We start from the raw sequence: 104,350 nt of genomic DNA on the forward strand, positions 1-104,350 counted from the left end.
CGAAGGGATGAATGGGTGAGCAGGCTAGGCGACTTATTCCATAATCATAGAAATTTAGGTATTCTGGTGGCGGTACTAAGCGTGCTGGTTTACAAGTTTGTGATGGATAAGTTTGGTGGTAAAGCAACAGCCATAAAAGTTAGCAATTCAATTATAATTGTTTTGCTTGTTCAAATGGTAACTGGCTTTTTATTGTCTAACTTTGCGCTGCCGCCATTCGCTCAGGCGATGCACATCCTGTTTTCAACAGCGTTATTTACATTACAGTACTATTTGTATCTGCTTGTTTACCGGGCGAATACTTACAATCAATAACATTATATACATTGAAACAATTCTTCGCAGATTTCTCCAAACTAATTAAGCTCAGACTGACTTTCCTTGTTGTTTTTTCAGCTTCCGTTACTTTTTTAATGGGCTCGAAGATGCAGGTTGCGCGGGGAGAAATTGATGGTATTGCCTGGGGAAACTGGTTGATCCTGATTGTGGGTGGTTTCTTTGTAACCGGCGCGGCAAATTGCTTCAATGAAATTATCGAAAAGGATCTGGATAAACTCATGACCAGAACCAAAGACCGTCCAATGCCTGCCGGTAGAATGACTACTGGTCAGGGTCTGGTATCTGGTCTGTTGATGGGAATGTTTGGTACCTGGTTGCTGGGCAAGTTAAATCTTGAAACTGGCTTACTTTCGGTATTCTCCATTTTGCTTTATGCCTTTGCATATACGCCGATGAAGCGGAAATCGCCGATAGCGGTTTTTGTAGGTGCTATACCCGGGGCATTGCCACCGCTTATTGGTTACTTAGCTGCATTGGGGCACACAACGAACTTTCTGCCTATTGATTATCAGGTTGCCGTGATTCTGTTCCTGATCCAGTTTGTATGGCAGTTCCCGCATTTCTGGGCCATTGCCTGGGTACTGGACGACGATTACAAGAAAGCTGGCTTCAGGCTTCTGCCAACAACAAAGCGTGATAAGATCAGTGCTTTTATCGTCTTGTTGAGCACGATGCTGTTGATTCCGGTAAGTCTTATGCCAACGTTCTATGGATTTGGCGGCATCTATGTAACCATTATTTCCGTTGCTATAGGCTTATGGTTCATGTATACCGCATTGCGTTTGTTCCTTAAACAAGACCTGGAAAGTGCAAGAAAGGTTATGTTCGCTTCTTTTATCTATTTGCCGGTAGCACAACTGGCATTAATGTTTGATTTCATAATAAAATAATACATGGTACAATCAATCAATCATCAGGAAGCAAACGCCAATTATAAAGCTAAGAAGTTTATAATCTGGTTGTTTGTTGTCTCTTCCACCATCATGTTTGCAGGTTGGACGAGTTATTACATTGTATTTGCAGCTTCGAAGTCGAAGGGTCATGGTTTGGTGTTGCCAGACATGTTCCTGTACAGCACTGGGGTTTTGCTGGTGAGCAGCATCTGCCTGTTCCTGGCCGCTCGTGCTTTTAGAAACGGCGAGCTTGCAAAGCAGAAAACATTCCTTTGGGCGACGCTGTTACTTGGGGTAGTTTTCGGATACTTACAGGTGGAAGCCTGGGTAAGCCTTTATCAGAGTGGTGCATTCTTAGTGAATAACAATGCTGCAATTTCAATAATCTACATTGTTTCAGGTATTCACCTGCTGCATATTCTGGCTGGTTTGTTATTAATCCTGAGTACACTTTTGGGGGCTTATGGAAAGATTGCAACCGAGCGTTTACAGTTCAGAATGGAGGTTTCTTCCATATTCTGGCATTTTATAGATATATTATGGATATATCTGTATGTTTTTTTACTTTTGAACAGTTAGACTTTTTAACAAACTATTACAAACTTTAAAATGGATTCATTATCACAATTAGATCAGGTAAAAACTACTCCGTGGAGCGGTGGCCGTTCACCGTGGTCGGTAGAGTACGGCAAAATAATGATGTGGTTTTTCTTACTATCAGATGCCTTTACTTTCTCCGCATTATTAGTTTACTATGGTGCTCAACGTTTCTCAAAATTCACCTGGCCTGATCCTGATTTGGTATTCCAGTCTATTCCTGGTATAACAGATAGCGGTGCACCCTTGGTGTTCGTTGGTATCATGACCTTTATCCTGATCATGAGCTCGGTAACGATGGTACTTGCTGTTGAAGCGGGACATAGAAATGCTAAGAAAGAAGTTATCGGCTGGATGATTGCAACGGTGGTTGGTGGATTTATGTTCCTTGGCTGTCAGGCCTTAGAATGGACACACTTGTTCCACGAAGGTTTTGGATGGGGAGAGATTCCACCAGCAGACCATTTAGAACATTTCTTCAGCACTGAGGTATCTTCCGTTGCTACGCTACAGTTCTCTAACCTATTCTTTACCATCACAGGTTTCCACGGTTTCCACGTTTTCACAGGTGTGGTATTGAATGTTATCATTCTTTGTATGACCATTGCAGGTGTATTTGAAAGACGCGGTCATTACCTTATGGTTGAAAAGGTTGGTTTGTACTGGCACTTTGTAGACCTTGTATGGGTATTCGTATTTACATTCTTCTATCTAATCTAATCTAAACATTATCATGTCCGAACAACACATACATACTACTGATGGCCATGCTCACGGCGAGCATGAGGGTCTAACCAAGAAAAAAATATGGCAGGTATTCGGGATCTTACTTCTGATCACCGTTATCGAGTTCTTTATCGCCCTTTGGGTATTGCCACATGGCTATATGTCCCACATGGTTGGTAACATCATTTACATCTTGTTAACCATCTTGAAAGCTTTTTATATTGTTGCCTATTTCATGCACCTTAAGTATGAGAAATTAGGTCTCCAGTTGTCGCTTACGGTAACATTCGTTTTTATAGTCTATTTCATTGTGCTCATGTTAATTGAAGGCGGTTACCTGCAATTGCATATGCCATTCCAATAATGAAATTATTTCCCATAAAGAAGATCTTAATCCTGGTAACCATATTAGCGGTACCAGGATTTTTGTATTATTTACTACAGGAGAAAGGTAAGAACCGCTACAAGCCGCTTCCTTTTTTCGGGCCTAAGATCGTCGCCAGCACGACGCACAACGTTCGGGGACGCGCAATTCCGGATACCATCTATCATCAGGTTCAGAATTACCAGCTGCAGAATCAAGCGGGTGAAGCTGTTGCACTTGATGATTTGAAAGGGAAGATCATCGTACTGAGCCTTTTTCATACCAAGGGGAACACCTACGGTGTCGATTTCACCAATAAGGCGGTAAAAGCCTACCTGGCGAATTATGGCGATAACGAAATTCTACGCTTCGCAAGCCTGAGCATTGATCCAACATTTGATAAGCCTCCAGTCCTGAAAGGATATGCAGCAGCAATTGGCGCTAAAGCCGGCAAGTGGGACCTGCTCACGGGAGATAGTACAGCAGTATTCGACCTGATTAATAAACAACTATTTGTGGATGCACACAAGGTGATGGAGAATGGACAACCAAAGTTCATCTACAGCAACATGTTTGTGCTCCTTGATACCCAACGCCGCATTAGAGGGTACTATGAAGCGACAAGTCAACTTGCGCTAACGAAACTTGACGAGGAGATCCGGGTGCTGATCACGGAAGAGCTCCGCAACATGAAAGACGGCAGATAACAGCTAAACTCAACAATGAATTTAACAGACAAATTATTCTTAAAACTGGTGTGGATTGTAACCGCGGTTGTATTGATCGTGGTCGTTGCTTTGAAATTGGTTCCACCACCGGCAACCGTTCCTTCTTTTCTTTATGTGTTGCCTCACCTCATCGGTGGTATAAACGCTACCTGTGCCGTGCTCCTTGTACTATCGCTGATCTTTGTTCGCCGTAAGAATATCCAGGCGCATAAAGTCACCAACATCATCACCTTTGTACTATCTGCGATCTTTCTGGTGTTCTACATCTTGTTCCACCTTTATGTGAAAGACACCAAGTTTGGTGATGTTGATCATGATGGCATCTTGTCTGCTACGGAAGCGGCAGCTGTAGGCGCCATCCGCTATGTGTACTACTTCATCCTGTTGACCCATATTCTACTTGCCATCGTTGTTTTACCGCTTATTCTGGTAAGTTTCTATCGTGGGCTCAACATGCAGATTGAAAAGCATCGTAAGATCGTTAGGTGGTCGTATCCGGTTTGGTTATATGTAGCTGTTTCTGGTGTGCTGGTTTACCTGATGATCTCACCTTACTACAATTTTTAATTTCTACAATCGTTTAGTACGTATATTTGTTGTTGTAACAGGAAGCCCTGTGCATCCTCAACCTATTGAACCTGTTAACAATCATTCTATCATGATGAAAAAAGCTATGCTGCTTGTACTTTTGGTTTTCAGCTTGACGACTTTAAACCTGTCTGTTAGCAATGCCCAATGTGCCATGTGCTCCATTAACGCAGAGCAAGGGGTAGAGCATGGGAATTCTCAGACCAAAGGCATCAATGCTGGCGTATTAAGCCTGCTTGCAGCACCATTTCTGCTTATGGGCGGCATTGGCTTCCTATGGTACCGCAAATACAAAGAACCACATACGAACAGCCCATTATGATCCGTCCGGAAACGCTTAACTTTTTAAAGGAGCTCTCCGAAAATAACGATCGTAACTGGTTTGCTGCGCATAAAGACCGCTATGAAACAGCGAAAGCTGATGTCCTGGAATTTATCACTGCGCTAATCCCCATCCTGGAGTCTGTGGATCCAGCCTTCCCGAAAGGAAATCCTGCGAAGAAGCACTTGCTTCGTATCTATCGCGACATCCGCTTCAGCAAAGACAAACGCCCTTATAAAAACAACTTTGGCATCTACTTTTCCCTGATCGGGCGGAATGGCAATGAGCCAGGCTACTACATCAACCTGGCCCCGGGGAATTGCTTCTTCGCTGCAGGTTACTGGATGCCCGGTGCGGAAGACCTGAAGAAGATCCGTGAGGAGATAGATTACAATCAAGATGAATTCAGTGCCATCATAAATGATGAAGCGTTCACTTCGATTTTTAAGTTGGACAAAACAGACACCCTCAAGAAGGCTCCGAAAGGCTACCCTATAGATCATCCACTGATTGAAGTATTAAAGCTGAAAAGCCTGACGGCAATTTACCCCATCGCAGATAAAGCTTTCTTCAAAGCGGATATCACCGAAAAAATACATGACGCTTTTCGGCAAATTTATCCATTTATGCTATTTTTGAGAACCGCCGTCGCGAGTTAAGGTCAGGTTTGTTGCACAATGCAACTTTCAGCAGCGCAACTCAGACCATGCACAGCACGGATCATATTCAATAACCAGCCGTTCAGGCCTAAAAAATTCAGATGAGAAAAATTAGTACGCTTTTAGCCGTTCTTTTGTTTTGCAGCGCATTCAGTGCATGCAAGGTGATGTCCAATAAAGAATATAAACGACTTCTCGCCAGACAAGATTCGCTAAACACCGGACTTTCCGGCGCACAGTTGAGCAATGAGAGCCTTGAAAACAGAATCTCCAAATTGCGCAAAGACACTGCAGACCTGAACGGTAAACTTTCCGACCTACGGGAGCGCTACGCAGATATGGACGATAAATACACCAAACTGCGTAACAATAGCTCAACCGAGATCAGTAAGTTGTCTACAGACCTTAAGAAGCGCGAACAGCGCCTGAAAGAGGTTGAAGAAGTATTGCGCAAACGCGACGAAGCGACCAACCAGCTGAAAGAAAAACTACAACAGGCACTGCTTGGCTTCACCAAGAGCGGCTTAACGGTAGAGATCAAAAACGGCAAAGTATATGTTTCCCTGACGGATAAACTCCTTTTCCCATCAGGCAGTATCATTATCGATGAAAAAGGTCGCCAGGCACTGACCCAGCTTGCGGCAGTACTTAAAGAACAGCCGGAAATCAACATCGCCGTTGAAGGTCATACCGACACGCAGAAGGTAAATAACCTGGGTCAGATTAAAGATAACTGGGATTTGAGCGTGTTAAGATCTACGTCAGTGGTACGTTTCCTAACGGAAACCGGAAAGGTAGAGAGTGTAAGAATGACCGCAACCGGAAAAGGGGAGTTCCAACCATTGGAGTCTAATGCCTCGGCAGATGGCAGAAGCAGAAACCGTAGAATCGAGATCGTGCTATCTCCAAAATTGGATGAGCTATACGATCTGATCAAACAATAATCACATGGCGCTGGAATAGATTAAATAAACCAGCATTCCAGAAAAAGCATAACAACAAAAAAGGTGAGCCCAAAAGCTCACCTTTTTCTTTAATATCAATCCACGTATTCCATCAAAGTCTGGAACGACACGTGGCGGTTTTTGAACCTGGTATTTAATTCATCCTGCAGCACCGATCCATATTCTGACTGGTAGCTGTCATAGTTTGCTTTATTATCAAGCACGAACTGCAAGCAGTAGGTCACCCCTTCATTAGGCGAATCCACAACTTTCAGCAGGCGGTTTGAAACGAACTTCCCGGTGTCCATAAGCATGGGTATCTGTACCCCCTGCATCCAGGTCAGCCACTCGTTGGCAGCAGTTTCTTCAAGTATGATGGTGATGTTATATAATAGCATGCACAAAGATAAAATTATAAGTGCAGATAAAGCCTTGCAGAATTATATCCTGAAGAATATCCATGGTCATGGTATTTTAAATGTTACCGTAAACGCCCATGAAGTTGACATAAATATCTTTATTTTGAAAAACTGCCGTTGCTTCAACAGGTAACAATGTTGGTGTATAGCAGCAATGGTTTATGGTGTTCCGTACTTTTGATCTATTAATGAGGACTAAATTCAACGTTTTACTAATCTGCCTGCTCGTTACCCTGTGCTTTGCCTGTAAGCAACAGTCCGGGCGATTAATTCCTGTGAACGATTTCTTTAAATCGCAGGAGCGGGTTGCATTTGCCATCTCCCCGGATGGTAAAAACTTGTCCTATTTAAAGCTTATCAACAAGAAACAAGAGCTCTTTATTGAAAGCCTGGAAAGCGGCAAAGCGACCCAGATCACCAAGCTGGATGATCATGTCATCGGGTACTACTCCTGGGTGAGTGACAACGAACTTATTTATTACAAGGAAAGTCAGGACAAAAACAAGCAATCTTCCGTATACATTATCGACAAAACGGGCGGCAACGAACGTCAGCTTAACGAAAATGAGAAAAGTCGCCTACGGGTACTGAAAGATCAACTGATCGATAACAAATACCTCCTGGTATCTTCCAATAAGCGTGATTCTACCGTTTTCGACGTTTACCGCCTTAACGTGCGTGACGGCAAAATGGAGATGGCGGTTAAGAACCCGGGCAACATCACCGACTGGATCACGGACACTAAAGGACAGCTCCGCCTGGCGATCTCCAGCGATGGCGTGAACGAAAAGCTGCTTTACCGCGAAAACGAGAGTCAGCCTTTCACGGCCATTCAGACCAACAGCTTCACAACCACCATTAAGCCAATATCCTTCTCAGAAACAAACCCGAATGTAATTTACGCAATCTCCAACATGAACCGCGACAAGAACGCACTCGTGGAGCTCGACTGTAAAACCGGCAAGGAAACCAAAGTGCTTTTCGCAAATGATACACTCAATGTTGTAGATGCACAGTACTCCAGAAGCAAGAAACGGATGGGCTTTGTGATCTGTGAAACCTGGAAAAAAGAGAAATTCTATCTTGATGATACCGTTAAAGCCTTCTACAATAAGCTTGATAAGCTGTTGCCTGGCACGGAATACCGCATTTTCGATCGTGATAAGGACGAAAACCTGTTCATCGTAAGAACCTTCACAGATAAAAACCCAGGATCCTACTACTTGTATTTTGCAAATAAAGGCCAGATCAAGAAGCTTAGCGATTTCAACTCCTCTTTAAAAGAGCAGGATTTGGCGGAGATGAAGCCGATATCTTTCACTTCACGTGATGGTTTAAAGATCAATGGCTACCTAACTTTACCTTTAAACAAGTCGCCTAAAGACTTGCCCGTTGTGGTGCTGCCACATAACGGTCCGGGAAGCCGCAACACCTGGGGCTATAACCCGGAAGTGCAGCTTTTGGCCAATAGGGGCTATGCGGTATTCCAGATCAACTATCGTGGTTCATCGGGCTACGGAAAAGCATTCATGACCGCCGGCTACAAGCAGTGGGGCGGTAAGATCAACAACGACATCAATGATGGCGTGAAATGGCTGATTTCGCAGAAAATAGCAGATCCTAAGCGCGTGGCCATCTATGGTACCGGCCTTGGCGGATACATCGCGCTCAACAGCATCTTCTCCAGCCCGGGCATGTATGCCTGTGCCGCATCAAACTCCGGCGTCATCAACCTGTTCAGCTACCTGAAGTCCATACCGCCCTACCTGAAATCCAACCTTCAGATGTACTATACCATCGTCGGCAATCCGGTAACAGATGTTGAGTACATGCGTCAGGTTTCACCGGTGTTCCACTCCGAAAAGTTCAATGTGCCGGTATTCGTGGCCCAAAGCACTAACGACCCGAGAATTAACTCCGGAGAAGTGGTGCAGTTCGTAAAGGAATTGAAGAAGCGGAAGGTCAACATCACCTATTTAGAAAAGGGCAATGAGACTTCCCCAGTTGGCAATGAACAAAGCAGGCAGCAAATGTACCTGGCTTTGGAACAATTCCTTGATATCAACCTGAAAAAGAAATAGCTTAGCGCTAAATGACTGCAGATAAGAACAGCGGCTATCGTAAGAACTTTTCACTGATCATAACCTTTCTTATTCTGATCTCTGTTTTCTTCGTGCTGTCTTTGTTCCTCGCGTACAACTTCAGTAAAAAGTTCATCGAAAACGAGTTTGTCTCCGAGAAGGTGAATGTGCTCGAAGCCAGTATTACGCCATACAACGAGTTTTTTCAGAATAAGCTTCCGGAAGTTTCTTACTACAACGGGTACCTGGATTCGGCAACCACATCCAGATTTGTAGATACGCTTTTGCTGCAGTATCCCTTCGTATCCCGCGTTGTCTTTTACGACACCGAAGTATCCACCATTCCCGTTCGTGATGGTCTGAACATCGGCCATTTTACCATGGGTCCCAAGTACGTGTACCAATTCGGCAGCCTCGTACCGATGGATTCGGTGAAGTTGTTCGCTAAAAACGATCCTTCAACAGCCATGCGCGGCGATGAGTTCAACACGCTCGGCATTAAGCTCATCAACTACATCGAGAACCTAGATACCGCCAGAGCGCCTACTGCAGATGAACTTTTCAGCAACTTCAGTGTGGTACGCTCCAACAAAATCACCTACCTGAACATCCCGCGGTTCGAAGACCTGAAAGTCTACAAGCAGATGATGCAACGCAAGCTCAGCACATCCCCGGTTTACCAGCAGGACATGCTGACTTTTTACCTGGATCCCAGCAAGATCAAGATCATCAATGCCAACCCCAAGCTTTACCAGAACATCCGGATTGAACCGCTAACCTACGATCCACTGGATACCTCCTCGCAGTTCGTGACCACAGAAATCACACTACCAGGGCCCTTTTCAGACTACAAGCTGTACTTCATCTCCGCACAGTCCTTTGTCGACAAAGCCATATTCCGGTACTTCCTGCCGATTGCAATCGTCCTCATGGTCTTCTATGGCGTCCTGGTGCTTGTCGGTTTCCTTATTTACCGCAACCTGAACATCAACCAGAAGCTCTATAAGCTGCAATACGATTTTGTGAACAACCTTACCCACGAGTTTAAAACACCGGTGAGCGTAATCAAGATCGCCGGAAATAACATCAGGAGCGCCGCGGCACTCACAGAGCGGGAACAGAAGATGTACGGACGTATTCTCGACGAAGAAGCGGACAAGCTAAATGGTTTGATGAACAAGTTATTAGCCTTTACCCAGATCGAAAACAAAGCCATTCAGCTGAACCAGGAAAAGGTGAACATCGTCGATTTCATCGAAAGTACCATAGAGTCCCATCAGCTAAAACACCCGGACTTCCATTTTACCTACGAAGTAAGTGGTTTTAAGAACTTTACCACCGACCCGGTGTTACTAGGAAGCCTGTTCGACAATCTTGCGGAGAACGCTTATAAGTATTCTTCTCCAGACCAGAAGTATCTGCATGTAAGTGCCAGACATATTAAGGGCAAAATCGTGTTCCGCTTCACGGATAAGGGAATTGGTATTCCTGCTCCGGAAATAAATAATATCTTTAAAAAGTTTTACCGCGTCCAGAACCAGTATAATCAAAATGGAAGCGTAGGGCTGGGGTTGGCGTTCTGCAAAGAACTGATCACTTTGATGAAAGGGGAGATCAGCGTAAAAAGCAAAGTCAACAAGGGTACAGAGTTTAAAATTATACTACCATATAACGAATAATAACATGTCTAAAGGGGTTAAAATACTTATAGTTGAAGATGATGAAAACCTGCGTTTCTTAGTCGTTCACCGCTTAAAAGCTGAAGGCTATGACGTACTGGAAGTTGGTGATGGGGAAACTGCTGAAAGAACCATCCTGACCGAAAAACCGGATATTGTGTTGTTAGACTGGATGCTTCCTGGCAAGCAGGGTTCTGAAGTATGTGAAAGTGTACGTCAGCAGGGCTTTGAAGGCTTGATCATCATGATGACGGCCAAAGCGCAGGATGTGGATAAAATTGACGCTTACAACTTCGGGGTTTCAGATTATGTAAGTAAGCCATTCAATATGGATGTGCTTGTTGCCATGCTGGAAAGCAAAGTGAAGTTCCTGATTAATAATGATCGCTCAGAAATCCACCGTTTTGGTGATATGGAGCATCATCCAAACATCCACACCTTGTACCGTCAGGGTAAAAAGATTGAACTGACAATCCTGGAAAACAGGATTTTGTTATACTTCCTCCGGAACCCGAACAAGGTTATCAATCGCGATGCGCTGATGCTGGAAGTTTGGGGTTACAATTCTGATGTAAACACCCGTACCCTGGATATGCACATCGTAAGGCTCCGGAAGAAGATTGAGCTGAACCCGGATAATCCGCAGCTCCTGTTAACTGTAAGGGGCGTAGGCTACCGTTTTAACGGCGCCTAAGCTCTTTTTAAAGTGAAGATGGTAATCTCCGGCAGAATACCAACTCTGCCGGGATAGCCAAGAAAACCATAGCCTACGTTCACGTACAGCTGCTGATTGTTTTCCTGATACAATCCCGCCCATTCTTTATAAATGTATTGCACGGGGCTCCACTGCATGTTCTCCGTACGTACACCGAACTGCATACCATGCGTGTGCCCGCTAAACATCGCGTCAATCTGCGGATATTCTGTGAGCACCTGATTCCGCCAGTGGGAAGGATCATGCGAAAGCAGGAGTTTTACCGGCAAGTCGTCCGTGTCCTTTACCGCCAGATCCATGCGGCCATACTTTGGAAAGCGGCCCATACCCCAGTTCTCAATACCCAGAACACCGATCTCTTCTCCGTCAACTTTAATCCTGCGGTTTTCATTCATCAGCAGATCCCAGCCCATCAGTTCATGTGTTTTAATTACATCCTGAAGGTTTTTAGCCTTTGCGGGGGAGGCACCTTTACCAAAGTGGTAATCGCCATAATCATGGTTACCCAAGCAAGAGTATACCCCCAACGGCGCTTTTATTCTTGAAAAGCTATCCTGATAATCGCGCATTTCCGAAGCCATATCGTTCACCAGGTCGCCGGTAAAGAAGATCATGTCCGGCTTTTCGCCGAGCAGCATATCAATCCCGCCGTTTACCGCTTTTTTATTGTAGAAACTACCGGAGTGCACATCGGTGATCTGACCCAGAGTCATGCCGTCAAATGCCTTCGGTAAGTTCGGTAAATACAAATCTCGGCGGCGCACCTGGTAGTCGTATGCGCCAGAAACAATGCCCCAGCTCAATGAGGTTAATGGTACAGCAGCGGCAACAAGCCCCGCCTTAACCAGGAATTCAGAACGTGGAATCGCATCCCCTGGCAACGGTTCACGCGGACCAGATGCCTGCTTCCTGCGAAAAATCTTAATCACAGATCTGCGCAGATCATCTACCAGCAGGAAAGGCAGCATCACAAACTTGCTTCCGCAGGTTAGAAAGAAGGCCACCAAAATGATTGCGCGTAAAGTAAGGAACAAGTTCAAGAATATCCCGGCAAATACCCCTGCAATCAACAGCAGACTGTATGTCCACCATGCGATGCCGAAGATCTTACGGGTACTGGGCTTCCAGTTCTTGAAAACGGAAAGCACCGCCTTGTAGAAGTAAAAGTCAAACGCAATCAGAAGTAAACACAGGGGGATGAGTACAGCTATTCTCCCCATATTATTTGAAATCTAAATCTTCATCATCATCCATATCCACGTTGAACAGGCTATCGAACATGTCTGAAAATCCGAAGCCATTCGCAAGGAAATCCTTATTCAACTGCGAGTATTCCGCTAAGCCGTGTAAAACAAACTCCATCATCAACAGCGTCTGGTTTGCACTAAGCTTCGGATGTAAGGTTTTTACAAGATCCTGAAGCCCGTTCACCTTCATCAACTCTCTTTTATACTGCGCCGTCGTTAAAACATCGGACAGGTCGCAGGTGCCACCTTCAGAGAACCACTCCGAAATCGGCGCGTATGGATTCACTTTCTTGCTCTTTTTGGCTTTCTCCGGATCTGGGAAGTAGCGCGTAAACAAGGTACGGATGGATTTCCCGATCAGCGTATTTGCTACGTTTGCCGGACCTTCCAACTCGCCTTCATAAACCAGCTCGATTTTTCCGGTTACTGCCGGAATGATGCCGGTGAAGTCAGATATACGCGCAAAGGTGCTCTTCTCATGACTGATCAACATGCGGCGCTCAGCCGTGCTCACCAGATTTTCATAAGCAGAAATGGTTAACCTTGCCGATACACCGGATTTCTGATCGATGAATTCACTGCGACGTGCCTCAAAGGCTACCTGTTCTACCAGGTCCTTCAATAAGCCATCAACTTCAATCAGGCGCTGCTCCGGCGTTAACTTCGCTTCCTGGAAAGTGATCTTTCTGGAGATCGCAATGCTTTTCGGATAGTGGGTCAGAATCTGACTTTCGATCCTATCCTTCAAAGGCGTTACAATCGAACCCCTGTTGGTATAATCTTCCGGGTTGGCGGTAAATACAAACTGTACATCAAGTGGCAGGCGCAACTTAAAGCCCCTGATCTGGATGTCTTTTTCCTGTAGCATGTTAAACAAGGCCACCTGAATTCTTGCTTGTAAATCCGGTAATTCATTGATCACGAAGATGCTACGGTGCGCGCGCGGGATTAATCCAAAGTGGATAACGCGTTCATCGTTATAGGTAAGCTTAAGTGTTGCAGCCTTAATCGGATCCACATCACCGATCAAATCGGCAACGGTAACATCCGGCGTCGCCAGCTTTTCTGTATAACGATCCGAGCGGTGTTGCCACTCAATCGGGGTGTCATCACCCTTTTCCGCGATCAGGTCGCGTGCATATAGTGATATAGGATTCAAGGGATCGTCGTAGATCTCGCTACCACTTACATAAGGGATATATTCATCAAGCAGGTTCACCATCAGACGCGCAATACGTGTTTTTGCTTGTCCGCGTAAACCCAGCAACAGGATGTTGTGGCGCGATAAAATTGCTGTCTGTAGTTCTGGAATAACGGTTTCATCATAGCCCAGAACGCCTTCAAAGCCGACTTCTTTATTCTGCAGCTGTGTGATCAGGTTCTTGCGTAATTCATCTTTGACCGAGCGCGATTGGTAGTTTGTGGCCTTCAACTGGCCGAGCGTTGTTATAGATTCGTGATTCATGTGGTCAGGTTCTTATCGGAATGTTTTTCTTCGATTTTTAATGTAGTCTTCAAATATATATTCTCCTAGTCCGTTCAGCGAGCTGTAAAAAGCTTTCCCGCCGTTGGTTTCGGTAAATTCACGCACAAATTCCTGTAGGTAAGGATCTTTTGCAATCATGAAGGTTGTAATTGGAATTTGCAGGCGCTTACACTGTGCAGCCATGTTCAGCGTCTTGTTGATCACCTTGCGATCAAGCCCCATGCTGTTCTTGTAGTAGCGGCCATTTTCTTTCAGACAGGTTGGCTTACCATCCGTAATCATGAAAATCTGCTTGTTATGCGTTTTTCTTCTCCGCAGGATGTCTGTCGCCAGTTCCAATCCGGCGTAAGTATTGGTATGGTACGGCCCCACTTGCAGGTAAGGCAAATCCTTCACGGTAATGGGCCAGGCATCATTCCCAAAAACAACAATATCCAGCGTATCTTTAGGATAGCGCGTGCGGATCAGCTCGGAAAGTGCCATTGCAACCTTCTTCGCCGGGGTTATCCGGTCCTCACCATAAAGAATCATGGAGTGCGAAATGTCGATCATCAGCACAGTAGAAGTTAAAGTCTTGTAGTCCTTTTCCTCTACTTCGAGATCCCGTTCTGTGAGCGTGAAGTTGCCAATGCCGTGGTTAATCTGGGCATTCTGAATGGAAGCAGTCATGTCGATCTGATCCAGGCTGTCACCAAAAGCAAACTCCCTGCGATCTGCGTTCTTTTCTTCGCCCAATCCAGAAACGTTGCTGTTGTGGTTGCCCTTTCCAGCTTTCTTCAGCTTGCCAAATATCTCTTCCAGTGCCGACTTGCGGATGGTTTGTTCAGTTTTTGCGGTAATGCTTATGGCGCCGGAGGGATCTTCCTTAATGTAACCTTTCTCTTTAAGTTCATCAATGAAATCACCCATGCCGTATTGATTGCTGGTTAAGTTGTATTTCTTATCCAGCTCATTCATCCATGCTAATGTTTCGCCAGGATCGCCGGCGGTATAGTTAAGCAATTGGGTGAATAACTTTAGAAGTTCGTCGAAGCCACCTTTTTCTGGCGGACCTCCGGGAACGAAGTCGGAAAAATGATATCCTCTCATGGTAAAACAAACGAAGTTTCTAAGGTAAAAGTTTGTAATCGCTATATAATAAGAACCTTGTCATATTTATGTTGCCACAAACAGAAATATCCTGGCAAAAAGTACTGATAATGCGTACCTTGAATCGCAATAGAACCATTTACAAATGAAAAAACTACTCCTTTTCGCAACCGTGCTCTTATGGTTTGCAGGAACAGCCAGAAGTCAGGACAAAGAAGCAATTTTAAAGGTGCTGCACACGCAGGAACAAGCCTGGAATGCGGGTGATGTTGACCGCTTTATGGAAGGCTACCTTAAGAGCGATTCGCTGATGTTTGTGGGCAGTAGTGGTCCCACTTACGGCTATGAAACGGTGAAAGCCAATTACAAGAAAAACTATCCTGGTAAAGCAGGTATGGGAAAGCTGACTTTCAACATCAAGAAAGTGGAGCTCTTGTCAGGAGATACAGCCTTTGTGATGGGTGCCTTTCACTTAAAGAGAGATCAGGATGAGCCAAAGGGCCATTTCACCCTGATCTTTAAAAAGTTCCAAGACGGCTGGAAGATCATTTCAGATCACAGCAGTTAAGCCTTCGGCGCAATTAACGCGGCAGATTTCTGGCTAGTGCCCGTTCTGCGCGCTTTATTGCCAGCTTTTCGCGCCATCTTGCATATGGTGCTTTAAAGATCATCTTGATCACGCTGTCGATTCCCCCTTTAACCACAAGGTTGGCCACGCTTTGTGCTTTTCGCTTGATCGATTTATCCCAGGCACGCAGGCTCAGCGAGAAGGAACCGTCCACATAGCGCATCCAGTGCCACATGCCGCTCGGCATGAACAGGGTGTCGCCATGTTCCAGAAACAATTCATAGCCTTCTACGCCTTCCAGAGCAGGAAACTTGCTGATATCCGGGTTGCTTACATCATAATCTTCCAGCGCATAAGTCGCATTCGGAATGCAGTACAGGCGTTCCTTCCATTTGTTCTCAAAGAGGATCACATGCTTCCGCCCCCCGAAGTGCGTATGGAATATATGTGCAAGATCAATATCGTAGTGTAGGAAGGTAACCGATTTCGAACCCCCAAAGAACATGGTGGGCATACTTTCAATGAAGCCGCCGGTCAGATCTTTTGGGATCACCACGTCATCAACCATGCTTGGTGCATGTTTGAACAGGTTGAAAAGAAATATCCGGAGTTCTGTAGGTTTGGATTTAATCAAGTCAAGATAGTCGCCAAACTTCATGGTGGCTACAGAAGCGTTAATCGGCTTGGAAGGATCTGCCTTGGAGTTATCCATCAGGTTTACGGTAACGTCCCCTGCTATGGATTTCAGGTATTCGGTCGTCCACTTTTCCCGTGCCGGCCATGATTTGGTAAGTCCTTTTATAATCAGTGGCTTGCCTGCTTGCAGATAATTCTTCTTGAATTCCGCCGGACTGATTTGTTCAACCGTATCAACAGGCTTAAGTTTAAAGCTCATATTTTAAAACTTGTGTGTGCAGGCAAAGTTAACTTAAAAATAAATTCCCATAAAGATTGAATTGTCGCTGTAAAAACATGATCATAGGGGCGCAGCAAACAGCAGCTTTACAAGGTCTCCACAGGGGGTTCACAGGGGGCATACAGGGGGTTAACAGGGCCAAGGCCTTGTCAACTCCTTTTGGGCACCTTGCCGGCTGCTCGTCCACCCATGGTCTGGCTGGTGGATGCTTCCATTTTCCTGTTTTCTTATTGTTCAGGAAAGCTTTATCTTTAAGCATGACGAACATGGTGTTTAACGATCCGCAGCTTGCAGAATTCCTCAGCAGGAAATCTGCGCATAGTAAGCTGTTGTTGGCACATCTGGTTAGTGCCTTCGATGAGATCGGGGAGGTACATGTGCATGCAACGAAAACCATGGTTGGTTTCCGCCGCAGGCGCAACTTTGCCTACATCATTCAGTTTGGTAAAGGATTTATCGATTTCCTGCTGCCCTTTAAGGAGCCCTTTGAAGATAATTTATGCTTTCGGAAGATCAGCCAGCTGCCCGGGGAACAGACTTATAATCACCACATCCGGATCATGGCCGCTGAAGACATCAATGAAGAAGTCCGCTTTTACATGCAGAAAGCCTACGGGTTGGCCGACTAGGTCACTTTTGCTTTGCGGATGTATTTCGAAAAGCGCTCAGGCAGTAAGCGCTTGAAAAGCACGCCTTTCACTTCTTTACCGCCGATGTAAACTTCTTCCTTCTTCTTGGTGATGGCATTTACAATTTCGCCCGCGCACAGTTCGGGCGACATGCCGTTTGCCTGTGCTTCATCCATGCTACCCTGTGGCGTGCCATCTGCCGTTAATGCATTGATGGTGACGTTGGTTTTGATGTAACCAGGACAAGCGATGGTGATGTTAATGTTTTTATCGAATACTTCAGAACGCAGGGAATCAAAATAGCCATGTAGTGCATGTTTAGAAGCGGCATATCCGGCGCGCAGTTTCGTGCCGAACTTGCCGACAAGGCTGCTGATGCAAACGATGTGACCACCACCCTGGGCAATCATGGTCGGCAGGACCGCTTTGCTTAAAGCAACCGAGCCCCAGAAGTTTACGCGCATGATTTTCTCTTCCGTTTGCAGGCTGGTATCTAGAACGAAGCTCCGCTGACTGATCCCACCGCTGTTGATGAGCAGGTCGATGCGTCCGAAGATGCGGATGGCATCTGCAGCTTTCTGCGGCAGTGTTTCGGTTTGCTCCAGGTCGAAGGATAGTACGTGTACCAGCGCGGGGTTTTTACAGGCCATCTTTACGCGGAACAGCTCATCGCGGTTGCGGGAAGAGATGATCAGCTTTGCGCCTTGAGCGCTATAGTTATAAGCAAGTGCTTCTCCGATTCCGGAGGATGCGCCAGTGATCCAAACAACAGAATTCTTCATGTCTTTCAAAAGGATTATAAATGATCTTCCGGGATCAAAAATAACTCGGAAGCAATGTAATCAGCAAAATACTTGCCGTCGTGCGTAAGTTTTAACGTGTCACCTTCAACTTGCAACCAATTGCGCTCCATAAAAGGTTTAATGTTTTTCATGGTGTCTTGCAGGTAAGCAGGGCCGTATTGCGAGCTGATCTTGTTGAAGTCTACGCCCCACATGGTGCGCAGGGAAGTCATCATATACTCATTGAAGCGATCGTACTGGTCCAGTTCTTCGACGGTTTCGGCAAGTTTACCATCGCTTAGCGCCGTTAAGTATTGGGCATTGTTGGCGATGTTCAGGTAACGGTTGGTGCCGTCGAAGCCATGTGCCGAAGGGCCGATGCCGAGGTAAGGTACACCACGCCAGTAGTTGGTATTGTGTACGGCATATTTTCCAGGCTTGGCGAAGTTGGAGATCTCGTAATGTTCAAATCCGCCGGTAGTGGTTTTATTGATCAGCATTTCAAACTGATCCGCACTTTGTTCATCATTCAAGGGCACCTGTTTACCACGCTTAATGGCACTGGCCAGTGCTGTTCTGGGTTCAACGGTTAGGGAGTAGGCAGAGAGGTGTGGGCTTTCCAGCTCCAGTGCTTTCTGAATGTTCTTTTGCCACTTCTCATTTGTGAGTAAAGGATAACCGTAGATCAGGTCGATGCTCAGGTTTTCAAAGCCAGCATCCTGGCTGCGTTTCACGCAGGTTTCGGCTTCAGTGGCATTGTGGGCACGGTTCATCCAGATCAGGTCTTCATTGAAGAAGGACTGGATCCCAATGCTGAAACGATTCACCGGTAATGCGCGGAGTTCCATGATCTTTTTGGTATCCAGATCATCTGGGTTTGCTTCCAGCGTGATTTCTGCATCACTTGCAACGGAGAAATGTTGGGTAATGGTGTTGAAGATTTTGTGGAGCGCAGGCGCGGTGAGTACCGAGGGGGTTCCACCGCCGAAATAAATGCTTCCGATTTGCTGTCCGGCGAGCCGATCTTTTTTCATCAGCAGCTCTGCACAGATAGCGTCGACCATCTCATCCATGTATTTCATGGAAGTGGAAAAGTGGAAGTCGCAGTAGGTACAAGCTTTTTTACAGAAAGGGATATGGATGTAGATTCCGGCCATTGCGCAAAGGTAGTGGCAATTACGGCGATTTTGGTAATCAGGCGGTCAGTGTTCTGAACATATCCTGCAGAAGTGTTCATTTTAAGGACTGATATCTTTCATTTGTTCATTTTTCTGAAATAAATGAACATATAGATGTTTTGTGTTCATCAATATTCTCTATATTAGCAATATGTCCAGTAATTTAGATGAACCTGAACAAATGGCTTACGATAGATCCAAACCCTTTAATGAACTACCACTCTTACCGCCCCAGAAGGCGGTTGAAGAAGATATAGATGTGCTAAAAAAGCTGGTTACCGCTGCCCGTGCCCTTGCGAGCACAAACTCAAATATTCACAGGCTGCCGAATCCAACCATGCTGGTGAATACCATTGCTTTACGAGAGGCGCAGACCTCTACTGCAATTGAGAACATTTTTACTACGGAAGATGAGCTCTACAAAGCGGTTTCTGAAACCGTACGAGAAGAGCATATGACGCCAGGAACAAAGGAGGTGCTTCGATATCGTGAGGCACTATGGGAGGGGTTTAATTTAATCAAAGAGAACGGGAAGATTGATATGGATTGTATACTCCGTACGTTTAGGCAGATTAAAGATTCAACAGCAGGACTTAGACCACCACAAACCTTGACTGTAATCAGGAGGGGCCAAAGCGAATTCCGGTCGGGTGAAATCATATACACGCCTCCCAGGGGCGAAGGGGTCATAGAGGCAAAATTGGATAATATGATTTCGTATCTTAATGATGATGGAAAGTATCCAACAGACCCGCTTCTGAAAATGTGCATTGCACATTACCAGTTTGAGGCAATACACCCTTTTTCTGATGGCAATGGCCGGACAGGGCGAATCCTAAACTTATTATATCTTGTTGATAAAGGGCTACTTGAGCAGCCGGTCTTGTATCTCTCTAAGTACATCATGGTTCATAAAGATGATTATTATCATCATTTAAGTGGTGTAACACAAAGGGGATCCTGGAAGCCCTGGATTCTATATATGTTGGAAGCGGTTGAAAAAACCGCAGAACTCACCAATCAGTTGGTTATAAGTATCATCAATCAAATGGAGGCGACCTTAGCTCATGGGAGGTCTAAAATAAAGTGGTATAACAAGGAAGTAAATGAGTTAATTTTCAGCCAGCCCTACATCAGGCCAAAACTTGTTGGAGATCTTCTGGGCGTCACATCCAGGACCACCTTGACGAAATATTTCGGAGAACTTGTAGAAGCTGGCATACTTGGGTACGCCAAAGACGGCAGAGACGTGTATTACATCAATAACGATTTGATTCAAATTTTAAGGGGATAGCACATCATTAATTCATATTTTCGCGCCCATAAAAAATTGAAGAATCTCAAGTACTACATCGCTGCGATTGTCGCATTTTCCGTTTGGGGCTCCTTCAGTCTGGTCTTAAAACCGCTGCATGACTACGCCTCTTTGGACATCCTGTTTTACCGGGTATTTAGTTGTGCGCTGATCATGACCCTTTTCTCGCTGCTCTTTAAGCGGCAGACGATTAAAGAAAATTTAAGCTTGTTTAAGGCTTTGAGCAAAAAGAACCAGCGGCAAATGATTGGTTTAAATACCGCCAGCAGCCTTTTCTTAACGGTAAACTGGTTTTCTTTCATCTATGTCATGAACCATGTTAGTGTGCGCGCAACGTCAGTAGCCTATCTGGTATGTCCAATTCTAACCACCTTGTTGGCCTTTTTCATATTGCACGAGAAACTAAGCCGGATACAGTGGCTTTCTGTCGCGCTGAGTTGTATTGGCTGTTTGCTTTTATCGTACGCCAATATGATAGACATGTTATTCAGCGCCATTGTCGGGTTTAGCTATGCATGCTATCTGGTGAATCAAACGAAGAACAGTGGTTTTGACAGGTTTCTGGTGCTTAACTTTCATATACTACTTTCAGCATTGCTATTGCTTCCTTTTTACCCTGCCTTTTCGGGATCAGTACCATCAGATTTGAAGTTCTACGTGTACGTGGAAATCATCGCTGTTGGATACACCATCCTCCCTTTGCTGCTCAATTTATATGCATTAACGCGGATCAGTTCGTCAACAGTTGGTATGCTCCTGAATATCAATCCAATTATTGCCTTTGCATTAGCCGGATTGGTGTACCATGAACCGTTGGGCACAATCCAGTTGATCGCTTATGGATTGATATTTCTAGCCGTTGTGGTGTTTAATTTGAAGAAGTCCTAATTATCTATAGTCTTCTGGAAAGTCTTGTTCTTGTAAACCGTGCCTTTCAGTAGTTGTTCTACGCCATAAGTGGTCAGGTGATTCTGGTCAAACATATAGGGCACATGCTGCGGCGATACCTTCGCAAAATAATCCTGACGGAAAAGGTCGATGTACTTGTCTTTTAAGCCAGCTTTCAGATAAGCATTGATCTCTGCTGTTTCTTCGTCAAGATAGTTTTCACTGTTTTTAATGCCATATTCATTTTCCCGCGCAGCAATGGTGGAGTAATCAATCCTGTAGGTTTCTGTTTGTCCGAGGACAACTGATTTGATACCCATCTTATCCAGGTGAGCAATGGTGCCCTGAATATCTTTAAGCAATTGTTCTTTCCCATGTGGATTATCAACCCAGTTGGCACTTAGAATAACACTTTCGATCTCGCCGGCATGTTGCGGCAACATCTCGTCATATATGAAGTTTAGCAAATCGGCACATTTACCAGGTCCAGGTCCATCCGGGGTCTTTAGCGGCAGACAACTCGACGCAGAAGCATGGCCGAGGTTTACGCCTTTAGGTACAAAATGCTTTCTTAAAGCCTGATAGAATTGTGCAGCATGGCTATCACCAAGTAGTAAGACGTTCTTTTGTCCTTTCTGAAAAGGCAGACATTTGTTCTTGTTGTAAGTCTCCAGTCCTGTTGAAACGGACCGGATAAAGCAGGAATCAACCTCAAACTGCTTGGCATGTGCTGCTCGATTTATCGCCTCGTAGTCTGCAATGAGCACGGTATTGTTCTTGAAAATAATAGGATTAACGTAGCTTAAAGAAGCAATGAATGCAAGTGCAGCAAAACCACCGGTTGTGGCAACAATGTACCTGTTTTTGCTGATCTCGAAAGATTCTATGTAGCGATATGACAAGTAGCCCAATACAATGGAGAGCAGGATGCCCAGAACGGCGTATAAAGGGGTAGCGGGTGCGCCCAGATAGTTTCCAATAACGAACACCGGCCAATGCCATAGGTAAAGCGAGTAGGAGATCTTCCCGAAGAATTGTACGATACCAGACTTCAGAAACTTAAAGTCGTTGATGTTGGCTACAATAATCACATAGGTTGCGGCTACTGGAATTAGGGTGTAGAAGCCCGGCCATTTCATGCTTTTGTGAAGGAAAACCATACCGACCAATAAGACCAAAAAGCCCACGGTGGATAGCAGTTTCCGGCGGCGGGCACTTAGGTTCGTTTGGGTCAAAAATGCTAGTCCGCCAGCCAACATTTCCCAGGATCGGGATGGTAACAGGTAAAAGGACATGTTCGGTCTATATCGGGTAACCAGCAATGCACCGGCAAAGATCACAACAATAGCAATCAGGCAGAGGTTGAAATATTTTCTGCGATCGTTTTTAAGGTACTTGTTTACCACGATTAATGCCAGTGGTAGCAGCAGATAGAACTGCCACTCTACAGAGAGCGACCAGGTATGCAAGAATATGTTGTTGTCTGCGGAATTGCCGAAGTAACTGCCGGTAAGTGCGTACACGAAATTGGAGATAAAGAGTAAACTGCCGGCGCCATTTTTGGCAACTTCCTGATAATCATCAGGCATATAGGTAAAGAAGCAAAACCCCAGCACAACGATAATCATGAAAGTTAAGGCGGGTATGATGCGCTGAATTCGCTTGTTGTAAAAGGTCGCTAACGAGAACTGTTCCCGCGCCAGGCCATCCAGAATGATCTTTGTCATCAGGTACCCCGAGATCACATAAAATACATCCACACCGGAAAAGCCACCCTGCGTAAAAGGCACGTTGAAATGGTAGAACAGCACAGAAATTACGGCGAGTGCCCGTAGTGCGTTGATGTCGTATCTGAAGCCTGGTTTTATTATCATTAAGTTATTTTAGTGTGAACAAATTGAACTCTTTAAACTCTTAATTTATGTAGTTCGTACCCAAGAACGTCATGTTGTGTGGTATTTAGTGAAAAAGTGGGGTGTATTTCCCGGGTTCTCGGCCCGGCAATAATCTGAAGAATAGCTACTTTTGCAGGGCAAACTATGCCTGAACAAGATCCCCTGTACCCTGAAATTAATAACCTTAAGTCCAGCTTACTGGCTCAAACGGCATGGCAGCTTCCGCTTACGGATAAGCAGCCGGAGGGGAAGCAGCGGATTTTAGTCTTACGCAAGCACAAGTATTACACCCACTTTGTAGCAGAGCTCTACGAAGCGGCTGTTGGCAGCAATGGTAAACTGAAAAATCCACTGGTGCTTATTGATCCGCTTGACTTTATCTGGAAGGTCAATGACCCGGAGGCGCTAAAGTTTTATGCGGCCATCGCGCGGCTGCGCACTAGCTATGATGCGGAACACACAGCAGCTGATATGGAAGGATTGCGGGCGCTGGTAAAGAATCCGCTGCAACTGGAGGTCTATTACCATGATCCGGAAAAATCCGCCAATGTTAACATCCGCTCCATTGTAAAGGTTAGCCTTGGCATGTATCAGCTCGACCTGCGGTTGGAGGTGGTGCTTAGAAACGCTTTTTATGAGATTACGGCGCGACTGTATATCGGTGAAAAGGCATATCAGCTGGATTTGCTGAACTTCAAGTTTCAATACTTTGTGCTTTACAACGGGGTCATGCAGCTGATTGACAACCTTGCTTACCTGCAGGTCATTGAAGTATTTAGAAGAAATAACAACAGGCTTTACTTCCCCGAGGCGGCTTACGATGAGTTTCAGCGCACGATCCTCTCCAAGCTGGAAGGCAAGGTGAAAATTCATTATGCCTACCTGAAGCCGGCCACGAAAAAGCAGTTGGCCGAAAACAACTTCAATACAGAGAATGAGCAGCTGATCTACCTCTCTGATTCTGGAGACTATGTGTTGATTACCCCTGTTATCCGTTACGGCAATGTAGAGGTGCCGGTACTTTCACAACAGCAGATCTATGCGCTGGATAGCACGGGCATACCTTTTACCGTGCAGCGGGATCAGGCGCTTGAAGATAACTTTATCCGAATGCTGCGCCATCAGCATCCCTTGTTTTTAGAGCAGGATGCACAGGAGTGCTATTACCTGCACAAAAAGCGTTTTTTAGATGAAGGTTGGTTCCTGGGGGCTTTCGACTACTGGCAACAGCAGGAAATAAGGGTGCTTGGGTTCAATGACTTAGCCGACAATAAGCTGAACCCGAATGCGGCTAAGATTTCTATTGAAGTGATATCCGGGCTCGACTGGTTCGAAACTGGTGTGAAAATTACATACGGTAAGCAGCGGGTAAGTCTTAAACACCTGGCTAAAGCTTTGCGCAACAAGAGTAAGTTTGTAGAGCTGGGCGATGGTACGATGGGGGTTTTACCTGAAGAATGGATCGCGAAGCTATCGGCCTATCTTGAAGCGGGGACAGTGGTCGAGGAAGTGGTTCGAACGCCAAAGGTGAACCTGATGAGCATTGACGCGCTATATGACGATGAAATGCTGACGGCTCCAGTGCGGTTGGAACTTAAAAACTTCCGCGCCAAACTTGAGAACTTCAACGTGATTGGGCAGGTGCCAGTGCCGGAGGACTTCCTTGGTGAGCTGCGGCACTACCAGCAGGAAGGCCTTAACTGGTTGAACTTCCTGGATTCGTTTGGATTTGGAGGTTGCCTGGCGGATGATATGGGACTGGGTAAGACCATTCAGGTCATTGCCTTTTTGCTGCTGCAGAAGCAGAAAACAGCTGCTCCGAGCATGATTATCGTCCCTGCTACGCTGATCTTCAACTGGCAATCGGAGATCCGTAAGTTTGCACCCGCTCTGCGTGTGCATACCGTCTATGGTGCAGACCGCGACAAACACGTTGATGAATTTGACCAGTATGATGTGGTGTTAAGTTTTTATGGCACCATCCTGCAAGATGTACGTCACCTAAAGCATTACCGGTTCAACTATATATTTCTTGATGAGTCACAGACCATAAAGAACCCAAATTCGCAAAGGTACCGCGCCATTGCGCTATTAAAATCGCGCAGTAAGGTCATGCTCACGGGTACGCCATTGGAGAACAACACCTTCGATCTTTATGCGCAGTTTTCGCTCGCCTGCCCGGGATTACTGGGTACACGCCAACATTTCAAAGATCAGTACGTGATGCCGATCGACAAGTTTAATGATACGCGAAAGGCGGCGGAGCTTCAAAAGCTCATACGGCCGTTTTTACTGCGCAGGACGAAGAAGCAGGTGGCGACAGAGCTGCCGGAGAAAACGGAGATGGTGATATACTGCGAGATGGGCGAGGAGCAGCGCAAGGTGTACGACTCCTACAAGCAGGAGTATAGAAATTACCTGATGTCGCAGAAGTCGGACGAACTTGCCGGGCAGACCATGCATATACTCAAGGGCATGACGCTGTTGCGGCAGATTTGCAACGCCCCTGCGCTGATCAGTGCTGACCGGTATTTTGGAAACGCCTCGGCGAAGCTCGATACGCTGATGGAGGAAATAGAAGGCAAATCGGGTGAGCATAAAATCCTCGTGTTTTCTTCCTTCGTGGGCATGCTGGATCTGGTACGCACCGCATTGCAGCAGCGGAAAATTGCTTATAGCTACTTAACCGGGCAGACTACGAAACGCGAAGCGGAAGTGAAGCGCTTTACGGGTAATGCTGAGGTCCGGGTATTCCTGATCAGTCTTAAAGCCGGAGGTGCCGGGCTGAACCTGACGGAGGCCGATTATGTGTACCTTATTGATCCCTGGTGGAATCCAGCAGCAGAGCAGCAGGCGATCGACCGTGTTTACCGGATCGGACAGCAAAAACATGTTGTGGCTGTGCGGCTCATCTGTCCGGATACGATTGAAGATAAGATCATGCAGTTGCAGCAAAGGAAGCAGCGCCTGGTTGAAGACCTGATTAAAACAGAGGGGAATCTACTGAAAACCTTAAGCAAGGCTGAATTATTAGAATTGTTCAGTTAATAGAGATTAAAAATTAAATTTGTACGATGTTCAAATCCGTCCTGGCTATATTATTCTTTTTTGCATTTGCTGGAAATGTAGCCATGGCACAGGTTGAACCACCCGTTCAAACCTTGCAAGCAGATAGTACGGTAAGGGCGGAAAGGGTTATGCCGAAGCGCTATAGGGACTCGGCAACGATTGCCAGACAGCAATTTGTAAGCGATTCCATCAGACGGCACACCTGGTTGCTTCCAGATTCCTTGCTGGATAGATACATGATTATCGACAGCATCCTAAAGGCCAATGTGCGCGTTTTGAAAAAGGGTGAGGCTTGGTACGATCTCCCTGGGAAAGGTAAAGCAGAGAGTTTTTATAAGATTGGCAGGCCAGTGCCGAAAGGGGAGCCCTGGGTGCTTGGATTTATCCTATTCCTGCTGCTGCTGTTCGGGATCCTGCGGATTTCATTTCATAAACAACTGGGAGATATTATACAGGCTTTCTACAGTAACCGGGTGCTGAACAATCTTTATAAGGAAGATAACCTGTTTACATCCTGGCCATTTTTGTTCCTATTTATTCAGTTCGGCTTCACTCTGGGCATGTTTTTATACCTGATTTCACAGTATTACCAAATTTCATATGGTGCTGGAGGATTGCAGTTCTTTGTAACGATTTCCGTGATGATTGTGGTACTGTATGCGCTTAAAATTTTCATTTTAAGAGGGCTTGGACATTTATTCAGCATTCAAAAGCTGGTGCATGAATACATAACTGTGCTATACCTCAGCTACTTCAACATCTCTTTGATCTTCATTCCACTGGTTGTGGCCTTCGCACTGGCGCCTTTGCGGTATGGTATGTACTTTATCTCCACGGCAGCCATGTTGTTGACTGTAATATTTTTTTTTCAGTTTATCCGCGCCGGGTATAACATTTTATCAAACAATCGTTTTTCTAAAGTCTATTTATTTTTGTACTTTTGTGCCCTTGAAATTTGCCCTATATTAATAGTAATCAAGGCAATTGGACTATAAGGACAACCAAATACACATGCAAGAAAACAGAGAAGATCGGTTACGCAAAGTAAAGAGCATTTTGATCACTTTGCCGAAACCTGAGACAGATAAATCTCCTTATTTTGATTTAGCCAAAAAGTACAACGTAAAGATTGATTTCAGATCTTTTATTCATGTTGAAGGCGTTCCCGCTAAGGATTTTAGAAAAGACAAGATTAACCTGGGCGATTTCACTGCGGTTGTATTTACAAGCAGAAATGCAGTAGATCACTTCTTCAGAGTCTGCGAAGAAATGAGATATGATGTGCCGGCTGATTTGAAGTACTTCTGTATCTCCGAATCTACCGCTTTATACCTTCAGAAATACATCCAATACCGTAAACGTAAAATCTTCTTTGGCAAGCAGACTGCATCGGATTTGGCGGAAGTGTTGAAGAAACATGCTTCAGAAAAGTTCCTTTACCCTTGCTCTGACGTGGCAACGGAAGATACGATGAACTTCCTGCAGAAGAATGGTTACGATTTCACACCTGCTGTATTGTTTAAAACAGTTGTGAGTGACCTGTCGGATTTAGCCGAAGTTTTCTATGATATCATTGGCTTTTTCAGTCCATCAAGTATACAATCGTTGTTCACGAATTTCCCAGAATTTAAACAGAATAATACACGTATTGCCGCATTTGGCGTCAACACGCATCGTGCTGTAACTGAGGCGGGTTTAATTGTGGACATCGCTGCGCCAAGTCCGGAAGCACCTTCCATGATCATGGCCATCGAAAACTACATCAAGAAATCCAATAAATAAGCTTCTTTTTGGCAGGTTGTTTGTGTTGTTGCTTTTTGATAAAAAGATTTGTTAAGTTTGATAAGATATACCGACTGTAATAAATCAATATTTAGATCTACCCTTCAGTAACATATGAAAAAACTATACGCTGGTTTTATTATTTTAACCATGCTAATGAGCAGCTGCGGAAAAGGTGGCCAGGGCGAGTTGGTAGGGGTTTACAATAAGAATTTCAAAAACAACCGTGTCCCGCTAGGAATGGTTTACGTACCACCCGGCCGTACGCTGATCGGCGGGTCGGACGAAGACATTACCGGAAGTCAGGCGCCGGCAAGCAGAATGACCTCCTTCAGTGCGTTCTACATGGACGAGACGGAGATCACCAATGCCGAGTATCGCCAGTTTGTGAACTACGTTCGCGACTCCGTAGCCATTACAAGCTTAGGCCCCGCTGGTGCGCCAGACCTGTATATGCCAGCACCAACCGGTGAAGGCGTTAATGCAAACGGTCAGCGTAACATCAACTGGAAAAAGGTAGGTGACGGTTCCCGCTTGTGGAGCAGCAAAAACGGTGGTTATGCCAGCAAACTTGCTGACATGTATTACACCGGAGATGATGCGCTATTTGGCAGGGCAGAGCTTGACGTAAGGAAGTTCCGCTACTCTTACAAAGTCGTAAACATGGACCTTGCTGCGAAAGCGAAGAATAATCCTGATGCAAAGCGTAGTGACTTTATTGAAAGTTATGTAGATGCACCTGACCCGAACAAGCCGAATGAATTCCCTTCAATAAGCGTTTACCCGGATACTTTAGTTTGGAAAACGGACTACTCTTACTCACAGAATGATCCGATGGTAATCGGTTATTTCAATCACCCTTCATATGATGAATATCCTGTTGTAGGGGTGACCTGGGAACAGGCAAATGCATTTTGTGTATGGCGTACCCGTCTGTTTCAGTCGGTTGCTGCAGAACGTAAACAGCCTTACAATTCACGATTGAGCTATAGCTTACCTACAGAAGCGCAGTTTGAATACGCTGCAAGAGGTGGTAACGTTAAAACCAAATACCCTTGGGGTGGTCCTTACATCCGCAATGCGAAAGGATGTATGCAGGCAAACTTCAAAGTGGGTCGCGGTAACTACTCCGACGATGGTGGTTTATATACTGTGAATGTACACTCTTATTTCCCGAACGACTATGGCTTGTATAACATGGCTGGAAACGTGTCGGAATGGACGCTGACAGCTTACAATAAGTCTGCCGGTACCATGCTTCTGGATTTCAACCCGAACTATACTTATGTTGCAAGACCAGAAGACAACAAGTACTTAAAACGCAAGGTGGTTAGAGGTGGTTCATGGAAAGACATCGGCTTTTTCCTGCAGAACTCTGTAGGTACTTATGAGTACCAGGATAACGCAACATCTTACATCGGCTTCAGATGTGTGGTTTCTTATGCAGGAACGGACATCAACTACAAGTAAAAACACATAACAACACGAAAACTTACCATCTAGAACAAGAACATGGCAGCAAAGAGAAAATTTGATTGGTTACATACGGCAATTTCATTGGGAGCCAGTATCGTAATTTTAGGCGCATTATTTAAAATCCTTCACATTGGGGGTGTTTGGGGAAATTATATGATTGGTTTAGGACTTGGCGTTGAAGCTTTCCTATTTGCCTTGACTGCGTTTTTCCCACCTACTCCGGAGCCCGCTTGGGAGCGTGTATACCCAGAATTGAATCCAGAGTTTACGGGTGAGTTACCTAAAGCTTCTGCAAGAGCAGTAAACGTACCTCAAAGTGCGCCTACGACTGCAGCCTTGGATAACATGCTGAGAAATGCAAACGTTGGTCCTGATCTTATCGAGAGCCTTGGTAATGGTCTTCGTACTTTCGGCGACAAGGTAGCTGCAATTTCAAACGTTGCGGATGCTTCTTCAGCAACAACTGAATACACCAACAAGATTAAGTCTGCAACCGCGAGCTTTGATAGCCTGAATACAGCATTCGATAAAGCGACGGCGCAATTGGTTGAAATGGGACAAAGTACTGGCGAAGCCAGAGCTTACCATGATCAGGTGAACAAATTAGCAAAGAACCTTTCTGCATTGAACGCGGTGTATGAATTGGAACTTCAGGATTCAAGCGCACACTTGAAATCGATGAACACGTTCTATCAGAACCTTTCAAGCACCATGCATAACTTCAACGAGTCTATGGAAGATTCAAGAATGTTTAAAGACGAAGTAGCGAAACTTGCAAAAAACTTAGCTTCATTAAATGCGATTTATGGCAATATGCTGTCTGCTATGAACCAGCCACGTGTATAATTAGTCCCTAATTATTAATTAAAACAAAGACCTTTATATAAACATGGCCGGAGGAAGAGAAACAACAAGGCAGCGGATGATCAATATCATGTATTTGGTATTGCTTGCAATGCTTGCATTAAACGTATCGGATACCATTCTGGATGCTTTCAAAAACATCAACGACAGTTTGGAAACATCCAAGAACAACGTTAGTACAAGTGTTGATCAATTGTTCACTGCTTTTCAGAATACAAAATTGAAAGATGAGCCTGCCAGAGCGCAGCCGATCTGGGAGAAAGCCCAGAAGGCTAAAGCTTATGCAGCAGAACTGGACGGATATATCCAGAAGTTAAAAGGCCGCTTTGTAGCGGAAGGAAATGGTATCGATGAAGAAACCGGGGATCTTGTAGAAAGAGGCAACCAGGACATCGCACAAGGGATTATGATCAATCAAAAAGAAGGCGACAAACTTCAGAAGATGATCAATGATACCCGTGAGAAACTAATCGGCTTATTGAATCCGGAAGATCGTGCAGGGGTAACCTTCACACTTGTGGCAAATGACGCCGAGAAAAATGTGAATGGCAAAAAGAAGTGGTCTGACATCAACTTTGGTGAAGGCACACCTTTAACAGCTGCAAATACCATTTTAACAAAGATCCAGACAGACACCAAAAACGCGGAAGCAGAAGTTGTGAAGAAGCTTTTTGGAAATATGGATAAATCATTGGTTAACCTGGATCAGTTTGCTGCAGTTGCTGTAGCACCTTCATCTTATGTTATCCAGGGTCAGCCGTACGTTGCAGAAGTATTCTTAACGGCAAGTGATTCTAAGTCAAGCCCGGATATTTCAGTGGGTGGAAGTAGGCTAAACGTGAAAAATGGTAAAGCAACTTATACCGGTGGCACAAATAGTGTTGGTGTGTTTAAGTGGGTTGGTACAATCCGCGTTAAACAAACAGACGGCCAGATTAAAGAGTACCGTACACCGGAACAAACTTATCAGGTGGCAAAACCATCTGCAACCGTTTCTCCGGATAAAATGAACGTAATCTATGCAGGTATTCCGAATCCATTTTCGGTATCGGCAGCAGGTTTTCCATTGGAAAGTGTACGTGCAACGATCTCTGGTGGATCGATCAGCGGAAGTGGCGGTAAATACATGGTTAACGTTCCCGGATCACAAATCGGTAAAGAGCTAAATATTAACGTGTCTGCTACTGCTGGTGGGAAAACGCTTAACCTTGGTGCGCAGAAGTTCCGCGTGAAGGCACTACCTACGCCAAAAGCTTTCATTAAAGGGAAAGCTGGGGGTAATGTAGACCTGGAGTGGTTAGTGGCATCTAATCAGATTGAAACAGAACTGGAAGATTTTGTATTCGATATCAAATATCGTGTATTGAGGTTCTCAACAACGTTCATCAATCCACGTTCGGATGCGGTTACCGTTCAGAATAGCGGTGGTAGTTTCTCCGGACAAATTAAAGGTGCTTTAAATTCCATTAAGCCAGGTGCTACGGTTATCTTTAAAGATATCGTTGCTGAAGGTCCGGACGGAAGACAAAAGGTGCTTAACGGAATTACATTTATAGCAAGATAATAAAGATGAAAAAGGTCTTATATACAGTTGCATTGGTGCTGTTCGGAGCTTCTGCTTTCGCACAAACCACTTCGGCATCTGCTGATCCTAAAACGAAGATCAAAACACCCCCTAAGGATGGTTTTGCGGTACGTAATGATGTGGACAGCGGATTCATGGCGCCATTTGCAGAAGTTCGCGATGAAGACGTGTATTACTCGAAAAGGATCTGGCGTGAGATTGATCTTCGGGATACGCTGAACTCGGTGCTTTCTGCAGAGAAATCAAAGCTTATTGATGTGCTGATGGAAGCGATTGGCAGAGAAGAACTGACGGCTTACTCGCCGAAAGACACTGCTGCTGGCCGTATTTTGGAAGACAATGATGCTTTTCAAATTGCTTTGTCTTCACAGGATGCTTTGCGCATGGCGAGAGGTATTACCGAAGGTGAGCCTGACCCGATCACCGGAAAGCTTGCAGAGCCTACTTTACGCCGCTTCAGACCTGAAGAGTTCATGAAGTACCGCATCAAAGAAGACTGGATTCTGGATGTTAAACGTTCGATCTTTGAACCTAGAATTGTTGGTATTGCACCAATGAAGATGGTAGAAGGGAACTGGCAGCCGGTATTCTGGATTCACTTTGATGAAGCCAGAGAGATCATGAGCAAGAAACGCATTGTGAATCCTGCAAATGACGCTTCGACGCTTACTTACGATGATTTCTTTGTAAGACGCTTGTTCACCAGCTACATCGTTAAAGAGACCAACCCGGCAAATAAAACACTCGCTGAGATCGTCGGTCAGACAGATTCGAAAGATCCAAGAAAGTTATATGAATCAGAAAGGGTGAAGAAATCCATTTCAGATTACGAACAAAGCCTTTGGGAATACTAAATTCGACAAAATATAAAAGCCCGGTATCTTTGAGGTGCCGGGCTTTTTTGTGCAGGATAGTTCTGGTATTGCTACCAGGGTGCTACCTTACTCTGCGTGTTCGTTGAAATACTCGGTTAAGGTTTTGAGCTGCGTTTTATTGATGATGACGGCAAGTTCAGCTTCTGTAGCTTCCTTGATGCGCTTCACAGATTTAAAGTGTCTGAGGAGCTTATCCGCAGTAGTCTTGCCAATACCAGGGATGTTCTCCAGTTCTGTTTTTAAAGTTCCCTGATCACGCTTCTTGCGGTGGAATGTAATACCAAAACGGTGGGCCTCATCCCGGAGTTGCTGAATGACTTTCAGGGTTTCCGATTTCTTATCCAGATACAAGGGAAAGCTATCCCCAGGATAGTATAGTTCCTCCAGCCTTTTTGCAATGCCGATTACGGTCACCCGGTTCTCGATACCAAGCTTCTTCAAGCTGGTCATGGCCGACGAAAGCTGCCCTTTACCACCATCAATGATGATGAGCTGCGGTAGTGGCTGGTTTTCTTCCAGAGTGCGCTTATATCGCCTGTAAACGGCTTCTTCCATGGTGGCAAAATCATTCGGGCCTTCTACCGTTTTCACGTTGAAATGCCTGTAGTCTTTTTTGGAAGGTTTAGCATCCTTGAAAACGACAATTGCAGAAACCGGGTACTTGCCCTGGAAGTTTGAATTATCAAAACACTCAATGTGTGATGGCAACTGTGTTAACCTTAAATCCTTCTGCATTTGTGTGAGGATACGTTCCGTTCTCAGATCCGGGTTTACCTTCTCGTACTGGTTTAGCTTTTCACGCTTGAAGAACATCACGTTCTTTTGCGAAAGCTCCAGCAGGCTCTTCTTTTCGCCAAGTTTAGGTACCGTGAACTTTAAGTTCGGATCGGTGATGGACAGTTCAAAAGGCACGATGATCTCCTTGGAGGTGCTGTTGAATTTCGTGCGGAATTCCGTGATGGCGATGCTCAGCAGTTCCTCATCCGTTTCATCCAGGCGTTTTTTGATCTCGATGGTTTGCGTTTGAATGATGCTGCCGTTCATGATCTTTAGGTAGTTCACAAAGGCATAGCGTTCATCAGATGCAATACTAACCACATCGACATTGGTGATGGAGCTGTTTACGACGGTCGACTTACTCTGGTACTTTTCCAGTACCAGCAGTTTTTTCTGGTATTGATGTGCCGTTTCAAAGTTAAGCTCCGCGACTGCGGTATTGATGATCTGTTTAACGTCACGGATAACGCTTCCAATCTTCCCGTTCAGGATCTGTTTAATCTCTTCAATATTTTTCTCGTAGTCTTCCAGCGACTGATACTTCTGGCAGGGACCTTTGCAGTTGCCGATCTGATATTCCAGGCAGACCTTAAATTTATCCGCTTCAATGTTAGGGATGGTCAGGGGCAGGTTGCAAGTGCGCAGGGGATAGGTTTCCTTGATCAGGTCTAGGATGGTGTGCATCATGCCTACGGATGCATATGGGCCGAAGTAGGTGGAGCCATCCTTAACCATCTTGCGGGTCCAGAACACACGAGGGAAAGGTTCCTTTTTAATGATAATCCATGGGTAGGTTTTATCATCCTTAAGCATGATGTTGTACCGTGGTTGGTGCCGCTTAATTAAGCTGTTTTCAAGCAGCCAGGCATCAATCTCGGTGTCTACAATGGTGAAGGTAATCTTCCGGATTTTGGATACCAGCACCCGGGTTTTTCCATTCAGCTGGTTGTCGGAATTGAAATAGGAACCTACGCGGTTACGCAGGTCTTTAGCTTTGCCGATGTAGATCAGCACACCCTCAGCATCCCAATATTGGTATACGCCAGGGCGATGCGGAACATCGTTCAATGCCGTTTTATAATCGAATGCAGCCATGCTCTAAAAGCCTAATTTCTCATCAAGTTCTGTTTTTCCTTGCTCTTGTTGCTGATACTGGTTGCAGTCGTACTCGATGGTACGCGGGGTTTTTGGCGCTTCAAAGTCGCCCTTGGAAATCTTTAAAGCCGGATTCGCATATACGCGCTTCATGAAACCCGCATAGATTGGCAGTGCTGTATTAGCACCTTCACCTTCACGTGTACTGATGAAGTGAAAAGCACGGTCTTCGCAACCTGTCCAAACACCAGCCACAAGGTCTGGCGTGATGGACATAAACCATCCATCGGAGTTGTTCTGCGTTGTACCGGTTTTACCACCCGTTGGCGCATTGATGCCGTATTTATATCTTAATCTTGATCCAGTACCTTTGTTTACAACCCCTTCAAGCATCCTTGTCATAACGTAAGCAACTTCTTCGTTCATTACAACCTTCACTTGCGGTGTTTTGTTGTAAAGGACAACGCCATTTTTATCTTCAATTCTCAGGATATAGGTCGGTTCGGTCCAAACGCCTTTGTTTGCAAACACGCTATATGCACCCACCATATCGTAAATGGAAGCGTCAAAAACGCCCAGACTGATGGAAGGATAATCAGGAACGTTGGTGGTAATACCCATCTTTTTTGCCAGTGTAGCAACAGCAGTAGGCCCTACCTGCTTCATTAAGAATGCCGTAATGTAGTTCTGGGAGTTGGCTAGTGCGGTTTGAAGCGTAACCATGCCGGGGATCGTTGAACTTGGCGATGAACGTGGTGTCCATGGGGCACTGCCGGGTGTCTCAATCGTTACCGGTTCATTAGATACGGTATAGCAAGGTGAATAGCCGTTTTCTATGGCCACGGCATAGGTGAACGGTTTAGCGGTGGAACCAACCTGACGGGAGCCCATCTTCACCTGATCATATTTAAAGTGCTGAAAGTTGATACCACCAACCCATGCTTTCACATGGCCCGTTTTTGGATCCATGGCCATCATCGCATTACGCAACAGCATCTTGTAGTATTTTACAGAGTCCATCGGCTTCATCAGCGTATCTACGTCACCTTTCCAGGTGAAGATGCTCATGCGGGTTGCGGTATTAAAATCCTTCATGATTTCTTCTTCCGATTTACCTTCCAGCTGCAGTGCTTTATAGCGCTCAGAACGCTTCACGCCTTGCAGAAGCTGCGCCTGATTACCTTTGAATGGGTTTTTACCCCTCCAGCTTCTGTTAAATTGCTGCTGAAGCGTTTTCATGTATTCACGTTGTGCTTCTTCAGCATAAACCTGCATGTCGTAGTTGATGGTCGTTACGATCTTTAGGCCGTCGCGGTCCAGATCATAAGGCGTACCATCAGCTTTTAAGATGGATCTTTCCTGGAACACCCGTTTGATGTCTGATTTTAGCACCGCACGGAAATACGGTGCGATACCGTCGCTCACGGTTGCGCTTCTGAATTTCAGTCCTAATGGCTTCGCTTGTTCAACCTGAAACTGCTCATCGGTAAGTTTTCCGGCTTTCACCATCATGGCAAGCACGGTGTTCCTTCTCTCTCTGGAGCGCTCCGGATTACGGGTCGGGGAGTAGCGGGTAATCCCTTTCTGCAAGCCCACAAGCGTTGCCGCTTCGGTGTAGGACAGCTTATCCGGGGTTGTGTTGAAGTAAATTCTGGCGGCCGACTTGATACCATAGGCCTGATTTCCGAAATCTACGGTGTTCAGGTACATGGTGATGATCTCTTCCTTGGTATAGTTACGTTCCAGCTTAACGGCAATTACCCATTCCTGAAATTTCTGCATTAAGCGTTTGAAAAAGTTTCTTTGGCGCGCCTCTTCAGAGAATAAGTTTAGGGCAAGCTGTTGCGTGATGGTACTACCACCCTGACGTTTTCCAACCAGGTTGTAGAAGAAAATGGTGAATGTTCTCTTGAAATCGATACCCGAGTGGGCCAGGAAGCGTGTATCCTCAGTTGAGATAAGCGCGTCAATTACGTTCTGTCCGATTTGCGGGTAGGTCACATTCGATCGATTCTGTACGAAGTAGTTTCCTAAAGGACGTCCGTCCTCGCTCAGGATTTCGGTTGCCTGATTGCTTTTTGGGTGTTCAATATCGCGGAAGGAAGGCAGTGTGCCGAAGATGCCGAAGCCTACGCCTGCGATGAATAAGGAGAACAGTATGATGCCACCAACCAGTAATTTCCAAAGCGTGAAGTTGTATCTTTTGATATCTGATTGGGTAAGTTGTTGCTTCATTTTAATAGTTGTTTTTATAAAATTCAAGGTATTCGTTCAGGAGCGACTTGCTTTTGATGATGTCAAAGTTCTCCTTGCTGATTATGAAAGTGTTAAATAATGTAGGTCGTATTCTCATAATCCTATTCATTTGCGGTGTTATCCGCTCTTGAAAGGCCTTAGCAGCTTCAAAATTACTAAAGTTTCCCACGTAAATTAGCTGATCGTTGTCAAATTCGACCAATTGGTGCCTTAAATCACTTCCGGGGTAGTTGCCGCGGCTGAACTGACCAATGCCGAAGCGGGAGGTGCTTAGGCGAATGCTGGCATCTTCCACATCGACCACGAAGTACCAGGTGCTGGAAGCGACCTTGCTGAACGGCGCTGTATTAAGGGACAGTTGCGCCGCCTGCTGTGCGACTGTCGGTGCCGTTTTAGCCTGTTGCGGAGGGGTTGTTGCCTGATTACCCAGAGCCGTAGTTGCTGGTTTTACGGCTTCATTCACTGGCGGACCTGGCGGAAGAGATACTGCTGCCGATCCTTGTGCAGCTTTACTCCGGTTGTCTGTTGGCCTTTGCGCAAGAAACCTTGGTTCATTAGGGTCAAAGTCGATCAATGCGATGCTTCGTTTCCTGAATATTGCAAGATTTGCATTGATGTAATTTACGTGGTCATTCACCAGCGGCACAATCAAGTTGTCGTTAGGGAACCGCGCTTTTATTTCCTGGAACTGGCCCAACAGACTGTCCACCTGCTTTGTGCGTCCTACTGCAATTGCTTTTAAGTAGGCGAATTGCGCAGCCATTTTCGCCTGCGGATGGCTTCTAAGCATCTGGTTTGCCAGTGTAATTACTTTTGAAAAATCCTTTTCCAGGTAAACCTCAAAGAGTGCATTATAAGCATTGCTGATTTCCAGCTCCTGAAGGTTTTGATCCAGTTTCAAGTTCGGATTGAGGATGATCTGCGCATAGATGCTGCTGGCATGATTTGTCAGCACATTCTGCCTGTACTGCGCGGATCGTTCTGGAGCCTGACCCAGGTAGATTAAATAAAGGCTGTACTTAATGGCTGCCAGGTGACTGTTGTCGGGGTATTTTTGTAGCAGCAGTTCATAAATGGCAGCGGCTTCCTGACTTGCTTTCAGCTCTTGCTCGTAAAAACTGGCGAGTTCCAGGTAGGCATTCACGATCGTTTCATTCGAAGCACGCATCATCTGCGGGTTCACCGGCACGGCAGCGAGGAAAGTCGCGAGTTGAAGGCTGTCGCTATTGGATGGCTGTATGTTGCCATCATTTGGTTGCAGACTGAGTGGGTCCAGGCTGAGGGTTTGTTGCGTATTGGTTGTGGTGGCGCGGATGCTTAGTCGCCAGTTATCTTCAAGCTTCCTGTTGCCCCAGCGTTTGATGAAGTCTACATAGCCCCGCTCCATGGCATTCTGGTTCTGGAAGTAAAATGTGCTGGTTTGCTGTGCCGCCCCTGTACTGGCATTCACGGTTGCGTTTGCCGCTGCATTGCTCGCATTAGCGCTGGCCGTCGTGTTTGCGGTGTCTACGAGAAAGCGCATCTGTCTGGCGCGGAATGCCCGTTCGGCTTCAGGCAAGCTTGCAAGTAACTGCAGGCTGTCTTCCGTAGCAATAACTTCGTAGCGGCTGGACAGATAATCCAGACTCTGGCTTTTCTTCTGAATCAGTTCATAGCCAGGATAGTCTTTGGGCAAGCTGGCCAGGGCATGGTCGTAGTATTTCTTGGCTTGCAGGTAATCCCGAAGCGATGCTACGCTGAGTTCCGCAAGGTTTAGATTAGCAAGACCTTTGAGGGTAGTATTGGTGGTTGCCGCCGCAATGGCTTTGTGGTAGTAGTCAACTGCTTGAGTATGGTTTTGCTGCTGCTGGTAGTACTCGCCGATCTTGTAGTAGATCTGATCACTAAACTCCTGATTCTTCTCATCTTTCAGGAGGCTGAGCAGCTGTTCGGCGCGACCGAGTCGGTTTCCATTAAGCGCGGCATTCACTTCAACCAGGTTCAGTCGCGCGTTGAAGTACAACTCAAATCCAGTATTGCTGCTTTGCACTTTCTTATAATGCAGCGCCGCTTGCTCGTAATTTTGCTGCGCCTGATAGAGTTGCCCCAATATAAAATGCCAACGGATGGTGTTCCTTTTAAGTTTACTTTCGGCGATAGCCGCTTCTAAATAGGGGATGGCATCTTTGGGTTGCCCAAGCTGAATGGCCATTTGCCCCAGTGTGGCCAGTGGTTCTGCAGGCTTCTTTTTCGCGCGTGCCAGCTGTGCGGATAACGAATCTAAAGTGATGGCTGCAGACTTCAGTTCATTTATTTGCATCTGCGTTCTCGCTTGCCAGTCCAGCGCGTCAATGGCCGTAGGACCGTCCTGTGCGTAGGTCCTCGCTACATAATCAAAGTATTCTGCGGCGAGGAAGAAATTACCCTTATAGAATTCCGCTTTGCCCATGAGCAAATACGCATCATCCAGGTAGTTGCTCAAACTTTTATCTTTGATGATCGTTCTGGACTTGTTGATGATCTCATCTAGCAACTTGTCTGGCGTATTTAAAGTGAGGTTTGCAGGATCAAATTGCTGTGGACTAATGTGCGGTGGGAGCAGTTCATTGTAGTTGTTGGGGAAGCTGCTGTATAATTCGGAAACATAATCCTGAAGGATTATATTCGCATTGTAGATGTAGTTATACCTGGCGGTAAGATTTTGCATCCTTTTACCCGAGCTGCCATCCTTCTGAACACTGCAGGCATATAGAAGGCTTATGCACAAACAAAAAAGCAGGAGTCTAGGAAGATGGCGGAAAGAATTGCTCAATGAAATACGTTATGAAAATGGCTTTGTGTATTACAAAATATATGCAAAAATATCTGATTAGACGATCATTAGAAAACAAAATTTACTTAATTGGCAAAGATGGAAGATCCACAGCGGGAAATAAAGCGGAAGCAGGTTAACAGTTACGTGCGTTACACGGGACTTTTCTTTCAAATGTTTGTGATCATAGGCGCTTTTGCCTGGGCAGGCTCCTGGCTGGATGATTATCAGCAAACAGCCCAGCCTTATTATACCGCAGGACTAGCATTGCTGGGTGTGGTGATCGCCATTTATCAGGTGCTAAGGGAGGTAAATCAGCTGAACAATCCTAAAACATAATACCACAGGAATAATTCCTACTTTTGCAGCAAATCTAAGCTGTTTGAATCTATTTCGTTTTACCCTTTTATATACTGGTTTTTGTATCGTGCTTGCCGGCCTGGCAGCAGGTCTTCAGGAAATCTTCCCACATGCCAATCTACTCGTTGATAAATTCTGGGTAATCTTCTGCTTTCTTGCCGGTATTACTTACATCGCCTACCTCACGGCTGATTTGGGTATTAAAAAGGACCCTCAGGTAGGTGTAATGGCCATTATGGGTTCCATTGCAGTGAAGATGATCTTTTCCATGGCTTTTGTGCTGATTTACAGTCAGAAACAGCCTCAGTTAGGCGGAATATTCCTGGCTAACTTTTTTTCTTTATATTTATTGTTTACCTGCTTTGAAATATACTGGTTGTTGCGTAACTTGCGCCACCAAAATAAATAGTAAAAATCTGCGAATAAATGGATTGTAGCCACGTTTTTGATTTTAAAGTGAATAGGTTAATTGCTGCTTTTACGCTTTTTTTAGCGCTTTTCACTGTTGTACCATCTGTTTTAGCGCAGACTGACAGTGTTGGAGCCGGAGTTGCGCATGAAGCCGTTGCTGCTGATGCTGCTCATGGTGCGGAAGCTGGTCATGCTGAAGGTAATTTTGATCCTACAGCTGTGATTATGGAACACATTGCCGACTCTCACGTATGGCATGTGGCTGGACATTTCTCATTCCCGCTTCCGGTGATATTATATACCCCACAAGGTTTTGAATTTTTCTCTTCAGGTCATTTCCACCATGGTGAGGCGGACTATAAAGGTGCGCACAACACTTACCGTTTGGTAGAGAGCACTAAAGATCAGAGCGTAGGTCAGAACTTCTTCAATAAGAAGATTAAAGTTGTAACGCCAGACGGGCAGATTGATGAAGCTGCTACGGCGAGCATCATGGACTTCTCCATCACGAAGAACGTTGCTGCAATGTTCTTAACCGTAGTGATCTTACTACTTGTTTTTTCAGCTGTTGCTTCTGCATACAAGAAACGTCAGGGTAAATCACCTAAAGGTTTGCAGTCCTTCTTAGAGCCAATCATTGTGTTCGTAAGGGATGATATTGCGAAGCCGAACATCGGTCATGATTACGGTCGTTTTATGCCTTTCCTTTTAACTGTATTCTTTTTTATTCTAATAAATAACCTTTTAGGTTTAGTGCCAATCTTTCCAGGTGGTGCGAACGTAACTGGTAACATTGCAACGACTTTCATTCTTGCCTTGTTCACTTTGGTTATCGTAAACGTAAATGGTAACAAATCTTACTGGAGCCACATCTTTGCACCTGATGTACCAAAATGGATGTATGTGATCATGATCCCTGTTGAGGTGATTGGTGTGCTTTCAAGACCATTTGCATTAATGGTGAGGTTATTTGCAAACATTACCGCTGGACACATTATCGTGTTAAGCTTAATCTCCCTGATCTTCATTTTTAAATCACTTGCCATTGCACCGGTATCGGTAGCGTTCGTGATCTTCATGGATGTCCTGGAGTTGTTAGTTGCTTTCCTGCAAGCATTCATCTTTACCTTGTTAAGCGCGCTTTTCATAGGTATGGCTGTAGAGGAGCATCATTAATATTAAACTATAGATTCATTAATATAAATTAAATTAGTTATGGTAGGTTCAATCGCGGCAATTGGTGCCGGAATCGCAGTTATCGGTGCTGGATTAGGCATCGGTCAAGTAGGTGGTAAAGCAATGGAAGGTATTGCTCGTCAACCAGAGGCTGCTTCTAAAATTCAAACTGCAATGATCATCGCTGCAGCCCTTATTGAAGGTGTTGCGTTATTCGGTGTGGTAGTTGCGTTCCTTGGAAACAATCCTCAGTAATCTGAAGGACTGTAAGTACAGGAAAAAAACTAAGGTTGGAAGTCGACGATTGGTTGCCTTCCAACCTTAATTAAATTAAGACTTAGAAATTTAAATATCATATGGAGTTAGTTACCCCAAGTATTGGACTTGTTTTCTGGACATTAATCGCGTTTTTGTTTTTATTGCTGCTTCTAAGAAAGCTAGCTTGGAAACCTATCATGGGTGCTATCCATGACCGTGAGCAGTATATCGATGAGGCTTTGAATAAAGCGGAGTTGGCTAAAAAAGAGATGGCTCGTTTAACTGCTCAGAACGAAGACTTAATGCTACAAGCACGTGCAGAGCGTGATGTTATCCTTAAGGAAGCTAAAGCGCTTAAGGACGGCATTCTGAATGAAGCAAAAGCACAGGCGCAAGCTGAAGGCGACAAGATGCTTGAAAAAGCAAAAATTGAAATTGCTAACCAGAAGAAAGCTGCCCTTGCTGAAATGAAAGCACAAGTATCTACTTTATCTATCGAGATTGCTGAACGTGTTTTACGCGGACAGTTGCAGGATAAAGCTAAACAACAGGAATTGGTTGCAGGCCTTTTAAAGGATGTTGAGTTAAACTAATTTTTATCCTAACGTAAATTCAAATGTCAAATAGTAAAGCAGCATCAAGATACGCGAAGTCACTTATTGATCTTTCTACCGAGCAAGGCTCTATGGAAGCTGTTCGGGCTGACATGGCAAGCATCGTTTCGGTAATTAGTGCGAATCCATTGTTGGGCGCAATCCTGAACAACCCAATCATTCCCCTGGATAAAAAAGCGGGTATCTTGAAAGATACTTTCTCCGGTAGAGTAAGTGCAGTGACCGATCTGTTCCTGAAACTGATCGTCAGCAAAGGAAGATCTTCAATCGTGTTTGAAACTGCTAAAGCTTATTTAACGCAATATAATGCCCTTAAAGGTATTATCACAGCAGAAGTAACATCAGCAATTCCACTTACAGATGCGAACCGCACTGAAATTGTGACTATAGTTAAAAGAGAAGTTGGCGCCAATGAAGTTCTGATTAAAGAAAAAGTTGATGAGAAACTAATCGGCGGGTTTATTCTGAAGGTAGGCGACAGGCAGTTTGATGCCAGTATCGCAAGCAACCTGAATAAACTGAAAAAAGAATTCAGCCACGGTGTGGTTTAAGAAACATTAACAGATTACTGATTACAAAAGAAATAATATAAAACATTATGGTAGAGGTAAGACCAGACGAAGTATCGGCAATTATCAGGCAACAATTGGCGGGCTTCAAATCAGAAGCTGAACTGGAAGAAGTTGGTACCGTATTACAAGTGGGTGATGGTATCGCCCGTGTTTACGGATTGACTAAAGTACAGTCAGGTGAGTTAGTTGAGTTTGACAACGGCTTACAAGGGATTGTATTGAACCTTGAAGAAGATAACGTTGGTGTGGTTTTATTAGGTCCTTATGGCGACATTAAGGAAGGTGATACCATTAAGCGTACAAACAAGATTGCTTCCATCAAAGTTGGTGAAGGTATGTTGGGTCGTGTTGTAAACACACTTGGCGAGCCAATCGACGGTAAAGGACCAATCTTAGGCGAAACTTATGAGATGCCGATTGAACGTAAAGCACCTGGTGTAATTTACCGTCAGCCGGTTACAGAGCCATTACAAACTGGTATCAAAGCGATTGACGCGATGATTCCTATTGGTCGTGGTCAACGTGAGTTGGTTATTGGTGATCGTCAGACTGGTAAAAGTGCTGTTTGTATCGATACCATCATCAATCAAAAAGAATTCTATGAAGCAGGTAACCCTGTTTTATGTATATATGTTGCTTGTGGTCAGAAAGCAAGTACCGTTGCGAACGTTGTTCGTACACTGGAAGAGAATGGTGCAATGGCATATACGGTAGTTGTTTCGGCTGCTGCTGCTGATCCTGCTCCACTTCAATTCTACGCACCTTTCTCTGGTGCTGCAATTGGTGAGTATTTCAGAGATACTGGTCGTCCGGCACTAATCGTTTATGATGATTTGTCTAAACAAGCTGTGGCTTACCGTGAGGTTTCTCTACTACTACGTCGTCCACCGGGCCGTGAGGCTTATCCTGGTGACGTGTTCTACCTACACAGCCGTTTATTAGAGCGTGCTGCGAAAATCAACGCTAACGATGATATCGCACAAGCGATGAACGACCTTCCTGCGTCAATCAAACACATCGTTAAAGGTGGTGGTTCACTAACGGCATTGCCAATCATTGAAACACAAGCTGGTGACGTTTCTGCTTACATCCCGACCAACGTAATTTCAATTACAGACGGTCAGATCTTCCTGGAGTCTAACTTGTTCAACGCAGGTGTTCGTCCGGCGATCAACGTTGGTATCTCGGTATCACGTGTAGGTGGTAATGCACAGATCAAATCAATGAAAAAGGTTGCTGGTACTTTAAAGTTAGATCAGGCACAGTACCGCGAGCTAGAGGCTTTCTCGAAGTTCGGATCTGACTTAGATGCCGCTACCAAATCTGTACTTGATAAAGGTGCGCGTAACGTGGAATTGCTTAAGCAAGGCCAGTTCTCACCAATGCCAGTAGAGAAGCAAGTTGCAATCATCTACATCGGTACTAAAAACCTGATGCGTCAGGTACCAGTAGCGCGTGTTAAAGAATTCGAACAAGAATTCCTGGAGCAAATTGAACTACGTCACCCTGAAGTTTTAGCTGCCCTAAAAGCAGGTAAACTGGAAGATGCAACTACAAGCGTATTAGAAACAGTAGCTAAAGAGGTTTCAAGCAAATATTAATCTCTAACAGCGCACACTAAAATAACATGGCGAATTTAAAAGAAGTAAGAATACGTATAGCATCGGTACAATCTACCCAGCAGATTACCAAAGCCATGAAAATGGTTTCGGCTGCTAAACTGAAACGTGCCACCAATGCGATTACACAATTACGTCCATATGCTACTAAACTGAAGGAGATTTTAGGTAATCTATCTGCAAGTTTAGAAGGTTCATCATCACCTTTCATTCAGGAACGTGAGCCGAACAAAGTTTTAGTTGTGGTCGTGTCATCAAACCGTGGACTTGCAGGTGCTTTCAACATGAACGTCATCAAAGCAACCAACAACCTGATCGCGGAACGCTATAGTGAGCAGTTTAAAAATGGTAATGTGAAAGTTGTTGCCGTAGGTAAGAAAGCACAGGATTTCTACGAAAAACGTAACTACAATACCATTGGCAATAACAATGAGCTTTATACAGCACTAACCTTTGAAAACGTAACGAAAATTACCGAAGCCATCATGGATGGTTTCGTAAAAGGGGAGTACGATGAAGTGCAGGTTGTTTATAACCGCTTCAAAAATGCCGCTGTACAAATCGTTACAACAGAACAGTTGTTGCCACTAAAAAGAACTGCAGAAGCTGAAGTTGAGACTGTAAAAGGAAACAATGTTGACTACATCCTGGAGCCTTCAAAGGTGGAGATTGTAGAGCAACTGATCCCTAAGTCAATCAAAATTCAGCTTTACAAAGCCATCTTAGACTCACATGCTTCAGAACATGGTGCACGTATGACTTCTATGGATAAAGCAACTGAAAATGCCGGAGATCTTTTGAAAGCATTGAAACTATCCTACAACCAGGCCCGTCAGGCTGCAATTACAACCGAGTTAACCGAGATTGTAAGTGGTGCTGCTGCCTTGAATGGATAATAAGAATATACAATACCGAAGCCTCTGTCGCACGACAGAGGCTTTTTTGTTTAATCAAAATAAGAGAATGAAAACACGTCTTGCGATACTCATCGCCCTACTGATGCCATTTGGTTTATTGGCACAGGACACCACAAAAAACAACACCGGTTACCGTGATTACACAGCTGCTGTACTCTGGCAGCAACATGCCGGTGAATACCGCGCATTGACCTTTCAGGCCTATAACTTCGCTAGAATCTCCTTACTTCAGCGCTTGAAAGAAGTTGGTAAAGACAAGAAGTATGCAGTTGTGGTGGATGTGGATGAAACCGTACTGGATAACTCTCCGTTCCAGGGCTATCAGATCAACAACGGTAAAACCTTCGATCCGAAGGATTGGAGCACCTGGACCGGCCTTGGCGTTGCCGATACCGTACCTGGCGCACTGGGCTTCCTAAAATTCGCGGCAGCACATCAGGTAGAAACCTTCTACCTGACCAATCGCGATACTTCGGAAATGAAAGGCACCTTGTACAACCTGAAGACCCTTGGTTTCCCTCACGCAGACAAACAACACATCCTGCTAAAATCAAGCACTTCAGATAAAGAACCCAGAAGACAACAGATCCTGGAGAACTACCACATTCTGCTGCTTTGTGGCGATAACCTGAGCGACTTTTCCAACATCTTTTACCGCTCCGGAAAGAACACCATTGAACAGGTAAATGCAGCGCAGGCCGAATTTGGTACGCATTTTATAGTACTACCAAATCCGATGTATGGTGACTGGGAGAAACAGTTCTACAAAGACAGCAAACCGACTGAAGCCATAAAAGCTGCAGAGCGGTTAAAAGGATTGAAAACTTATTAGTATTAATCCTTTTATATAGGTTAATAAATATTATTTTTGTGCAGTAAAACTAAAAAAATAACATGGAGAAGAAACCAATTTACAGTACGCCCAGCATGAAGATTGCGAACGATGAAGGGATCTACAAATTATTATTAGTTGGAATTATACTAGGTGTAATCGGCGTGTTCTTGCGTTTTGCGGGTGATTCTGATATGTTGTCACTTATCTCATGGGTTATCCTATTCGTAGGTGCAGCTTTCTGCTTCAAAGGCGTTTTCAAGATTTTGGGTGCATAACCTCATAAATACCAACACAAAAAGCCAGTTCTTGTAGGACTGGCTTTTTTGTTTTTAGCTATTTTACACGCTTCTGGTTGTCCTTAGCAAAGGCTGCCCAGCCGGAGTACGACTTCCCTGCACCGCTCGCCGGTACCCGCTGAAAGGCATGGCACACCGCCACCCCAAGTCCGTCCGTCGCATCCAGAAACGCCGGCGTTTCCTTGAAGTTCAGCAAGCGCTGCAACATCGCTGCCACCTGCTCCTTCGTTGCACTACCATTGCCGGTAATCGCCTGTTTAATCTTTCGCGGTGCATATTCCGTTACCGGGATGCCTTTTGACAAAGCTGCAGCCATCGCCACGCCCTGTGCACGGCCCAGTTTCAGCATCACCTGAACGTTCTTGCCGTAAAAAGGCGCTTCCAACGCCATCACATCCGGCTTGTATTGTTCAATCAGTCCTACCGTCTTTTCAAATATCCTTTGAAGCTTCAGAAAGTGGTCATCCATGTGATCCATTTTTACCACGCCCATGCTGATCAATGTAATCTTACTGCCCTGCTCCAGGACCAATCCGTAGCCCATAACTGCTGTTCCCGGATCGATTCCCATAATCACCCTTTCCTTTTTTTCCACCAACATAGAACAATAATAAGCATATTTGCAGAAAGTGAGCGCAAAAAGTATAACACCCCGATACAAGACCATCATATCTAATCTGATCAAAATTGGCGTTGTCCTTTTCGCTTTTTACTTCATCTACATCAAGCTCAGCAGCAATCAGGACCTCAAAGGATTTCTCGACCTCATTGCCACCATACCCACCATACAGATTGTAAGTGTACTTTCGCTGGTCTTCCTGCTCATGTTGCTCAACTGGGGCCTCGAAGCCATAAAATGGAAAAGACTTATTGGTCCAATAGAACGCATCAGCCTTTGGAAAGCCATTGAATCTGTATTCTGCGGCCTTACCTGGGCTGTTTTTACACCCAATCGCCTGGGCGAATATGGCGGACGGGTTTTCTTCCTTTCGCCTAAACGGCGGATCATTGGCGCCGTGGCCATGGCTGTGGGTAACATCGGACAGATGGTGCTCACCAACATCTTCGGCTCCATTGCGGTCTGCGTCTTTATCTACCGCTTCAAACCGATGGACAGCCTTTTCTTCCTGTTCATCTGCACGCTGGCCTTCATTTTTTGTTCCTTCCTGGCCATCTTTTACTTCAACATCCGCTGGCTGAACGGCTTGCTGCTCTCCATGCGCTTCACCCGCAAATACAAGAAGTTCTACACCATCCTGGCCCGGTACCGAAAAGCTGAACTCTTCAGGATCCTGTTGTACTGCCTGGCAAGGTATGCGGTGTTTAGCACGCAATATTTCATCATGTTCTTCTGGCTCATCCCAAGTCTGCACTTCAGCGATGTGTTCATGATGGTCTGCATTCTGTTTTTCGTACAGTCCAACCTGCCTTCACTCGACCTGTTCGACATCGGGATCCGCAGTGTTACCGCGCTGTTCTTCTTCGAGTTCATCACCAATCAAAGTGCCGCTGTAGTAGCCTGTACGGCCAGCATCTGGCTGATCAATATTATTATTCCTGCTATCTTAGGATCTTATTTCGTCTTTAAACTGAATTTCTTTGGAAGCCTTAAACGTAATTAGTGTCATTGCCTTGGTGCTCACCATGTTCTATGTGGTGGTGATCAGCAGCTTCATCAGGGGATGGAAAGCACTGAAGCCATTCCAGTACCAGCAGCATCAACCACTGCACGTTTCCATCATCATTGCCGCCAGAGACGAAGCTGCGAACATTGAGAAAACCATAAAAGATCTGCTCGCGCAGGATTACGAGAAGGCCTTCCTCGAAATCATCTTTATAGACGACCATTCTACCGACAACACGGCTGAAATCATAAGAACCTACGAAGCACAAGGCATCACGCTGATCCAACTTAAGCAAAGCAACACGCTCAACTCTTATAAAAAGAAAGCCATAGAAACTGCTATCGGCAATGCCAGGGGCGAGTTGATCATTACCACAGACGCAGACTGCCGCATGGGTCCAAACTGGCTCAAGACCATCGTCAGCTACTACCAACAAGGGGGCTACAAGATGATCTCCTCACCGGTCGTATACTTCGAGGAGCAAAGCCGCTTCGAGCGGGCACAATCCCTGGAATTTCTGTTCCTGATCGGCATGGGCGCATCCACCATTGGCAATAACAAACCATCTACCTGTAACGGTGCCAACCTGGCCTACGAACGCCAGGCATTTTACGAAGTTGGCGGCTTCAAAGGCATAGACGACCTGGCTTCGGGCGACGATGAACTGCTGCTGCACAAAATGGCTGAAAAATACTGCAACAAAATTGGGTTCCTGAAAAACCATGACGCCATTGTGTACACCCAAGCCAAACCAACATTAAGAGAGTTTATCCAGCAGCGCAAACGCTGGGCATCCAAAAGCACCCGGTATAAGAACAAGTCCATCATCGTGCTGGGAATCCTCGTCTGGTTGTTCAACCTCAGCATTGTACTTAATCTACTCGCCGGCATAATCCTGCTGCTTTTTGGTTCTGCACAGGCGGAGCTTTTACAAGCCATGACAAACACCATGGACACCGCTAAGATATCCGGCGGGCAGCAGCTTTTATACCTGGCACTCCTCCAATTCTGTATAAAATTCCTGATAGAGTTCCTCTTTTTGAAAAAAGTTACTCACTTTGCCCGCAGACCCAAGCTCATGCAATTTTTGCCATTGTTAAACATCCTGCACATCATCTACCTCATATATATCGGCATTGCCGGAAATTCCGGAAAATACAGCTGGAAAGGAAGGATGGTGCGCTAATGAATGATCACAGCCCTTCAAAAAAGATCTGGAAAAAGTTCAGGAAGAATAAGTTTGCAGTAGGCGGACTCCTGTTCATTCTCGCAACCATGATCATCGGCATCCTGGGCTACCTCGTTACGCCAGACCAGACACCCATGGCCAACACCATGCACCTGCAGCTCAGCAACAAGAAGCCGGGCCGTAGCTTTAAATTTCTGATCATCAGCCGCAGCAATTCCGTTCAGCAGGTCAATGTATTTGAAAAGATGCTCTACGGTCAGGAAGCCAACTTCAAGAGCATACCCATCAACAGCTACAAAATCATTGGGGACAGGGTAGAAGCAGATGCGTACATCGGCGATGATGAACCTGGAGAGAAGAAAATCTACGCGATCAAAGACCTATGCAGCAGCTGCGATCTGAAAGACACCAAAAAGCTGAACACCCAGTTTGCAGCAAGCAATATCTATGAACAGCGTTTCCTGCTGGGCAGTGATATTTACGGCCGCGACCTGCTGAGCAGGCTCATCCTGGGCATCCGCGTTTCACTTTCCGTGGGCCTTATGGCGGTAATCATCTCCTTACTCATTGGCATCAGCCTTGGTGCCATCGCAGGTTACTTCGGCGGAAAGATCGATGCCGCCATTAGCTGGTTCATGAACGTGATCTGGTCGTTGCCCTCCTTACTGCTGGTCATTGCCATCTCCTTTGCACTGGGCAAAGGTTTCTGGCAAATCTTCATCGCCGTGGGCCTATCTACCTGGGTTGATGTCGCGCGCCTCGTCCGCGGACAAGTGATGGCGCTCAAAGAAGTGGAGTTTGTGGAAGCGTCCCGCGCATTGGGCTTCTCCACCAGCCGCATCATCATCAAACACATCCTGCCCAATATTGCAGGGCCGATCCTCGTGGTTGCCTCTGCGAACTTTGCCTCGGCAATCCTGCTGGAAACCGGACTGAGCTTCCTGGGCTTCGGCGCGCAGCCACCCATGCCCAGCTGGGGCACGATGATCAAAGAACATTATGGATACATCATCATGGATGCCGCCTACCTGGCCGTGCTGCCCGGCCTCGCCATCATGTTTACAGTATATGCGTTCAATGTGCTGGCCATCGGCCTGAGAGATGCCTTTGATGTGAAGTCGCAAAACGTAACGGTTTAGCGCTGCTTCAGCAAAGCCCGGACTGTTCCAAACCGCATCCCTGAAAAGAAATTTACTTTTTGCCTTTAATTCTTCAGCTGCATTATCCTTAACTTTGCGGCATGTTAATCAATTGTTTCCAACGGGATCTGATCGAAGCAGGCTGCGATGAAGCAGGTAGGGGTTGCCTTGCCGGGCCGGTATATGCTGCCGCAGTGATTCTGCCCAGGAAATTCAAGTCTAAAATCCTGAACGACTCCAAGAAGCTCACACTCGAACAACGCCTGGAAATGCGCGAGGTGATCCAAAAGCAGGCCATTTGCTGGGCAGTCGGTTCTGTAGACAACCATGAAATTGATGAGATTAACATCCTGAATGCCTCCTTTCTGGCTATGCACCGCGCGATAGATCAGCTGATGGTCATCCCGCAATACCTGGTGATCGATGGCAACAGATTCAAACCGTACTCCGATATTCCGCATGCCTGCATTGTTAAAGGGGACGGCAAGTACCTGAACATCGCTGCAGCTTCCATTCTGGCTAAAACCTACCGCGATGAGTACATGGCCAACATCGCGCAGGAACATCCTGAATATAACTGGCACCAGAATAAAGGCTACGGCACCGCGGCGCATCGCCTCGTTTCTATTGAAAAAGGATTAACACCATATCACAGAAGAACCTTCAGCATCAGTCACCCGCAATTCGATGGGATGCCTGATCTTGTCGTATAAATTTGTACTTTCAATAATTGAAAACGCTTTTTATTACAAACCGGGTCCCTTTTCCGCCGAAGAGCGGCTATCCTATAGTTGTTTATAACACAATTAAGGGCCTGCTTCGTATGGGCGTTGATGTCACCTTATTGAGCATAAATCCCAATCAGCATGCGGTGGATGTCGACGACATCTATGATCCGGTTTTTGAAGCCATCAAGTTCCACCACTACAACATCAACACCGAAGCGAATTTCATCGGTGCGCTTTTCAACATCTTCTCCAATGAGTCTTACAACGTCTCCAGGTTTTTCGATGATGAAGCGGGGCGTTTATTAGAGGATGTACTGCGGGAGACAGAATTTGATATCATTCAGTTTGAAAGCCTGTTCGTGGTACCTTACCTCGACATCGTAAAGGCCAACAGCAAGGCTAGGCTCATTTACCGTGCCCACAACATGCTGTTCGACGTCTGGGAGCGCCTTTCGCAAAGCGAGAAGTTCAGACCCAAGCGCCACTACCTGGAGTTTCTGGCCAGGCGCCTTAAAGCTTACGAAAGTGAACAGATCAACCGATTCCATCGCGTATTTGCCATTTCAGAACCCGACCGGCATCACATCATCAAACTGGGCTGTGAAACCAATGTAGACGTGTTCCCGGTATCCCTGGACATCAATGAATACAAAAGTGATGCGCTGCAACCCAACTTCCCGACTTTGTTCCACCTGGGTTCTATGGACTGGATCCCGAACCGGGAGGGTATCGAATGGTTTCTGGATGAAGTGTGGCCGGATATCGAAGAGCTAAACAGCGAACTCCGCTTTTACATTGCCGGCCGGAACATGCCGAGGAAGTTTTTCGACTACGACTCTGATAATGTGCTGGTGGAAGGAGAGATATTCGATGCCGTGGAATTTATGAATTCCAAATCCATCATGATTGTACCCTTACTATCCGGGAGCGGTATGCGCGTGAAAATCCTCGAAGGGATGGCAATGGGCAAATGTATCATTGCAACAACCATTGCCGCAGAAGGTATCGCCTGTGAACATGGAAAAGACATTCTGCTTGCGGATACGCCCGACGAATTCTACCGTTACATCCTGCAGTGCCTTACCCAGCCGCGAAAATGGCGGGCTATAGGGATGGAGGCCAGGAAGACCGCCGAGCGCGAATACGACATCGATGGGGTATCTCAAAGGATGTTTCAGGTATATCAGCAACTACTTAATGCTTAAAAATTTGTGTAGTTTTGCATACAATTTTTAACAACAAGTATGAAAGAGATCGCTTTAACAAACAAACACATTTCCCTGGGTGCTAAAATGGTTCCCTTTGCTGGCTACAACATGCCGGTACAATATGAAGGCATTAATGCCGAACACGCAACCGTTAGGCAGGGTGTTGGTGTTTTCGATGTGTCGCATATGGGCGAGTTTATTCTTAAAGGTGAAAATGCTTTAGATCTTATTCAACGTGTTACCAGCAACGATGCTTCCAAGCTATACGATGGTAAAATTCAGTACTCCTGCCTGCCAAATGAAAATGGCGGAATTGTAGACGATTTACTGGTTTACCGCATAGACGAGAAAAGCTACATGCTTGTTGTAAATGCTTCCAACATTGAGAAAGACTGGAACTGGATCCAGCAATACAATACCAAAGACGTGGAGATGCACAACATCTCTGATAAAACTTCCCTCCTTGCCGTTCAAGGCCCTAAAGCTGCAGAAGCACTGCAAAGCCTTACCGATGTGGATCTTGCTTCTATGGAATACTACACTTTCGTTAAAGGGCAGTTTGCAGGGGTAGACAACGTACTGATTTCCGCAACTGGCTACACGGGTGCTGGTGGTTTCGAGATCTATTTCGATAACGAACATGCAGATAAAATCTGGGATGCCATTTTTGAAGCCGGTGCAAGCCTGGGCATTAAGCCGATCGGTTTAGGTGCACGTGATACCTTACGACTGGAAATGGGTTTCTGCCTTTACGGGAATGACATTGACGATAATACTTCGCCAATTGAAGCTGGATTGGGCTGGATCACCAAGTTCACCAAAGACTTCACCAACAGCGAAGCCCTAAAAGCAGAAAAAGAAGCAGGTGTAAAAAGTAAACTTGTCGGCTTTGAAATGATTGACCGTGGTATTCCACGTCATGACTATGAAATTGTTGATGCTGAAGGTCAGGTTATCGGCCGTGTAACTTCAGGCACACAAGCACCATCCCTGCAAAAAGCAATCGGTATGGGCTACGTAAATAAGGAATTCGCTAAAGAAGGCACTGAAATTTACATCAGTATCCGCAACAACAAGATCAAAGCGAAAGTTGTCAAGTTCCCATTCTATAAATAAGCTGTATCCATAATATACATGTCGAGAAAGATTGAAGTTTGTTTAACGCCCGCATTATTGGGCTTATATGATTTAAAGAATAGCATTGTTGTCGTGATCGACATCCTCAGGGCAACCTCTTCCATGGTTTACGGGATCGATAATGGCGCTACCGCCATCATTCCTGTGGCACAGGTTGAAGATTGCCTGGCGTATGCGGAACATGGTTATCTACTAGCTGCAGAACGCAACGGAGAAGTGGTTGCCGGTTACAATTTCGGGAATTCGCCATTCTCCTACAGCGCTGAACATGTTGCTGGGAAAACCGTTGTGTTAACCACAACAAATGGAACCAAGGCACTACATATGGCACGCGCTACTGCACAGCAGGTGGTGATCGGGTCCTTCCTGAACCTGCAGGCCTTATGCGACTGGCTCAAAGAGCAATCGCAGGATGTACTCTTGTTATGTGCGGGCTGGAAAGATTCAGCGAACCTGGAAGATACCCTGTTTGCAGGTGCGGTGGTTAAAGCACTTCGTTCGGAATTTGTCGCCTTTGATGACTCCTCTGTTATTGCGGAAGATCTTTATGGTCTTGCACAACACGACCTTGGCGCATATATGAACAAATCCTCACACAGCCACCGCCTTGCCGCATTAAACATCGGTGAAGATGTTAAATTCTGTCTGCAGCTCAATATTTGTCAGGCCATCCCAGTACTGGTAGGTGATGCCCTTGTGCCATTGAAAAAGAACTAGATTTTAGATACCCATAAAAGCAGCCCTGCACATCTTATGTGCGGGGCTTTTTGTTTGAACCTTGCCGGGCACAAGCTTGCATTTTGCTTAAGTGTTACTAAGTACTTGCTAAGGGGTTGCCCTATTCAACCACTTGCCAAGTGCATGTTAAAAACTGTTCAAATCGCTTGTTTCCCAAGCGTTTTGTCAGATTTTTACCGCGGTTGGTGAGCAATGAAGATCAAGGCTCGCCTGGCACAGGAAAAGGAGGTTGTTTAAGCAAGGAGCTGTTTCAGCTTTTCGTTCGTCTCTAGCGCACGTAAGGTTTCTTCGTAAGCCAGCCAGTAGATCGTCTCTGCTTTGGCCGTGTCGAAGGTTTTAATTTCACCCATACCTTTAGGTTCAATTAACACGTCGCATAAGGGTGATTTCTCCTCCATATCCTTGTTTATGGACATCAGGAAGGCACGACCCATCAGTGCCCGGATCTTAGTAATTTTCTCCACCGGGTTCAGGTGGTTGCAGGAAGAGCCGATGATGAAATCGCAGTTACCAATAAGGGGTTCAACAGGGAAATTATTCAGAATACCACCATCCACATACATCTGGTTGTTGATCATCACCGGACTGAAGATGCCGGGAATGCAGCTGGAAGCCTGTACCGTCTTGATCAATGGGCCTTGACTAAAGTATTCGATCTTCCCCTCACTGAAGTTCGTCGCCGCTATGGTTAAAGGAATTTTTAAACTTTCAATACGGTCGTCCGGGAAATAGGTCTGAAATAAAGCGGTGGTACGCTCAATATTGATAAGGCCGAGTCCCTGCAGGGCAGGGCGGATGAAGCGGAGCAGTTTGGTCTTAAGGAAAATCTTGAGGCCCTCTTCAGGGTCTACACCAGAGGCATAGAAAGCGCCAGCAATGGAGCCGGCACTGGTACCGCTGATGTGACTGAATTGTATGCCTGCGTTGGAGAAAGCTTTAAGCACGCCTAGATGTGCAATGCCCCGTATGCCGCCGCCGGATAGTACAATTCCTATTTTTCTCATTGTTGTCTTGGTTTATATTTCGAGGCCCGCAGGATCTTTTCCGCGTCCGTATCGGCCATCAGTTCGGTTAAGCTTACATCCGGGTTCTCCTTCATGTACTTGCGCACGATCTGCCAACCCATCCATACACCCAATTTTGGTGCCGATTGATTCTTTTCGCCAAGGCCAGGTGTAAAGGGCCCTTCACTCAGGTACACCTGTATCTTCTGGTAGTCTGTTTTAAAGAGCAGTTCATGCTCCATAAAGTAGCCCCAAATGTTGCCTTCGTAAGTCGTGCACCAGCCCAATTGTTTATCTGTATAACCAATCTTTACTGAATCGGGTACCTTTTCATCCAGCACCTGGTCCATAAAATACAGGATCTTGCCATTATGCACCATTTTCGCAAGTAGCGTGCGGTCTTCATCACGTTCCGGGAATAACTCCTCACGTGCAAAAGTTTCCGCTAAGCGTGGAACAACATACGTCGGGGTGAACCTCCTGGAGATGTATTGCGGTACGCTGGACACGATGGCGGGGTAGAAACGACTGTCGCGCCCCAGGAACATATCCAGTCCGATGCCCATGTAGCCATCGCCAATTGGCGTTTGCACCTCAAAGCCGGAGATAAAAGCGATGAACCGTGGTACGTTAACTTTCGGGTAGTAGTGTTTGATGTATTTAAAGGTGGTGCTGAGCTCTTTTTCAATAGGTGCCATGTCTTTGAACACACTATCGGCATCATGACTCAGGTCTTTAAAGGCCTGATCTTTATACAACACATCCAGGATTTCCGGGCCGGAATAGGCCCCGTTGCCCACAATGCGAGTTACGTAATCCTGGTAGAAATAACCATACTGCTTAGCGAGTACCTGGTCGGTTTGCTGCGGTCCTTTATTCATGCCAGCCACCACGTCCTTATCAAAACGTTCAATAGCAATGTCCAATTTAATGTCTTCTACATAAGGGCGATTGTTTTGCTTGCAGGAAAACAGTGCTAGCAGAGCGGCAAAAAAAAGATAGATTTGGGAAAACTTAACGGTATTGTTCATGTTGAACAAATATAGACAGATGACCCCAGCCCACCGGGCCAATATTTACTTTTTATGAAAAAACTCTTATTTACGCTAGTATTCTTTTGTTTAACGGGTAGCGCTTTTGCACAATGGCAGAATGGACCTATCAGCAATGATTTTAGACTTGGTCTAACGGCGCATCCAACTTTCGGATGGTTGAAGCCTGAAAATGGTAAAGGTGAGGGCACCAGCCTTGGTTTCTCTTATGGATTACTGGGTGATTTTAACTTCGCTGAAAACTATAGCTTCTCTACCGGTTTAACCATCACCACCATCAATGGTAAAAGCACAGAAATCAACCCGCCGGGTTTTACTGGTGATGTTGCAAACGCTTATAAGCTGAAATACAAGCTTCAGTACATTGAAGTGCCGCTTACCGTGAAACTTAGAACTTCTAAAGTAGGGCAAATGGTTTGGTACGGACAGTTTGGTTTATCCAACGATTTTAACATTGGTGCGAAGCAGGATGTAGAACTGTCCGGCAGAAAAGTCGCTGAAGACAGGAACATCAAAGACCTTACAAACTTCTACAGAGCGGGCTTGATTTTAGGTGCTGGTGGCGAGTTTGACCTGGATTCACATACCAGCGTTGCGGTAGGTTTAACCTTCAACAATGGATTCACCGACATCAGCGATGATAAGAACCACAGCATTCGCAACCACTACGTAGGGTTGAACCTTGCTGTATTCTTTTAAGCTCTGCTTACAGGCCTTTTATGCCTGCCGGTTTATTGATCACTAATATGCTTGACTAATGAAGATAGCCCTTGCGCAGCTGAATTACCAGATCGGTAATTTTGAACTTAATACAAAGAAGATAATTGAAAGCCTGGAGAAAGGTAAAGCACAGGGTGCAGACCTTGTGGTATTCGCTGAACTGGCACTTTGTGGTTATCCGCCACGCGATTTTCTCGAGTTTGAGGAGTTTATTGAGCTTTGTGAGCAATCCGCTCAGGAGATTGCTGCGCATACGCAGGATGTGGCTTGTATCATCGGCCTGCCGGTAAAGAATCCACAGCTTGCGGGCAAGGACCTCTTCAATGCGGCATACTTCATTGAAAAAGGGGAGGTAAAGGCAGTAATCAAAAAGGCACTGCTGCCGAATTACGATATTTTTGACGAGTACCGCTATTTTGAACCTGCGACTTCATTTGAATGCATTGAGTTTATGGGGCATAAGATTGCGGTAACCATCTGTGAAGATTTATGGAACATCAATGATAATCCATTGTATATATCCAATCCGATGGATGAGTTGATCAAACAGCAACCTTCGCTGATGATTAACATTGCGGCTTCGCCGTTTTCTTACCTGCATGATGATGAGCGGGTTGAAATCCTTTCCGGAAACGCTAAACAGTACCAATTACCACTGCTGTATGTGAACCAGGTCGGTGCGCAGACAGAGATCATTTTCGATGGCGGCTCCCTGGCCTTTGATCAGGAAGGTAACCTGTTGGATGAAATGGCGTATTTCCAGGAAGACCTTAAGGTTTACGAGTTTGACGGCAAAGGCCTGGTCGGCTTACAGAAAACCGAGCACCAGGCGCTACCAGACGTGGCACAGATTCATGATGCATTAATTCTGGGGATACAGGACTACTTCAGTAAATCTGGCTTCAGTAAGGCTGTATTGGGCTTATCGGGTGGAATTGATTCCGCGATTGTCTGCGCATTAGCTTGTCGCGCCTTAGGTCCTGAAAACGTGATGGCTGTGCTAATGCCATCTAAGTACTCGACCGACCATTCTATTGACGATGCTATGGACCTGGTGAACAACATTGGCTGTATGCATGAGGTGATTCCGATTAAAGATGCTGCAGATGCTTTCGACAAGATGATGGCACCGGCATTTAAAGATATGCCTTTTAACGTTGCAGAAGAGAACATTCAGGCACGCTGCCGCGGGATTATCGTGATGGCGATGTCTAACAAGTTCGGCTATATCGTGCTGAACACCTCCAACAAAAGCGAGTGTGCCGTAGGCTATGGTACCTTATATGGCGACATGTGTGGTGCTATTGGCGTGATCGGGGATGTTTATAAAACACAGATCTTCCAGCTTGCAAGATACATTAACAAAGACCGGGAGATCATTCCGGAAAATACCATTGTAAAACCACCTTCAGCGGAACTGCGTCCCGATCAGAAAGACTCCGACTCCTTGCCCGACTATGATCAACTGGACAAGATCCTGCAGCTGTACATTGAGCAGAAGCAATCTTCAAGGCATATTATTGCACAAGGCTTCGATGAAGCCTTGGTTCGAAAGGTCATTAAGATGGTGAATAACGCGGAATTTAAGCGTTACCAGACCCCACCAATCTTGCGGGTATCGCCTAAAGCATTTGGTATGGGTAGAAGAATGCCGCTTACTGGAAAATATTTATCCTAATTAAATGCGACCGTTCTTTAACCGTTTTTTGCGTCTGTAATCCTGTACTGGGATGATGAATACCATAACCAATCCGATGAAACTGGCCAGTACGGCAATGATATCGCCGTTCTTCGTATAGAAGGTGATTTCACTGTTAAGGTTGATGTCCTGCTTTAAGGCTGTTGCCACCCACCATTTACTTTGCTGCTTGATGTCTCCACGCTGATCGATGAAGGCAGAGATACCGGTGTTTGCAGAACGCACCACCCATCTTCTGTTCTCTATTGCACGAAGCTTTGCATAAAGCAGGTGCTGATCCTTGCCTGAAGTGTTACCCCACCAGGCATCGTTGGTGATGACGCCAATAAACTGTGCGCCGTTTTTCACGGAACGGCGTACCCAATCACCCCAAATGGACTCGTAGCAGATCACCGGGTCCATACCCACACCATTCTGCGAGTAAAATACACCAGGCTCTTCCTGCCAGCCATAACCACCTACACTACCACCAAGTTCTGAAAAGATCGGCGCCAGAAAGGCTAAGGCCGTAGGAAAAGGCATTTGCTCTACACCAGGCACGAGTTTCGATTTGTGGTAGAACTGTACATTGGAGGAGTTCTCCACCAGTATCGCCGCATTGAAGTTGTCGATGTAAACCCCTCTGCCAGGGATCAGTTTTGCACTTGGCGTACGCTGGTCGTTGTATTTGTTCAGCGTTTCAATTCCCGTAACCAGGTTTCCGTTTTTGTATTTGGAAATGAATGCCTGCATGATGGCATACTCACGACTTTCGCGAATGGTTTCTTCTTCGCTGTATTGCGGCACGGCGGTTTCCGGCCATAGGAAATATTCCGTGTTAGGCTGGGCAATAGAATCTGATAAGTGCGTGAGGATTCGCATCTGCTCCGCTACAGGAATGTCGCCCAGCTTCTTGTAAGGGTCAATGTTTGGCTGCACCGTAACCACGTTCATGGGCATGCTTCTTTCTGTATAGCCAAAGTACTGTTTCAAGGAAATGGCTGTTGGTACCAGAACCAACACCAGCCAGAATATTGCTGGGCGGAAGCCAGGGTAGCCCTTGTATGTTTTGTAAGCTTTATATGCTTCAAAAGCCATGATGTTGCTGAGCAGGATCCATAAGGAACCACCGTACACGCCTGTATACGAGTACCATTGCACGATCTGGTGCATACCGGCAAAACCGTTACCCAAAGTCATCCATGGGAAAGCAAGGTCCCAGCTTTGGTGCAGGTACTCCATGCCGATGTAGAAACAGATGAGGCCCAGGTACGCAATTTTGCTGCTGCTGACCTGCGTTAAGCGGAAGTACAGCCAGAAGGCAGTAGTCATCAGCAATGCGCCCAGTCCGAAGGGGATGAGGCTCACCAGGAATGCGGTAAATGGATCGTTGTAGGCCACGATGGCATTGTACACCCAATAGATGCTTGCGGTGTTCCAGACGAGGAAGGTTAATCCTGCGGTGCGGAAGATGCGTTTGCTGGTTTTCGGGCGACCGTCTTTACTGATGGCCTGTAAGGCGATAAAGAGCGGCACCAGGCCAACAAGTAGGAGGGGTGCGGTAAAAGGTATGGGTGGCCAGGCCAGCCACATTATGAAAGCGCTGAGCAGGGCCAGCAGGTACGTTAGTTTTTGGGTCATTGATTTTAAAAGCTATCCAGAATACTGGCTTTCTTGGCTTCGTATTCCTCGAGGGTAATCAGCTGCTTATCGTAAAGCGTTTTTAGCTTACGTAGCTTCAGGGTCGTTTCGTCTTCCGGCTCGGGAGCTGGTGCAGGGCTTTGCTGCGTTACGGGCGTTGGCGCCTCCGGCGTTTGCATCTGACTGCTGGCGGTGGTTTCCGGAAGTTCAGCATGGTCCACAATTATTGCCTCTTCGAAACCTTCCGTATCCTGAAACAAAGGTGCTTTTGCAGGCTCTTTAAGGCTTTGCGCTTCCCTTGCAGCTATAAGCTGCTGCTCTTTGTAGAACTCCAGCTGCTCTGAAGCCACCTGATATAATCTACGGGCTTGTACCTTAGGGATGAAGTCGGTAACCAATGGTACACCTTGAACCGGAGTACAGGTAAATTTGGCGCCGAACAGCTCTTCTTTGAATGCGACTTCATGAATGCTTTTCCAGGAGATGTCTTTGAAGTTCATGGTGATGCCTAAGTTGCCTGGTTCACAATAGAACATGCGTTTATTGGTTACCGCGATACAGTCTGGCAGCAAGTTTACTGCAGGCTTTTTCTGAACAGCAATGTACAGCAGTTCTTCGTTGCTGCTGAGCATGTCGGTTAGTTTTCCAAGGACTTTATCTATAGCTTTCGGATCTTGTTCATCAAGCAGAAATTTATCAGGTATCATCATCGTATTCCGGTATGTTTATTTGTAGTCTTTATCTTTTAATTTGCTCTTTTTCACTTCAGGTTTGCCTGCAACACAAATTACGAATTCTCCTTTCAGGATATTGTTGCTGAAGTGTGATTTTATTTCTTCAACAGTGCCGCGAACCGTTTCTTCATACATCTTGGTGAGCTCCCGGCTTACGGAAGCCTGGCGGTCGGCACCGAAGTATTCTTCAAATTCTTCGAGGGTTTTCAGCAGGCGGTGCGGACTTTCGTAAAGCACGATGGTGCGGTCTTCTTCTGCAAGGCGCTTTAGGCGGGTCTGGCGACCTTTTTTCACCGGCAGGAAACCTTCAAATACAAAAGCGTCGGTTGGCAGGCCAGAGTTGACAAGTGCTGGCACGAATGCCGTTGCGCCGGGCAGGCATTCTACTTCAAGCCCTTCTTTTAAGACCTCGCGGGTAAGGAAGAAGCCCGGGTCGGAAATGGCGGGTGTGCCGGCATCAGATATCAGTGCCACAAGCTTACCTTCTTTCAGAAAACGGATGATCTCTGAAGTGGCTTTGTGTTCGTTATGCTGGTGGTGGGAGTAGGCTTTTTTATCTATGCCGAAGTGCTTTAGCAGAGGTGCGCTGGTGCGGGTATCTTCAGCTAAAATCACATCTGCTTCCTTCAGAATGCGGACGGCCCTGAAGGTCATATCTTCGAGGTTGCCGATGGGTGTAGGCACCAGAAATAGCTTACCAAACGTATTATTCTCCAAACTCTTGTTATCTTTGGTAAAAAAAATAATTAATAATGCTGCAAGTTAACTATATCCGTGATAATAGAGAGAAAGTTTTAGAACGCTTAAGTGTACGTAACTTCAAACAGGTAGAAGTGGTGGATCAGATCATTGAAATGGATGAGTCGCGTAAACAAACCCAAACTTCCCTGGATCAGTTATCGGCTATAGCAAACTCTAGCGCCCGCCAGATTGGCGAGCTGATGCGCAGCGGAAAAAAGGAGGAAGCTGAAGCATTAAAGGCACAGACTGGCAGCAATAAAGAGCAGATCAAGTCGCTCGGCGAGCAGCTGACCGACATTGAAGGCCGCTTGTTTAACCTGATTGTACAATTGCCGAACCTGCCGCATGAGCTGGTAAAAGCAGGTACAACGGCAGAGGACAATGAAGTGGTTTCCCTGCATGGCGAACCGGCAGCTTTACCGGATGGCGCCTTGCCGCACTGGGAGCTTGCTGCAAAATACGATATCATCGACTTTGAACTTGGTGTGAAAATCACCGGTGCTGGTTTTCCGGTTTACAAAGGGAAAGGCGCACGTTTACAACGGGCACTGATTAACTTTTTCCTGGACCACGCCGTGGCGAATGGCTACCGTGAAATGCAGGTGCCACATATGGTAAACGAAGCTTCCGGCTTTGGTACCGGGCAGCTGCCGGATAAAGAAGGACAGATGTATCATGCGGGTGTAGATAACCTGTACATGATTCCGACTGCAGAGGTTCCGGTAACGAACCTGTATCGTGATGTAATCCTGAAAGAAGAAGAACTACCTGTTAAAAATACTGCATATACCCCTTGTTTTCGCCGTGAAGCAGGTTCCTATGGCGCGCATGTGCGTGGTTTGAACCGTCTGCACCAGTTTGATAAGGTAGAGGTGGTACAGATTGTACATCCGACGAAATCTTATGAAGTGCTGGAGGAAATGAGCGCCTATGTACAAAGTCTGCTGCAGGAACTTGGATTGCACTACCGCGTGTTGCGTTTGTGTGGTGGCGATATGGGCTTTACCTCTGCCATGACTTACGATATGGAAGTTTGGAGTGCTGCGCAGCAGCGTTGGCTGGAGGTTTCATCTGTGTCTAACTTTGAAACCTATCAGGCAAACCGCCTGAAACTTCGTTTCAAAGGCCAAGGTGGTAAAACACAGCTGGCACATACCTTGAACGGCAGCGCGCTGGCATTGCCGAGAATTGTGGGTTCGATTTTAGAAAACAACCAGACAGAGCAGGGTATTAAGATTCCGGAAGCTTTGGTGAAATATACTGGCTTCGAGTACATCGACTAAGCTCAGACGTTTATTCAATAAAAAAAAGCCCTGGTTGTTGTAACCAGGGCTTTTTTCATTATAAGTTAACTCATTATTTAAACCCAAAAGGGTTTATGGCGGTTAAGCTGATCAATTACAGGATCAGGATTAACAATAAGATGATGATAATAATTGCACCTACAGAAAGGTAAACACCTCCACCCATTGCACGGGCCTGGCTTTTCATTTCTTTAAGTTCTTTGCGTAAAGCTTTTCTTTCAGATTTTGAAAGATCCGATTTGTCCATGCCTTTGATTTCTTCAACACGGTCGGTAATTCTTTTTAACTGCAGTTGTTGTTCAGCAGTAAGCTCAACTTTGTCCTTACGGTCTGCAGCCATGGTTGGGTTTGCACTAAATCCTAAGATAAATACAAGCGCTAAAGCGTAAACTAATTTTTTCATATGATTTCGTTTTAATTAATACGCTATAAACAAAAAACCTACCAAAAATGGTAGGTTTTTGAAATTAATCGTAATCTAAAGTATAGATAGGCCTGTAAATGCCATTTGTAGACATGTTGAACCTCGGGTTTGTGTCTGATCGATTACTTAAAGATTAACTGTTAAACGATAGCACAGCTTGAGAAATACTGTCCACTCTTTTAAACAGTTATTTGATTTCGAAAACAACGTTGACGGTATAGCTTAATTTAATCTGTTTGAAGTCGATTTCTGCTGAAGATTCCTGATCCGCTGCGGAAGCTTTCATCATCATGTTATTGGTGCGGTAAGCTTGTGGGTAAATCTCGTTGTTGATCTCCTGAATGTCTATCGCACTACCGAGCTTGTCGCCAATAGATTCCACCATTAAGGTTGCTTTTTGTTTCGCGAGTTGAAGCGCTCTTACTTTAAGCTCCAGCTTTAAACGGTCGATCTTTGAGTAGTCATAGCTATCAATATTGGTATAAGCAATGCCTCTTGGATCAATGGCACCAATGATGTCGTTATACCTGTTCAGGTCGTTAACCTTTAGACGGTATTGTTTGCTGGCAAGGAATTCAGGGTTCTTTTTCTTGTCACGGGTTGCGAAAGAAGAAAGGCTGTTGATGGTCAGGCTTTCTTTAGGCAAGCCTGCTTGTTGCACCGCACGCACGAGTTGGTTCTCTAGCGTGGTGATGTCAATTCTGTTTTTGCTGTTGTTGTCTTTGAAGTATTCCTTAAGCGAGATGCTTACATAGATGATGTCTGGGGTAACTTCAGATTCGGCGAGGCCGCTTACAGTAATTTTCTTGCGGAGGTCCACTTGCTGTGCAAGGGCACTGAAGGAGAAGAAGGCAACAAAGGCCAGGGCAATTAGCTTTTTCATATGTTTGTGTGTTACTTATGTGGTAAACGCACCAAGATATAAAAATGCTACATGCCCCGGCTGTTATTAGTCTTCGACGATTTCGTTGTTGATGCCAATTTCTTCCACCACTTCCTCTTTGAAGTAATGATTCTGGAAGATCATGATGATGATCACACCAACAGAGATCGCAGCGTCAGCGACGTTAAAAACGGGTCTGAAGAAGATATAATCTTCACCACCCCAGATGGGTACCCATTGTGGAAACACACCTTCCATAATTGGAAAGTATAACATGTCTACTACACGACCGTGAAACAGGCCTGCATAGTTCCAGATGACGCCGTAAAATACGGAGTCAATGATGTTTCCCAGGGCACCGGCAAAAATCAAAGCCACGTTAAGGATAAGCCCCCTGTGGTATTTATGCCGGATGAGGTAATGCAAGCCGTAGCCGATACCTCCTACTGCTGCAATTCTGAATAAGGATAAAGCCAGCTTTCCAAACTCCCCGCCAAACTCCAACCCGAAGGCCATTCCATTATTTTCAGTGTAATGTATGATGAACCAGTCTCCAAGGATATTGAATTCCTGACCCATAGACATATTGGTCTTGATCCAGATTTTAGACACCTGATCAATCAGTAAAACTAAAAATATGACTAAAAAAGGTTTAGTATAGCCTTTCATTATGCCTGCTTCAGTTTTGCTTCCATGCTAAGCGTTGCATGCGGTACGGCCATCAAACGCTCTTTTTGGATTAACTTACCCGTCTCGCGACAAATGCCATAAGTTTTGTTCTCAATACGTACCAATGCATTTTCCAGGTTGTCGATAAACTTCTTCTGGCGTGCTGCTAATTGGTTTAATTGCTCTTTTTCGAGTGTTGCAGACCCATCTTCAAGGGTCTTATAAGTACCTGATGTATCTTCAGTTCCATTAGAGTTCGGGCTGCTAAGCGAGTTGCTTAGTGACAAGAATTCCTCTCTTGCAACGCGTAACTTCTCCTGAATCAATGTTTTGAATTCCTGAAGTTCGCTGTCAGAATACCTTGTCTTCGTAGTCTTTTCCATTATTTTATTTTTTAATTAACAAAATTTGTAATTCAACGTCATCTATCACCGTTTTGTTTCCTTCTACCAGGTTATCTGCTAATATAATATCATCTGCAAGAATTTCTGAACAAATGTATTCCTTATTTTGCATCAGGGCAGTTGCAATCAGTTCATGCTGCTGTACTTGCACGGTGATTCTGTCAGTAACTTCGAATCCAAGTTCCTTGCGCAGGTTCTGTATCCGGTTGATCAGCTCTCTGGATAAACCTTCAAGTTTAAGCTCCGGTGTGATGGTTACGTCTAAAGCAACGGTCAGGTTACCCATGTTCGATACCTGCCATCCCGGGATGTCTTCAGCGATGATTTCAAGGTCGCTGCTAGAGATCAGAAACGTGTGATCCTGAACATTGATTTCGATTTCACCTTTGGTTTCCAGGATGTTAATGCTTTCCTGATCCAGGTTGGTAATCGCTTCCGCAACTTGTTTCATGCTCTTTCCAACCTTAGGGCCCAGGGCCTTAAAGTTTGGTTTGATCTTTTTGGTGATGAAACCTACGGTATCGGTGATGTACTCAATGTCTTTGATGTTGGTTTCAGAAAGGATTAAGTCTTTCACCAGGTCTACACGTCCGGCAAGTTGCTGATCCAGTACTGGGATCAGGATTTTCGCCAACGGCTGACGCACATTGATGGCCGATTTCTTTCTCAAGCCCAGTACCATCGAAGAGATGTTCTGTGCAAGCTCCATGCGGGCATTCAGTTCCAGGTCGATCAAAGACGTATCCGCAGCTTTCCAGAAGGTTAGGTGCACGGATTGTGCCGGCTGTTCTTCTGAAACGGTAAGGTTCTGATACAACCAGTCTGCAAAGAAAGGCGCTATTGGCGACATCATTTGTGCAATGCTGGTTAAGCAGGTATAAAGCGTCTCATAGGCTGCTTTTTTATCTGCAGTCATTTCGCCTTTCCAAAAGCGGCGGCGCGATAAACGGATGTACCAGTTGCTCAGGTGCTCATCCACGAAGGTCTGTATTGCTCTGGCAGCCCTTGTCGGCTCGTAAGTATTGAAGCTCTCATCTACTTCGGCAAGAAGCGTTTGTAGTAGCGACAATATCCAGCGATCCAGCTCACTGCGTTCTGCAACAGGCGTTTGATTGTCTTTATCCAGTACAAACTTGTCAATGTTCGCATATAATGCGAAGAAAGAGTAGGTGTTGTAAAGGGTTCCGAAAAACTTACGACGAACCTCATCAAGGCCGTCCATGTTAAATTTAAGGTTGTCCCAAGGGGATGCATTGCTGATCATGTACCAGCGGGTGGCATCAGCACTGTAGGTAGAGATGGTGCTAAATGGATCGATACCATTGCCAAGGCGTTTGGACATCTTGTTTCCATTTTTATCTAACACCAATCCGTTAGATACGACGTTCTTGAAGGCTACACCAGGGTTGCCTACGCGTTCGTTGATGGCTTTGATCTCGTCACTGCTTTCGCTTAACATCACCGCTATGGCATGTAGGGTAAAGAACCAGCCGCGGGTTTGATCCACACCCTCTGCGATGAAATCTGCAGGGTAGGCGTTTTCAAATTCAGCTTTATGCTCAAACGGGAAGTGCCACTGTGCGTAAGGCATCGCACCGCTGTCGAACCATACGTCGATCAGGTCGGTTTCACGCTTCATCTTACGACCAGTAGGGGAAACCAGGATTACATCATCCACATAAGGGCGGTGCATGTCCTTCAGTTCAAAGGCTGCATCCATAAATCCGGCTTCAACGGACTTGCGAATTTCTGCATTAAGCTCAGCAATAGAGCCGATGCAAAGTTCTTCCTGTCCATCTTCTGTGCGCCAGATTGGAAGCGGTGTACCCCAATACCTGGAGCGTGACAGGTTCCAGTCGACCAGGTTTTCCAACCAGTTTCCGAAACGGCCTGTTCCAGTTGCTTCAGGTTTCCAGTTGATGCCTTTATTCAGTTCAACAAGCTTGTCTTTAACTGCTGTGGTTTTGATGAACCAACTATCCAACGGATAATATAAAACTGGCTTATCAGTTCTCCAGCAATGCGGATAGCTGTGTTCGTATTTTTTAACGTCAAATGCTTTGTTGTCTTCCTTCAGCTTGATGGCTAGCAAGACGTCCGTAGATTTGAAATCTGGCGCCTGACGTTCTTCGTCACTGTAGAATTCTTCTTTTACATAGCGACCAGCGAAGTCTGTTACTTCGTCAACAAACTTACCTTGCTTGTCTACAAGTGGCAGTTCATTTCCAAAGGCATCTTTAATCATCACCGCAGGAACTCCACTTTCTTTAGCAACCCGGAAATCGTCTGCACCGAATGCAGAAGCGATGTGCACGATACCTGTACCGTCTTCGGTGGTTACATAGTCTGCAGGGATCACGCGGAATGCATTTGCTTTCAGCGCATCGGAGGTTACGTAATCCAGGAGTTGGTGATAGCGAAGGCCAACCAGTTCTTTACCTGTAAATTCTGCTGCGATGGTCCATGGGATCAGCTTGTCGCCGCCCTTGTACGCATCAGAAGCTAAGTCTTGAGCATCTTTCTTGAAGTGTTTGCCCACAAGATCTTTCGCTACAATTACGCTTACCGGCAGGTAGGTGTAAGGGTTGAAGGTTTTAACCTTCACGTAGCTGATCTTTTCGCCCACGGCCAGCGCACCATTTGAAGGTAAGGTCCATGGGGTTGTTGTCCAGGCGATAATAGCCGTCTCTTCGGTTCCATCTTCAAAAAGCACCGGCATCAGCGGGTGCTCCTGATCTTTTTTCAGGAAGAACTGTGCAGTGATGGATGTATCCTTCAGCATCTTGTAGGTGCCTGGCTGGTTAAGCTCATGTGAGCTCAGTCCGGTACCTGCAGCTGGTGAGTACGGTTGTATGGTGTACCCTTTGTAGATCAGGCCTTTCTCGTAGAAAGACTTCAGGATCCACCAAAGGGATTCGATATATTCGTTTTGGTAAGTGATATATGGGTTTTCAAGGTCTACCCAGTAGCCCATCTTTTCAGTCAGGTCATTCCATACATCGGTGTATTTCATAACCTCTTCCTTACAGGCAGCATTGTATTCCTCTACGGTGATTTTCTTACCAATATCTTCCTTGGTGATGCCAAGTTTCTTTTCTACAGCAAGCTCTATTGGCAGACCATGGGTATCCCATCCGCCTTTGCGTTTTACCTGAAATCCTTTGAGGGTTTTGTAGCGACAGAAAATGTCTTTAATTGCACGGCCCATGACGTGGTGTATGCCCGGCATACCGTTGGCCGAAGGAGGACCTTCAAAAAAAGTAAATGGCTGTGTCTCGGGCCGGGTTGAAATGCTTTTTTCAAAGATTTGTTCCTTCTTCCAAAACGCCAGTATTTCTTCTCCTATTTTAGCTAGTTCTAGTTGTTTAAATTCCCTATACATCAATCCAGTATCTCCAAAAAATTAAGTGTGCAAAGTTAAGCTTTTGTATTTAAAAACGGTATCCCCAGCGTTAAATATCGAGCATATTACGCCTTGGATTGATTTTTGTGTAATATGGTTAAGATTAATCCATAAATAATATCTATTTCATTATGATTAAAGTTCTCAAACTCCAGAAAGGTGTGATCGCGATTATACTTGGTATAATCGGAGTGGTTGTGTACATGCTTCTTAGAGAACAAAATGAAGAAGTTTCCATGTACTTCCTTGAGGCTTCAGGCGTGTTCCTGATTGCCGGCGCATTGATGTTTCTCTATCCGATTTTGTTTGCAAAGAAAGACAGTGATGGATGCGTACAACTAAATCCGGAAATCGATCCAGACGCACCGGATCCAGACGCCCAGCCGCTGGAAGAAAGTCGCCCGTGAAAAAGTGAGAAAAAACACAATTAAAATACCCGGTTTTTTATCAATATCCTGATCATTAGCAGATTGGTGTGGTATTGGGCCTAACTTGCGCAATATTAAGCAACATCTCTATGAACTTAAATTTGAAAACGAGCCTTTTGTTGGCTTTGTTGTGTGTTTCTGTGTTATTTTCCTGTAAGAAAGACCAGGATGAATATGTTCCAGGTCCTGAAAAACAGGCTTTAGTGCTGAGCGGTGAAATCACCCAGCCAACCACCCTGACCCCCGATAATGAATACATCTTGAAGGGTCGTGTTTATGTAAAAGGCAATGTTAAGTTGACCATCGTTGCCGGAACGACCATTACGGTTGAACCTGCAGAGAAAATGGAAGACAAAGGTGCGCTAATCATTACGCGTGGCTCAAAGCTTGACGTGAATGGTACGGTAGACCGTCCTGTTGTATTTACTTCAGCGGCAGCGACTAAAGCGCCTGGCGACTGGGTAGGTGTAATTGTATTGGGTAAAGCGGCAACCAATGGCGATGGTGGTGTTATGCATGTTGCGGGTATGCCTGAAACCTTAGATACTGAATTTGGTGGTGTTGATGAAGGTGATAACTCCGGTACCATCAAATATCTGCGTCTTGAATACACCGGGGCGCTGAACCCTGCAAACGAAGAGGAGTGGGCTATTGACTACGCTAGCGGCATGATGCTTGGCGGTGTTGGTAACGGTACCATCCTTGAAAATGTAATGGTGAAACACTCCAAAGATGATGGTTTCCAGTTTGTTGGCGGTAATGTTAACGCTAAATACCTGATTTCTTATGATAACGGTGATGATAACTTCGATTTCGACCGCGGTTATACCGGAAAACTACAATTCATCATTTCTTACAGACCATCTGCTTCAAAAGTTGGTATCCGTGCAAATGGTGTAGAAAGCTTAAATGAAAAAGATGCCCTTCCAGGTATCGTTCCTTATACACACCCCGTGATTTCGAACATGACCATCGTGGGCCCACAAGGAGATCAACCTGAAGGTGACCAGAGTCAGGGTGTATACATCCGTAAGAACACCAGATTTACCATTCAGAACTCTATTATCGCTGGTTACACTTATGGTGGACTGATGCTTTGTCCTAAAACGAAACCTTACCTGGTGGGTGATTGGAATGAAGATAATTCGGAGTTCAGATACAACCTGGTTAATGCAGATAAACAAGGATGGGCATTCAACTATGATGACGGACCTTCCGGCGTGAAGATTAACCCTGATGCAGATGTTGCAAAATGGGCTACAGAAACTGGTAGTAAGACAACCAAGAACAGAGCAAACAATAACGAGTTACTTACGGACATCGCAGGTTTCATGTTTAATGGTTTATATCAGACTGGTACGGCACCAGATTTCAGACCTCAGGTTGGCTCGCCAGCACTTAAGGGTGTTAACTTCAGCAGTAATGGTGTCAACAAGGTCATGGATAGCATGATGAAAGTTGCTTACCGTGGCGCACTTGGTTCAACAGACTCCTGGGCAAATACAGGTAGCTGGGCAAACTGGGATTAATGCGTAAAAATACTGAGTTAGAGGTATTTGTACTTAAAATGAAGCTTTGAATACATTCTGGTAAACATTTTTCGGTGTTTGATGGTACTGTGTAATGAAAACATAATCACTTGTATACTAACAAACTAATTTTAACCGAAAACCTAGAAAACAATGAAATTCAAAGCCTTAATGACTCTTGCATTTACCGGGATGGTCTTTGCAGCATGTAGCTCAAACAACAACGGTGAAGGTGGTGATTCAACATCAATGGATACATCCATGATGGACACTACAATGACCGACACAAGCATGATGGATACTTCAAATACGGGCACAATGGGCTCTGGTGGTGCATCAGGAACAGGAACAAGCACTAGTGGATCTAGCAGTGGCGCAACTGGCGCTGGTACTGGTGGCACTGGAACAACCGGAACAGGTACAGGCACCGGATCAGGTACTGGCAGTGGAACCTCTACTGGTGGAACAACCGGCGGATCTGGAACAACAACCCCTCCAGCTCAATAACCCTTTACAGCTATACATAAAAAAGCCTGCGCAGTTGCGCAGGCTTTTTTATGTAATAACCTTTCGAATGATCTAGATCTTGTAATTCTGGATGCGAACCGCATTCAGGATGGCCAGTAAGGCAACGCCGACATCTGCAATTACGGCTTCCCAAAGGGTGGCTACGCCACCGGCACCCAGCAGGAGCACCAAGATCTTAACGCCCATGGCAAGGCAGATATTCTGCCATACGATGTTCCTTGTAATGCGGCCGATCCGGATTAAGCCGGGAATCTTAGAGGGCTGGTCATTCTGGATCACGATATCTGCCGTTTCAATCGCAGCATCGCTGCCCAGCCCACCCATGGCAATTCCGGCATCTGCGAGCGCAATTACAGGTGCATCATTAATGCCGTCACCAACAAAAGCAATGGTTTTACCCGCAGCTTTTAGGTTCGTCAGGTGTTCAACCTTGTGTTCAGGCAATAAATCCGGTGCATATTGTTTAATCCCCAGCTGATCGGCTACGCTTTTAACCACACTCGCCTTATCTCCACTAAGCATCACCACTTCGATGCCAGCTTTTTGCAGCGCCTGTACCGCGGCTTTCGCATCGGGTTTAAGTGCATCCGCAATGACCAGATGACCTTCGTAAACACCATCAATGGCAACGGTCACCACCGTCTCTGCAATATCGACCAGGCCAGTGTCGAACTGGATGCCTTGCCTTTCAAGTAAGCGCGTGTTACCGACAAGCACAGATTTCCCATTAACGGTAGCCTTTAGGCCTAAGCCAGGGATTTCAGTGACATCGGTTGCAGAAAATGAATAGTCAGGTTTAGGTATTTCAACCTTCGGTTTTGGACTGTTGATGATATGTTCCGCGTACCTTGTTATGGCTGTCGAAATTGGGTGCGTGGATTTGCTTTCTACGGCTGCTACATACTGGAGAAAGGTTCTTTCATCCAGCTGGTTCGTCTTAACGGTTTGCACCTCAAATACACCCTTGGTCAATGTTCCGGTTTTATCCATCACGACGGTGTTCACTTTCGTCATGACGTCCAGGAAGTTGGCACCTTTAAAAAGAACCCCATTCTTGGAGGCCAGGCCAATGCCACCGAAGTAGCCCAGTGGAATGGAAACCACTAGAGCGCAGGGGCAACTGATCACCAGAAAAACCAATCCCCGGTACAGCCAGTCTCTGAATACATATTCCTCTACGATGAAATAGGGCAGCACCACCACGATAAGCGCCAGCATGAAGACAATGGGGGTATAAACAGCTGCAAAGCGGGAAATAAAAAGCTGTGTTTTGGATTTTCTGCTGGTTGCATCCTGCACTATTTGCAGGATCTTGCTGAGCTTGGTGTCTTTGAATAAGGACTTCACCTGTACCTGAATAACCTGGTTCAGGTTGATCATGCCCGCATAAACGGGTTCACCTTTGCGTTTGTTGTCGGGTTTAGCTTCCCCGGTCAATGCTGCGGTATTTAACGTCGCCTGTTCACTTAGCAGCAGCCCATCTAAAGCAACCCGCTCACCGGCTTTAACCTGGATTTTTTCATCCAGGAGCACCTCGCGTGTGTTTACCGATTCTATCTTGCCGTTGCGCAGTACATCTACACGGTCGGGCCGGATGTCCAGCAGTGCCTTGATGTTCCGTTTGGCTTTATCTACAGCGGCATCCTGGAACCACTCGCCTATGGCGTAGAACACCATTACGGCCAGGCCTTCACTATATGCGCCTATGGTAAAAGCACCAATGGTGGCTACGCTCATCAGTACAACTTCATTGAAGAAGTCCAGTCTTGAAGCTTTCCGAAAAGCAAGCGCGAATACCGGATAGCCTGCCAGGAGTAGTGCGAATCCGTAGATCAGCAAGCTTGGCCAGGTGCCGATATGGACTTTAAAGCCGAGCTCCAACACCTGCATTACCACAAGCGCGAGTAGTGACACAAGGAGGGGCCAATGCCTTAGCCAGGTATCACCCTTTGTTGAATGTCTATGGTTATGTGTTCGGTCGCTCATTTAAATATTACTTATGTGGTGGATTCATTGGTGAATATCAAACTTGTCACCAGCAGCAAGGATAGATAGGCTTAAATTACGAATACTAATTGCCATTCCCGGCAATCATCTCATCTGCGCCCGTGCCAGCAAAGATCATGGGAGTGGAAAGGACCATTGCCCCTGCACTGGTGCCACCTACCACTAATCTCTCGTAGATGTAACGATGTTTAAGCAAAAACAAAAAGCCAGTACCTCCGTAAATGGATGTTAATTTCAATTGGTCCCCGCCAGCAAAAAAAACGGCATCTGCACCTTTCACACGAGCCTCCACTTCTTTCGCATCCACATCTTCTCGATGATTATGGTGGATATGATTTACCCTGCAGGGGATATGTTTTTCAAACAGCGCTTTGTATTCCTCATAGGTTTGCTTCACATCATCGATGATTATGGTGGATATGATTTACCCTGCAGGGGATATGTTTTTCAAACAGCGCTTTGTATTCCTCATAGGTTTGCTTCACATCAACCGATCCTGCTGTTGTAACGAGCTCGATTACGGGGTTTTCCTTCTCTAAGAGTTTAGTGTATTCCTTCATAACAGAGTCACGGTCTTCGCCACCACCGATAATCATTAAAATACCTGTCGGAATGGGACAATCATTCTTTTGCTGATACTGTGTTAGTTCGTCAATTTCCATATCTAAATTCTTCAAGCTTTGTTTAAGAATAAGCTTCTTTCTAGCCAATATTGTTTTCGACAAATGCACAATACGTAGATATTGGGCTACTTTGTAGGTAGTTCATGTAACCCGCAGCTATAAACATAACATGGACTTGTCGGGTCAGGCTTCAATAGATAATTGTTACTTGAAAATAGAATGCACTACAATTGTTTTAGTAGAAATTGCGCTTACCTGTGTTATACACGTAGAAATACTGATGCTTAGAAGTAAATCTACTTTAAGTGTTTACTGGAGGGTTTTGTAGATTTGTGCGTTAATTTTTAAGCAATAGCGCTAATATCCTTAACGCTTGGTCTTGAATGTTGAGAGGAGCTATGTGACAAACAAAGACTCAGCGTTCCCATGCCATGAACATATAACTTGGTGGTATCGCATTATTAACAAAAATTAGAGGTAGCTTACGAAAGCAACAGTACTTACTATAAATATAAACAGCAAATGTTGAAGATGAATGTGATTTTAGCTGAAGATGATAATTTAGTTAGAGATGGCATTAAGTTATTGTTGGAAACGCATGAGGGCTTCACCGTCATCGGTGAAGCACATAATGGCCTTGAGGCTATTGCATTATTACAAGCGGGCATTATCCCCGATGTTGTTCTGGCTGATATTAACATGCCAGACATGGACGGAATTGCACTCATAAGAGCCGTGAAGGAGCTCAATCCCTCCATACAGGTTGTCATGCTTTCAATGCTGGACAATGAAAAATATATGATTCAGTCTTTTTCTGAAGGGGCATCCGGATACTTGTTGAAGACGGTGAGTCCGGAGGAATTGATATTTTCTTTGAGACAGGTTGTTGCGGGGGAAAGATATATAAGCTCCGAATTATCATTTGGTTTGCTCCATCGATCTACTAAACAGGGACCTATTTTGGCGACAGAGCCATTAAACCTACACCTGAATAGCCGGGAGCTGGAAATTTTAAAGCTAATAGGAGAGGGACTCACCAATAGTGAAATGGGCGAAAAACTGTTTATCAGTCGAAGAACTGTAGAGGGGCACCGTCAAAATCTAATGGATAAAACAGGTTGTAAAAATACGGCTACACTCATTAAATATGCCGTTCTAAACCGCCTGATCTAACTTACTCCTCTACCCATGCCCTTGCTAAATTGACGTCTTTAAAAAACCGGGTGCTTACACTTCCATAAGCACCATCAGCTGCTTTATGGGCAGATAATTGGCTAAATGCCGCGGGTGAGTAAATCCAGGCAAACTGGCGCAGCCCCGCTTTTTCCATCATTGGAAACCAGATTTCGCCAACCCAGTCCGAAGCATCAGACCAGGTGCCCAGTACGTGGCTGTTGTCATTTATCACCTTGCTTACCTTATGCCTGGAGAGCATCTCCAACATCTTCAGGCAGCCACCCTGTACAGTTTGCAGGTCCTGAAACCCAGTCCAGTCAACATCCAAACGCTGTCCTGATTCATTATAAACAATGCTTAGGGAGCGATCCTTGTAGAAGTCATCATTGTTAATGGCCTCATGGTTATTCTTAGAGGCATCAAGTGGCAGCCGGAAAAAGAACGTCGAACCTTTATGCTCCTCACTTTCTATCCAGAAGCTACCCTGGTGCCGCTTCAGGATTTCTGAAGAGATAAATAAGCCCAAACCGAGCCCTTCAAAACGCATCGCGCTGTTGTCTACACGATAGTAGCGGTCGAACAAGCGACTGAAATCCTTGCGTGCAATCCCAATTCCAAAATCCTGCACGGATACGACAATGTTGCCCATTTCCAGTTTATACTCAACGATCACCTGGTCCGCCTTCGGGGAATACTTGATGGCGTTCGACAAAAAGTTCTGAATAACCTGTTCCAGGCGAAGGTAATCTCCGACAAACTCGATCTCTTCGGTACCATTCAACACAATCTGGTGCGTTGCGCTGGTTTGCTGTATGGTATCAATCGCGCCCAACAGCAACTTCCTAAAGTTCAGCGGCTGCATGTTGTACACCATCTTACCCGCATTGATCTTCGTAACATCAAGCAAGTCGTTAATCAGCCATTCCAGTTTTTCGATGTGCTCGGCCGACTTAACAGAGAAGTGCTGAACCTTGCTGATGTCCTTTGTTCTGGCAATAAGTTGGTTAAAGGCTTTTATGCTGGTTAAAGGTGTTTTTAACTCGTGGCTGGCTATCGAAAGGAATTCATCTTTCTTCTGCTCACTTGCTTTCTGTAATTCAATGTTGGTGTTTGTACCGATCCAGAATTTGATCTGCTCATTTTCAATCATAGGCGCAGCTTTGCCCATGTGCCAGTAGTACTTGTCGTCTTTGAAGCGCAGACGGTATTCAGCGGTAAAGGGCTGGGAGGTTTGCAGTGCAATCGTCCAGTTTTCAACCGCTCGTAGTAAATCGTCCGGATGTATGTATTGTCGCCAGCCCTGTCGTACAAGCGTCTCCATATCCTGCCCAAATTCCTCACACATCAGCTGGTTGACGTAGTTGAGTTCGCCGCCGGCTAAAGATGTCCATACCTGCTGCGGAATGGCATTAAACATGAACTTTAGGGTCGACTCACTTTCAGTAAGTACTTTCTTGGAAGTGGAGAGCGCGTCGTTTGTTGCTGCAAGTTCCTCATTTGAAGAGTAGAGCTCCTCATTAATGGCGCTAAGTTCTTCAGATAAATACTGTTCACGCATTCTTGCCAGGCTGCGTTCGGTTACGTCATCTGCATGAACAAGTATCCGGTCTACTTCTTTTTTAGCATTAAACAATGGGGTATAGGAAAAATCGACATATAGTGTTCGCTGGTTGCCCTCATTATTAATGTCCAGTCTGGCATCCCTTTCAATATACGCTTTTCCAGTCCTGAATACCTCTTCGAGCAAAGCAGGGAATGCTTGTTCCTGCAGTTCCGGCATAAAGTCAAGTAGTCTTGTACCGAGAATATCCATTTCCTTGCCCCAGATCTTCAGCATGCCCTCATTGACGTCCTCCAGAATGAATTCCGGACCTTTCAGGATGCATACGCCCGCCGGGAGGTTCGCGATGATGTTGCTTAATCGTTGTCTTTCCTCCTGTATGGTCGACAACGATCTTTGCAGATCTTGTGTTCTTTCCCGGACACGCCGTTCCAGAACTTCATTCGCCTGACGCAGGCTCTCCTGAGATTGGTTTAGCGCCTCTACGGTAATGGTGAGCTCCTCGTTACTTGCTGATAGTTCTTCATTGGTCGCATCCAGTTCCTCAGAAAGATTCTGCTGTTTAAACAGGCGTTCACGGGTTTTTTGAATGCTGGACGGTGCAATGGGTAAGCTAATGAGATTAACCAGAATATATACAACTGCATCATTTGTACCTTTTACAGGGAACAATTCCACTTGCAACCAATTTTGATCCTCAAGATCGTCCTCAGCAGCCATACTTGTAGAAAAGTAAAGTAAAGCACGCTCCCCAGTATTAATCGCCAGCTCGACAGCCTCTTGAATTACCCGTTCCGTGTGTTGATCGTGGTACTTTGCTTCAACGAAATCATGGAGCCCCGGTGTTGGGACCACTTCGCCTTTCAACAATGCTGCTGCACTTGCATTATAGCTGATTAGGCGGACAGGGCTTGCATCTGCAAATAGGATAACACGTGGAAATGCAGCATCCAACGCCGCCTTGAACAAAGGATCGTCTAAAAAAGTCATCTAAACAGCTACGGTTTGTGTGTCAGCTTTTGTTATCAAAACTAAAGCCATAATTACGAAATATTGATGAAGATGCTTGCCATTAATCCAGGTTATAGTGTTTCGGGTCCGGACTTGCGCCTGGTATTTCGCCCTGCATTTCTCTTAACGTGTGCTCAATCATCGTACAAAGTGCGTTAAGTGCCAGGTCATTTGGTTCTACACCAAAGGGATCCTCAATTTCATCAGCTACCGCTTCCAGGGCAACGAAAGTATAGGCAATGAAGGTCACAATCACCGGCATCATCCAGCCAAGGCTGTCGACAAAACCAAATGGCAGCAGAAAACAGTAAAAGTACACCGTGCGATGTAGCAGAACTTTATACGTGTAGGGGATGGGCGTACTTGCAATGCGTTCGCAGCCGCCGATGATGTTAGACAATTCATTCAGGTTGTGATCTATATTCGCGGCGAGTAAAGGATTTATGCTGCCATTGCTGTGCAACACCTGGAGCCATTTACCCATCTCCAGCACCAGCAGGTTTGGCACGTAACGCTTACCCCTAAGCTGCTCGCTTTCCCTTGCACCCAGCAAACGATGTAGGTCTTCAGCCGGATCTGTTTGCCGGAGTTGATGTTTGGCGCACCAGCTAAAGGCAATCAGCAGCTTCACAAAATGGCCGGTGTCCGTAGGGGCACCTTTATGGGTTAAAGTTTGTGCCTGTCGCGCCAGAGATCTGGTTGTATTGAGCATGCTGCCCCATAGTCTTCGGCCTTCCCAAAAGCGGTCGTAACTCACATTATTGCGGAAGCCCAGGAAAATTGCCAGTGCAATGCCAAAAAGCGTAAAAGGAGCGGGGTTCAGCTGAATCTTGTAATTGAAAATGGCACCATTAAAATACAGGACGACAAGGCTGAGTAGCAGCAGTAGCGACAGCCTGCCGAGTAGGCGCGGTAAGACAGAGCCTTGCCAAATGAAGAGCATCCTGAACCAGTTTTCTTGTTTTCTAATAATCATACAGATAAAAATCCTTTTGGCACGGTGGCAGGGGTGGCATAGGCTTTGTGAAACGATAGAAGTTAAAACCTAAACCTCAATCCTATGAAAAAGTTTTTCTTAACCATGCTTGCAGTCGCGGGCTTCGCCGGGTTAACTGCCCAGGCACAAATTCAAAAAGGTAACGTCATGGTCGGTGGCAACATCAGCAACCTGACTTTCGGGTTGGATGCGCCAAACCGATTTGAGTTTAACGTTACGCCAAAAGCCGCCTGGTTTGTACAGGACAACATCGCCCTGGGTGCTTATGCAGAGTTCGGATTGGAAACAGCGAAAAACCAGGGTACCTCCATCAACTATGGTATCGGACCTTTGGCACGCTACTATTCCGGGTCTGATGTGGAAGTACTGAACCACGGCAGACTCTTTGGTGAGGTAACCGCAGGTATCGGTGGCTCCAATCCAGCGGTAGGTGGCAATACCAACGGCTTCGACTTTAGCTTCGGTCCAGGCTTCGCCTACTTTATTACCCCAAACATCGGCTTGGAAACCCTGGTTAAATACAGGGGCCTTACTGGTTTCGGTAATGATGGTTACCAACACAACCTTGGCCTATCTTTCGGACTTCAGATTTACCTTCCCGGCAGAGGAACTGCCGCTAAAGTATCTCGTGACGTAAGATAGTTCGACAACAAAAATGTAAGCCGGTTTGTGAAATTTAAAAAGCAAACCGGTTTTTTTGTACCCCAGGGTATGGAACATTACGAATTCTTTTTAACTTGATTCCAAACTGAATATATATGCCTTCGACAGAACGTAGCTTAGAGAACTACAAGTCATCCAATACACCCTGCCTATTCCTGCTGCCCGATTCTCCGAAATTCACCGTCATTGATGCCAATGATGCATACCTTAAGGTTACTGGAACGCTACTGTCACAGGTCGTTGGCCGCAATATGTTCGACCTATTTCCTGAAGCAGGCGGGGAAGACAGTCAAAAAAGGGTAAAGGCATTTCGTTCAGCCTTGGAGAATGCTTTCCGGTTGAAAAAACCCAGCAAAGTAAGGCTGCAGCGTTATGATGTTAGGGTAAATAAACAAGCAGAACCAATCGTTAAGTTCTGGAATTCCGATACCGTACCAATCCTGGATGTAAACAACAAGGTTCTTTATCTGGTACATTCCATTGTAGAGGTTACGGAGTTTGTGACACAACAGTCCCGCTCGGAAACCGATAGCCCAATGTTCCATGAGAACTTCGCACACCCATTGTTCAACGATTATCCGGAAGCAATGGCGACACTCGATCTTTACGGGAATTTCCTGAACGTAAACAAGATCTTCGCAGACCTGAGTGCCCACACCCGGGAGGAATTGCTAAACATGTCCTTTCTGCCGCTCATATCGGAAACAAACTTCCACCCGGTATTTGAAGCTTTCCAAAAGTCAATCAAAGGTGAGATACAGAACTTAGAGACGGAAGTTATAAATGGCATCGGGAAAACCCTGGTGCTGAACATCACCTTTATTCCCATAATCATTAATAACGAGGTGCTTGGTGTTTACATGATCACGAATGACCTGACCTTGCTGCGGGAGATTGAAGAAAAGTCCACCGTGCACCAGCGACAACTTGTATCCATGATGGAAAGCATCAAAGATGGTTTCTTTGCTATGGATAAAGATTGGACTGTAACCTACTGGAACAAGGAAGCAGAGCGGATGTTAAAAACACCAAGGTCTGAGATCATCGGCAAAAACTTGGGGGATTTCCATCCGGAAGCTTTATCAGGTAAGTTCATCAAGGTTTACCGTCAAGTCTTGGAAACACAGGAGGCTACGCTATTTGAAGAATATCTGCCCTCCGCGAAAATGTGGCTGGAGATATCAGCCTACCCGAATTTAGATGGACTAAGCATCTATTTCCGGGATGCAACCGCAAGGATTGAAGCCAAGCAGGAACTTCAGGAAGCAAAAAAGCGTTATGAACAGCTGTTCGACTTCAGCCCTTTTCCAATCTGGGTGTACGATATTGAGAGTCTTAAATTCCTTGCCGTTAATGCTGCGGCCATTGAGGCCTATGGCTATTCTGAAGCAGAGTTTCAAAACATGACCGTCAAAAGCATGTACCCCGCCTCGGAATTGCCAGTGCTCGATAAAATGCTGGAAGAGAATGTACGACCTAAGCTTCTGAACAAAGCACAAGTCCGCCTGATGAAGAAATCGGGAGAAATCCTCATTGCAGAGCTGGTCAGCCAGCCGCTTACCTCCTGGAACGACAGGGCGCGGATCATCGTCGCCCAGGATGTTACAAATCGCATTAAAGCAGAACAGGCGCTTAGGCTCAGTGAACAACGCTTTAAAGCACTTGTGCAGGATGGTTCAGACCTCACCGCCATACTGGATATCTCCGGAACATTCAAATATGTGAGTCCCTCCACCAGGCGCGTTCTAGGAGTCGATTCAGCCATGCTGATGCATAAAAATATCTTTGAATTTATACATCCGGAAGATAAAGCAGCTGTGGTTGAAGGTTTCAGCAGTCTTCATCTGTCACGGTCGCAGCGTCTGGCACCATTCCGCGTTTCCATTAATCCGGCACAATATCGATGGCTGGAGAGTTTTATCACAGACCTCAGCGACGATGAAGCGGTTAGTGGAATCGTCATTACCGGTCGCGATGTAACGCAGCGGATCAATAACGAAAGGAAAATCAAAGCAAACATTGAGCACTACAATCGGAATTCACGATCAAGTGATGCCATATATGACTGGGATCTGCAAACGAATGAGTTGACCTGGAGCAAAGGTTTCAATGAGGTCTTTGGATACGATTGCCAGGACAAGGATAAGGATAAGCCTTTAGTTAGATGGCTGGACCTCATCCACCCGGAAGATCAGGAGCATATCGTAGATCAGATCTTCGTACACCTGCGCGATAAGAAGACGCGCTGGAAACAGCAGTACCGGTTCTTAACATCGGGTGGGGTTTACAAAGCTGTAGTAGACCGCGGTTTCTTTGTGTTCAATGCATCAGGTGAACCGGAACGTATGGTTGGAGCCATCCAGGATGTAACGGAGCGCTTAACCTACATCAGCAACCTGGAACATGAAAATAAATACCTGAAGGAAATCTCCTGGATGCAGAGCCATGTGGTACGTGCGCCGCTGGCCAGGATCATGGGGTTGTCGGAATTACTGACCTATAGTGAGGGCAAGCTCACCAACATGGAGCTGCTTGCCCACCTCACTGATTCCGCACATGAGCTCGATCAGATCATCAGTTCAATTCTTTCGGAAACAGACAAGAAAATAGATCCAAGTTAGGCCAGATTATATCTGGCCTTTACAGTACTTGTCCCAGTACTTTATCATTAATTTCTTACCAAAACGGGTATGTCCCTTACCTAAGGCTGGCGTTGGCGTAAACTCGCCAAATACGGCGCCGCGGTTCGTGGCATAGAAATCCAGACGAACAAACATGCCATAGGCTTTACTCAGACTTTTCGCCTGACTTACCATTTCCGGGAAACACTTTGGTGGCGGTCCTGCATCTTTCGGTGGATAGAAGATGTGGACCTCATCTATACGGTTCCAGTTTTCATCGTAGAAGGTCGCAAAGCCTTTCTTCGGATCAATACGCTTGATCTCCCAGATCGTGGCAGTCTCCCCATTGAAGCAGAAGATTTTGTAATCCGTTAATACCTTGTATTCACCTTCTTCATTTTGCAGGAACTCTTCAATTAAAAACTCCTGATCTTCTTTCATATCTACAGCCGCTTTCAACGCTGCAACAATCTCCTCAGGTTCGTATTGCTTGCCATCAAAGAGGTTGGTGCCATGGTCCATTACATAAACCATCTTTGCAGAGTGCCCGGTCGTTGGGCGGATTACATAATATGGGGGTAGTGCACTGAAGTCGATGTTCTCCACATCGGAGCCTCTCCAGTAAAGATCCGGCACCTGGCAACCCTGCATAAGTGCAAATTCACGAGCATTGGCTTTATTGCTCAACTTGCGCTGCCAATAAGGAACATCCATCCATTTCTCAATAGGGTCCTCGTGCGACATGCGGACGTTACGAATCTTTTCAGCAGCAGGATCACCCCAAAAGATTTTGTGCCTGCGAAGAACCCGGTCGGTGAATTCTCCACTATTAATCATCTTTTTCTTGATCCGCTCAAGCAGGATCGTGTAATAAGTAGTAAGCTTTTTCAATCTATATAATTTGGCAAATGCCATTTAAGAACAATAAGGGTTAAAATTAAAGCTTAATAAATGCTTAGCCAAATGATGAGTGGCACATTTTAGTGTACAAAAAACAATATTGGCTTTAAAAACACCTTCATAATTCAAAGATTATAATAAAGATGCCGGTGATTTTCAATTAACAACCCTCCGGACTTTAATCCCTAGCCCCAGGCAGAAAAAAAAATAAAAAATATTCAAATAAAAAGATGGTCATGTAAGTGGCTGATATTCTAATCCTTAAAGCTGTAAAAGCCGGTTTTTAGTACCTTAAAAGCACTTTTTATAAGGATGTTTGAAGAAAAAACTGAAAAAACTTTTGCAGAATTAAAACTTGGGTGTATATTTGCACACCGAACAACGAAAAAGAATCTTAAAAAGCTTAATCGTTGAAGAGGTAACCAAAAGGGAGATTAGCTCAGCTGGTTCAGAGCACCTGCCTTACAAGCAGGGGGTCACTGGTTCGAACCCAGTATCTCCCACTAAAGAAAAGCCTTTCAGTGTAAACTGGAAGGCTTTTCTTGTTTATAGCAATTTCCGACCTTTCCTAAGCCCATCCGCTTTAAAAACCTTATCTTGTTTCAGCCTTCTACTTATGTCGAATAAAGACCAGCAAATCAATGCGCTTATTGAACTTAATGATGAGCTTGAAAACTACTTCAGCAACACCATCATCCCACAACTCTTTGTAGATTCTCAGCTGATCTTGCGGAAATTTACACCGCCCGCCATGAAGCAGTTTAAATTGTCGAAATCGGATGTAGGCCGGCCCCTGGCTGATGTTATAGATAATTTTCGCTTCCCCGCTTTTCTGGATAACATCCAACATGTTGTAGATACTGGTGAAATTCTGGAAAAAGAAATCCAGACCACCGACATGCGCTGGTATCAGATGAACATTCTGCCTTATGTGGTTAAGAAGCTGAAGAAGACCAACGGTGTCATCATTACATTCGTAGAAGTTACCATGCGTATCAAGGACCTTAGGGAACAGGAAAAGCTGATTGCGGAACATGAAATGTTGCTGGACACCATCGCGCATGATATCAAATCACCGCTCACCAGCCTTCGACTGACCATAGAATTGTTAAAGCAGGTTCCGGAGAAAGGTATGGAGCGCTTTCCAGTATTGCTTAAAAAGGTGGAAAACAGCATGGTCAACATGCAGAAGATTATCAACGACCTCACAGATGCACGCTGGATACAGCACAAGTATCAGGCTGAGGAAGAACTCCTGAACTTCGAACACATTATTGAGGATGTGCGTTTAACCCTTGCACCGCAAATTGAGGAATCCAAAGCAATCATTAGAAGTGAGATCGAGGCATCTGAGATCACCTTTGTACGCAGAAAGCTCCGCAGCGTCGTGTATAACCTCGTTAACAATGCGATCAAATACCAGACTCCCGGTCGTCGTCCTGAAATTTCCATTAAAACGACAGCGGCAGACGGCTTTATGGTGATCAACATTGCAGATAACGGCAGGGGCATCCCCGAAAAAGACTTCAAATCGATCTTTGGCAAATACGAGCGCCTGGTAGATGACGTTGAAGGTACCGGAATCGGACTTTATCTCGTAAAAGAAATCATCACCAATGCTGGAGGCCACATCACTGTGGAGAGTAAAGAAGGAACAGGATCAGCTTTCAAGGTTTTCCTGAAGCTCGAAGAGGCTTAATGTCTGTACGCCTGGGCAGCTGCTAAAAGCTTAGCTGTGCCTGTAACCGCAGTAAATTACCCATCTGGTAATTGTCCGGCAGGGCATAGTCTTCGTAACGACGCTTCGAGAAGGTGTAGCCACCCACAAGCTCCAGGTGTTCCACTGGTTGCCATTCCACGCCAAATTCAAAGTCGTTCACCTTGTAACTTCTGGCATCAAGCTCATGCTTTTTACCACCGTCATAGTATTGCGCCCGCACAAAGGGCATGATGACTTGTTTGTCTTTCCTTAGCAGGTAAGACATCATCACATAACCACCTTTTAGATTTTGCACCTCAATGGAGTCGGTTTGCTTGTTGAACTCTGGTCCTTTACCAACATTGAATTCCGCCTGGATGCCAAATGGCTTGGGGTACAACACGAAGGTCGCAGCCACCCTTTGATCTAAATAACTGCGGTCAGCAGCAGTCTTTACCCCTGAAGAGATCTGGCCTTTCGGCATAACGAACTGTCCGGTATAGCCCTGGATGCTGGGCTCTACAATCTGATTGCCAATCTTCATCGGCCAGGTTACCCGCGCCACGGTATGCAACGCATTGTTCTGGTCCAGCTGATTGGAGGTCTGACCGTTGAACACGCCCAGCGCAAAGATGCCGTAGTCGCCACTTCCTTTTAAACCAGCATCCACCAGCTGCTTCAACATCGCGCGTTTCTCTTTTGGTGCCCAGTAAAAGAAAGCACCCAGATCACGTTCGTTTGTAAAAGCACTGTTTATACCATCGGAGCGGTCTAATGGTAAACGCACTGAACTGGATTGCATATTTTCAAAGCCATAAGGGATCTTTGTCTGACCCACGCGGATCCGGTATTCGTTTTCCGGATCAAACCCGAAGTCAAAATATGCATCCTTTAGCTGTCCGAAGTTTAAACCACCGGAACCGGAAGCGGCAAAGTCGGGCTGAAAGTAGAAATATACCTGCTTCCCAATTTGCCCGGAGAATACCAGTCGTGCGCGGCGAATGAAAAAGCTGCTGTTACCGTTCCAGCTTTTATCACACTGGTCGCAACCCAGATCGGGATTGGACTGAAAAGCATTATAGCGGACCTGAATGTAACCTCTTAAAGAAAAGGTATCATACCACTTCGGCGGGTTTGTGTCGCTTTGTGCATTAACAATTTGGTTAAGAGAAGTTAATATTACCGCAAGAATCAGAATCCGCTTAAAGCTCATTGTAAAGTCTATGTTAAGAAGTTGCAAAGAAAAGACCTAAACGTCAATTCCGTGCACATCCTAAAAGATTTAACTACAGCGATTAAAGTAATGGCAAATGGGTTAAGAAAGCACCTCTTCAAGCACCTGATGTGCGCGGATTTCACCGAAAGATGCGGTATGAAGGGTATAAAAAAGCAGGATCTTGTTTAATATAGAGCGCCTGTCCACTTTGCTAAGTTGCAATTCCTGTAGCTTTTCCATCGGTACGCTGAACAGCGCAATGAAGATCAATGCATCTGTTCTATCCATGTAGTAGGGGTGGATGGGAGGCCTGCTGCTGAATGCACCTTCCTGAAGATCGAAGAAATGTTGGTCAATCCTGCTTTCTGTGCTGGGTGCGAAACCCAGATATCGGGTAAGTTTTAATAGAAAAGCGAGGTGAAAATTAATACTGGCATCGGTCGTTTCATCAAACCAGGCAATGCTGCTGTATATAAAATCAAACAGTTGTTCGTCTGTGTGTTGTTGTCTGATGCTTTTATAAAGCACTTCGTTCAGGAACATCACGATGGTACTTTTAATAATATCGTAGGGAATGCTGCGGAAAACAGGGGAGGGCTGCACTTCTTTGATCCGCTGAATGCCGGTATTCGCCTTGAAATACACCACCATTTCCAGCAAATGCAAGGGCTGAAGCATGTTCATGTTGACCTTTGCTTTCGCCTTACGTACGCCATTGATGATGTACGACTGGATCCCGAACTTCTCCGTAAAAACCTGCACCACTACACCCGTATCCCCATAGAAGGTGGTTTTCAGTACAATTCCGCGGGTTTTGTGCAGCATGTGATCCTTTTGAACAAAGATAGTTAATTTGCCTGAACCCAGATTTATCAAGTACTTTTGCAGCAAGAACACAATTTATGAGCGAAGCAAAGGAAGAAAAGAAGAATCTGCATCCCCGGAACAAACACCGTTCACGATATGATTTTGCCGCCCTGGTAAAGGCAGAACCTGCGCTTCGTGACTTCATTCACCTTAATCCATATGGCGATGAGTCTGTAGATTTTGCAGATCCCCGTGCAGTGAAAACCTTAAACGGTGCCTTACTCAAGCACTTCTATGGCATTTCCCACTGGGATATTCCGGAAGGCTATCTTTGTCCGCCAGTACCTGGCCGCGCAGATTATATCCATTACCTGGCAGATTTAATCGCCGAAAGCAATGGGGGTGTTGTGCCAACAGGACGCTCCATCAAAGTACTGGATATTGGAGTAGGCGCAAACTGCATCTATCCAATTGTGGGCCATCAGGAATATGGGTGGACCTTTGTCGGTTCCGATGTGGACCGTACAGCCGTAAAAGCTGCGCAAAACATCGTTGCAGCGAACCCGCCATTACAGGCTGCAGTGCAAATAAGACTGCAGGAAAACAAAGGGCAGATCTTCAAGGGCATCATTAAAGCAGGGGAGCGCTTCAACCTGACCATGTGCAATCCACCCTTCCATGCTTCTGCAGAAGAGGCGGCGGCGGGTTCTGGCCGTAAGCTTCGTAACCTCGGCAAGCAAAGTAAAGTGCTGAACTTCGGCGGGCAGCAGGTGGAGCTGTGGTGTGAAGGCGGCGAACAGGCTTTTGTTCGTAAAATGGTTTTTGAAAGTGCAGAAATGGAGAAAGGAAAGACCTGGTACACCAGCCTTGTTTCTAAAAGCAGTAGCCTGCCCGGCATTTACAATGCATTGGAAAAAGCAAAGGCCACTTCGGTGCGTAGCATCGAAATGGCCCAAGGTCAAAAAATAAGCAGGTTTGTGGCCTGGAATTTCGGTATTTAGGCTACCTGTTCCTGATCCTCTGCCATTTTAGAATAAATTCTAAGCTGTTTCTTTAAGATTTGTCTTGCAACATGGATGCGGGTTTTAACCGTTCCAATTGGAATCTTCAATTCATCTGCAATCTCGTGGTATTTGTAGCCTTCAAAGTACTTAATGAAGGGCGTATAATATTCTGGTTGAAGTTTCGAAAGTGCTTTGTAGATATCATCCATCACGAATTTACCTTCACTGCCGTTCATAGATGCACTAAGGAACAATTTATCGGAAGTCAGGTCATCCGTCACCGTCATTATGCGATCGGTTTTAGAGCTCTTTCTGTAGTTGTTGATGAAGGTATTACGCATGATGGTATATAACCATGCTTTCAGGTTTGTTCCTTCTTTAAACTGACTGGAATAGTTGATGGCCTTTAGCATTGTTTCCTGAAACAGGTCGTTCGCATCATCGGTATCTTTAGTGAATGAGAACGCAAAAGAGAATAAAGAATCTTTATGACTAAAAATGTTTAAGTTGAATGCTTTAGTATCCATTGTTTAATTATTTTGGTTGATAGATAAACAAATAATAACAATTGACATACCAATTTTTTTTATTTTAACTTTATCCCATGAAATATCAAATCACGTATCAGGCGGCCATCGTTATAGCTTCTCAGGTTGAGTCGATCTTTAATGAGCACTTGCGTTTGGCCAAGGATCGTGGGGAGATAGACCTGGCACCATTACCCGAAGCAGGCATCGTCCAAATGATCATCGATGCGGCATTTTGGGCGAGCCTAAGGAAGGAAGAAGGGCACTCGCCAAAGATATCCCTGGCCTTCGTAGCCCCTGCACAAGCGGGAAATCCCCTTGTTTTCAAGCAACCACTGGCACTCACCTCATCGGCGCTGGCCAAGATCGCCCCCGGTGTAGAACGGGCTGGTATACACCTGGGTGTATGGCATGAGGATGGCGAAGTTTACATCTGGGGAACCACCACCAGCATCCCCAATTTCTGTTTTGTGGTCGACGTTTCCGAGCCCAGTTTACTGGTGATCAAACACCGCCGCTTTTCCGGTTTTGGCAAGTTTACCAACGTCGCTGTACTAAAAGGAGAGCAAATTAAGATCGTTGATTCCGACAGTGCGACCATGCCAGATACACCACAGTTAGTATTATCGTTACTTGATCTTACTGCACCTTCTTACTGGAATGATGCTGTAAACGTAATGATCCAGCTGGCGGTATCCATGCGGGCCCACCAACGTGGTGGAACATTGCTCGTCGTATCTTCTAAAAATAACAACTGGCTGCACTCCATCATCAAGCCATTTCAGTATGGCGTACAACCGGCATTCTCCGGACTGTCCAAATTATTGAATCAGGACCGGAAGGAAGCGAGTCAGATCTTCTGGCAAACGGCACTCCGCCGTGAGGTCGAACACATGGCTGGCCTTACCGCTGTAGATGGTGCAACCATCGTCAACGAGAACTATGATCTGCTGGCTTTCGGTGCGAAGATTGGCCGTGCCAAGGGTAAGGAGACCGTTGACGACATCATTCTTATTGAGCCGGTATTTGGTGGCGGCGCAGTCGTAATGCCTGCGGCAAAGATTGGCGGTACCCGGCACCTTTCTGCCGCCCAGTTCGTGAACGATCAGCACGACGCACTCGCAATGGTTGCCTCCCAGGATGGGCATTATACCATGTTCAGCTGGTCTGCATCCCGCGACATGGTACAGGCACACCGCATTGACACTTTATTGCTTTAATCGAGCGAAAACCACGAAAAATTTCAGGGCATAAAAAATCCCGGTGGGTAGCACCGGGATAAAAATCAATTAATGTTTTTCAACTCCTATGAAAATACAATGGCGCCAGTGATGACAGCCAAGAGCATAATCAGCATCACAATACGATCTGCAAAGATCCATTGCTGTTTACTTAATGCTTGCTCAATCTTCTCCTCACGATGCCTCGCATAGCTCGGAAAAACAGGATTTAATTTGATTAACATAGGTAGATGATTAAGATGTACTTATGCAGATACAAAGTGTGCGCCAAAGTACTGTCCCCCTGGCAAATAATCCTAAGTTTTAGTTTTTCTAAACAAGCTTAACTAAACTGTTAATGTTGTGCTTTTTATACAAGCAAATTGCCTGCTATTCCGAAGATCCTTTTTCTGCCAGGCTTTTTCTCAGGACACTATTCTTTTTACCGTATCCAAAATAAATCGCCATACCAAGTGCTAACCAAACCAGCAATCGCAACCAGGTATCACCAGGTAAAAACAACATCATCCCCAGACATACGAGAATGCCCAGAATTGGTATGAAAGGTACAAGCGGTACCCGGAATGGTCTCACCGCATCGGGATCTGTCTTTCTCAAGATCAGAATCCCTACACATACCATTAAGAAGGCCAGCAAGGTACCAATGCTGGTCATCTCACCAACCACACGCATCGGCACTAGCGCCGCGAAGGTCGCAATGAAAGCGCAAAGCAAGATGTTGGATTTATAAGGGGTTTTATATTTGCTGTGTACCTCGGAAAAGACCTTCGGTAGCAAGCCATCGCGACTGATGGAGTAGAACATTCTGGACTGAGCCATTAGATCCACCAGGATCACCGAGGTATAACCAACCAGGATGGCAAGAATCACGGCCTGACTGATCCAGTTTATCGGCGTATTCTGCAAGGCGATTGCAACGGGGGCACCGCTGTTTGCAAATTCTTTATAGTTTGCCAGTCCGGTAAGCACGTGTGCAAAAACACCGAACAAAACGGTACAAACCAGCAGGGAGCCCAAAATACCAATCGGCAGATCTCTTGCCGGTTTCTTCGTTTCTTGTGCTGAAGCCGCCACAGCATCAAAGCCGATGAACACAAAGAAGACCAGTGCGGCACCACGAAGGATACCAGACCAGCCATATTCACCAAAGGTGCCGGTGTTCTGCGGGATGTAAGGTTGATAATTTTCCGGATTGATGTACTTCCAACCCATGGCAATGAAAACCACAACCACACCAACCTTCAGAAACACAATTATGCCGTTCACAATCGCCGAACCTTTTGCACCACGAATCACCACCATCGTCATGATGATCACGATCAGTGCTGCAGGAATGTTTATCCAGCCGCTCACCATACGACCATCGGCAAGTTGTGCCGTCTCAAATGGCGACATGGTCAGTTGTGCCGGCAAGTATATGTTAAAGGAAGAAAGAAACTTCGTGAGGTACTGCGACCAGCTTACCGCAACGGTCGCACAGCCAATAGAGTACTCCAAAACCAGATCCCAGCCGATGATCCAGGCAAAGAATTCACCCATCGTGGCGTAAGAATAAGTGTAAGCACTTCCGGCGACCGGAATCATAGAAGCAAACTCCGCATAACATAAAGCAGCAAGCCCGCAACCCAATGCCGCAATGAAAAAGGAAATCGTTACCGCAGGACCGGCATAAGTGGCTGCAGCAAGGCCGGTTATGGAAAACAGGCCCGCACCTAAGGTAAGTCCTACCCCGATGAGTATCAGGTTAAAAGGCCCTAAAGAGCGCTTCAGGGAATGTTCGTTGCTCTCGTTTGCTTCAACGAGAATCTGATCTATGGATTTCTTTAGCATAAAGAATATGAAAATAGTCGACAAAAGTAGTCGATGATCACTTATTAACCATATAAAATTCTGTCTAAATTTTATTAAACTGATAATCAGATACTTGAATTTAACTTTATGATTAATACAGTACTATGTATTGCATATTACTATACGAAACATATATCTTTGTTATATGATAGCAGAAAATACGCAAACACAAATGCGCAAGGGCATACTCGAATATTGTGTGCTTCTCATAATATCGAAAGGAGAGATCTATGCTTCTGATATTATTGCGGAACTAAAGAAGGCCAAATTGCTCGTGGTAGAGGGTACACTTTACCCTTTACTAACCCGGTTGAAGAATAACGGCTTGTTGAGCTACAACTGGGTGGAGTCTACCTCCGGGCCGCCCAGGAAGTATTATCTGCTTACCGCAGAAGGAAAAGAAATCTTAAATAAACTGGACATCACCTGGATGGAGTTGTCTTATGCCATTGAAACCTCAAAACAAACCAAATCATGAAAAAGACGCTCAACATAAATATTGGAAACTCGATCATCCTGATAGAGGAGGACGCTTATGAAATGTTAACGGGCTATTTGAATGAGATCAAATTTCACTTTTCAAAGAATGCCGATCATTTCGAAATTGTAACGGACATTGAAAACCGTATTGCGGAGATGTTCCGGGAGATGCTTTTGCAGCAGCAGAAGCAGGTGATCAGCATCGATGATGTGCAGCTCGTGATTGCGCAGATGGGATCTGTGAAGGATTTTGAAAACGCAGATGAAGCCGAGGGCGGCATCTATGAGGAAACGATTAGTGGGGTGAAGAAGCTTTACCGTGACACGGACGACGCGTATATCGCGGGTGTTTGTTCCGGCCTGGGTCATTATGCAAATATTGAAGCCAAGTGGTTCCGACTGATGTTCCTGGTATCTTTCTTCTTTGCCGGGTCCGGAATTGTGGTTTATCTGATCATGTGGATTCTGATTCCGCGGGCGGCCACCCGTTCACAGCGGATGTATATGAAAGGGGAGGCGGTAAACCTGCATGGCTTTATCCGTAATTTCGAAGAGGAGCTCGCCGGAAACCAGTTGATCAGTCGCTCCAGAGGCTTTTTCGTTGAACTTGCGGAAGCTGCCGGAAGGATCGTACGTACACTTGGTAAAACCTTCTTCAAGGTCGTTGCCTGGCTTATCATCATCCTGGGGAGCTGCTTCTTCCTGGCCATGCTGGTCGGAATGGCCGTATTCTTAGGCTTTTCGGATGCAAACCCGAACGAATACTTTCCACTGAACATTGTTAACGACGCTTATTTGTCGTCCATGGTCTTCGCCTTCTTCGTTGCCCTGGCCATCCCGATCATTGCTTTAGTGCTTTTCGCCATCCGTGTCGCTTTCAACAGCAGAGCCATCAATCGTACGGTTTCCTTTGGGTTGCTTGTGGTATGGCTTGGCGGTGTGATGCTGAGCATTTTCTACATCACTAAAGTCGCTTCAGAATTTAAAGAAGAGGCCGAGTTCTCGCAGGTGCGTGAACTGAAGAAGTACGATGCATACACTCTGACACTGGATCGCTCCCGGTTTTTCTCCAGAGCGGATAGCGTAAAATACCAGATCAATTCTGATAAGTACCGCGGTAAAGTGATCCTGAATGATATGGATGATCCATATAACCTGCCACGAAACGTGCGCTTGAATATTGAGAAGAGTGAAAATGGACTGGTAACACTTACACAAAACAACAGCTCACATGGCAAGACCTTTGAAGCCGCGTTAAGCCATGCACAGAATATTCACTATGATTTCAGTCAGCAAGACTCCCTGCTAAACTTTAGTCCATTCCTGCAGCTGAACCGCAATACCAAATGGCGGGATCAGGAGGTGACCTTAACCCTTAAAGTTCCGGTCGGTGTAAAACTGATCTTGAATGAGGAGATGGACCTGTTCAGTTACAGCTTCGATTACTGGTCCTGTGAAGATCATGGCGCGCCAAAAGCCTGGGTCATGACAGAAGAAGGCTTGAAATGCACGAAGCCTTAAGCATCACATAACATTAGACCATAAAAAAAGGAAGGCCGCAAGACCTTCCTTTTTAATGTAATCAATATTGCTGTGCAGCTGATTATTTAACCGTGTACCTGTAAATAAAGCGGCCAGGGTTTCCATTTACATCCAGACCTTCCACAATGGCCTTATAGGTGCCTTTACCATCGGCATTGTAAAACTCAAAAGAACTTGCGCCAGTGGTTGCATCCGTTACCACCTTAGGGTTCCAGAATATGGTACTTCTTAAATCCAATACATTGTAGGTTTTACCAGGCAGGTATTTTGGTGCGTAGAACGAACGTTCTTTGCTGAACCCTTTAGGATTAAACTTAAGCATATTGCTTTCCGGCAGCATTTTCTTAAGATCCGCAATGCTCATCTTGGTTTTTTCAATTTTCTTCATGTTAATGGAGATTACACCATTGGTACCATAGGTTCTGCTAACCGTACCGATCTCATCTCTAAGGAAGATTTCAATGGATTCAATTTCGGACACATTTGCGCCATTGATGGAGAATAAATCCACTGGTGTACCCGCCATAAACACGGCAACTGGCACACGTCTGCCCGCATTATAGTCGCGGGTGATGTAGAAGTTATTTTCATAGAAGGTAAGACCCGTAGCCATGGTCTTCAGGCAGCCGATCAGATCCCTGCAATTACCCAGACGGTCACCATCAATCTGATGGTCGGCCATCATACTCAGCGTTGTTAAAGCAGAATAATCATTGTGGGTAATCTTCTTTACAGGTGCACCTTTAATAACAACCTCTTTCAGGTTGTTCAGAAAACGATACTGGCGCTTGCTGTTCGCCAGGTAATTGTTTAGTGTACTGTCGATATTTTGCACTTCATCCGGGCGCTGCATGCCTTTAACGATCGCAGCCCCTGGCGACTGGTCAAGCATGATCATCATGTTGCTGGAGTTCGTATTGTACTTCGCACTGATCACCACTTCAGAGGAATCCGGAATGTTCAGATTTTTAAAAGTGAAAAGTCCGGATGGGCTGGTCAGGATCTCCTGTGAGATCGGCTTGTTCGTCACCATCAACCGTAGCGCACCTTTTTTCACCGGCATCCCTGTACGGTCGCGCAACGTACCGGTGATGTCCATACCCTGCTCGGGATAGAAAGAGATGGGATTATATTTATTTGCAAGAATATCCTTGTACACAAATCTGCGGTAGCCCTGTGTAAGTAAAAGGATATCTAAGTCGGCCATTTTCTTGTCGTTCGGCTTGTTGAAATAGTAGTTTGGTTTCTCAATGTAACCTTGCAAGTCTGATGTCAAAAGTAAGGAACTCAGAATGGTGGTTTCCGAATCATCATTAAATGGCACCTTCTGCTCATCAATGACCGTTACGGAGAAGTCGCCGGCGATTTTTTTCGTCGAGTCCTGCGCCGTCACCGTCATCTTTACCTTCTGCTTTGGCTTGTAGCTGGCCAGGTCGGTGCTGATCTTCAGGTTCAGCGCATTTTTGTGCAATATAAAAGCAAGTCGCTCTGAAACCGGCTCCCCAACAGCAGAGAACAGCGTAAGCTGCACGATGCCGGAAGGAAATTTATCTTTCGGGATTTTAGCCGAAGTAACCTGATTTTGCAACATCGTCTGTGCCGCATAATAGACTACGTTGTTGTGCTGGGCAACCAGGAACAGGGGTTTCCCTTTATTCGCCTCGAAGTAAGGTTCGTTTGCAACGATTTTAACGTTAATCACATCGGCAAGGCTGTTCGTTACCTGCAGGTTTAGTCCCGATGCTTTTGCTGCGGGAATATGGTATTCCTGTTTGGTGCCGTCTTTAAAGGTGATGTTGGCTTTGTATGTTTTTGAAGGTTCTGGGTTCAGGTAAAAGGCACCCATACCCAGGTGACTGGAGCTGATTGCGGTAACCTGGTTGCCATCGTTATCGGTTACGTTACCGGTATAATCAATGCCGAGGCCATTTGGCTGAACGGCTTTAATGGCTACCTGACTTGGTAGGCCAATGTAGAGGTCGCCGCCTTCCGGGAAGAACTGCAGGTCATTGCGGCCAACCTGCGGCTTAATGTTGAAACTGGAGCTGAGCACTTCTTTATCGGCCAGCACCAGATCGGTGAGCAGTTCACCATTATTGATGAAATTGTCTTTTTTGCTGCTGACTTCCACATTCAGGAACCCATTCTGATCGGTGGTGCCGCGGCCTTTAGCGACGATGTCGTATGAAGAGACCATCCGCCAGTTTACCACCTTGTTGCTCAAAGGTACTTTTTCGGCATTCCGGAACTGAACCCGGGCAGTGATGGTCTGCGCTTTGTCGTTCTGGGTGGTGTTGTATTTGATGTTGGTATAAAGCTTCTTGTCAATTGCATCACCTACCGGGATGGTTTTGGTAAAGTAATATTCCTGTGGGAAGTTTAACATCCAGACGGTGTACGCCTTTATGTAGTAGTTGCCCTGTTTGAACAGATCCATATTCAGGGGGATATGTCCAGTCGCAACGCTGTTGGTTACGGGCAGCTTCAATGCCGTAACCAGGGAATCCCGGTCGTTGATCACGTCGACGTAAACGATCTTACTCAACTGTGAAGCCAGGTTCTGCTCAGAGGTCAGATATGCCTTGAACCAGATGGTATCTGCAACGCTGTAGTAGGGTTTATCGAAGTGCAGATAGACCTTTTCTATGGGTTGCGTTTGGGAAAGTCGCTTGGTTTTCTCTAGGATGTTTTGCAGTACAGCGGTGTCTTGTTGTGCTTTAGCGGAAAAATGTAAGCCCAGAGAAAGAACAAAGAGGGCCAATACAATTTTGATATACTTCATGGATTCGTTTTAACCTTTTAATCTGGCTAATATATTGATTTATAAAAGGTGTAGCCTTATGTGCAAGTGTAGTTTAACAAAATTTGACATTTCTAAATGCCGGAAATTCCCGTTTTTTTTCTCTATTGTCCGCAACGTTATACAAAAGGTGACACTTTGAAACTATTGTTTAATGCTGCCGTAGTATTCGGTAACTTTAATAGGTAAATAACTAAATATCAAGGATGTATGAGGGTTTGTAAGTCCGTTTCACTGCTGGCAGGGCTGTTGGCTGTGATTTTCGTTTCCTGTGAAAAGAAGGCAGAAAACTTCGAAAAAGTGTCTGAAGGCAAGCTTCAGCAAGTAACCGACAGGGTTTATCTGCTGGATGGAAATGAGTTATCCAATCCGATCTTGCCAAAGCGAAAGCTACCGCGGGCGATTTTGACCAGAGGGGCTTTGGATCGCAACCTCAAAGTTAAACTTATAGATTCTGCCTGCGAGGAATACACCAGTCAAACCACGAAGCTGAACATCTCCGGACTGGAAGCGGGCAAGTACGTTACCAGGGTTGAAGACCGCCAGTTTCGTATCAGTACGGACAATGAAGAATACAAAGATGGATTTGTGAAGCTGACTAGCGGGCCTTCAGGCTGGTGGCCACATTGGAACTACAGCCCTTACACTGAATCTGAATATCCGGAGGTGCTCTTCGTGCAAAGCGAAGCTGGAAACGGACTTTATGTTTTCCACATGTACTTCAACAAGCCTTTAAAGATGTTCGGGTTCGAGATTGCGCCAAATACACCTGGCCCGGATCATGAAGTGACGGCGTTTTACCAGGAAGGTGATTACTACCGGTCTGAAACCTTGTTTTCATTGAAGCAAACCGTCAGTACGCCCTCAGGCGCCAGATTGCTTGCTGTGAAATCCGAAGGTGAATTCTGGATGGTGACAGTGAGTATGAATTATCCCCCATCGGCAACTGCTGGTTTTGCAATTACGAACATCCGGTATGCACTGGCGGATTAGACATGGGTCCAGCTATTTTAAGGTGAGGTTTACAAAGGCTGAGCAGTTCATACTGGGAATAAGGTTGTGACAGATTTGTGCTTGTTCGGCATATCTTCTCGGACGCCTTCCCGGAATATTTTACAGGTCGTTCACGATTATAACCAATTTATAATTAAGCAGTAACTGCGTTATTCAATGCTTTAGTTTTGCGATTCATCTAAATTAAAGCATCAAAATGAAAGCACTTTACTTAAAAAGTTTGGTGGCGGCTGCATTGGCAGTAACGCTCTCCTCCTGCGAAAAAAAAGCAGAAAACATCGAGAATTTATCCCAGTTAAAAACGCAGCTATCTGGCATTGTTTACCCTATTGAAGGTGTAGACCAGTCTACCAACATTCTTCCAAAAAGGAAGCTTCCGAGAGCGGTGTTAACAAAGGGTTATGGCGAGTACCAAAAGATTAAAGTAAAAGTAATCGACACGGTTTGTGATGAATACATACTGGCGACGAAAAAAGTAGACTTTTCTGGTTTGAAAGAAGGTAAGTATGTCACCAGTTTTGGAACTAATGAGTTCAAAATCCTTACTGATCCAGACTTTATAAGGAGAGGTGTTGTAAAGTTGAGTAATGGTCCAAAAGGTTGGTGGACACACTGGAACTATAGCCCATATACGGAGTCTGAGTATCCAGTTGTGTTATTTGCGAAGGATCGCAACGGGAATACAGTGGATGCAATTGACCTATCCTTTCTTCAGAGCCTTAAAATGTTTGGTTTCGAAATAGCGCCAAATACAACTGGTAGGGACGTGAAGATCATAGTTGAGTTTAAGGAATCTTCAACATATCGTTCCCCAACGATGTTTGAAGTAGAACAAACGATTAGTTCTCCATCAGGCGCAAGACTTATTGCTGTAAAATCTGATCGTTCATTTGAAATGGCAAGTGTTAAGATTGTTTATGATCGTGATGTGAAGTCTACTGGCTTGGCCATTACAAACATTAGATATGGGATAGCCAATTAAGCGATAAAGATTAAGATTATTGGATAGTAAGTTTACAACAGCTGCATAGAAAACCATGATCATCCACACAGCAAACGCACACAAAGCGCACATTTACGTGGGTCTGGTGTGCGTTTGGTCTGGGTTTGCTGTGCGTTTGGTCTGCGTTTAACCCGAAGACATTTCCTTTACAGGGTATCCCTGAAATGGCTATACAAAGCAAAAGCCTGTCGTCATTAACTGAGACAGGCTTATTTATTATATGCTATTGATTATGCTTACTTATCTAAAGTAATCACGAAGTTCTCCATTGGCTTACGCACTTTCTTCAGGTTAAATAACCAATCTCCAGCAGCATCACGGTACCCCAGAGGCAATATGGTGGTGCTTTTCAGGTTGTATTTTCCTAGTCCAAGCAAAACATCCAGTTTTTCGTTGCCGAAGCCTTCCATTGGTGTCGCATCTACTTCCAGTTCGGCGGCTTGTGCAATCGCCATTCCGAAAGCAATGTATGCTTGTTTAGCGGCGTGGTGGTGATTTTCTGTAGCCGTTTTGTTCAGGTACACTTCTAATAAAGATTGTACATAGTTTTCTGTTGCCGAGTCCGGCACACCACGTTCCGCATTCATTCTTGAGAATACCGTTCTGATGCGTTCTTCCGTATAGTTATCCCACGCTGCAAAAACGAGTAAATGTGAGCAATCGTTGATTTGCGACTGGTTGTTGGCAATGGTTGCGATCTCTGCTCTAAGGGCAGGGTCTGTAATTACCAATACATTAAAAGGCTGTAATCCGGAGGAAGTCGGTGCAAGGCGTGCTGCTTCTACAATTCGGGTGACTTTATCTTCAGATACAGCTTCTCCGTTCATTTTTTTGGTGGCATAACGCCAGTTTAACGCTTCTATTAAGTTCATATACGCTTATTGTCTGTTATTGTGATGGGTGGCAAAATTAAAAAGTAATACGAAGTAAGTACTGGAGTTTGTGAAGGTTGACTTTCAAATGATATGTAAAATATTGTTAAAAATGTGAAAGTAAAATTGTTACTTTGCTATGCATGCATACATAATTGTTGCCTGCAAAAACTTAACGTACCTTAATTATGAAAAAAATTCTACTAGGTTTATTGACCGTATTACCCTTTTGGGGATTCTCTCAATCCTTTCAGGTAAATCTTCAGGGGCAAAAGCAAATTGCTATGGCTGGAGCCGGAACGGGGCTTGCCATAGATGAGGCATCTGTATTTTTTAACCCGGGTGCAGTTTCTTTCCTGGAGCAAAATGGTGTTCAGGGTGGTGTGAGTGGACTCTATCTGAAAACCGCTTTCCGCGAAACCGGATCCAACATCACAGAGTACAACAAAGACAAAATTGCGCCGCCATTTCAGGTTTATGCCGTATGGGGTGCGCCACAAAGCAACCTTAAATTCGGATTGGGTGTGTACACGCCATTTGGTGGTGCCATGCACTGGGATGAGGACTGGTCTGGAAAATATGCGGTGACTTCCCTGGATCTTCAGGCGATTTACATTCAGCCAACAGCGAGTTATAAAATCACCGACAACATTGGTATTGGTGCCGGCTTAGTATATGCGCTTGGAAAAGTGGATTTAAGACGTGCCGTTCCGGTATTCTTAAATAACGGTCAGGCAAGTACGGCTCAACTAAAAGGAAGCTCTGCCGACCTTGGTTGGAATGCTGGTATTTATATTAAAGATCTTTTTGGTGGTTTATCGGTAGGTATTACCCACCGTTCACAGGTAACTGCGAAAGTAACGGATGGTGACGCGATCTTCGTTGTGCCAGAAGTTTTGGCTTCCGGGTTCCCGACAAAATTCAATGCAGAACTTCCATTACCTGCAACGACCAGTATTGGTTTTGGTTACAGCGTTTCTCCAAGCACCACTTTAGCGCTTGATGTAAACTGGGTAGCATGGAACAAATACAAGGCACTTGCTTTTGATTACAACAACAACGAGCGGATTGAAAATACCAACTCGCCACGTAACTACAAAGATGCTGGTGCAATCCGTTTGGGTGTGCAACACCAGTACAACGAGCAATTTACCGTTAGAGCAGGTGCTGGATATGCAATCACACCGGTTAAAGATGGTTATGTTACCCCAGAAGTGCCAGATGCAAATCGTGTGATCCTGAGTGCAGGTTTCGGTTACCAGCCGACTGAAAAGTTCTCCATAGATTTCTCATTCCTATATGAAAATGTAAAATCAAGAACGCAAACCAACATTGAAACTGGTTTAGCAGGCGAATTCAAAACTGCAGTATACATTCCTGGTTTATCTGTTTCTTACAAATTCTAATCGTTCTCATACAATGAAAAACATGTTGAAAAAAAATTACGTAGCCAAAAGCCTATTGGCGTTGGTTGCTGCCGGAGCGATCGTTTCCTGCAAACCGAGCTTACAAGAAAATTCACCTAGTAATGGTCAAGCCGATTTCAGCCGCTACGTTGCTGTTGGAAACTCCCTTACTGCTGGTTACGCAGACGGCGGATTATACCTGGAAGGACAGCAGAACTCTTTCCCTGAAATCCTGGCTAAGCAGTTCAAAGCTGTTGGTGGTGGTGAGTTCAATTCCCCGTTCTTTGCTGAAGCACAGGCAAATGGTTCTGGTTATGCGCAGCTGAGCGGTTTTACGGCGACAGGAACGCCTGTTACTTCTACCGTAACCACAAACCTGGCTTATGTAGCACCTGGAAGGTTCGCTAAGTACGAAGGTACTTTCAATAACTTCGGTATGCCGGAAATGAAAGTCGCATTCCTGGAGTCTAACGGTTATGCCGCAAACAATCCATTCTTTGCAAGGATTCTTGGTTCTGCATCTGCAAACAGCACCTATATGGACGTTGTGGAAGCAGCAATGAATGATCAGAAAGCAACTTTCTTCAGCTTCTGGGAAGGGCAGACAGACGTGCTTGGCTTTGCGTATACCGGCGGTTCACAAACCTTAACACCAGTAACACAATTCGAGACGATTTATAATAGAAGTGTGAACAAACTGATCGGTACTGCGAAGCGAAAAGGTGTTTTAGGTACCATAGGTGATGTATTGGGCTTACCTTACTTCAATGTGGTTACTGTAAAAGCACTTCAGGCTGCGGTTGGTCAACCAGTTACTTTCTATGTGAGAACTGGAACAAACACCGTTGTACCTGCAGATTCTACATTCAAATTTACTTTGCCTTTAAGTTCAGCAGGCCTGATTGGTGTGCCAGATGCGCAAAAAAGACCTTATGGCTTGCACCCAGGAAATCCAATTGCCAGCAACTGGGTACTTGATCCAACGGAGCAGGCGCTAATCAGAACACGTACCAATGAGTACAATGCGAAGATTAAAGAAATTGCTTCCCGGAATGACCTTGCACTGGTTGACATCGATGATTTAATGAGACAGTTTGCGACGCCGAAAATGGTGAATGGTGCTGAACTTAGCACAGCGTTTATCACTGGAAATATCTTCTCTTTAGATGGTATTCACCCGACGCCACTTGGAAACGCGTTGACTGCAAATGCATTCATCAAAGCGATCAATCAGCATTACAATGCAAATGTGCCAATTGTTAATGTTGCACATTACAGGGGTGTAAAATTCCCTGGAGCAGCTGCGAAATAAGCTTTAGCTTAAACAGCATATAAATGAATAAAGCCCTGTTGGAACTTCCGACAGGGCTTTATTCATTTAAGTAACTTTGTTGTTTAGGCTGTTCGTCCAGCTGCGTAACACAGCATTCCGCTTACTTCTTCAATTGTGCTTTGAATACCTTTTCCAGCTTTTCCAACTTCGGTTGGATCACCAGTCGGCAGTAAGGCTCATTCTTGTTTTTGTTGAAGTAGTTCTGGTGGTAAGGTTCTGCAACATAGAATTTCTGTGCTGCGGTAACTTCAGTAACCACTGGTTTTCCATAAGCATTGGACTTGTTTAGGGCAGCTTTGTATTTGGCTGCAATATCCCGCTGTGTGGCATCATGGTAGAATACTACGGAGCGGTACTGGGTGCCAACATCTGCGCCCTGTCTGTTCAGGGTTGTTGGATCATGGCTTTTCCAGAACACGGCAAGTAGTGCTTCGTAGCTGATCTTTGCAGGATTGAAGGTGATTTCGGTTACTTCCGCATGGCCCGTTGTTCCGGTACAAACATCTTCGTAGCTCGGGTTGGGAACATCGCCACCTTCATAACCCGACTTGATGCTAACCACACCATCTAATCGCTGGAACAAGGCTTCTGTACACCAGAAGCAGCCCATGCCGAAAGTTGCTTTTTGGAGCTTCGGTTGTTGTGCATTGGCGGTCCCGAATGAAATCAGTAAGAGTACTAGGAATGAAAGATATCTCATAATTTGTGTGCGGGCATTTTGTTCACCCATATCAAAGTTACGTATCCCGGCGGCCTGGAGTTTTGCAAAAGCTGCCGAAGCCTTAAACATGACACAATGTTGATTGAATTCGTTTTTAACCTGGAATGTTAATAACTTAAAGTATTTAATTTCAAATGTTGATGGGTTGTAAAATGAAGTATTAACATTTCCGCCTATTGTTTTATAATTTTGACACACATTACTAACAAAGTAAAATTATGTCTACACCGTATATCCCATGCCTGGACCTTGGTTCTTATATCAATGGTACCGAAGCACAGCGTAAAACCTTCTCCGATGAGCTTGGTCGCGCATTCAATGATTCCGGTTTTGTAACCATCACCAACCATGGTGTAAGTCAGGAGTTGATTGATCAACTGTATGAAAACATCAAAGCGGCATTTTCATTAACGCCGGAACAGAAAAGTCAATACGAAAAGCCCGAATTGGCAGGTCAGCGTGGTTACACCAGTCCTGGTAAAGAAACCGCGAAAGGTGCAAAGACCGCGGATTTGAAAGAGTTCTGGCAGATCGGACAGGAAGTTACGGACGGTGATCCGATCAAAGAAAGATACCCGGATAATGTTATTTTGAAAGAAGTACCTGAATTTAACCGCGTAACGGGTGATATTTATAGAAAGCTTGAAGAGAACGGTAAGCACCTGTTAAGAGCAATTGCTACGTACCTTGGCTTGGACACCAACTACTTCGATCAGCATGTACATAACGGAAATTCAATTTTAAGGGGTATTCACTACTTTCCGATTGAAAACCCGGAGGCTATTGCTGCAGATGCGGTTCGTGCAGGTGCACATGAGGATATTAACCTGATTACCTTGCTGATTGGTGCAAGTGCAGACGGCCTTGAAGTGTTGACGCGCAGCAATGAGTGGTTGCCGATTAAAGCACACCATTCTGACATCGTGGTAAACGTAGGGGATATGCTTCAGCGTTTAACAAATAACAAATTGAAATCTACTACCCACCGCGTGGTTAACCCACCAAGGGAATTGATGAAGACTTCAAGGTACTCTGTGCCTTTCTTCCTGCACCCGCGTTCGGATATGGATTTAACTTGTCTGGATTCTTGTATCGATGAGGCGCATCCAAAAGCTTTCAGTGATATGACGGCTGGAGAATATCTTGATGAGCGCTTGAGAGAGATCGGCTTGAAGAAATAAATGTAAACACGTTTGAAGTTCAGCTTCATAAAAAAGACCAGCAGGGTAACCTTGCTGGTCTTTTTTGTTGGGTTATGTGTTGGTCTATTTTTTGGTTTGTTAGAAATATCGGTTTGATTAAGTTTGTTTGTTTAAAACGAGGGGCATTGAGCATATTTCGATTAACTCATGGCTATTACTTCAACATCGTTGGACTTAACGCTGGAACTTGGTACATTATGTGTGGCAAAATATTCATATCATGAGCGATACTATGACGACGATAACTGCAAATGTGCCAGATGAGTTAAGCGATAAGCTGAAGCAATTCATGGAAGAACTCGGTGGAGAGATTTTAGTGGAGACAACATCTTCTTTAAAGGAAGTTGCGTTAGCGGAGCTAGAGGAAGGACTTTCAGAAGCTAGGAATATTCAAGAGGGGAAGAAAGCGAGAATGTCGTTGGCTGCGAGGGTGTTTCACAAACTGTGTCAATAGTGTAACTTTAAACTATCGACATGAATATGGCAACACAA

97 protein-coding genes and 1 tRNA gene (1 of these 98 running past the window's edge) are annotated in these 104,350 nt (G+C 45.4%); 62 read left to right on the forward strand and 36 right to left on the reverse strand.

Annotated features, from left to right (window positions below):
- From IEW69_RS14260 to IEW69_RS14305, 10 genes are all read left to right on the forward strand, one after another.
- Positions 1-315: the final stretch of a COX15/CtaA family protein gene (locus IEW69_RS14260; protein WP_188627552.1), read on the forward strand. The gene continues 744 nt to the left of window position 1, outside the view; the window shows 315 of its 1,059 coding nt (coding positions 745-1,059); the start codon falls outside the window, past its left edge; its stop codon occupies positions 313-315.
- An 11-nt stretch (positions 316-326) separates the two neighbouring features.
- Positions 327-1,229, forward strand: coding sequence for a heme o synthase (gene cyoE, locus IEW69_RS14265; RefSeq protein WP_188627553.1), 903 nt, complete (start codon positions 327-329; stop codon positions 1,227-1,229).
- A 3-nt stretch (positions 1,230-1,232) separates the two neighbouring features.
- Positions 1,233-1,811: a cytochrome c oxidase subunit 3 gene (locus tag IEW69_RS14270; RefSeq protein WP_188627554.1), complete on the forward strand. Its 579-nt coding sequence runs from the start codon at positions 1,233-1,235 to the stop codon at positions 1,809-1,811.
- A 30-nt stretch (positions 1,812-1,841) separates the two neighbouring features.
- The gene (locus IEW69_RS14275) at positions 1,842-2,549 is read left to right on the forward strand and encodes a cytochrome c oxidase subunit 3 (RefSeq protein ID WP_188627555.1); all 708 of its coding nucleotides are present in this window, start codon (positions 1,842-1,844) and stop codon (positions 2,547-2,549) included.
- Positions 2,550-2,562: 13 nt separating this feature from the next.
- Entirely contained in the window at positions 2,563-2,919 is a 357-nt protein-coding gene (locus tag IEW69_RS14280) for a cytochrome C oxidase subunit IV family protein (RefSeq protein ID WP_188627556.1), read from the forward strand.
- Positions 2,919-3,626 (forward strand): SCO family protein, encoded by a 708-nt coding sequence (locus IEW69_RS14285; RefSeq protein ID WP_188627557.1) that lies wholly within the window; start codon positions 2,919-2,921, stop codon positions 3,624-3,626. Before IEW69_RS14280 ends, IEW69_RS14285 begins: the two co-directional genes overlap by 1 nt.
- Before the next feature lie 15 nt (positions 3,627-3,641).
- Positions 3,642-4,214: a DUF420 domain-containing protein gene (locus IEW69_RS14290; protein WP_188627558.1), complete on the forward strand. Its 573-nt coding sequence runs from the start codon at positions 3,642-3,644 to the stop codon at positions 4,212-4,214.
- A gap of 91 nt (positions 4,215-4,305) precedes the next feature.
- Positions 4,306-4,557 carry a CAMCR motif-containing small membrane protein gene (locus tag IEW69_RS14295; protein ID WP_229663629.1) on the forward strand — a complete coding sequence of 84 codons (252 nt, stop codon included), beginning with the start codon at positions 4,306-4,308 and terminating at the stop codon, positions 4,555-4,557.
- A complete protein-coding gene (locus IEW69_RS14300) occupies positions 4,512-5,216 on the forward strand; it encodes a DUF2461 domain-containing protein (protein ID WP_229663630.1) in 705 nt (234 codons plus the stop codon). The genes IEW69_RS14295 and IEW69_RS14300 overlap by 46 nt, the downstream gene beginning before the upstream one ends.
- A 101-nt stretch (positions 5,217-5,317) precedes the next feature.
- Positions 5,318-6,160 carry an OmpA/MotB family protein gene (locus IEW69_RS14305; protein ID WP_188627559.1) on the forward strand — a complete coding sequence of 281 codons (843 nt, stop codon included), beginning with the start codon at positions 5,318-5,320 and terminating at the stop codon, positions 6,158-6,160.
- 95 nt (positions 6,161-6,255) lie between these two features.
- On the opposite strand, the gene IEW69_RS14310 is transcribed toward IEW69_RS14305, so the two are convergent.
- Positions 6,256-6,558, reverse strand: a complete 303-nt coding sequence (locus IEW69_RS14310; protein WP_188627560.1) for a DUF4286 family protein — start codon at positions 6,556-6,558, stop codon at positions 6,256-6,258.
- Between the two features lie 209 nt (positions 6,559-6,767).
- On the opposite strand from IEW69_RS14310, the gene IEW69_RS14315 reads away from it, so the two are divergent.
- Genes IEW69_RS14315 through IEW69_RS14325 form a run of 3 tightly spaced genes read left to right on the forward strand, consistent with a single transcriptional unit; the run spans position 6,768 to position 11,033 of the window.
- Positions 6,768-8,660, forward strand: a complete 1,893-nt coding sequence (locus IEW69_RS14315) for a S9 family peptidase (RefSeq protein ID WP_188627561.1) — start codon at positions 6,768-6,770, stop codon at positions 8,658-8,660.
- A gap of 11 nt (positions 8,661-8,671) precedes the next feature.
- On the forward strand, positions 8,672-10,339 hold the full coding sequence (locus IEW69_RS14320; RefSeq protein WP_188627562.1) for a sensor histidine kinase: 1,668 nt from the start codon (positions 8,672-8,674) through the stop codon (positions 10,337-10,339).
- Positions 10,340-10,343: 4 nt separating this feature from the next.
- Complete coding sequence (locus IEW69_RS14325; protein WP_188627563.1) at positions 10,344-11,033, forward strand: response regulator transcription factor; 690 nt, start codon at positions 10,344-10,346, stop codon at positions 11,031-11,033.
- Here IEW69_RS14325 and IEW69_RS14330 read toward each other — a convergent pair.
- The 3 genes from IEW69_RS14330 to IEW69_RS14340 are packed head-to-tail and all read right to left on the reverse strand — an operon-like array spanning position 11,030 to position 14,876.
- Positions 11,030-12,274: a metallophosphoesterase gene (locus tag IEW69_RS14330; protein ID WP_188627564.1), complete on the reverse strand. Its 1,245-nt coding sequence runs from the start codon at positions 12,272-12,274 to the stop codon at positions 11,030-11,032. The two genes, IEW69_RS14325 and IEW69_RS14330, sit on opposite strands and share 4 nt — an antisense overlap.
- A gap of 1 nt (position 12,275) precedes the next feature.
- On the reverse strand, positions 12,276-13,766 hold the full coding sequence (locus IEW69_RS14335; protein WP_188627565.1) for a sigma 54-interacting transcriptional regulator: 1,491 nt from the start codon (positions 13,764-13,766) through the stop codon (positions 12,276-12,278).
- Between the two features lie 12 nt (positions 13,767-13,778).
- On the reverse strand, positions 13,779-14,876 hold the full coding sequence (locus IEW69_RS14340; RefSeq protein ID WP_188627566.1) for a vWA domain-containing protein: 1,098 nt from the start codon (positions 14,874-14,876) through the stop codon (positions 13,779-13,781).
- Positions 14,877-15,021: 145 nt separating this feature from the next.
- Between IEW69_RS14340 and IEW69_RS14345 the strand changes: the two genes are divergently transcribed.
- On the forward strand, positions 15,022-15,444 hold the full coding sequence (locus IEW69_RS14345) for a YybH family protein (protein WP_188627567.1): 423 nt from the start codon (positions 15,022-15,024) through the stop codon (positions 15,442-15,444).
- 13 nt (positions 15,445-15,457) lie between these two features.
- Here IEW69_RS14345 and IEW69_RS14350 read toward each other — a convergent pair whose 3' ends face one another.
- Positions 15,458-16,339 (reverse strand): cupin-like domain-containing protein, encoded by an 882-nt coding sequence (locus IEW69_RS14350; RefSeq protein ID WP_188627568.1) that lies wholly within the window; start codon positions 16,337-16,339, stop codon positions 15,458-15,460.
- Between the two features lie 167 nt (positions 16,340-16,506).
- On the opposite strand from IEW69_RS14350, the gene IEW69_RS14355 reads away from it, so the two are divergent.
- Positions 16,507-16,989: a DUF5655 domain-containing protein gene (locus IEW69_RS14355; RefSeq protein WP_188627569.1), complete on the forward strand. Its 483-nt coding sequence runs from the start codon at positions 16,507-16,509 to the stop codon at positions 16,987-16,989.
- On the opposite strand, the gene IEW69_RS14360 is transcribed toward IEW69_RS14355, so the two are convergent.
- Together IEW69_RS14360 and hemW are read right to left on the reverse strand one after the other, a co-directional pair.
- Entirely contained in the window at positions 16,986-17,771 is a 786-nt protein-coding gene (locus IEW69_RS14360; RefSeq protein ID WP_188627570.1) for an SDR family oxidoreductase, read from the reverse strand. The genes IEW69_RS14355 and IEW69_RS14360 overlap by 4 nt on opposite strands.
- Positions 17,772-17,785: 14 nt before the next feature.
- Positions 17,786-18,928 carry a radical SAM family heme chaperone HemW gene (gene hemW, locus IEW69_RS14365; protein WP_188627571.1) on the reverse strand — a complete coding sequence of 381 codons (1,143 nt, stop codon included), beginning with the start codon at positions 18,926-18,928 and terminating at the stop codon, positions 17,786-17,788.
- 172 nt (positions 18,929-19,100) lie between these two features.
- Between hemW and IEW69_RS14370 the strand changes: the two genes are divergently transcribed.
- Together IEW69_RS14370 and IEW69_RS14375 are read left to right on the forward strand one after the other, a co-directional pair.
- Positions 19,101-20,243 (forward strand): Fic family protein, encoded by a 1,143-nt coding sequence (locus tag IEW69_RS14370; RefSeq protein ID WP_188627572.1) that lies wholly within the window; start codon positions 19,101-19,103, stop codon positions 20,241-20,243.
- Positions 20,244-20,279: 36 nt separating this feature from the next.
- A complete protein-coding gene (locus IEW69_RS14375; protein WP_188627573.1) occupies positions 20,280-21,152 on the forward strand; it encodes an EamA family transporter in 873 nt (290 codons plus the stop codon).
- On the opposite strand, the gene IEW69_RS14380 is transcribed toward IEW69_RS14375, so the two are convergent.
- Positions 21,149-23,026 carry an acyltransferase family protein gene (locus IEW69_RS14380; RefSeq protein WP_188627574.1) on the reverse strand — a complete coding sequence of 626 codons (1,878 nt, stop codon included), beginning with the start codon at positions 23,024-23,026 and terminating at the stop codon, positions 21,149-21,151. The two genes, IEW69_RS14375 and IEW69_RS14380, sit on opposite strands and share 4 nt — an antisense overlap.
- Before the next feature lie 165 nt (positions 23,027-23,191).
- On the opposite strand from IEW69_RS14380, the gene IEW69_RS14385 reads away from it, so the two are divergent.
- The 7 genes from IEW69_RS14385 (at position 23,192) to porN (ending at position 32,677) form a co-directional block, all read left to right on the forward strand.
- The gene (locus IEW69_RS14385) at positions 23,192-26,095 is read left to right on the forward strand and encodes a DEAD/DEAH box helicase (protein WP_188627575.1); all 2,904 of its coding nucleotides are present in this window, start codon (positions 23,192-23,194) and stop codon (positions 26,093-26,095) included.
- Between the two features lie 26 nt (positions 26,096-26,121).
- On the forward strand, positions 26,122-27,111 hold the full coding sequence (locus tag IEW69_RS14390) for a DUF4271 domain-containing protein (RefSeq protein ID WP_229663631.1): 990 nt from the start codon (positions 26,122-26,124) through the stop codon (positions 27,109-27,111).
- 16 nt (positions 27,112-27,127) lie between these two features.
- Positions 27,128-27,898, forward strand: a complete 771-nt coding sequence (locus tag IEW69_RS14395; RefSeq protein ID WP_188627576.1) for a uroporphyrinogen-III synthase — start codon at positions 27,128-27,130, stop codon at positions 27,896-27,898.
- Between the two features lie 114 nt (positions 27,899-28,012).
- Positions 28,013-29,368, forward strand: coding sequence for a T9SS ring complex lipoprotein PorK/GldK (gene porK, locus IEW69_RS14400; RefSeq protein ID WP_188627577.1), 1,356 nt, complete (start codon positions 28,013-28,015; stop codon positions 29,366-29,368).
- Between the two features lie 42 nt (positions 29,369-29,410).
- The gene (gene porL, locus IEW69_RS14405; RefSeq protein WP_188627578.1) at positions 29,411-30,220 is read left to right on the forward strand and encodes a type IX secretion system motor protein PorL/GldL; all 810 of its coding nucleotides are present in this window, start codon (positions 29,411-29,413) and stop codon (positions 30,218-30,220) included.
- Positions 30,221-30,263: 43 nt separating this feature from the next.
- The gene (porM, locus tag IEW69_RS14410) at positions 30,264-31,802 is read left to right on the forward strand and encodes a type IX secretion system motor protein PorM/GldM (protein WP_188627579.1); all 1,539 of its coding nucleotides are present in this window, start codon (positions 30,264-30,266) and stop codon (positions 31,800-31,802) included.
- A gap of 5 nt (positions 31,803-31,807) precedes the next feature.
- Positions 31,808-32,677 (forward strand): type IX secretion system ring subunit PorN/GldN, encoded by an 870-nt coding sequence (gene porN, locus IEW69_RS14415; protein WP_188627580.1) that lies wholly within the window; start codon positions 31,808-31,810, stop codon positions 32,675-32,677.
- A gap of 87 nt (positions 32,678-32,764) precedes the next feature.
- Here the strand turns inward: porN and uvrC are convergent, their stop codons facing one another.
- The 3 genes from uvrC to porW are packed head-to-tail and all read right to left on the reverse strand — an operon-like array spanning position 32,765 to position 39,617.
- Positions 32,765-34,570, reverse strand: coding sequence for an excinuclease ABC subunit UvrC (uvrC, locus tag IEW69_RS14420; RefSeq protein ID WP_188627581.1), 1,806 nt, complete (start codon positions 34,568-34,570; stop codon positions 32,765-32,767).
- A 3-nt stretch (positions 34,571-34,573) separates the two neighbouring features.
- Positions 34,574-36,805: a penicillin-binding protein 1A gene (locus IEW69_RS14425; protein WP_188627582.1), complete on the reverse strand. Its 2,232-nt coding sequence runs from the start codon at positions 36,803-36,805 to the stop codon at positions 34,574-34,576.
- Between the two features lies 1 nt (position 36,806).
- Positions 36,807-39,617, reverse strand: a complete 2,811-nt coding sequence (gene porW / locus IEW69_RS14430) for a type IX secretion system periplasmic lipoprotein PorW/SprE (protein WP_444543961.1) — start codon at positions 39,615-39,617, stop codon at positions 36,807-36,809.
- 99 nt (positions 39,618-39,716) lie between these two features.
- On the opposite strand from porW, the gene IEW69_RS14435 reads away from it, so the two are divergent.
- From IEW69_RS14435 to IEW69_RS14480, 10 genes are all read left to right on the forward strand, one after another.
- Positions 39,717-39,956, forward strand: a complete 240-nt coding sequence (locus IEW69_RS14435) for an AtpZ/AtpI family protein (protein ID WP_188627584.1) — start codon at positions 39,717-39,719, stop codon at positions 39,954-39,956.
- 43 nt (positions 39,957-39,999) lie between these two features.
- Positions 40,000-40,386: a hypothetical protein gene (locus IEW69_RS14440; protein ID WP_229663632.1), complete on the forward strand. Its 387-nt coding sequence runs from the start codon at positions 40,000-40,002 to the stop codon at positions 40,384-40,386.
- A gap of 17 nt (positions 40,387-40,403) precedes the next feature.
- Positions 40,404-41,564 (forward strand): F0F1 ATP synthase subunit A, encoded by a 1,161-nt coding sequence (gene atpB / locus IEW69_RS14445; RefSeq protein ID WP_188627585.1) that lies wholly within the window; start codon positions 40,404-40,406, stop codon positions 41,562-41,564.
- 39 nt (positions 41,565-41,603) lie between these two features.
- Positions 41,604-41,819 (forward strand): ATP synthase F0 subunit C, encoded by a 216-nt coding sequence (gene atpE / locus IEW69_RS14450; protein ID WP_188627586.1) that lies wholly within the window; start codon positions 41,604-41,606, stop codon positions 41,817-41,819.
- A 101-nt stretch (positions 41,820-41,920) separates the two neighbouring features.
- A complete protein-coding gene (atpF, locus tag IEW69_RS14455) occupies positions 41,921-42,415 on the forward strand; it encodes a F0F1 ATP synthase subunit B (RefSeq protein WP_188627587.1) in 495 nt (164 codons plus the stop codon).
- Between the two features lie 23 nt (positions 42,416-42,438).
- A complete protein-coding gene (gene atpH / locus IEW69_RS14460) occupies positions 42,439-42,987 on the forward strand; it encodes an ATP synthase F1 subunit delta (RefSeq protein ID WP_188627588.1) in 549 nt (182 codons plus the stop codon).
- Positions 42,988-43,034: 47 nt separating this feature from the next.
- Entirely contained in the window at positions 43,035-44,609 is a 1,575-nt protein-coding gene (gene atpA / locus IEW69_RS14465) for a F0F1 ATP synthase subunit alpha (RefSeq protein WP_188627589.1), read from the forward strand.
- Positions 44,610-44,635: 26 nt separating this feature from the next.
- A complete protein-coding gene (gene atpG / locus IEW69_RS14470; RefSeq protein WP_188627590.1) occupies positions 44,636-45,523 on the forward strand; it encodes an ATP synthase F1 subunit gamma in 888 nt (295 codons plus the stop codon).
- A gap of 67 nt (positions 45,524-45,590) precedes the next feature.
- Positions 45,591-46,376, forward strand: coding sequence for a 5'-nucleotidase, lipoprotein e(P4) family (locus tag IEW69_RS14475; protein ID WP_188627591.1), 786 nt, complete (start codon positions 45,591-45,593; stop codon positions 46,374-46,376).
- A 62-nt stretch (positions 46,377-46,438) separates the two neighbouring features.
- Positions 46,439-46,654, forward strand: coding sequence for a hypothetical protein (locus tag IEW69_RS14480; protein ID WP_188627592.1), 216 nt, complete (start codon positions 46,439-46,441; stop codon positions 46,652-46,654).
- Between the two features lie 58 nt (positions 46,655-46,712).
- Here the strand turns inward: IEW69_RS14480 and ruvC are convergent, their stop codons facing one another.
- The gene (ruvC, locus tag IEW69_RS14485) at positions 46,713-47,276 is read right to left on the reverse strand and encodes a crossover junction endodeoxyribonuclease RuvC (protein WP_188627593.1); all 564 of its coding nucleotides are present in this window, start codon (positions 47,274-47,276) and stop codon (positions 46,713-46,715) included.
- 43 nt (positions 47,277-47,319) lie between these two features.
- On the opposite strand from ruvC, the gene IEW69_RS14490 reads away from it, so the two are divergent.
- The 7 genes from IEW69_RS14490 (at position 47,320) to IEW69_RS14520 (ending at position 54,418) form a co-directional block, all read left to right on the forward strand.
- The gene (locus tag IEW69_RS14490) at positions 47,320-48,297 is read left to right on the forward strand and encodes a hypothetical protein (RefSeq protein ID WP_188627647.1); all 978 of its coding nucleotides are present in this window, start codon (positions 47,320-47,322) and stop codon (positions 48,295-48,297) included.
- Positions 48,275-49,486 carry a glycosyltransferase family 2 protein gene (locus IEW69_RS14495; RefSeq protein WP_229663634.1) on the forward strand — a complete coding sequence of 404 codons (1,212 nt, stop codon included), beginning with the start codon at positions 48,275-48,277 and terminating at the stop codon, positions 49,484-49,486. Before IEW69_RS14490 ends, IEW69_RS14495 begins: the two co-directional genes overlap by 23 nt.
- Positions 49,486-50,628, forward strand: coding sequence for an ABC transporter permease (locus IEW69_RS14500; RefSeq protein ID WP_188627594.1), 1,143 nt, complete (start codon positions 49,486-49,488; stop codon positions 50,626-50,628). The genes IEW69_RS14495 and IEW69_RS14500 overlap by 1 nt, the downstream gene beginning before the upstream one ends.
- 101 nt (positions 50,629-50,729) lie before the next feature.
- Complete coding sequence (gene rnhB, locus IEW69_RS14505; RefSeq protein ID WP_188627595.1) at positions 50,730-51,341, forward strand: ribonuclease HII; 612 nt, start codon at positions 50,730-50,732, stop codon at positions 51,339-51,341.
- 17 nt (positions 51,342-51,358) lie between these two features.
- Positions 51,359-52,561 carry a glycosyltransferase family 4 protein gene (locus IEW69_RS14510; RefSeq protein ID WP_188627596.1) on the forward strand — a complete coding sequence of 401 codons (1,203 nt, stop codon included), beginning with the start codon at positions 51,359-51,361 and terminating at the stop codon, positions 52,559-52,561.
- Positions 52,562-52,600: 39 nt separating this feature from the next.
- Positions 52,601-53,680, forward strand: a complete 1,080-nt coding sequence (gene gcvT, locus IEW69_RS14515) for a glycine cleavage system aminomethyltransferase GcvT (RefSeq protein ID WP_188627597.1) — start codon at positions 52,601-52,603, stop codon at positions 53,678-53,680.
- 18 nt (positions 53,681-53,698) lie between these two features.
- Positions 53,699-54,418, forward strand: coding sequence for a 2-phosphosulfolactate phosphatase (locus IEW69_RS14520; RefSeq protein WP_188627598.1), 720 nt, complete (start codon positions 53,699-53,701; stop codon positions 54,416-54,418).
- Between the two features lie 254 nt (positions 54,419-54,672).
- On the opposite strand, the gene IEW69_RS14525 is transcribed toward IEW69_RS14520, so the two are convergent.
- Positions 54,673-55,443 carry a patatin-like phospholipase family protein gene (locus IEW69_RS14525; protein WP_188627599.1) on the reverse strand — a complete coding sequence of 257 codons (771 nt, stop codon included), beginning with the start codon at positions 55,441-55,443 and terminating at the stop codon, positions 54,673-54,675.
- Entirely contained in the window at positions 55,440-56,474 is a 1,035-nt protein-coding gene (gene gldB / locus IEW69_RS14530; RefSeq protein WP_188627600.1) for a gliding motility lipoprotein GldB, read from the reverse strand. Before gldB ends, IEW69_RS14525 begins: the two co-directional genes overlap by 4 nt.
- 54 nt (positions 56,475-56,528) lie before the next feature.
- Between gldB and IEW69_RS14535 the strand changes: the two genes are divergently transcribed.
- Positions 56,529-57,194: a porin family protein gene (locus IEW69_RS14535; protein ID WP_188627601.1), complete on the forward strand. Its 666-nt coding sequence runs from the start codon at positions 56,529-56,531 to the stop codon at positions 57,192-57,194.
- Between the two features lie 58 nt (positions 57,195-57,252).
- On the forward strand, positions 57,253-58,893 hold the full coding sequence (locus IEW69_RS14540) for an NAD+ synthase (protein WP_188627602.1): 1,641 nt from the start codon (positions 57,253-57,255) through the stop codon (positions 58,891-58,893).
- On the opposite strand, the gene lnt is transcribed toward IEW69_RS14540, so the two are convergent.
- The 3 genes from lnt to rsmI are packed head-to-tail and all read right to left on the reverse strand — an operon-like array spanning position 58,894 to position 61,985.
- Complete coding sequence (gene lnt / locus IEW69_RS14545) at positions 58,894-60,534, reverse strand: apolipoprotein N-acyltransferase (RefSeq protein WP_188627603.1); 1,641 nt, start codon at positions 60,532-60,534, stop codon at positions 58,894-58,896.
- Between the two features lie 5 nt (positions 60,535-60,539).
- On the reverse strand, positions 60,540-61,244 hold the full coding sequence (locus IEW69_RS14550) for a PH domain-containing protein (protein ID WP_188627604.1): 705 nt from the start codon (positions 61,242-61,244) through the stop codon (positions 60,540-60,542).
- Between the two features lie 15 nt (positions 61,245-61,259).
- A complete protein-coding gene (gene rsmI / locus IEW69_RS14555) occupies positions 61,260-61,985 on the reverse strand; it encodes a 16S rRNA (cytidine(1402)-2'-O)-methyltransferase (protein WP_262890788.1) in 726 nt (241 codons plus the stop codon).
- A 35-nt stretch (positions 61,986-62,020) separates the two neighbouring features.
- On the opposite strand from rsmI, the gene serS reads away from it, so the two are divergent.
- On the forward strand, positions 62,021-63,292 hold the full coding sequence (gene serS / locus IEW69_RS14560) for a serine--tRNA ligase (RefSeq protein ID WP_188627605.1): 1,272 nt from the start codon (positions 62,021-62,023) through the stop codon (positions 63,290-63,292).
- Between the two features lie 115 nt (positions 63,293-63,407).
- Here serS and IEW69_RS14565 read toward each other — a convergent pair whose 3' ends face one another.
- The 5 genes from IEW69_RS14565 to ileS all read right to left on the reverse strand — a co-directional run bounded on the left by IEW69_RS14565 (position 63,408) and on the right by ileS (position 69,075).
- Positions 63,408-63,716, reverse strand: a complete 309-nt coding sequence (locus tag IEW69_RS14565; protein ID WP_188627606.1) for a hypothetical protein — start codon at positions 63,714-63,716, stop codon at positions 63,408-63,410.
- Between the two features lie 208 nt (positions 63,717-63,924).
- Positions 63,925-64,620 carry an SIMPL domain-containing protein gene (locus IEW69_RS14570; RefSeq protein ID WP_188627607.1) on the reverse strand — a complete coding sequence of 232 codons (696 nt, stop codon included), beginning with the start codon at positions 64,618-64,620 and terminating at the stop codon, positions 63,925-63,927.
- 66 nt (positions 64,621-64,686) lie between these two features.
- Complete coding sequence (locus IEW69_RS14575; RefSeq protein ID WP_188627608.1) at positions 64,687-65,289, reverse strand: lipoprotein signal peptidase; 603 nt, start codon at positions 65,287-65,289, stop codon at positions 64,687-64,689.
- Positions 65,289-65,672 (reverse strand): TraR/DksA family transcriptional regulator, encoded by a 384-nt coding sequence (locus IEW69_RS14580; RefSeq protein WP_188627609.1) that lies wholly within the window; start codon positions 65,670-65,672, stop codon positions 65,289-65,291. The genes IEW69_RS14575 and IEW69_RS14580 overlap by 1 nt, the downstream gene beginning before the upstream one ends.
- Positions 65,673-65,676: 4 nt before the next feature.
- Positions 65,677-69,075 carry an isoleucine--tRNA ligase gene (gene ileS, locus IEW69_RS14585; RefSeq protein WP_188627610.1) on the reverse strand — a complete coding sequence of 1,133 codons (3,399 nt, stop codon included), beginning with the start codon at positions 69,073-69,075 and terminating at the stop codon, positions 65,677-65,679.
- 152 nt (positions 69,076-69,227) lie between these two features.
- On the opposite strand from ileS, the gene IEW69_RS14590 reads away from it, so the two are divergent.
- From IEW69_RS14590 to IEW69_RS14600, 3 genes are all read left to right on the forward strand, one after another.
- On the forward strand, positions 69,228-69,503 hold the full coding sequence (locus IEW69_RS14590; RefSeq protein WP_188627611.1) for an isoleucyl-tRNA synthetase: 276 nt from the start codon (positions 69,228-69,230) through the stop codon (positions 69,501-69,503).
- Positions 69,504-69,613: 110 nt separating this feature from the next.
- On the forward strand, positions 69,614-71,053 hold the full coding sequence (locus IEW69_RS14595) for a beta-helix domain-containing protein (protein ID WP_188627612.1): 1,440 nt from the start codon (positions 69,614-69,616) through the stop codon (positions 71,051-71,053).
- 153 nt (positions 71,054-71,206) lie between these two features.
- Complete coding sequence (locus IEW69_RS14600) at positions 71,207-71,560, forward strand: hypothetical protein (RefSeq protein ID WP_188627613.1); 354 nt, start codon at positions 71,207-71,209, stop codon at positions 71,558-71,560.
- Between the two features lie 72 nt (positions 71,561-71,632).
- Here IEW69_RS14600 and IEW69_RS14605 read toward each other — a convergent pair whose 3' ends face one another.
- From IEW69_RS14605 to IEW69_RS14615, 3 genes are all read right to left on the reverse strand, one after another.
- Positions 71,633-73,567: a heavy metal translocating P-type ATPase gene (locus tag IEW69_RS14605; protein ID WP_188627614.1), complete on the reverse strand. Its 1,935-nt coding sequence runs from the start codon at positions 73,565-73,567 to the stop codon at positions 71,633-71,635.
- A gap of 85 nt (positions 73,568-73,652) precedes the next feature.
- Positions 73,653-73,985, reverse strand: a complete 333-nt coding sequence (locus IEW69_RS14610; protein WP_188627615.1) for a Type 1 glutamine amidotransferase-like domain-containing protein — start codon at positions 73,983-73,985, stop codon at positions 73,653-73,655.
- Between the two features lies 1 nt (position 73,986).
- A complete protein-coding gene (locus tag IEW69_RS14615; RefSeq protein ID WP_188627616.1) occupies positions 73,987-74,298 on the reverse strand; it encodes a type 1 glutamine amidotransferase family protein in 312 nt (103 codons plus the stop codon).
- Between the two features lie 444 nt (positions 74,299-74,742).
- Between IEW69_RS14615 and IEW69_RS14620 the strand changes: the two genes are divergently transcribed.
- Positions 74,743-75,384: a response regulator transcription factor gene (locus IEW69_RS14620; protein ID WP_229663635.1), complete on the forward strand. Its 642-nt coding sequence runs from the start codon at positions 74,743-74,745 to the stop codon at positions 75,382-75,384.
- 1 nt (position 75,385) lies between these two features.
- Here IEW69_RS14620 and IEW69_RS14625 read toward each other — a convergent pair whose 3' ends face one another.
- Both IEW69_RS14625 and IEW69_RS14630 read right to left on the reverse strand, forming a co-directional pair.
- Positions 75,386-77,938 carry an ATP-binding protein gene (locus IEW69_RS14625; RefSeq protein WP_188627618.1) on the reverse strand — a complete coding sequence of 851 codons (2,553 nt, stop codon included), beginning with the start codon at positions 77,936-77,938 and terminating at the stop codon, positions 75,386-75,388.
- 82 nt (positions 77,939-78,020) lie between these two features.
- The gene (locus tag IEW69_RS14630; RefSeq protein ID WP_188627619.1) at positions 78,021-78,935 is read right to left on the reverse strand and encodes a bestrophin family protein; all 915 of its coding nucleotides are present in this window, start codon (positions 78,933-78,935) and stop codon (positions 78,021-78,023) included.
- Between the two features lie 84 nt (positions 78,936-79,019).
- Here IEW69_RS14630 and IEW69_RS14635 point away from each other — a divergent pair, with 84 nt between their 5' ends.
- Positions 79,020-79,598: a putative outer membrane beta-barrel protein gene (locus IEW69_RS14635; RefSeq protein WP_188627620.1), complete on the forward strand. Its 579-nt coding sequence runs from the start codon at positions 79,020-79,022 to the stop codon at positions 79,596-79,598.
- A 116-nt stretch (positions 79,599-79,714) separates the two neighbouring features.
- Positions 79,715-82,240, forward strand: coding sequence for a PAS domain-containing protein (locus tag IEW69_RS14640; RefSeq protein ID WP_188627621.1), 2,526 nt, complete (start codon positions 79,715-79,717; stop codon positions 82,238-82,240).
- A 6-nt stretch (positions 82,241-82,246) separates the two neighbouring features.
- Here IEW69_RS14640 and IEW69_RS14645 read toward each other — a convergent pair whose 3' ends face one another.
- A complete protein-coding gene (locus tag IEW69_RS14645) occupies positions 82,247-83,131 on the reverse strand; it encodes an ATP-grasp fold amidoligase family protein (RefSeq protein WP_188627622.1) in 885 nt (294 codons plus the stop codon).
- Between the two features lie 437 nt (positions 83,132-83,568).
- Between IEW69_RS14645 and IEW69_RS14650 the strand changes: the two genes are divergently transcribed.
- A tRNA-Val gene (locus IEW69_RS14650) sits at positions 83,569-83,643 on the forward strand.
- 113 nt (positions 83,644-83,756) lie between these two features.
- Positions 83,757-84,839, forward strand: a complete 1,083-nt coding sequence (locus tag IEW69_RS14655; protein ID WP_188627623.1) for a sensor histidine kinase — start codon at positions 83,757-83,759, stop codon at positions 84,837-84,839.
- Between the two features lie 22 nt (positions 84,840-84,861).
- Here IEW69_RS14655 and IEW69_RS14660 read toward each other — a convergent pair whose 3' ends face one another.
- Both IEW69_RS14660 and recO read right to left on the reverse strand, forming a co-directional pair.
- Entirely contained in the window at positions 84,862-86,052 is a 1,191-nt protein-coding gene (locus tag IEW69_RS14660; RefSeq protein WP_188627624.1) for a porin, read from the reverse strand.
- Positions 86,053-86,154: 102 nt separating this feature from the next.
- On the reverse strand, positions 86,155-86,880 hold the full coding sequence (recO, locus tag IEW69_RS14665; protein WP_188627625.1) for a DNA repair protein RecO: 726 nt from the start codon (positions 86,878-86,880) through the stop codon (positions 86,155-86,157).
- A gap of 77 nt (positions 86,881-86,957) precedes the next feature.
- On the opposite strand from recO, the gene rlmF reads away from it, so the two are divergent.
- Positions 86,958-87,863 (forward strand): 23S rRNA (adenine(1618)-N(6))-methyltransferase RlmF, encoded by a 906-nt coding sequence (gene rlmF, locus IEW69_RS14670; protein WP_188627626.1) that lies wholly within the window; start codon positions 86,958-86,960, stop codon positions 87,861-87,863.
- Here the strand turns inward: rlmF and IEW69_RS14675 are convergent.
- A complete protein-coding gene (locus tag IEW69_RS14675; RefSeq protein WP_188627627.1) occupies positions 87,860-88,393 on the reverse strand; it encodes an RNA polymerase sigma factor in 534 nt (177 codons plus the stop codon). The genes rlmF and IEW69_RS14675 overlap by 4 nt on opposite strands.
- A 77-nt stretch (positions 88,394-88,470) precedes the next feature.
- Between IEW69_RS14675 and IEW69_RS14680 the strand changes: the two genes are divergently transcribed.
- Complete coding sequence (locus tag IEW69_RS14680) at positions 88,471-89,613, forward strand: putative sensor domain DACNV-containing protein (RefSeq protein ID WP_188627628.1); 1,143 nt, start codon at positions 88,471-88,473, stop codon at positions 89,611-89,613.
- A gap of 86 nt (positions 89,614-89,699) precedes the next feature.
- Here the strand turns inward: IEW69_RS14680 and IEW69_RS14685 are convergent, their stop codons facing one another.
- On the reverse strand, positions 89,700-89,858 hold the full coding sequence (locus IEW69_RS14685) for a hypothetical protein (protein WP_188627629.1): 159 nt from the start codon (positions 89,856-89,858) through the stop codon (positions 89,700-89,702).
- A 145-nt stretch (positions 89,859-90,003) separates the two neighbouring features.
- Positions 90,004-91,464 carry an amino acid permease gene (locus tag IEW69_RS14690; RefSeq protein WP_188627630.1) on the reverse strand — a complete coding sequence of 487 codons (1,461 nt, stop codon included), beginning with the start codon at positions 91,462-91,464 and terminating at the stop codon, positions 90,004-90,006.
- 166 nt (positions 91,465-91,630) lie between these two features.
- Here IEW69_RS14690 and IEW69_RS14695 point away from each other — a divergent pair, with 166 nt between their 5' ends.
- The gene (locus IEW69_RS14695) at positions 91,631-91,963 is read left to right on the forward strand and encodes a PadR family transcriptional regulator (RefSeq protein WP_188627631.1); all 333 of its coding nucleotides are present in this window, start codon (positions 91,631-91,633) and stop codon (positions 91,961-91,963) included.
- Complete coding sequence (locus IEW69_RS14700) at positions 91,960-93,486, forward strand: PspC domain-containing protein (RefSeq protein ID WP_188627632.1); 1,527 nt, start codon at positions 91,960-91,962, stop codon at positions 93,484-93,486. Before IEW69_RS14695 ends, IEW69_RS14700 begins: the two co-directional genes overlap by 4 nt.
- A gap of 82 nt (positions 93,487-93,568) precedes the next feature.
- Here IEW69_RS14700 and IEW69_RS14705 read toward each other — a convergent pair whose 3' ends face one another.
- Positions 93,569-96,289: a carboxypeptidase regulatory-like domain-containing protein gene (locus tag IEW69_RS14705; protein WP_188627633.1), complete on the reverse strand. Its 2,721-nt coding sequence runs from the start codon at positions 96,287-96,289 to the stop codon at positions 93,569-93,571.
- Between the two features lie 228 nt (positions 96,290-96,517).
- Here IEW69_RS14705 and IEW69_RS14710 point away from each other — a divergent pair, with 228 nt between their 5' ends.
- Both IEW69_RS14710 and IEW69_RS14715 read left to right on the forward strand, forming a co-directional pair.
- Positions 96,518-97,300, forward strand: a complete 783-nt coding sequence (locus IEW69_RS14710; RefSeq protein WP_188627634.1) for a hypothetical protein — start codon at positions 96,518-96,520, stop codon at positions 97,298-97,300.
- A gap of 217 nt (positions 97,301-97,517) precedes the next feature.
- Complete coding sequence (locus IEW69_RS14715; protein WP_188627635.1) at positions 97,518-98,303, forward strand: hypothetical protein; 786 nt, start codon at positions 97,518-97,520, stop codon at positions 98,301-98,303.
- 257 nt (positions 98,304-98,560) lie between these two features.
- Here the strand turns inward: IEW69_RS14715 and IEW69_RS14720 are convergent, their stop codons facing one another.
- Positions 98,561-99,196, reverse strand: coding sequence for a nitroreductase family protein (locus tag IEW69_RS14720; RefSeq protein WP_188627636.1), 636 nt, complete (start codon positions 99,194-99,196; stop codon positions 98,561-98,563).
- 188 nt (positions 99,197-99,384) lie between these two features.
- On the opposite strand from IEW69_RS14720, the gene IEW69_RS14725 reads away from it, so the two are divergent.
- Positions 99,385-100,602, forward strand: coding sequence for an OmpP1/FadL family transporter (locus IEW69_RS14725; protein WP_188627637.1), 1,218 nt, complete (start codon positions 99,385-99,387; stop codon positions 100,600-100,602).
- A 22-nt stretch (positions 100,603-100,624) separates the two neighbouring features.
- Positions 100,625-101,914 (forward strand): SGNH/GDSL hydrolase family protein, encoded by a 1,290-nt coding sequence (locus tag IEW69_RS14730; RefSeq protein ID WP_188627638.1) that lies wholly within the window; start codon positions 100,625-100,627, stop codon positions 101,912-101,914.
- A gap of 121 nt (positions 101,915-102,035) precedes the next feature.
- On the opposite strand, the gene msrA is transcribed toward IEW69_RS14730, so the two are convergent.
- On the reverse strand, positions 102,036-102,635 hold the full coding sequence (gene msrA / locus IEW69_RS14735; protein WP_188627639.1) for a peptide-methionine (S)-S-oxide reductase MsrA: 600 nt from the start codon (positions 102,633-102,635) through the stop codon (positions 102,036-102,038).
- Positions 102,636-102,874: 239 nt separating this feature from the next.
- Here msrA and IEW69_RS14740 point away from each other — a divergent pair, with 239 nt between their 5' ends.
- Positions 102,875-103,837, forward strand: coding sequence for an isopenicillin N synthase family dioxygenase (locus IEW69_RS14740; RefSeq protein WP_188627640.1), 963 nt, complete (start codon positions 102,875-102,877; stop codon positions 103,835-103,837).
- Between the two features lie 241 nt (positions 103,838-104,078).
- A complete protein-coding gene (locus tag IEW69_RS14745) occupies positions 104,079-104,312 on the forward strand; it encodes a hypothetical protein (RefSeq protein WP_188627641.1) in 234 nt (77 codons plus the stop codon).
- Positions 104,313-104,350 lie beyond the last annotated feature (38 nt).

It is taken from the genome of Pedobacter quisquiliarum (assembly GCF_014642175.1).
GTDB lineage: Bacteria > Bacteroidota > Bacteroidia > Sphingobacteriales > Sphingobacteriaceae > Pedobacter > Pedobacter quisquiliarum.

Excerpts from the sequence above, each read along its gene's own strand:
- IEW69_RS14270 (WP_188627554.1), top strand. The coding sequence starts at position 1,233 with ATGGTACAATCAATCAATCATCAGGAAGCAAACGCCAATTATAAAGCT.
- IEW69_RS14275 (WP_188627555.1), top strand. The coding sequence starts at position 1,842 with ATGGATTCATTATCACAATTAGATCAGGTAAAAACTACTCCGTGGAGC.
- IEW69_RS14280 (WP_188627556.1), top strand. The coding sequence starts at position 2,563 with ATGTCCGAACAACACATACATACTACTGATGGCCATGCTCACGGCGAG.
- IEW69_RS14285 (WP_188627557.1), top strand. The coding sequence starts at position 2,919 with ATGAAATTATTTCCCATAAAGAAGATCTTAATCCTGGTAACCATATTA.
- IEW69_RS14290 (WP_188627558.1), top strand. The coding sequence starts at position 3,642 with ATGAATTTAACAGACAAATTATTCTTAAAACTGGTGTGGATTGTAACC.
- IEW69_RS14295 (WP_229663629.1), top strand. The coding sequence starts at position 4,306 with ATGATGAAAAAAGCTATGCTGCTTGTACTTTTGGTTTTCAGCTTGACG.
- IEW69_RS14300 (WP_229663630.1), top strand. The coding sequence starts at position 4,512 with ATGGTACCGCAAATACAAAGAACCACATACGAACAGCCCATTATGATC.
- IEW69_RS14305 (WP_188627559.1), top strand. The coding sequence starts at position 5,318 with ATGAGAAAAATTAGTACGCTTTTAGCCGTTCTTTTGTTTTGCAGCGCA.
- IEW69_RS14310 (WP_188627560.1), bottom strand. The coding sequence starts at position 6,558 with ATGCTATTATATAACATCACCATCATACTTGAAGAAACTGCTGCCAAC.
- IEW69_RS14315 (WP_188627561.1), top strand. The coding sequence starts at position 6,768 with ATGAGGACTAAATTCAACGTTTTACTAATCTGCCTGCTCGTTACCCTG.
- IEW69_RS14320 (WP_188627562.1), top strand. The coding sequence starts at position 8,672 with ATGACTGCAGATAAGAACAGCGGCTATCGTAAGAACTTTTCACTGATC.
- IEW69_RS14325 (WP_188627563.1), top strand. The coding sequence starts at position 10,344 with ATGTCTAAAGGGGTTAAAATACTTATAGTTGAAGATGATGAAAACCTG.
- IEW69_RS14330 (WP_188627564.1), bottom strand. The coding sequence starts at position 12,274 with ATGGGGAGAATAGCTGTACTCATCCCCCTGTGTTTACTTCTGATTGCG.
- IEW69_RS14335 (WP_188627565.1), bottom strand. The coding sequence starts at position 13,766 with ATGAATCACGAATCTATAACAACGCTCGGCCAGTTGAAGGCCACAAAC.
- IEW69_RS14340 (WP_188627566.1), bottom strand. The coding sequence starts at position 14,876 with ATGAGAGGATATCATTTTTCCGACTTCGTTCCCGGAGGTCCGCCAGAA.
- IEW69_RS14345 (WP_188627567.1), top strand. The coding sequence starts at position 15,022 with ATGAAAAAACTACTCCTTTTCGCAACCGTGCTCTTATGGTTTGCAGGA.
- IEW69_RS14350 (WP_188627568.1), bottom strand. The coding sequence starts at position 16,339 with ATGAGCTTTAAACTTAAGCCTGTTGATACGGTTGAACAAATCAGTCCG.
- IEW69_RS14360 (WP_188627570.1), bottom strand. The coding sequence starts at position 17,771 with ATGAAGAATTCTGTTGTTTGGATCACTGGCGCATCCTCCGGAATCGGA.
- hemW (WP_188627571.1), bottom strand. The coding sequence starts at position 18,928 with ATGGCCGGAATCTACATCCATATCCCTTTCTGTAAAAAAGCTTGTACC.
- IEW69_RS14370 (WP_188627572.1), top strand. The coding sequence starts at position 19,101 with ATGTCCAGTAATTTAGATGAACCTGAACAAATGGCTTACGATAGATCC.
- IEW69_RS14380 (WP_188627574.1), bottom strand. The coding sequence starts at position 23,026 with ATGATAATAAAACCAGGCTTCAGATACGACATCAACGCACTACGGGCA.
- IEW69_RS14385 (WP_188627575.1), top strand. The coding sequence starts at position 23,192 with ATGCCTGAACAAGATCCCCTGTACCCTGAAATTAATAACCTTAAGTCC.
- IEW69_RS14390 (WP_229663631.1), top strand. The coding sequence starts at position 26,122 with ATGTTCAAATCCGTCCTGGCTATATTATTCTTTTTTGCATTTGCTGGA.
- IEW69_RS14395 (WP_188627576.1), top strand. The coding sequence starts at position 27,128 with ATGCAAGAAAACAGAGAAGATCGGTTACGCAAAGTAAAGAGCATTTTG.
- porK (WP_188627577.1), top strand. The coding sequence starts at position 28,013 with ATGAAAAAACTATACGCTGGTTTTATTATTTTAACCATGCTAATGAGC.
- porL (WP_188627578.1), top strand. The coding sequence starts at position 29,411 with ATGGCAGCAAAGAGAAAATTTGATTGGTTACATACGGCAATTTCATTG.
- porM (WP_188627579.1), top strand. The coding sequence starts at position 30,264 with ATGGCCGGAGGAAGAGAAACAACAAGGCAGCGGATGATCAATATCATG.
- porN (WP_188627580.1), top strand. The coding sequence starts at position 31,808 with ATGAAAAAGGTCTTATATACAGTTGCATTGGTGCTGTTCGGAGCTTCT.
- uvrC (WP_188627581.1), bottom strand. The coding sequence starts at position 34,570 with ATGGCTGCATTCGATTATAAAACGGCATTGAACGATGTTCCGCATCGC.
- IEW69_RS14425 (WP_188627582.1), bottom strand. The coding sequence starts at position 36,805 with ATGAAGCAACAACTTACCCAATCAGATATCAAAAGATACAACTTCACG.
- IEW69_RS14435 (WP_188627584.1), top strand. The coding sequence starts at position 39,717 with ATGGAAGATCCACAGCGGGAAATAAAGCGGAAGCAGGTTAACAGTTAC.
- atpB (WP_188627585.1), top strand. The coding sequence starts at position 40,404 with ATGGATTGTAGCCACGTTTTTGATTTTAAAGTGAATAGGTTAATTGCT.
- atpE (WP_188627586.1), top strand. The coding sequence starts at position 41,604 with ATGGTAGGTTCAATCGCGGCAATTGGTGCCGGAATCGCAGTTATCGGT.
- atpF (WP_188627587.1), top strand. The coding sequence starts at position 41,921 with ATGGAGTTAGTTACCCCAAGTATTGGACTTGTTTTCTGGACATTAATC.
- atpH (WP_188627588.1), top strand. The coding sequence starts at position 42,439 with ATGTCAAATAGTAAAGCAGCATCAAGATACGCGAAGTCACTTATTGAT.
- atpA (WP_188627589.1), top strand. The coding sequence starts at position 43,035 with ATGGTAGAGGTAAGACCAGACGAAGTATCGGCAATTATCAGGCAACAA.
- atpG (WP_188627590.1), top strand. The coding sequence starts at position 44,636 with ATGGCGAATTTAAAAGAAGTAAGAATACGTATAGCATCGGTACAATCT.
- IEW69_RS14475 (WP_188627591.1), top strand. The coding sequence starts at position 45,591 with ATGAAAACACGTCTTGCGATACTCATCGCCCTACTGATGCCATTTGGT.
- IEW69_RS14480 (WP_188627592.1), top strand. The coding sequence starts at position 46,439 with ATGGAGAAGAAACCAATTTACAGTACGCCCAGCATGAAGATTGCGAAC.
- ruvC (WP_188627593.1), bottom strand. The coding sequence starts at position 47,276 with ATGTTGGTGGAAAAAAAGGAAAGGGTGATTATGGGAATCGATCCGGGA.
- IEW69_RS14500 (WP_188627594.1), top strand. The coding sequence starts at position 49,486 with ATGAATGATCACAGCCCTTCAAAAAAGATCTGGAAAAAGTTCAGGAAG.
- rnhB (WP_188627595.1), top strand. The coding sequence starts at position 50,730 with ATGTTAATCAATTGTTTCCAACGGGATCTGATCGAAGCAGGCTGCGAT.
- gcvT (WP_188627597.1), top strand. The coding sequence starts at position 52,601 with ATGAAAGAGATCGCTTTAACAAACAAACACATTTCCCTGGGTGCTAAA.
- IEW69_RS14520 (WP_188627598.1), top strand. The coding sequence starts at position 53,699 with ATGTCGAGAAAGATTGAAGTTTGTTTAACGCCCGCATTATTGGGCTTA.
- IEW69_RS14525 (WP_188627599.1), bottom strand. The coding sequence starts at position 55,443 with ATGAGAAAAATAGGAATTGTACTATCCGGCGGCGGCATACGGGGCATT.
- gldB (WP_188627600.1), bottom strand. The coding sequence starts at position 56,474 with ATGAACAATACCGTTAAGTTTTCCCAAATCTATCTTTTTTTTGCCGCT.
- IEW69_RS14535 (WP_188627601.1), top strand. The coding sequence starts at position 56,529 with ATGAAAAAACTCTTATTTACGCTAGTATTCTTTTGTTTAACGGGTAGC.
- IEW69_RS14540 (WP_188627602.1), top strand. The coding sequence starts at position 57,253 with ATGAAGATAGCCCTTGCGCAGCTGAATTACCAGATCGGTAATTTTGAA.
- lnt (WP_188627603.1), bottom strand. The coding sequence starts at position 60,534 with ATGACCCAAAAACTAACGTACCTGCTGGCCCTGCTCAGCGCTTTCATA.
- IEW69_RS14550 (WP_188627604.1), bottom strand. The coding sequence starts at position 61,244 with ATGATGATACCTGATAAATTTCTGCTTGATGAACAAGATCCGAAAGCT.
- serS (WP_188627605.1), top strand. The coding sequence starts at position 62,021 with ATGCTGCAAGTTAACTATATCCGTGATAATAGAGAGAAAGTTTTAGAA.
- IEW69_RS14565 (WP_188627606.1), bottom strand. The coding sequence starts at position 63,716 with ATGAAAAAATTAGTTTACGCTTTAGCGCTTGTATTTATCTTAGGATTT.
- IEW69_RS14570 (WP_188627607.1), bottom strand. The coding sequence starts at position 64,620 with ATGAAAAAGCTAATTGCCCTGGCCTTTGTTGCCTTCTTCTCCTTCAGT.
- IEW69_RS14575 (WP_188627608.1), bottom strand. The coding sequence starts at position 65,289 with ATGAAAGGCTATACTAAACCTTTTTTAGTCATATTTTTAGTTTTACTG.
- IEW69_RS14580 (WP_188627609.1), bottom strand. The coding sequence starts at position 65,672 with ATGGAAAAGACTACGAAGACAAGGTATTCTGACAGCGAACTTCAGGAA.
- ileS (WP_188627610.1), bottom strand. The coding sequence starts at position 69,075 with ATGTATAGGGAATTTAAACAACTAGAACTAGCTAAAATAGGAGAAGAA.
- IEW69_RS14590 (WP_188627611.1), top strand. The coding sequence starts at position 69,228 with ATGATTAAAGTTCTCAAACTCCAGAAAGGTGTGATCGCGATTATACTT.
- IEW69_RS14595 (WP_188627612.1), top strand. The coding sequence starts at position 69,614 with ATGAACTTAAATTTGAAAACGAGCCTTTTGTTGGCTTTGTTGTGTGTT.
- IEW69_RS14600 (WP_188627613.1), top strand. The coding sequence starts at position 71,207 with ATGAAATTCAAAGCCTTAATGACTCTTGCATTTACCGGGATGGTCTTT.
- IEW69_RS14605 (WP_188627614.1), bottom strand. The coding sequence starts at position 73,567 with ATGAGCGACCGAACACATAACCATAGACATTCAACAAAGGGTGATACC.
- IEW69_RS14620 (WP_229663635.1), top strand. The coding sequence starts at position 74,743 with ATGAATGTGATTTTAGCTGAAGATGATAATTTAGTTAGAGATGGCATT.
- IEW69_RS14625 (WP_188627618.1), bottom strand. The coding sequence starts at position 77,938 with ATGACTTTTTTAGACGATCCTTTGTTCAAGGCGGCGTTGGATGCTGCA.
- IEW69_RS14630 (WP_188627619.1), bottom strand. The coding sequence starts at position 78,935 with ATGATTATTAGAAAACAAGAAAACTGGTTCAGGATGCTCTTCATTTGG.
- IEW69_RS14635 (WP_188627620.1), top strand. The coding sequence starts at position 79,020 with ATGAAAAAGTTTTTCTTAACCATGCTTGCAGTCGCGGGCTTCGCCGGG.
- IEW69_RS14640 (WP_188627621.1), top strand. The coding sequence starts at position 79,715 with ATGCCTTCGACAGAACGTAGCTTAGAGAACTACAAGTCATCCAATACA.
- IEW69_RS14655 (WP_188627623.1), top strand. The coding sequence starts at position 83,757 with ATGTCGAATAAAGACCAGCAAATCAATGCGCTTATTGAACTTAATGAT.
- IEW69_RS14660 (WP_188627624.1), bottom strand. The coding sequence starts at position 86,052 with ATGAGCTTTAAGCGGATTCTGATTCTTGCGGTAATATTAACTTCTCTT.
- recO (WP_188627625.1), bottom strand. The coding sequence starts at position 86,880 with ATGCTGCACAAAACCCGCGGAATTGTACTGAAAACCACCTTCTATGGG.
- rlmF (WP_188627626.1), top strand. The coding sequence starts at position 86,958 with ATGAGCGAAGCAAAGGAAGAAAAGAAGAATCTGCATCCCCGGAACAAA.
- IEW69_RS14675 (WP_188627627.1), bottom strand. The coding sequence starts at position 88,393 with ATGGATACTAAAGCATTCAACTTAAACATTTTTAGTCATAAAGATTCT.
- IEW69_RS14680 (WP_188627628.1), top strand. The coding sequence starts at position 88,471 with ATGAAATATCAAATCACGTATCAGGCGGCCATCGTTATAGCTTCTCAG.
- IEW69_RS14685 (WP_188627629.1), bottom strand. The coding sequence starts at position 89,858 with ATGTTAATCAAATTAAATCCTGTTTTTCCGAGCTATGCGAGGCATCGT.
- IEW69_RS14690 (WP_188627630.1), bottom strand. The coding sequence starts at position 91,464 with ATGCTAAAGAAATCCATAGATCAGATTCTCGTTGAAGCAAACGAGAGC.
- IEW69_RS14695 (WP_188627631.1), top strand. The coding sequence starts at position 91,631 with ATGATAGCAGAAAATACGCAAACACAAATGCGCAAGGGCATACTCGAA.
- IEW69_RS14700 (WP_188627632.1), top strand. The coding sequence starts at position 91,960 with ATGAAAAAGACGCTCAACATAAATATTGGAAACTCGATCATCCTGATA.
- IEW69_RS14705 (WP_188627633.1), bottom strand. The coding sequence starts at position 96,289 with ATGAAGTATATCAAAATTGTATTGGCCCTCTTTGTTCTTTCTCTGGGC.
- IEW69_RS14710 (WP_188627634.1), top strand. The coding sequence starts at position 96,518 with ATGAGGGTTTGTAAGTCCGTTTCACTGCTGGCAGGGCTGTTGGCTGTG.
- IEW69_RS14715 (WP_188627635.1), top strand. The coding sequence starts at position 97,518 with ATGAAAGCACTTTACTTAAAAAGTTTGGTGGCGGCTGCATTGGCAGTA.
- IEW69_RS14720 (WP_188627636.1), bottom strand. The coding sequence starts at position 99,196 with ATGAACTTAATAGAAGCGTTAAACTGGCGTTATGCCACCAAAAAAATG.
- IEW69_RS14725 (WP_188627637.1), top strand. The coding sequence starts at position 99,385 with ATGAAAAAAATTCTACTAGGTTTATTGACCGTATTACCCTTTTGGGGA.
- IEW69_RS14730 (WP_188627638.1), top strand. The coding sequence starts at position 100,625 with ATGTTGAAAAAAAATTACGTAGCCAAAAGCCTATTGGCGTTGGTTGCT.
- msrA (WP_188627639.1), bottom strand. The coding sequence starts at position 102,635 with ATGAGATATCTTTCATTCCTAGTACTCTTACTGATTTCATTCGGGACC.
- IEW69_RS14740 (WP_188627640.1), top strand. The coding sequence starts at position 102,875 with ATGTCTACACCGTATATCCCATGCCTGGACCTTGGTTCTTATATCAAT.
- IEW69_RS14745 (WP_188627641.1), top strand. The coding sequence starts at position 104,079 with ATGAGCGATACTATGACGACGATAACTGCAAATGTGCCAGATGAGTTA.